111 protein-coding genes and 1 riboswitch (1 of these 112 running past the window's edge) are annotated in these 112,851 nt (G+C 61.8%); of the genes, 54 read left to right on the top strand and 57 right to left on the bottom strand.

Annotated elements, in window-relative coordinates; genetic code table 11:
* From aspA to AMK02_RS29310, 4 genes are all read right to left on the bottom strand, one after another.
* Nucleotides 1–1,189, bottom strand: the 5' portion of a protein-coding gene (aspA, locus tag AMK02_RS29325) for an aspartate ammonia-lyase (RefSeq protein ID WP_064808652.1). It extends 239 nt beyond the left edge of the window; only the first 1,189 of its 1,428 coding nucleotides appear in the window; the start codon lies at nt 1,187–1,189; its stop codon lies beyond the left edge, outside the window.
* Nucleotides 1,190–1,289: 100 nt separating this feature from the next.
* Nucleotides 1,290–2,393, bottom strand: coding sequence for an asparaginase (locus tag AMK02_RS29320; protein WP_064808651.1), 1,104 nt, complete (start codon nt 2,391–2,393; stop codon nt 1,290–1,292).
* Nucleotides 2,394–2,458: 65 nt separating this feature from the next.
* Entirely contained in the window at nt 2,459–3,931 is a 1,473-nt protein-coding gene (locus AMK02_RS29315; protein ID WP_064808649.1) for an amino acid permease, read from the bottom strand.
* Nucleotides 3,932–4,165: 234 nt separating this feature from the next.
* The gene (locus AMK02_RS29310; protein ID WP_123876255.1) at nt 4,166–5,086 is read right to left on the bottom strand and encodes an AraC family transcriptional regulator; all 921 of its coding nucleotides are present in this window, start codon (nt 5,084–5,086) and stop codon (nt 4,166–4,168) included.
* Nucleotides 5,087–5,149: 63 nt separating this feature from the next.
* Between AMK02_RS29310 and AMK02_RS29305 the strand changes: the two genes are divergently transcribed.
* Nucleotides 5,150–5,884: an SDR family oxidoreductase gene (locus tag AMK02_RS29305; RefSeq protein ID WP_064808647.1), complete on the top strand. Its 735-nt coding sequence runs from the start codon at nt 5,150–5,152 to the stop codon at nt 5,882–5,884.
* A gap of 39 nt (nt 5,885–5,923) precedes the next feature.
* On the opposite strand, the gene AMK02_RS29300 is transcribed toward AMK02_RS29305, so the two are convergent.
* The 9 genes from AMK02_RS29300 to AMK02_RS29260 form a co-directional block, all read right to left on the bottom strand.
* The gene (locus AMK02_RS29300) at nt 5,924–6,631 is read right to left on the bottom strand and encodes a FadR/GntR family transcriptional regulator (RefSeq protein ID WP_064808645.1); all 708 of its coding nucleotides are present in this window, start codon (nt 6,629–6,631) and stop codon (nt 5,924–5,926) included.
* 66 nt (nt 6,632–6,697) lie between these two features.
* Entirely contained in the window at nt 6,698–7,399 is a 702-nt protein-coding gene (locus tag AMK02_RS29295) for a FadR/GntR family transcriptional regulator (protein ID WP_064808644.1), read from the bottom strand.
* Nucleotides 7,400–7,495: 96 nt separating this feature from the next.
* Complete coding sequence (locus AMK02_RS29290; protein WP_064808642.1) at nt 7,496–8,317, bottom strand: bifunctional allantoicase/(S)-ureidoglycine aminohydrolase; 822 nt, start codon at nt 8,315–8,317, stop codon at nt 7,496–7,498.
* A gap of 55 nt (nt 8,318–8,372) precedes the next feature.
* Nucleotides 8,373–10,229, bottom strand: a complete 1,857-nt coding sequence (locus AMK02_RS29285) for an ABC transporter ATP-binding protein (protein ID WP_064808640.1) — start codon at nt 10,227–10,229, stop codon at nt 8,373–8,375.
* Nucleotides 10,230–10,263: 34 nt separating this feature from the next.
* Nucleotides 10,264–11,460, bottom strand: a complete 1,197-nt coding sequence (locus tag AMK02_RS29280; protein ID WP_064808638.1) for an aminotransferase class V-fold PLP-dependent enzyme — start codon at nt 11,458–11,460, stop codon at nt 10,264–10,266.
* A gap of 132 nt (nt 11,461–11,592) precedes the next feature.
* Nucleotides 11,593–12,105 (bottom strand): RidA family protein, encoded by a 513-nt coding sequence (locus AMK02_RS29275; protein WP_064808636.1) that lies wholly within the window; start codon nt 12,103–12,105, stop codon nt 11,593–11,595.
* Nucleotides 12,106–12,174: 69 nt separating this feature from the next.
* The gene (locus tag AMK02_RS29270) at nt 12,175–13,044 is read right to left on the bottom strand and encodes an ABC transporter permease (RefSeq protein WP_064808635.1); all 870 of its coding nucleotides are present in this window, start codon (nt 13,042–13,044) and stop codon (nt 12,175–12,177) included.
* Nucleotides 13,044–13,985: an ABC transporter permease gene (locus AMK02_RS29265; RefSeq protein ID WP_064808633.1), complete on the bottom strand. Its 942-nt coding sequence runs from the start codon at nt 13,983–13,985 to the stop codon at nt 13,044–13,046. Before AMK02_RS29265 ends, AMK02_RS29270 begins: the two co-directional genes overlap by 1 nt.
* Before the next feature lie 83 nt (nt 13,986–14,068).
* Nucleotides 14,069–15,595: an ABC transporter substrate-binding protein gene (locus AMK02_RS29260; RefSeq protein WP_064808631.1), complete on the bottom strand. Its 1,527-nt coding sequence runs from the start codon at nt 15,593–15,595 to the stop codon at nt 14,069–14,071.
* A gap of 228 nt (nt 15,596–15,823) precedes the next feature.
* On the opposite strand from AMK02_RS29260, the gene AMK02_RS29255 reads away from it, so the two are divergent.
* The 12 genes from AMK02_RS29255 (at nt 15,824) to AMK02_RS29200 (ending at nt 26,747) form a co-directional block, all read left to right on the top strand.
* Nucleotides 15,824–16,408, top strand: coding sequence for a DUF1349 domain-containing protein (locus AMK02_RS29255; RefSeq protein WP_064808629.1), 585 nt, complete (start codon nt 15,824–15,826; stop codon nt 16,406–16,408).
* Between the two features lie 95 nt (nt 16,409–16,503).
* Nucleotides 16,504–16,600, top strand: a riboswitch (TPP riboswitch).
* 42 nt (nt 16,601–16,642) lie between these two features.
* Complete coding sequence (thiM, locus tag AMK02_RS29250; protein ID WP_004672411.1) at nt 16,643–17,446, top strand: hydroxyethylthiazole kinase; 804 nt, start codon at nt 16,643–16,645, stop codon at nt 17,444–17,446.
* Complete coding sequence (gene thiE / locus AMK02_RS29245; RefSeq protein ID WP_064808627.1) at nt 17,443–18,078, top strand: thiamine phosphate synthase; 636 nt, start codon at nt 17,443–17,445, stop codon at nt 18,076–18,078. The genes thiM and thiE overlap by 4 nt, the downstream gene beginning before the upstream one ends.
* Complete coding sequence (gene thiD / locus AMK02_RS29240) at nt 18,075–18,908, top strand: bifunctional hydroxymethylpyrimidine kinase/phosphomethylpyrimidine kinase (RefSeq protein ID WP_064808625.1); 834 nt, start codon at nt 18,075–18,077, stop codon at nt 18,906–18,908. The genes thiE and thiD overlap by 4 nt, the downstream gene beginning before the upstream one ends.
* A 214-nt stretch (nt 18,909–19,122) precedes the next feature.
* Complete coding sequence (locus AMK02_RS29235) at nt 19,123–19,602, top strand: GNAT family N-acetyltransferase (protein WP_064808623.1); 480 nt, start codon at nt 19,123–19,125, stop codon at nt 19,600–19,602.
* Between the two features lie 24 nt (nt 19,603–19,626).
* Nucleotides 19,627–20,649 (top strand): glycoside hydrolase family 3 N-terminal domain-containing protein, encoded by a 1,023-nt coding sequence (locus tag AMK02_RS29230; RefSeq protein WP_064808621.1) that lies wholly within the window; start codon nt 19,627–19,629, stop codon nt 20,647–20,649.
* A gap of 42 nt (nt 20,650–20,691) precedes the next feature.
* Complete coding sequence (locus AMK02_RS29225; RefSeq protein ID WP_064808620.1) at nt 20,692–22,338, top strand: ABC transporter substrate-binding protein; 1,647 nt, start codon at nt 20,692–20,694, stop codon at nt 22,336–22,338.
* A gap of 108 nt (nt 22,339–22,446) precedes the next feature.
* Entirely contained in the window at nt 22,447–23,424 is a 978-nt protein-coding gene (locus AMK02_RS29220; protein WP_064808618.1) for an ABC transporter permease, read from the top strand.
* A 1-nt stretch (nt 23,425) separates the two neighbouring features.
* Entirely contained in the window at nt 23,426–24,304 is an 879-nt protein-coding gene (locus AMK02_RS29215) for an ABC transporter permease (RefSeq protein ID WP_064808616.1), read from the top strand.
* Nucleotides 24,301–25,104: an ABC transporter ATP-binding protein gene (locus AMK02_RS29210; RefSeq protein ID WP_064808614.1), complete on the top strand. Its 804-nt coding sequence runs from the start codon at nt 24,301–24,303 to the stop codon at nt 25,102–25,104. The genes AMK02_RS29215 and AMK02_RS29210 overlap by 4 nt, the downstream gene beginning before the upstream one ends.
* Nucleotides 25,101–26,000, top strand: coding sequence for an ABC transporter ATP-binding protein (locus AMK02_RS29205; protein ID WP_064808612.1), 900 nt, complete (start codon nt 25,101–25,103; stop codon nt 25,998–26,000). Before AMK02_RS29210 ends, AMK02_RS29205 begins: the two co-directional genes overlap by 4 nt.
* A 69-nt stretch (nt 26,001–26,069) precedes the next feature.
* Nucleotides 26,070–26,747 (top strand): spermidine synthase, encoded by a 678-nt coding sequence (locus tag AMK02_RS29200; protein ID WP_064808610.1) that lies wholly within the window; start codon nt 26,070–26,072, stop codon nt 26,745–26,747.
* 6 nt (nt 26,748–26,753) lie between these two features.
* Here AMK02_RS29200 and AMK02_RS29195 read toward each other — a convergent pair whose 3' ends face one another.
* From AMK02_RS29195 to AMK02_RS29185, 3 genes are all read right to left on the bottom strand, one after another.
* Complete coding sequence (locus AMK02_RS29195; RefSeq protein WP_064808608.1) at nt 26,754–27,548, bottom strand: HpcH/HpaI aldolase family protein; 795 nt, start codon at nt 27,546–27,548, stop codon at nt 26,754–26,756.
* A 62-nt stretch (nt 27,549–27,610) separates the two neighbouring features.
* The gene (locus AMK02_RS29190; protein ID WP_064808606.1) at nt 27,611–27,811 is read right to left on the bottom strand and encodes a hypothetical protein; all 201 of its coding nucleotides are present in this window, start codon (nt 27,809–27,811) and stop codon (nt 27,611–27,613) included.
* A gap of 88 nt (nt 27,812–27,899) precedes the next feature.
* A complete protein-coding gene (locus AMK02_RS29185; RefSeq protein ID WP_064808604.1) occupies nt 27,900–28,808 on the bottom strand; it encodes a choline sulfate utilization transcriptional regulator in 909 nt (302 codons plus the stop codon).
* A gap of 95 nt (nt 28,809–28,903) precedes the next feature.
* Between AMK02_RS29185 and betC the strand changes: the two genes are divergently transcribed.
* On the top strand, nt 28,904–30,418 hold the full coding sequence (betC, locus tag AMK02_RS29180; RefSeq protein ID WP_064808602.1) for a choline-sulfatase: 1,515 nt from the start codon (nt 28,904–28,906) through the stop codon (nt 30,416–30,418).
* 4 nt (nt 30,419–30,422) lie between these two features.
* On the opposite strand, the gene AMK02_RS29175 is transcribed toward betC, so the two are convergent.
* Entirely contained in the window at nt 30,423–31,283 is an 861-nt protein-coding gene (locus tag AMK02_RS29175; protein WP_064808600.1) for a sugar phosphate isomerase/epimerase family protein, read from the bottom strand.
* A 66-nt stretch (nt 31,284–31,349) separates the two neighbouring features.
* Nucleotides 31,350–32,720, bottom strand: a complete 1,371-nt coding sequence (locus AMK02_RS29170; RefSeq protein WP_064808598.1) for an amidase — start codon at nt 32,718–32,720, stop codon at nt 31,350–31,352.
* Between the two features lie 268 nt (nt 32,721–32,988).
* Here AMK02_RS29170 and AMK02_RS29165 point away from each other — a divergent pair, with 268 nt between their 5' ends.
* Both AMK02_RS29165 and AMK02_RS29160 read left to right on the top strand, forming a co-directional pair.
* Nucleotides 32,989–33,264 carry a hypothetical protein gene (locus tag AMK02_RS29165; protein WP_189637051.1) on the top strand — a complete coding sequence of 92 codons (276 nt, stop codon included), beginning with the start codon at nt 32,989–32,991 and terminating at the stop codon, nt 33,262–33,264.
* Nucleotides 33,265–33,378: 114 nt separating this feature from the next.
* A complete protein-coding gene (locus tag AMK02_RS29160; protein ID WP_064808593.1) occupies nt 33,379–33,816 on the top strand; it encodes a DUF1810 domain-containing protein in 438 nt (145 codons plus the stop codon).
* Nucleotides 33,817–33,852: 36 nt separating this feature from the next.
* On the opposite strand, the gene AMK02_RS29155 is transcribed toward AMK02_RS29160, so the two are convergent.
* Nucleotides 33,853–34,359, bottom strand: a complete 507-nt coding sequence (locus AMK02_RS29155; RefSeq protein WP_064808591.1) for a hypothetical protein — start codon at nt 34,357–34,359, stop codon at nt 33,853–33,855.
* Between the two features lie 257 nt (nt 34,360–34,616).
* Here AMK02_RS29155 and AMK02_RS29150 point away from each other — a divergent pair, with 257 nt between their 5' ends.
* Nucleotides 34,617–35,135 (top strand): tetratricopeptide repeat protein, encoded by a 519-nt coding sequence (locus AMK02_RS29150; RefSeq protein ID WP_064808590.1) that lies wholly within the window; start codon nt 34,617–34,619, stop codon nt 35,133–35,135.
* Between the two features lie 116 nt (nt 35,136–35,251).
* Here AMK02_RS29150 and AMK02_RS29145 read toward each other — a convergent pair whose 3' ends face one another.
* The 14 genes from AMK02_RS29145 to AMK02_RS29080 form a co-directional block, all read right to left on the bottom strand.
* The gene (locus tag AMK02_RS29145) at nt 35,252–35,821 is read right to left on the bottom strand and encodes a hypothetical protein (protein WP_064808588.1); all 570 of its coding nucleotides are present in this window, start codon (nt 35,819–35,821) and stop codon (nt 35,252–35,254) included.
* A 67-nt stretch (nt 35,822–35,888) separates the two neighbouring features.
* The gene (locus AMK02_RS29140; RefSeq protein WP_064808586.1) at nt 35,889–37,193 is read right to left on the bottom strand and encodes a hypothetical protein; all 1,305 of its coding nucleotides are present in this window, start codon (nt 37,191–37,193) and stop codon (nt 35,889–35,891) included.
* Nucleotides 37,194–37,208: 15 nt separating this feature from the next.
* The gene (locus tag AMK02_RS29135; RefSeq protein ID WP_064808584.1) at nt 37,209–38,153 is read right to left on the bottom strand and encodes a type II secretion system F family protein; all 945 of its coding nucleotides are present in this window, start codon (nt 38,151–38,153) and stop codon (nt 37,209–37,211) included.
* Between the two features lie 7 nt (nt 38,154–38,160).
* Nucleotides 38,161–39,114 carry a type II secretion system F family protein gene (locus tag AMK02_RS29130; RefSeq protein ID WP_064808582.1) on the bottom strand — a complete coding sequence of 318 codons (954 nt, stop codon included), beginning with the start codon at nt 39,112–39,114 and terminating at the stop codon, nt 38,161–38,163.
* Nucleotides 39,111–40,559: a CpaF family protein gene (locus tag AMK02_RS29125; RefSeq protein WP_064808580.1), complete on the bottom strand. Its 1,449-nt coding sequence runs from the start codon at nt 40,557–40,559 to the stop codon at nt 39,111–39,113. The genes AMK02_RS29130 and AMK02_RS29125 overlap by 4 nt, the downstream gene beginning before the upstream one ends.
* Nucleotides 40,560–40,574: 15 nt before the next feature.
* Nucleotides 40,575–41,147 (bottom strand): L,D-transpeptidase, encoded by a 573-nt coding sequence (locus AMK02_RS29120; protein WP_064808578.1) that lies wholly within the window; start codon nt 41,145–41,147, stop codon nt 40,575–40,577.
* Nucleotides 41,144–42,286, bottom strand: a complete 1,143-nt coding sequence (locus AMK02_RS29115) for a response regulator/pilus assembly protein (protein ID WP_064808576.1) — start codon at nt 42,284–42,286, stop codon at nt 41,144–41,146. The genes AMK02_RS29120 and AMK02_RS29115 overlap by 4 nt, the downstream gene beginning before the upstream one ends.
* Nucleotides 42,287–42,314: 28 nt before the next feature.
* Nucleotides 42,315–42,938, bottom strand: a complete 624-nt coding sequence (locus AMK02_RS29110) for a TadE/TadG family type IV pilus assembly protein (protein ID WP_064808575.1) — start codon at nt 42,936–42,938, stop codon at nt 42,315–42,317.
* On the bottom strand, nt 42,932–43,411 hold the full coding sequence (locus AMK02_RS29105) for a TadE/TadG family type IV pilus assembly protein (RefSeq protein WP_064808573.1): 480 nt from the start codon (nt 43,409–43,411) through the stop codon (nt 42,932–42,934). Before AMK02_RS29105 ends, AMK02_RS29110 begins: the two co-directional genes overlap by 7 nt.
* Complete coding sequence (locus tag AMK02_RS29100; protein ID WP_064808571.1) at nt 43,408–45,012, bottom strand: TadE/TadG family type IV pilus assembly protein; 1,605 nt, start codon at nt 45,010–45,012, stop codon at nt 43,408–43,410. The genes AMK02_RS29105 and AMK02_RS29100 overlap by 4 nt, the downstream gene beginning before the upstream one ends.
* A 91-nt stretch (nt 45,013–45,103) precedes the next feature.
* Complete coding sequence (locus tag AMK02_RS32440) at nt 45,104–45,409, bottom strand: hypothetical protein (RefSeq protein WP_064808569.1); 306 nt, start codon at nt 45,407–45,409, stop codon at nt 45,104–45,106.
* On the bottom strand, nt 45,393–46,883 hold the full coding sequence (locus AMK02_RS29090; RefSeq protein ID WP_064808567.1) for a type II and III secretion system protein family protein: 1,491 nt from the start codon (nt 46,881–46,883) through the stop codon (nt 45,393–45,395). The genes AMK02_RS32440 and AMK02_RS29090 overlap by 17 nt, the downstream gene beginning before the upstream one ends.
* A 55-nt stretch (nt 46,884–46,938) precedes the next feature.
* Nucleotides 46,939–47,853 (bottom strand): Flp pilus assembly protein CpaB, encoded by a 915-nt coding sequence (gene cpaB / locus AMK02_RS29085; RefSeq protein WP_064808564.1) that lies wholly within the window; start codon nt 47,851–47,853, stop codon nt 46,939–46,941.
* Between the two features lie 99 nt (nt 47,854–47,952).
* Complete coding sequence (locus tag AMK02_RS29080) at nt 47,953–48,147, bottom strand: Flp family type IVb pilin (RefSeq protein ID WP_064808562.1); 195 nt, start codon at nt 48,145–48,147, stop codon at nt 47,953–47,955.
* Nucleotides 48,148–48,408: 261 nt separating this feature from the next.
* Here AMK02_RS29080 and AMK02_RS29075 point away from each other — a divergent pair, with 261 nt between their 5' ends.
* Complete coding sequence (locus AMK02_RS29075) at nt 48,409–48,939, top strand: A24 family peptidase (protein ID WP_064808560.1); 531 nt, start codon at nt 48,409–48,411, stop codon at nt 48,937–48,939.
* A gap of 36 nt (nt 48,940–48,975) precedes the next feature.
* Here the strand turns inward: AMK02_RS29075 and AMK02_RS29070 are convergent, their stop codons facing one another.
* Together AMK02_RS29070 and AMK02_RS29065 are read right to left on the bottom strand one after the other, a co-directional pair.
* Nucleotides 48,976–49,176 (bottom strand): hypothetical protein, encoded by a 201-nt coding sequence (locus tag AMK02_RS29070; protein ID WP_064808559.1) that lies wholly within the window; start codon nt 49,174–49,176, stop codon nt 48,976–48,978.
* Between the two features lie 63 nt (nt 49,177–49,239).
* Nucleotides 49,240–49,863, bottom strand: coding sequence for a TetR/AcrR family transcriptional regulator (locus tag AMK02_RS29065; RefSeq protein WP_064808557.1), 624 nt, complete (start codon nt 49,861–49,863; stop codon nt 49,240–49,242).
* Between the two features lie 125 nt (nt 49,864–49,988).
* On the opposite strand from AMK02_RS29065, the gene AMK02_RS29060 reads away from it, so the two are divergent.
* A complete protein-coding gene (locus AMK02_RS29060) occupies nt 49,989–50,204 on the top strand; it encodes a hypothetical protein (RefSeq protein WP_009994565.1) in 216 nt (71 codons plus the stop codon).
* A gap of 53 nt (nt 50,205–50,257) precedes the next feature.
* Here AMK02_RS29060 and AMK02_RS29055 read toward each other — a convergent pair whose 3' ends face one another.
* Entirely contained in the window at nt 50,258–50,785 is a 528-nt protein-coding gene (locus tag AMK02_RS29055; RefSeq protein ID WP_064808556.1) for a winged helix DNA-binding protein, read from the bottom strand.
* Between the two features lie 85 nt (nt 50,786–50,870).
* Between AMK02_RS29055 and AMK02_RS29050 the strand changes: the two genes are divergently transcribed.
* On the top strand, nt 50,871–54,479 hold the full coding sequence (locus tag AMK02_RS29050; protein ID WP_064808554.1) for a hydantoinase B/oxoprolinase family protein: 3,609 nt from the start codon (nt 50,871–50,873) through the stop codon (nt 54,477–54,479).
* A gap of 96 nt (nt 54,480–54,575) precedes the next feature.
* On the opposite strand, the gene AMK02_RS29045 is transcribed toward AMK02_RS29050, so the two are convergent.
* Nucleotides 54,576–55,433 carry an SDR family oxidoreductase gene (locus AMK02_RS29045; RefSeq protein ID WP_064808855.1) on the bottom strand — a complete coding sequence of 286 codons (858 nt, stop codon included), beginning with the start codon at nt 55,431–55,433 and terminating at the stop codon, nt 54,576–54,578.
* A gap of 114 nt (nt 55,434–55,547) precedes the next feature.
* On the opposite strand from AMK02_RS29045, the gene AMK02_RS29040 reads away from it, so the two are divergent.
* The 5 genes from AMK02_RS29040 to AMK02_RS29020 all read left to right on the top strand — a co-directional run bounded on the left by AMK02_RS29040 (nt 55,548) and on the right by AMK02_RS29020 (nt 57,996).
* Nucleotides 55,548–55,796 carry a type II toxin-antitoxin system Phd/YefM family antitoxin gene (locus tag AMK02_RS29040; RefSeq protein ID WP_064808552.1) on the top strand — a complete coding sequence of 83 codons (249 nt, stop codon included), beginning with the start codon at nt 55,548–55,550 and terminating at the stop codon, nt 55,794–55,796.
* The gene (locus AMK02_RS29035) at nt 55,796–56,218 is read left to right on the top strand and encodes a type II toxin-antitoxin system VapC family toxin (protein ID WP_064808532.1); all 423 of its coding nucleotides are present in this window, start codon (nt 55,796–55,798) and stop codon (nt 56,216–56,218) included. The genes AMK02_RS29040 and AMK02_RS29035 overlap by 1 nt, the downstream gene beginning before the upstream one ends.
* 153 nt (nt 56,219–56,371) lie before the next feature.
* Entirely contained in the window at nt 56,372–57,211 is an 840-nt protein-coding gene (locus tag AMK02_RS29030) for an IclR family transcriptional regulator (RefSeq protein ID WP_064808530.1), read from the top strand.
* Between the two features lie 87 nt (nt 57,212–57,298).
* Nucleotides 57,299–57,553 (top strand): FitA-like ribbon-helix-helix domain-containing protein, encoded by a 255-nt coding sequence (locus tag AMK02_RS29025; protein WP_064808528.1) that lies wholly within the window; start codon nt 57,299–57,301, stop codon nt 57,551–57,553.
* On the top strand, nt 57,550–57,996 hold the full coding sequence (locus AMK02_RS29020; protein ID WP_064808526.1) for a type II toxin-antitoxin system VapC family toxin: 447 nt from the start codon (nt 57,550–57,552) through the stop codon (nt 57,994–57,996). Before AMK02_RS29025 ends, AMK02_RS29020 begins: the two co-directional genes overlap by 4 nt.
* Nucleotides 57,997–58,018: 22 nt before the next feature.
* Here AMK02_RS29020 and AMK02_RS29015 read toward each other — a convergent pair whose 3' ends face one another.
* Both AMK02_RS29015 and AMK02_RS29010 read right to left on the bottom strand, forming a co-directional pair.
* Nucleotides 58,019–59,227, bottom strand: coding sequence for an amidohydrolase/deacetylase family metallohydrolase (locus AMK02_RS29015; protein WP_064808853.1), 1,209 nt, complete (start codon nt 59,225–59,227; stop codon nt 58,019–58,021).
* Nucleotides 59,228–59,397: 170 nt separating this feature from the next.
* Nucleotides 59,398–60,267, bottom strand: a complete 870-nt coding sequence (locus AMK02_RS29010; protein WP_064808518.1) for a sigma-70 family RNA polymerase sigma factor — start codon at nt 60,265–60,267, stop codon at nt 59,398–59,400.
* A 108-nt stretch (nt 60,268–60,375) separates the two neighbouring features.
* Between AMK02_RS29010 and AMK02_RS29005 the strand changes: the two genes are divergently transcribed.
* Complete coding sequence (locus AMK02_RS29005) at nt 60,376–60,834, top strand: carboxymuconolactone decarboxylase family protein (protein WP_064808516.1); 459 nt, start codon at nt 60,376–60,378, stop codon at nt 60,832–60,834.
* Nucleotides 60,835–60,901: 67 nt separating this feature from the next.
* Here the strand turns inward: AMK02_RS29005 and rhaI are convergent, their stop codons facing one another.
* Complete coding sequence (gene rhaI / locus AMK02_RS29000; RefSeq protein ID WP_064808514.1) at nt 60,902–62,194, bottom strand: L-rhamnose catabolism isomerase; 1,293 nt, start codon at nt 62,192–62,194, stop codon at nt 60,902–60,904.
* Between the two features lie 171 nt (nt 62,195–62,365).
* Nucleotides 62,366–64,462, bottom strand: coding sequence for a bifunctional rhamnulose-1-phosphate aldolase/short-chain dehydrogenase (locus AMK02_RS28995; protein ID WP_064808512.1), 2,097 nt, complete (start codon nt 64,460–64,462; stop codon nt 62,366–62,368).
* Nucleotides 64,463–64,660: 198 nt separating this feature from the next.
* Here AMK02_RS28995 and AMK02_RS28990 point away from each other — a divergent pair, with 198 nt between their 5' ends.
* The 9 genes from AMK02_RS28990 to AMK02_RS28950 all read left to right on the top strand — a co-directional run bounded on the left by AMK02_RS28990 (nt 64,661) and on the right by AMK02_RS28950 (nt 73,592).
* Nucleotides 64,661–65,473: a DeoR/GlpR family DNA-binding transcription regulator gene (locus AMK02_RS28990; protein ID WP_064808510.1), complete on the top strand. Its 813-nt coding sequence runs from the start codon at nt 64,661–64,663 to the stop codon at nt 65,471–65,473.
* Between the two features lie 47 nt (nt 65,474–65,520).
* Nucleotides 65,521–66,516 carry a rhamnose ABC transporter substrate-binding protein gene (gene rhaS, locus AMK02_RS28985; protein ID WP_064808509.1) on the top strand — a complete coding sequence of 332 codons (996 nt, stop codon included), beginning with the start codon at nt 65,521–65,523 and terminating at the stop codon, nt 66,514–66,516.
* A 72-nt stretch (nt 66,517–66,588) separates the two neighbouring features.
* The gene (locus AMK02_RS28980; RefSeq protein WP_064808506.1) at nt 66,589–68,124 is read left to right on the top strand and encodes a sugar ABC transporter ATP-binding protein; all 1,536 of its coding nucleotides are present in this window, start codon (nt 66,589–66,591) and stop codon (nt 68,122–68,124) included.
* A 9-nt stretch (nt 68,125–68,133) separates the two neighbouring features.
* Nucleotides 68,134–69,135 (top strand): ABC transporter permease, encoded by a 1,002-nt coding sequence (locus AMK02_RS28975; RefSeq protein WP_064808504.1) that lies wholly within the window; start codon nt 68,134–68,136, stop codon nt 69,133–69,135.
* Nucleotides 69,132–70,139 carry an ABC transporter permease gene (locus AMK02_RS28970; protein WP_064808502.1) on the top strand — a complete coding sequence of 336 codons (1,008 nt, stop codon included), beginning with the start codon at nt 69,132–69,134 and terminating at the stop codon, nt 70,137–70,139. The genes AMK02_RS28975 and AMK02_RS28970 overlap by 4 nt, the downstream gene beginning before the upstream one ends.
* On the top strand, nt 70,136–70,456 hold the full coding sequence (rhaM, locus tag AMK02_RS28965; protein ID WP_064808500.1) for an L-rhamnose mutarotase: 321 nt from the start codon (nt 70,136–70,138) through the stop codon (nt 70,454–70,456). The genes AMK02_RS28970 and rhaM overlap by 4 nt, the downstream gene beginning before the upstream one ends.
* Nucleotides 70,453–71,832 (top strand): FGGY-family carbohydrate kinase, encoded by a 1,380-nt coding sequence (locus AMK02_RS28960; protein WP_064808498.1) that lies wholly within the window; start codon nt 70,453–70,455, stop codon nt 71,830–71,832. The genes rhaM and AMK02_RS28960 overlap by 4 nt, the downstream gene beginning before the upstream one ends.
* Before the next feature lie 86 nt (nt 71,833–71,918).
* On the top strand, nt 71,919–72,677 hold the full coding sequence (locus AMK02_RS28955) for a fumarylacetoacetate hydrolase family protein (RefSeq protein ID WP_064808496.1): 759 nt from the start codon (nt 71,919–71,921) through the stop codon (nt 72,675–72,677).
* A gap of 135 nt (nt 72,678–72,812) precedes the next feature.
* Nucleotides 72,813–73,592 carry an ABC transporter ATP-binding protein gene (locus AMK02_RS28950; RefSeq protein ID WP_064808494.1) on the top strand — a complete coding sequence of 260 codons (780 nt, stop codon included), beginning with the start codon at nt 72,813–72,815 and terminating at the stop codon, nt 73,590–73,592.
* Nucleotides 73,593–73,598: 6 nt separating this feature from the next.
* Here AMK02_RS28950 and mmsB read toward each other — a convergent pair whose 3' ends face one another.
* The 8 genes from mmsB to AMK02_RS28910 all read right to left on the bottom strand — a co-directional run bounded on the left by mmsB (nt 73,599) and on the right by AMK02_RS28910 (nt 81,314).
* Nucleotides 73,599–74,480, bottom strand: coding sequence for a 3-hydroxyisobutyrate dehydrogenase (gene mmsB, locus AMK02_RS28945; protein WP_064808492.1), 882 nt, complete (start codon nt 74,478–74,480; stop codon nt 73,599–73,601).
* Nucleotides 74,481–74,489: 9 nt separating this feature from the next.
* The gene (locus tag AMK02_RS28940) at nt 74,490–76,085 is read right to left on the bottom strand and encodes a GMC family oxidoreductase (RefSeq protein ID WP_064808490.1); all 1,596 of its coding nucleotides are present in this window, start codon (nt 76,083–76,085) and stop codon (nt 74,490–74,492) included.
* 77 nt (nt 76,086–76,162) lie between these two features.
* A complete protein-coding gene (locus tag AMK02_RS28935; RefSeq protein WP_064808488.1) occupies nt 76,163–77,152 on the bottom strand; it encodes a branched-chain amino acid ABC transporter permease in 990 nt (329 codons plus the stop codon).
* 1 nt (nt 77,153) lies between these two features.
* The gene (locus AMK02_RS28930) at nt 77,154–78,041 is read right to left on the bottom strand and encodes a branched-chain amino acid ABC transporter permease (RefSeq protein WP_064808485.1); all 888 of its coding nucleotides are present in this window, start codon (nt 78,039–78,041) and stop codon (nt 77,154–77,156) included.
* A 4-nt stretch (nt 78,042–78,045) separates the two neighbouring features.
* Nucleotides 78,046–78,747 (bottom strand): ABC transporter ATP-binding protein, encoded by a 702-nt coding sequence (locus tag AMK02_RS28925; protein WP_064808483.1) that lies wholly within the window; start codon nt 78,745–78,747, stop codon nt 78,046–78,048.
* Nucleotides 78,747–79,529: an ABC transporter ATP-binding protein gene (locus tag AMK02_RS28920; protein WP_064808481.1), complete on the bottom strand. Its 783-nt coding sequence runs from the start codon at nt 79,527–79,529 to the stop codon at nt 78,747–78,749. Before AMK02_RS28920 ends, AMK02_RS28925 begins: the two co-directional genes overlap by 1 nt.
* A 5-nt stretch (nt 79,530–79,534) precedes the next feature.
* Nucleotides 79,535–80,740 carry an ABC transporter substrate-binding protein gene (locus tag AMK02_RS28915; RefSeq protein WP_064808479.1) on the bottom strand — a complete coding sequence of 402 codons (1,206 nt, stop codon included), beginning with the start codon at nt 80,738–80,740 and terminating at the stop codon, nt 79,535–79,537.
* Between the two features lie 334 nt (nt 80,741–81,074).
* Nucleotides 81,075–81,314 (bottom strand): hypothetical protein, encoded by a 240-nt coding sequence (locus AMK02_RS28910; RefSeq protein ID WP_064808478.1) that lies wholly within the window; start codon nt 81,312–81,314, stop codon nt 81,075–81,077.
* A 230-nt stretch (nt 81,315–81,544) separates the two neighbouring features.
* Between AMK02_RS28910 and AMK02_RS28905 the strand changes: the two genes are divergently transcribed.
* Nucleotides 81,545–82,498, top strand: a complete 954-nt coding sequence (locus AMK02_RS28905) for a LysR family transcriptional regulator (RefSeq protein WP_064808851.1) — start codon at nt 81,545–81,547, stop codon at nt 82,496–82,498.
* Here AMK02_RS28905 and AMK02_RS28900 read toward each other — a convergent pair whose 3' ends face one another.
* The gene (locus AMK02_RS28900; RefSeq protein ID WP_064808476.1) at nt 82,499–82,837 is read right to left on the bottom strand and encodes a cupin domain-containing protein; all 339 of its coding nucleotides are present in this window, start codon (nt 82,835–82,837) and stop codon (nt 82,499–82,501) included. It abuts the gene before it with no gap.
* A 168-nt stretch (nt 82,838–83,005) separates the two neighbouring features.
* Between AMK02_RS28900 and AMK02_RS28895 the strand changes: the two genes are divergently transcribed.
* From AMK02_RS28895 to AMK02_RS28880, 4 genes are all read left to right on the top strand, one after another.
* Nucleotides 83,006–84,193, top strand: coding sequence for an acyl-CoA dehydrogenase (locus AMK02_RS28895; RefSeq protein WP_064808474.1), 1,188 nt, complete (start codon nt 83,006–83,008; stop codon nt 84,191–84,193).
* A 98-nt stretch (nt 84,194–84,291) separates the two neighbouring features.
* A complete protein-coding gene (locus tag AMK02_RS28890) occupies nt 84,292–84,753 on the top strand; it encodes a DUF4126 family protein (RefSeq protein ID WP_064808472.1) in 462 nt (153 codons plus the stop codon).
* On the top strand, nt 84,750–86,111 hold the full coding sequence (locus AMK02_RS28885) for an FAD-containing oxidoreductase (protein WP_064808471.1): 1,362 nt from the start codon (nt 84,750–84,752) through the stop codon (nt 86,109–86,111). The genes AMK02_RS28890 and AMK02_RS28885 overlap by 4 nt, the downstream gene beginning before the upstream one ends.
* A 35-nt stretch (nt 86,112–86,146) precedes the next feature.
* Nucleotides 86,147–86,713, top strand: coding sequence for a DedA family protein (locus AMK02_RS28880; protein ID WP_064808469.1), 567 nt, complete (start codon nt 86,147–86,149; stop codon nt 86,711–86,713).
* Nucleotides 86,714–86,727: 14 nt separating this feature from the next.
* On the opposite strand, the gene AMK02_RS28875 is transcribed toward AMK02_RS28880, so the two are convergent.
* A complete protein-coding gene (locus tag AMK02_RS28875) occupies nt 86,728–87,771 on the bottom strand; it encodes an NAD(P)-dependent alcohol dehydrogenase (protein WP_064808468.1) in 1,044 nt (347 codons plus the stop codon).
* A gap of 495 nt (nt 87,772–88,266) precedes the next feature.
* Between AMK02_RS28875 and AMK02_RS28870 the strand changes: the two genes are divergently transcribed.
* The 8 genes from AMK02_RS28870 to AMK02_RS28835 all read left to right on the top strand — a co-directional run bounded on the left by AMK02_RS28870 (nt 88,267) and on the right by AMK02_RS28835 (nt 97,923).
* Nucleotides 88,267–88,629, top strand: a complete 363-nt coding sequence (locus AMK02_RS28870; protein WP_064808466.1) for a copper resistance CopC family protein — start codon at nt 88,267–88,269, stop codon at nt 88,627–88,629.
* A gap of 326 nt (nt 88,630–88,955) precedes the next feature.
* Nucleotides 88,956–89,045, top strand: a complete 90-nt coding sequence (locus AMK02_RS28865) for a K(+)-transporting ATPase subunit F (RefSeq protein ID WP_003547774.1) — start codon at nt 88,956–88,958, stop codon at nt 89,043–89,045.
* 69 nt (nt 89,046–89,114) lie between these two features.
* Nucleotides 89,115–90,818: a potassium-transporting ATPase subunit KdpA gene (gene kdpA / locus AMK02_RS28860; RefSeq protein WP_064808464.1), complete on the top strand. Its 1,704-nt coding sequence runs from the start codon at nt 89,115–89,117 to the stop codon at nt 90,816–90,818.
* Nucleotides 90,819–90,881: 63 nt separating this feature from the next.
* Nucleotides 90,882–92,942, top strand: coding sequence for a potassium-transporting ATPase subunit KdpB (kdpB, locus tag AMK02_RS28855; protein ID WP_064808462.1), 2,061 nt, complete (start codon nt 90,882–90,884; stop codon nt 92,940–92,942).
* 14 nt (nt 92,943–92,956) lie between these two features.
* The gene (gene kdpC, locus AMK02_RS28850; RefSeq protein WP_064808460.1) at nt 92,957–93,526 is read left to right on the top strand and encodes a potassium-transporting ATPase subunit KdpC; all 570 of its coding nucleotides are present in this window, start codon (nt 92,957–92,959) and stop codon (nt 93,524–93,526) included.
* A 502-nt stretch (nt 93,527–94,028) separates the two neighbouring features.
* The gene (locus AMK02_RS28845) at nt 94,029–96,737 is read left to right on the top strand and encodes a sensor histidine kinase (protein ID WP_064808458.1); all 2,709 of its coding nucleotides are present in this window, start codon (nt 94,029–94,031) and stop codon (nt 96,735–96,737) included.
* Nucleotides 96,734–97,426: a response regulator transcription factor gene (locus AMK02_RS28840; protein WP_064808457.1), complete on the top strand. Its 693-nt coding sequence runs from the start codon at nt 96,734–96,736 to the stop codon at nt 97,424–97,426. Before AMK02_RS28845 ends, AMK02_RS28840 begins: the two co-directional genes overlap by 4 nt.
* A gap of 41 nt (nt 97,427–97,467) precedes the next feature.
* The gene (locus tag AMK02_RS28835; RefSeq protein ID WP_064808455.1) at nt 97,468–97,923 is read left to right on the top strand and encodes a PTS sugar transporter subunit IIA; all 456 of its coding nucleotides are present in this window, start codon (nt 97,468–97,470) and stop codon (nt 97,921–97,923) included.
* Nucleotides 97,924–97,968: 45 nt separating this feature from the next.
* On the opposite strand, the gene AMK02_RS28830 is transcribed toward AMK02_RS28835, so the two are convergent.
* Entirely contained in the window at nt 97,969–98,985 is a 1,017-nt protein-coding gene (locus AMK02_RS28830; protein WP_064808453.1) for a porin, read from the bottom strand.
* A 360-nt stretch (nt 98,986–99,345) separates the two neighbouring features.
* Here AMK02_RS28830 and AMK02_RS28820 point away from each other — a divergent pair, with 360 nt between their 5' ends.
* The 5 genes from AMK02_RS28820 (at nt 99,346) to AMK02_RS28800 (ending at nt 104,214) form a co-directional block, all read left to right on the top strand.
* A complete protein-coding gene (locus tag AMK02_RS28820; RefSeq protein ID WP_064808449.1) occupies nt 99,346–100,371 on the top strand; it encodes a sulfate ABC transporter substrate-binding protein in 1,026 nt (341 codons plus the stop codon).
* 8 nt (nt 100,372–100,379) lie between these two features.
* Nucleotides 100,380–101,237 carry a sulfate ABC transporter permease subunit CysT gene (gene cysT / locus AMK02_RS28815; protein ID WP_064808447.1) on the top strand — a complete coding sequence of 286 codons (858 nt, stop codon included), beginning with the start codon at nt 100,380–100,382 and terminating at the stop codon, nt 101,235–101,237.
* Entirely contained in the window at nt 101,227–102,099 is an 873-nt protein-coding gene (gene cysW / locus AMK02_RS28810) for a sulfate ABC transporter permease subunit CysW (RefSeq protein WP_064808445.1), read from the top strand. Before cysT ends, cysW begins: the two co-directional genes overlap by 11 nt.
* Nucleotides 102,100–102,109: 10 nt before the next feature.
* Nucleotides 102,110–103,150, top strand: coding sequence for a sulfate/molybdate ABC transporter ATP-binding protein (locus AMK02_RS28805; protein WP_064808443.1), 1,041 nt, complete (start codon nt 102,110–102,112; stop codon nt 103,148–103,150).
* Nucleotides 103,151–103,395: 245 nt separating this feature from the next.
* Nucleotides 103,396–104,214: a cell wall hydrolase gene (locus AMK02_RS28800; RefSeq protein ID WP_064808441.1), complete on the top strand. Its 819-nt coding sequence runs from the start codon at nt 103,396–103,398 to the stop codon at nt 104,212–104,214.
* A 31-nt stretch (nt 104,215–104,245) separates the two neighbouring features.
* Here AMK02_RS28800 and pepT read toward each other — a convergent pair whose 3' ends face one another.
* Together pepT and AMK02_RS28790 are read right to left on the bottom strand one after the other, a co-directional pair.
* A complete protein-coding gene (pepT, locus tag AMK02_RS28795) occupies nt 104,246–105,478 on the bottom strand; it encodes a peptidase T (RefSeq protein ID WP_064808440.1) in 1,233 nt (410 codons plus the stop codon).
* 306 nt (nt 105,479–105,784) lie between these two features.
* Nucleotides 105,785–107,116, bottom strand: coding sequence for an epoxide hydrolase family protein (locus AMK02_RS28790; RefSeq protein WP_064808438.1), 1,332 nt, complete (start codon nt 107,114–107,116; stop codon nt 105,785–105,787).
* Between the two features lie 227 nt (nt 107,117–107,343).
* On the opposite strand from AMK02_RS28790, the gene ligD (AMK02_RS28785) reads away from it, so the two are divergent.
* Entirely contained in the window at nt 107,344–109,992 is a 2,649-nt protein-coding gene (ligD, locus tag AMK02_RS28785; RefSeq protein ID WP_064808437.1) for a DNA ligase D, read from the top strand.
* A gap of 35 nt (nt 109,993–110,027) precedes the next feature.
* Here the strand turns inward: ligD (AMK02_RS28785) and ligD (AMK02_RS28780) are convergent, their stop codons facing one another.
* Genes ligD (AMK02_RS28780) through ku (AMK02_RS28770) form a run of 3 tightly spaced genes read right to left on the bottom strand, consistent with a single transcriptional unit; the run spans nt 110,028 to nt 112,826 of the window.
* A complete protein-coding gene (ligD, locus tag AMK02_RS28780) occupies nt 110,028–111,092 on the bottom strand; it encodes a non-homologous end-joining DNA ligase (RefSeq protein ID WP_064808435.1) in 1,065 nt (354 codons plus the stop codon).
* Between the two features lie 3 nt (nt 111,093–111,095).
* Entirely contained in the window at nt 111,096–111,914 is an 819-nt protein-coding gene (gene ku / locus AMK02_RS28775; RefSeq protein ID WP_064808434.1) for a non-homologous end joining protein Ku, read from the bottom strand.
* A 12-nt stretch (nt 111,915–111,926) separates the two neighbouring features.
* On the bottom strand, nt 111,927–112,826 hold the full coding sequence (gene ku, locus AMK02_RS28770; protein WP_064808432.1) for a non-homologous end joining protein Ku: 900 nt from the start codon (nt 112,824–112,826) through the stop codon (nt 111,927–111,929).
* Nucleotides 112,827–112,851: the final 25 nt, after the last annotated feature.

The raw sequence follows: 112,851 nt of genomic DNA, 5'->3' as shown, positions 1-112,851 counted from the left end.
TGCCCTGGATACAATTGGCTTCGAGCGTCAGGCATGCATTGGTGAGGTGGCTGAGGCTGCGGTAGAGACTGTAGAAAATCACGGGCTCGAAAGCATTCAACTGAAGCTGGCCGGCCTCGGCGGCCATGGTGATCGTCACGTCGTTGCCGATCACCTCGAAAGCGACCTGATTGACGACTTCGGGGATGACCGGGTTGACCTTGCCCGGCATGATCGAGGAACCGGCCTGCCGCGCCGGCAGGTTGATCTCGTTCAGTCCGGCGCGCGGCCCCGAAGACAAAAGCCGCAGGTCGTTGCAGGTTTTGGACAGCTTGACCGCTACACGCTTGAGCACGCCCGAAAGCTGCACGAAGGATCCGCAATCCTGCGTCGCCTCCACCAGATCGGGCGACGTCACCAGATCGACGCCGACGATCTCAGACAGGCGCTCGCGCACCAGTGCGGCATAGTGGGGATGGGCGGTGATGCCGGTGCCGATAGCCGTGGCGCCGAGGTTGATCTCACGGATCAGCGAGACGGCTTCGGAGAGTCGCGCCTCGTCTTCCGCAAGCATCAGCGCATAGGTTCCGAATTCCTGCCCGAGCGTCATCGGCACGGCGTCCTGCAATTGGGTGCGGCCCATCTTGAGGACGTCGGCAAACTCGATCGCCTTGGCCTCGAACGCCCGGCGCAGGACGGCCATGGCGTCGACCAGTCGGTGAACGCCGATCCAGGCGGCAAGCTTCAGCGCCGTCGGATAGACGTCATTGGTGGACTGCGAGAGATTGACGTGCTCGTTCGGATGCAGGTGCCGGTAATCGCCCCGGTTATATCCCATGATTTCGAGCGCCCGGTTCGCAATCACCTCATTGGCGTTCATGTTGGTCGAGGTGCCGGCGCCGCCCTGGATCAGATCGACGACGAAGTGGTCGTGCAGCGCACCGTCGCGGATCTCGACACAGGCCGCGATGATGGCGTCGGCGCGTGTGCGATCGAGAAGGCCGAGGCTTGCATTGGCCTGAGCCGCCGCCTGCTTGATCGCAGCGAGCGACGCGATCAGGTCCGCCGATTCACGCAGGGTCTGACCGGTGATGGGAAAATTTTCGACCGCGCGCAGCGTATGCACGCCGTAATAGGCCGAGGCCGGCACGTCGCGGTCGCCGATCAGGTCATGCTCGACGCGGATTTTCGCAATATCGGAGATAGTCATTGCTGAACTTTCGAGAGACGGCGCTGCGGGCCTGAACTGCGGCGGCAGGCCGTAGAGATCATGGGTTAAGACGCGGCGGAAATTGCCGCATCCGAATGTGTCATCGGGTCAAAGCCGCAGGACTGGAATTCTCTCCGTCCGGCTTCGATCCGCGCAGCTTGAACGGAAAGGATACGCCGCCCGTCGTGACACCCATCGTGTTCACGCGCCTGGGATAATGAAACTCCGCAAGCGGATTGCGGCGTTCCGGCGAAGCGATGCCAAGCTGCTCGAGGATTTCCGTCACGACGGCGTAGAGGATTTCGATGTTGCCATCCTCGATCTTGACCGAGATGCCGAGCGCTCCATCCGCCCCCAATCGCCTGGTATCATCCGAGGCGCGCACACCGATTGCGTAGCTGGCGTCGGCGCCGAGCTTGCCGATCATCGCGCCGTCGAATACGCGCATCAAAACCGTGCAGTAACGCCCCTCGCCCGCGACCAGTTCAGGATGGCGCGCCATCGCTTGGAAAATGCGAGCCAACGCTGCGTCTCGCGTCGACAAATCCTCGCGCCCCTCGCCTCCGTCGGCTGCCGAAGCAAGCTTGGCGTAGAGGCGCGCCAGGCGATCCAACGGAAAAGCGGGCGTCGGCAGATTGCATCCGTCGATCCCCCATTCGACGTCCTGCGGGTCCAGATCGCAGATCTCTGCGACCGTCCGCTTCACGACCAGCTGCATTGGATGACCCGGCAGGTGATAGTCGTCGGCGCCCGCTCCGATGGCCCGGGCACCGGCAATCATTCCGACGTGTTTTCCCGAACAGTTGCTGCAGACCGCCGTCGGCGTATAGTCCTGCTTGATCCAGGTGCGATTCACGCTTTCCGACAAGGACGGATGGCCGCCGCAACGAAGGTCGGCCTCCTCGGCCTGGATCTTCGACAGCATGGTCCGCGTCCGCGCGATATGGCGCTCTTCGCTGCTGTGGGAAGCGCACATCAGCGCGAGATCCGCATCATCGAAGCCGTAGCGCTCGAACCCATTCGTCTCGAGGATGGCAAGCGCCTGAGCCGGCTTCGCGGCAGACCGGGCAAGCGTCAGGCGCGTCGGGTTTCCCAGCGCGTAAAGCAGCCTGCCCCTTCCATCGACGACCGCCGCATGGACGAGGTGACGGTTCTCGACGATGCCGCCACGATCGGTGACGACGAAATCCTCATTCGGGATCATTTCTCTCTCCATTGATGCGGTGCCCCGGCGCCTTCGGCGCGCCGGGGTAAGCCCTGCTGCGTCGGTCAGGCCAGATCGAGACCGCCGCGGTCGTCGCCCTGTTCGGCCGCGATCATGTGGATGCGCTCCCGCATCAGAAGCCAGCCGACCACCAGCGCCGGAATGATCAGCAGCAGAGAAGCGACCGTATAGGTGCCGACAGGATAATCGAGGGCCATCAGGATCACGACGACCGCCAGGAAGCCCAGCGTCAGCACGCCGGTGTAAGGCGCGCCGAACATCCGGAATTCAGGCCGCGCCAGCTTGCCCTGACGTGACAGGTGCCACAGCTTGAGCTGGCAGAGGACAATGACGCCCCATGCAGCGATGATGCCGAGCGCGGCGACATTCAAGCCGATCTCGAAAGCTTCTGCCGGAACGACGGCGTTCAGCACGACGCCGAAAGCTGTCACGACAGCCGTCACCGCAATGCCGCCATAGGGCACGCCAGAGCTGTTCATCTTCGCCAGCGCGGCCGGCGCCGATCCCGAAATCGCCATGGAATGCAGGATGCGGCCGGTCGAATAGAGACCCGCATTGAGCGACGACAGCACCGCGGTCAGCACGACGAGGTTCATGACGACGTCGGCGCCCTGGACTCCGATCTTGCCGAAGAAGGTAACGAAGGGGCTCTCACCGCCCTTATAGGCGGTATAGGGCAGCAGCAGCGACAGCAGCAGAACGGAGCCGACATAGAAGACCACCAGGCGCAGCACGACCGTCCGGATCGCGCGGGGCATGACCTTGCGCGCATTTTCGGTTTCGCCTGCGGCGGTGCCGATCAGTTCGATCGAGGCATAGGCGAAAACCACGCCTTGTATCACCACCAGCGCCGGCAGGATCCCGCTCGGAAACATGCCGCCGAAGTCGGTGATCGTATTCAGCCCCGGAACGTGGCCGTCGATCGGCGTGCCGGAGACGACGAAGTAAACTCCGACGATCAGAAAGACGACGAGAGCGAGGACCTTGACGAGGCTGAACCAGAATTCCAGCTCGCCGAAGACCTTCACCGACAGAAGGTTCATGGCGAGAACGAGAACCAGCGCCGTCAGCGCAAATACCCACTGATCGATCATGGCGATCCATGGGACATAGGCCTTGAAGAAATTCATATAGAGAGCCACCGCGGTGACATCGGCGACCGCCGTCATCGCCCAGGTCAGCCAGTACAGCCAGCCGACGGCAAAGGCGAGCTTTTCGCCGTAAAATTCACGGGCATAGGAGACGAACGAGCCCGAAGTCGGGCGATGCACGATCAGTTCGCCGAGAGCTCTCAGAACGAGGAAGGCGAAAAAGCCGCACAAAGCATAGACGAGCACGAGCGCCGGACCGGCCGCGGCAAGCCGACCGCCCGCGCCCAGAAACAGACCCGTTCCGATGGCTCCGCCGATGGCGATCATTTGGATCTGCCGCGGCTTCAGCGCCTTTTTGTAACCGAGTTCCTCCTCGGCGAAGACCTGGCCGTCGGCCTCGGTTCTGGTGGATTCCATGACTGTCATTTCTCCTCCCTATCCTGGGTTTGGCAACCTCCCGGCCACCCCTCCGCGCAGTCGCGTCAAAGATGTCAATCTGCTATGCGGTCTGACAGGTTTGGATTAAATGAAGAGACGCCGGTCGGTCAAGGGCTTTCGTTCGATGTTGTGCATATAGGGACGCCGGTTGATCCAAAGGCAGCTGGGAGATGCCGGGGTTGATCCGGTACCCCGATCTCGCGGTATGAAAGAACCCGTTGGTCAGCGACCTTGTGACCGGGGAGTGTGACCAAAGGTCCGTTTGAAGGCGTGTCCGAAAGCGCTCTGAGAGAGATACCCGACTTCACTTGCAATGCGTGCGATGTCAGCCTCGGGCTCGCTCAGCCATTGCCTCGCCAAAAGCATTCTCCAATAGGTGAGATACTCTAGCGGCGGTCTGCCCACGCGGCGCGCGAAACGGGCCGAGAACGCCGATCGAGACATGCCAACCCTCGCCGCCAAGGTTGCGACAGTCCACGGGCGCTTTGTTTCACCGTGGATGACACGCAACGCTTCTCCAATCTGACGATCCGCCAGCGCACCGATCCAGCCAACGCAGGCGTCGCCCTGCTCGGCGACATAGGCACGGATTGCCTCGACGAACAGAACCTCCGCCAGCCTTGTCGTGACCAGTGAACCGCCGATGCGGTTCCGTCCGACCTCGCCATCGAGAAGCTCCAATGTCCGGGAAACTGCCGTCGCCGCGCCAGACGCGCCTCCGATAAGCAAGAAACGCGGAAGCGCGTCGAGAACAAAGTTGGCCTCGGCACTTGCGAACGTGATGCTACCGCCCATCAGAACCGTCTCATCACCGCCAAGACGGACGACGTCACGGCCGGATTCCGAGTACAAGGCTGCGCCGTCGATCGGCGTCAACTCCGGGTCGCTCGCCACGACATGGGCTGCGCTGCCGATCAGGAACACGTCGCCTTCGGTCAAATGCTGCGGAGGGTGGTCAGGCAAGAGAATCCAACATTTCCCCCGCAGGACGGCCACGAGCTTCAATCTTTCCTTCTCCGGGAAAGACAGGCTCCAGTCGCCGCTGGCTTCCAGACGGGTTCTTCCCCCGCTGCGTGCACCGAGAGCGGTGAGCACATCAGAAAGCGGATCTGAGCGATTCATGGACGATCGCGACATACTCATGGCCTATCGAGCATAGATCATCCAAGCCAGATTGACTACATCCAATTCAAAAGGAGACCAGCCATGACTATCGAAAACAAAGTTGTCGTCATAACCGGCGCGGGCAGCGGAATGGGATGCGCCACCGCCCTCCACTTGGCCGAACGGGGCGCTCGTGTCGTGTTGGGTGGACGAAGGGAAGATCGGATCGCGTCGGTGGCCGCGGATATCAAGGCCATTGGCGGCGATAGCGCATATCGCAGCACGGATGTCACCAAGCGAGAGGACCTCACCGCGCTCGTTGACCTGGCTTGCAGTGAATTCGGCCGGCTCGACGTCATCGTGAACAACGCCGGCATTGGCCCGTTATCGCGTTTCGATGCCCTGCAGGTAAATGAATGGGAAGAGACGATCGATATCAACGTGAAGGGGGTCCTTTATGGGATCGCCGCGGCGCTGCCGGTGTTCGGCAAGCAGCAGAGCGGCCATGTCATCACTGTCGTTTCGACCGCAGGGCTCCGGGTCCTGCCCAAGATGGGCGTCTATGCTGCCAGCAAGAATGCGGTACGCACGATCATGGAAGCGTTACGACAGGAGTCTGGACCAAATATCCGGGTGACGGAGATCTCACCGGGTGCGATCCAGACGGAATTCCTGAAAACGGTGGGGGACGAGGCCGAACAGGCGCGCCTTAGAGCATGGTCGGACAGAATTGCAATTCCTGCCGATTCCATTGCGCGCGCAATCGCCTTCGCCATCGACCAGCCTGATGACGTCGAAATCGGAAGCATCGTGGTTCGGCCAACCGCTCAGGACTAACAGTTGGGATTCAAGCCGTGATCTCTCGACAGACAGGATCTAGCGCGGTTCGCTGCCGATGAGACGGCTGACGGCCGTCTCCACCTTTTTAAGGTGGATTTCCATCGCGGCCCGGGCGTCGACCTCCGAGCCTGCGCGGATGGCTTCGACGATTGCGCGATGCTCATCGTTCGACTCCTGACGCCGCGGCCCGAGGACCGTCAGCAGCCCGGATTGCTGCGCCATGGCCTCGCGAACCTCGTCGACGATATCGCGGAAGACGGCGTTCTTCGACGCCGCCGCGATCAGCCCATGAAACTCCGAATCCAGCCGCACCCAGGCCTCGGTATTTTCTTCCTGCTCCATCTGGTCGCAAAGTCCGAGCAACCGGGATAGTTCGTCACCGCTTCGACGCATCGCCGCCCAGCCGGCGGCCGATACTTCGACGTAAGGCCGCGCCTCCATCAGATCACGCGCCGAATAATCGCCGTAACTAATATTTCCGTCGCCGGCAGCCGCGAGCACATATGTGCCGCTGCCCGTTCGTGTCTCCGTCAGCCCTAAAATCTGCAGCGAGCGCAGCGCTTCTCGGACAATCGGGCGGCTGACGCCGTATTTTGCCGCCAGCTTTGATTCTGACGGCAGCTTCGAACCGGCTGCAAAACGGCCGGAAAGGATGAGGCTGCGCAATTCCTCGAACACAAGTTCCGAGGCGCTTTTGCGACTGAGGGTCGCGGGATCGGACAGCCAGTTTTCTAGATCGTTCATCGCGTGTATTCGATCGGTCGCGCGCGATATCCTGGCGCAAATTTGAAATCATGCCTTCTCGGCCGCTCATCTGTCATCGGCAATCCCGATGATGGAGCGCTTGACCTCCAGCAGGTGCTCCGCCATGGCTGCGCGCGCATGCTGCTCGCTGCCCGCGGCAACCGCCTCCAGGATTCGGCGATGCTCCGCGTTGGACGCTTTGCGCCGGCCGCGAACATGCTCGACCAGTTCGGATTGCGTCGAGAGCGCGCCGCGAACATCAGCGACGACTTTCCGGAAGATCGCATTGCCTGAAGCCTCCGCGATTTCTCCATGAAAGACTGCATCCATCCGCACCCATTTCTGGACATCTTCCTCCTCGTCCATCCGGTCGCACAAGGATGTCAGCCGGGTCAGCTGCTCGTCCGAGCGCCGCAATGCCGCCCAACCGGCAGCCGGAATTTCGATGCAAGGGCGCGCTTCCATCAGATCGCGGGCGGAATAGGCGCCGCCGCCGAGTTGTCGTGCGGGGCTTTCCGAAACGACGAAGGTGCCGCGGCCGGTCCTGGTCTGCGTGAACCCCAGCGTCTGCAGCGAACGCAACGCTTCACGCACGATCGCCCGGCTGATGCCGTAACGTTCGGCGAGCTGCACCTCCGAGGGCAGACGGATCCCGAGCGCCAGTTTCCGATCGACGATGGCCGTGCGGATATCTTCGAAGACCGCTTCGGCAGCGTTTCTTCGGCCTATCTCTTTCTTCTCCGAGAGCCATGAATCCATATCCCGCATCGAAGGACGATGCGGGCAATCCCGAGAGCTGTCAAGCAACCGAACAGGCTGATCGGGAGCGGGCCGCCCGCGTGCGGCACGCGTCGCGGAAAGCGACTACCAGAGCTTCATATGGCGGTTGACGTCCTTGTAGAGCAGGTAGCGGAACCGGCCGGGACCGCCGGCGTAGCAGGCCTGCGGGCAGAAGGCGCGCAGCCACATGAAGTCGCCGGCCTCGACCTCGACCCAATCCTGGTTCAGGCGATAGACCGCCTTGCCCTCCAGCACATAGAGACCATGCTCCATGACATGGGTTTCCATGAAGGGGATCACCGCACCCGGCTCCAGCGTCACGATATTGACGTGCATGTCATAGCGCACATCGGCCGGGTCAATGAAGCGTGTCGTGCCCCAGCGCCCGTCGGTGTCGGGCATGGCGCGGATCGGATGGTCGTCCTCATGCGTGACAATCGCCGGCGGCGGCTCCAGTCCCTCGACTTCCTGAAACGCCTTTCGGACCCAGTGGAAGATGGCAGGAGCCGAACCATCGTTTCTGAGGCGCCAGGCCGAACCCGCCGGAATGTAAACAAAGGAGCCGGCGCGCAGCGCATGACTGACGCCTTCGAGCTCGACCGTCATGCCGCCTTCAACGACAAACAGCACCGCTTCGGCCCGCTTGTCGGGTTCCGGCCGATCGCTTCCGCCGCCCGGCTGAACTTCCATGACATATTGCGAGAAGGTCTCGGAGAAGCCCGAAAGCGGCCGGGAGAGAACCCATGCCCGCGTTCCCGTCCAATGCGGAAGGAGGCTCGTGACAATATCGCTCATGACACCGCGGGGGATGACCGCGTAAGCCGTGGTGAAAACGGCCCGGCCCGAAAGCAGCTGACTCTGCGGCGGCAGACCGCCGAGCGTGGAAAAATACTCTGTCTTGTTCATCGGTGCGGCTTTCCAAGCATTTGTCTCTGCATCTGCTTTATGCGCCGCTGATCCGTTAGGCAACTCCCAGCCCGGAGGAGCGATCGGCCATAACCAGATGGCCCGGCCCGACCTCGCGATAGGAGGCTTTCGGAGGGGCATAGTCGATCGGGCGCATCGGGCTCTTGATCTCGTCGTTCGCCACCATGCGCTTTTCGTGGCGGCGGTCGGGATCGGGCACCGGCACGGCGGCGATGAGTTTCTTCGTATAAGGGTGCTGCGGATTTTCGAAGATGGCGGCGCGCGGGCCGATCTCGACGATCTCGCCGAGATACATCACCGCCACGCGGTGGCTGACACGCTCGACCACCGCCATGTCATGGGAGATGAACAGGAAGGCGAGGTTGAGGCTCTGCTGCAGGTCGAGCATCAGGTTGATGACCTGCGCCTTGATCGAGACGTCGAGCGCCGAAACGCTTTCGTCGGCAACGATGACCTTCGGTTGCAGGGCGAGCGCCCGGGCGATGCAGATGCGCTGGCGCTGGCCGCCGGAAAATTCATGCGGGTAACGCGAAGCCATGTCGGGGGAGAGGCCGACCTTGACAAGCAAGTCCGCCACGACATCCCTCGCCTGTTTCGCATTGCCCATACGGTGCTCGAGATAGGGCTCGGCGATCGCAGCGCCAATCGTCATGCGCGGATTGAGGCTTGCGAAGGGATCCTGGAAGATCATCTGCACGGATTTGCGCATCTCGCGCAGATCCTTCCTGTCGAGGCCGAGCACCTCCCTGCGCTCGACGAGAACGGAGCCGGCCTGCGGCTCGATGAGACGCATGATGGCGCGCCCGGTCGTCGACTTGCCGCAGCCGGATTCACCGACGAGCGACAGGGTTTCTCCGGCATGCAGATCGAAGGAGACGTTTTCGACAGCATGCACGCGGCTGGTCAGCCGGCCGAACAGGCCGGAATGAATGTCGAATCGCTTGGTGAGGTTCCTCACCTGCAAGACCGGCGTTGCGGCGACGGTATCGGCAGCCTCGGCCGGTATGTTCGATTCGCCCGTCGCGGTATTGACCACCGGAAAACGCAGCGGCCGCCGCCGGCCCTGCATCGAGCCGAGTACCGGCACGGCCGAGAGCAGCGCCCTGGTATATGGATGTTTGCCGCGATGGAAGATATCGGCGGTGGGCCCGCTCTCGACCTGTTCGCCGCGATACATCACCACCGTCCTGTCTGCGATCTCGGCGACGACGCCCATGTCATGGGTGATGAAGAGCACCGAGGTCCCCTCCTCTTCCTGCAGCATCTTGATGAGATCGAGGATCTGGCCCTGGATCGTCACGTCGAGCGCCGTTGTCGGCTCGTCGGCGATCAGCAGTTTCGGCCGGCTGGCGAGCGCCATGGCGATCATCACGCGCTGGCGCATACCGCCGGAAAAACGATGCGGATATTCGTCGAAGCGCGAGGCGGCCGAGGCGATGCGGACCTTCTCCAGGAGCCTGATCGTTTCGGCCCTGGCGTCGGCCCGGCTGATATCGGAATGGCAGAGCAGCGCTTCGGAGATCTGATCACCGATGGTGAAGAGCGGATTGAGCGAGGTCATCGGCTCCTGGAAGATCATCGCCACCTCGTTGCCGCGCACCTGCCGCATGGCATGCTCCGGCAGGGCGAGCAGATCGCGGCCGCCGAGCATGACGCGGCCCTCGATGCGGCTCGTCTCCGCCTGCAACAGCCGCATGATCGACAGCGACGTCACGCTCTTGCCGGAGCCGGATTCGCCGACGATCGCCACGGTCTCACCGGGCGCGACGGTGAAGGAGACATCGCGCACGACCGGTTTCCAGGCGCCGTCGACCAGGAAGGACGTGGTCAGCCGGTCGACGGAAAGAACAGGGTTCAATGTCTCGATCGGCTGGGCTTGGGCGTTGGCCATGTCGGCTCCTCTTGCGGCGAATGAGAACGGCGGATCAATCCGGCCAGCGCAGCAATCCGTCGAAGCGGTGCCTGCTGCGGTTTTCGATCGGGGTTGCAATGATCTCGTTGGAGGCACGCGCCTTGTCGAACTCCTCAGCAAGACGGTTTGCGACGATCACCTCCTGGCCCGGATGCAGGTTGCACGGGTCGAGATAGAAATAGCGGTGCTCCACTTCGTGGTCGCGCACGATGATCGGCGGATTGCCTCTTGCCAGCGCATCGGCCAGATCCCAGGCGGTGATGTGGGCCTCCTCCGCATCGACGATCAGGCGCAGCCGGTCGAGAGGATTGTTGGTCGGGTCGGGCTCGATCAGCGCAGTGACGCCGGGACGGCCGTCGAGGGTGTTCTTCCAGAGATTGAGATAGCCGGTCTCGCGTTCGCGGATGCCGGCATGGTCGCGGCTTTCCCAGGCTTCCAGCGCCGCCATGACCCCGAAGATACTCTCCTTGCCGACCTTCATGCCGCGGCCGATGCCCATATTCTGCAGGAAGGCATGACGCACCAGCTCCTTGCTGCCGGCAACGATGCCCGAGGTCGGGCCGCCGAGAAATTTGTGGCCGGAGTAAAGCGCGATATCGGCCCCCTGCTCCAGGAAAATCCTGAGGTCGTATTCCGAGGCCGCGTCGACGATGACGGGCACGCCCCTGGCATGGGCGATCTCGACGAATTCCTTGAGGTTCAGCAGACCGTAATCGACGACATGATGGGAAACGACATAGACGGCAGCCGCGGTCTTGTCGGTGATGGCGTTTTCCATATGGAAGCGATGAGTCGAAGTCGCCTGTCCCACAAGCACGACCTTGCCGCCGGCAAGTCTGATCGCCTGGTCGACGGGCGCACCGTAGCTCACGACATGGCCCATCTGCACCAGCACTTCGTTCTTCTCGGACACGGCATCCGGCAGTTTCTCGATCGCAAGCAGGTTATCGCCGGTGATTGCTCCGGCGACGGCGAGCGAAATGCCGGCCGAGCAGGAGGCGGTGACGAAGCCCGCCTCGCCACCGGTCAGCCGGGCGATGACGCTGCTCGCCTTGCGCTGCAGGTCGTTGATCTCAACGAAGTGCGGCAGGATCGATGCCATCGCCTCGATCGCCTCCGGCACGACGATAGATGCGCCGAGGCTGGTCATCGTGCCGGAGACATTGATGACGGGGCGAAGGCCGAGCGAAGGTCTGATATCATCGGGCATGAAGATCTCCGGAAGTCTGGGGCGAAAGGCAGAACATGGCGCGGTCGTCCGGCAGTGTCGAGCAGCCGGAGCAAAAGCCTGGGTTAAAATAGAAAGAGCTCATCCGAAGACCACTCCAAACATGAAAGCGCGTCAGCCATGCAAGGCGACGATGGCCTCGATCTCGACGGTGATGTTGCCGGGCAGCGAGCCGAAGCCGACGGCCGAGCGGGCATGTTCGCCGGCCGCGCCGAAGACCGCGATCAACAGATCCGAGCAGCCGTTGATGACGCTCGGATGATCTTCGAACTCAGGCACGGCATTGACCATGCCGAGCAGCTTGACCACCCGCTTGACGCGGGAGAGATCGCCGAGCGCCTCCTGCATGACGGCAAGCAGGTTGATGCCCGTCAGCCGCGCATGCCGGTAGGCCTCCTCGACACCGACGCCGCCGCCGACTTTGCCCGCATGCAGGAAGCCGTCGGCCTCGCGCGGCCCCTGGCCGGAGAGGTAGAGCATATTGCCCTCCACCACATGCGTCACGAAATTGGCGATCGGCGGCGGCGGCGGCGGCAGCTTGATGCCGAGGGCAGCTAACCGTTGGTAAGGCGAGTTCTCGACCTTGCCGGCGGCTTTGGGAAATTGATTCACGCAAACTCCTGTCATGCGAATTTCTGATTGGCGAATTTTGGACTGGCGAATTTCGATTTGGATTGGCCGATTTAGGTCGGCGGATTAAAGGTCCTTGCGAAGTCTTGGATCGAGCATGTCCCTCAGGCCATCGCCGACCATCTGCAGCGACAGCACCGAGAGGATGATGGCGACACCGGGAAACAGCGTCATCCAGTCGGCCTGGCCGATATATTGCCGGCCGGCGGCGATCATCGTGCCCCAGGTCGGGATTTCCGGGCTGACGCCGAGGCCGAGGAAGGAGAGGCCGGCTTCAGCCAGCATGGCGCTGGCGAAGAGGAAGGTGGCCTGCACCAGGATCGGCGACAGCAGGTTGCGCAGCACATGCCGCGTCATGATGTGGAACGTCGAAATGCCGAGCGCCTTCGCCGCCTCGACATAGGGCAGTTCGCGAATGACAAGGGTCGAGGCGCGGACGATGCGGGCAAGGCGCGGGGAATAGACGATCGACAGCGCGATGATGACCGTCGTCAATGATGGGCCGAGGGCAGCGACGAGGGCGATCGCCAGCAGAATATCCGGGAAAGCCATCATCGCATCGATCAGCCGGGCGATCGGCGTATCGAGCTTCTGGAAAAAGCCGGCAAGCAGGCCGAGCGTCACGCCGATCACCGCCGACAGGCTGACGACCGCCGCACCAACGAGCAGCGACAGGCGGCCGGCAAAGATCGTGCGCGAGAAGACGTCGCGGCCAAACTCGTCGGTGCCGAAGAAGAAGGTGCCGCCCGGCGGCTTCAACCGGTTGACGATCGAAAGCTTGGAGGGCGAATAGGGCGCGACGACAGGCGCAAAGACCGCCAGCAGCACGAAGATCGCCAGGATCAGCAGGCCGAAGGCTACCGTCTTGCGCTTCAGCAGGCGGCGGACGAATTTGCTGCCTTCGCTCTCGGCGGGCTTGATTGCGATATCGGCCATCAGTAGCGCACCCTCGGATCGACCAGCAGATAGAGCATGTCGATCGCAAAATTGATCAGCACGTAGAGGGCGGCGATGACGAGCAGCGCCCCCTGGATGACGGGATAGTCGCGGCGCAGCACCGCCGAGACGACAAGATTGCCGACGCCCGGCAGGCCGAAAACAGTCTCGGTGACGACGGCGCCCGATATCAGCACCGCTGCTGTCAGGCCGAGCACCGTCAGGATCGGAATCAGCGCATTCTTCAGCGCGTGCTTGAGGATCACCTTGCGCTCGACCAGCCCCTTGGCGCGGGCCGTGCGGATATAATCGTCGCCGAGCACATCGAGCATCGAGGCGCGGGTGAAGCGCAGGATCAACGCCGAGGAGACGATGCCGAGCGCGAAGGCCGGCAGCGTCAGATGATACATGCGGTCGGCGAAGGTCGAGCCCGGCCCGGCATAGCCCGAGACCGGGAAGAGATTGAGCCTGACGGCGAAGAACTGCATCAGGATGAGGCCGAGCCAGAAGCTCGGAATGCTGGCGGCGAACATGGCGAGCGTCGTTGCCGCCTGGTCGACGAAGGAGCCGCGCCGATAGGCGGCGTAGATGCCGATCGGCAGCGCGATGACGCTGGCGATGGCAAGCGAAAACAGCGTCAGGAAGAAGGTCGGCTCGGCGCGGTCGATGAGCGCTGACGTCACAGGCATGTTGAGGAAGATCGACTGGCCGAGATCGCCCCGCAGCAGCTGGCCGATATAATACACATATTGCAGGCCGAGCGATTGATCGAGCCCGAGCCTGCTTCTCAGATCAGCGATATCCTGCGGCGTCGCATCCGGCCCGAGCATGACGGCGGCCGGATCTCCCGGCGTCACGCGCACGATGACGAAGACGATCGTGACGACGAGGAACATCACGACGACCATGCCGAACAGACGCTGGAGGATGTAGCGGATCATGAATGCTGGCCTTCAAGCCTTTGCGGATACGGCAGAAAGGAAGACCGGCGCCGGCCGCAAAGGGCCGGCGCCGGTGGTGATGGTTACTTCTTGATCGAGGCATTCCAGAAATACGGCCACGGAGCCGGATCGACGCCCTCGAGCTTGACCGATTTCGCCGAGACGGCGTTGAAATCGCCGATCTTCATCAAGGGCGCATCGGCATAGACGGCCTTCTGGACATCGGCCCAGAGTGCCACACGCTTCTTCGGATCGACTTCGGAGGTGAAGGCATCGACGGCGGCCTTGCGGGCCGGCGTATCCCACCAGCCGGGCGAGCTGGTCGAGAGCGAGCCGATCAGCGCCGGCTCCGGCAGGAAGGGGCTGTGGGTGATGTAGATATCCCAGAGTTTCGGATCGGTGCGGCGCTGCGTCAGCGTCGCCCAGTCCACCACCTGCATATCGACGGTGAAGCCGGCAAGCTTCAGATATTCGGCGGCGACCTGCGCCATCTTGTAATGGAACTCGTATTGGCGGCTGGTCAGGATGCGGATCGGCTCGCCATTGTAACCCGCTTTCTTGGCGGCAGCCGCCGCCCCTTCCGGATCGGCGACATTATAGGCGCCCTCGACGCCGGCATCCGTCGACCAGGCAAAGCTCTTGGGGTAGATGGCGCCGTCGAGTGCATAAAAATCCTTGCTGCCGAAAGCGGCGGCCAGCATGTCTTCCATGCTGAGCGCCTGGCGGATCGCCTTGCGAACCTCGACATTCCCGGCGACACCTTCCTTCGTGTTGAAGACGAAAACAGGATAGCCGAAGGGCTTCAGCATGACCGGCTGCGAGGCCGTCGAGCCCTTCAGCTTGTCGTAGGATTCGACCGGGATCGAATCGACATAATCATACTGGCCGGAGATAGCGGCCTCGACGCGGGTGTTCGGATCCGGCACCGGCACGAAGCGGATTTCGTCGAGATATTGATGGCGGGCGCCGCCATAACCATTGCTGTCGCCTTCGCGCGACTTGTATCCGTCGAAGCGAACGAGCTGGATATATTGATCGGCCTTGCGCTCCTTCAGCATATAGGGGCCGGTGCCGATGAACTCCTTCATCGGTTCGTCCTGCTTTTCCGACGGGATGATGATCGCCGCCGAATTGTTGAAGGCGAGCAGCGAGGTCAGCGGCGCATAGGGCTGCTTCAGCGTGATGGTCACGGTTGACGGATCGGCAGCAATGATCTTGTCGATGAAGCCCGCCACCTGCTTGCCGCGCGAGGCGATCTTCATCCAGCGGCCAAGCGAGGCGACGACATCATCCGAGGTCATGTCGCTATTGTCGTGGAACTTGATGCCGGTCCGAAGCTTGATCGTATAGGTTTTGCCGTCGGCGCTAATCTCGGGCAGGCTTTCGGCCAGAAGCGGCGTGACATTCCAGCTCTTGTCGAACGTGTAGAGCGTTTCGAAAATGTGCTGGGTGACGATGCCGACGAGATCGGCCGTCGACGACATCGGATCGAGCGTCGGCGGCTCGCCGATCGTCGCGACATTGATGACGCCGCCCTTTTCCTGGGCAAACAGGGTCGAAGGCAGAGCGACGAGCGCGGTGCCGAGCAGGAATGCGACAAGCGTTTTCATATGAGGGCTCCCGTTAAGTTCCACAATTATGTAATTCATCTTTTTGTAACAGAATAAGAGATGAAGTAATCGTGTCAAGCGGAAGCCCACGGATTATGTCGTGAGACGAGGGTCGCGACGGCCAACACCGCCGAACCGCGGGTGCGGCTGGCCGCCTTCGCGAAGCTCGCGCATTATGGGGGCGCTAAGAATCGGCAGCGCCCGCGGCTTCAATAAAGCGAGGATGGAATGGACATCGATTTCAACAACGGAAAATGGCTGAACGAACCGGAAAGCTGGCACGCCGACGCAACCGGCCTGACGCTGACGACAGGCGACAAGACCGATTTCTGGCGGGAGACCTATTACGGCTTCACCCGCGACAGCGGCCACTTCCTCGCCTTCCCCACCGCCGAGAGCTTCACCGCCCAGATCCGCATCCAGGGCGAGTTCCGCACCCTCTACGACCAGGCCGGCCTGATGGTGCGCCTCGACGAAAACCGCTGGGTCAAGACAGGCGTCGAATTCACCGACGGCGAAGCCTTCCTCAGCACCGTCGTCACCGACGGAAAGTCCGACTGGTCGGTGTCGCAGCCGTTCAGGCAACTCGAGGACTTCCACATCCGCGTCACCGTCGCAGGCGGCGCCCTTCGTATCCAGGCCTCCCGCGACGGCAACCGCTGGCCACTGCTACGGCTAGCGCCCTTCCCGGTTGCCGACCGATACGAGGTCGGCCCGACCGCCTGTACACCGGAGAGGAGTGGATTGACGGTGCGGTTTTCGGAGTTTTCGATCGGGCCGGCGATTACGACGGATCTGCATGATTTGAGTTGAGGAGCGCTGTGATGCGTTCAACCAGTTTTGTCGGAGGGAACGCGGAATGTCATTTTCGGGATGACAGCCGCGTCCTTCTCTGCGAAAAAGAGCGTGATGAGAGACAGGGGCGTTCGTCGATAGACGGGCTGAGAAGAACCCTTCGAACCTGAACCGGATAATGCCGGCGGAGGGAGTCGCTCGGGGCATCGCCGAAGACGCCGCCCCGTGCCTGCCCCGCCTGAAAGGGGCGCTATGCAGAGCAAGACCACCTCGGGAGCCATGCTGGAGGCGATGCGCGAAAAGCCGCCGCTCGTCCACTGCATCACCAATTATGTCGCCATGAACATCGCGGCCAATGTCCTGCTGGCATCCGGCGCTTCGCCGGCCATGGTGCATGCGGCTGAGGAAGCTGGCGAATTCGCCGGCATCGCGAGCGCGCTGACCGTCAATATCGGCACGCTTTCGACGCAATGGCTCGACGGCATGCGGGCGGCGGCGAAGGCGGCTGCCTCATCAGGCAAACCCTGGGTGCTCGATCCGGTGGCGCATTATGCGACGGCCTTTCGCCGCCAAGCGGTTGCCGACCTGCTGGCGCTCAAGCCCACGATCATCCGCGGCAATGCCTCCGAGATCATCGCGCTTGCCGGCGGGGAGAGCCGCGGTCAGGGGGTCGACAGCCGCGATCCGGTCGAGCAGGCGGAGGATTCGGCCCGTCGGCTCGCGGAGCGGCAGCAGGCAATCGTCGCCGTGACCGGCGCCGTCGATTTCGTGACCGACGGTAACAGGGCGGTGCGCATCAAGGGCGGATCGGTGCTGATGCCGCAGGTCACCGCACTCGGCTGCTCGCTCACCTGCCTTGTCGGCGCCTTTGCCGCCACCGCGCCCGAGGATCTGTTCGGCGCGACCGTCGCAGCGCTCGCGACCTTTGCCGTCGCCGGCGAGGATGCCGCGCTCGGGGCGGCCGGCCCCGGCTCGTTCGCCTGGCGCTTCCTCGATGCGCTGGCCGCGCTCGACGGCGAAGCGCTGGATGCGAGAGCCAGGGTATCGATCGCATGAAGCGTTTCGACCTTTCGCTCTACCTCGTCCTCGATCCGGATCTCTGCGTCCGGATCGGCATGGTCGAGACCGCCCGCCTCGCCGTTGCCGGCGGCGCGACGATGGTGCAGCTGCGCGACAAACAGGCGGGGACAGCACGCATGATCGAGACCGGCCGCGCCTTGAAGCAGGCGCTCCGTGGCACCGGCGCCCGCCTCATCGTCAATGATGACGTCGAGGCGGCCATCGCCATCAGCGCCGATGGCTTGCATATCGGCCAGGAGGACATGGATGCGCGCACCGCTCGGGGGATGATCGGCCCCGACATGATCCTCGGCCTCTCGGTCGAGACCGAGGCGCTCGCGGCTGCCGTCGATCGCGATCTCGTCGATTATACCGGCGTCGGCCCGGTGTTTGCGACGCCGACCAAGGCCGACCACAAGCAGCCGATCGGATTTGACGGTCTTGCCAGGCTGGTGCAGCTCTCGCCGGTGCCGTCCGTCGCCATCGGCGGGTTGAAAGCGGAGCATGTGGCCGACGTGTTTGCCGCCGGCGCCAAGGGGCTTGCCGTCGTCTCCGCCGTCTGCGGTACGCCGGATCCGGCGGCGGCCACCCGCCGCATCGCCGCAGAAATTCGAAAGGTCCCGGCATGATCCGCAACGTCCTCTCCATCGCCGGCTCCGATCCGTCCGGCGGCGCCGGCATCCAGGCCGACCTCAAGGCCTTTTCGGCCCGCGGCGTCTATGGCATGGCGGTGCTGACCGCGCTGACGGCGCAGAACACGCAAGGGGTCACCGGCGTGCATCTGGTGCCGCCGCAATTCGTTGCCGACCAGATCGATGCCGTCTTTGCCGATGTGCGCGTCGATGCCGTCAAGATCGGCATGATTGCCAATGCCGGCATCGCCGAAGCCGTCGCCGCCGCCCTTTCCGCAGCTCTGGCCGCAGCAACCGCCAAAGGACGCAGCATTCCCGTCGTCCTCGACCCCGTCATGATCGCCAAAGGCGGTGCCGCCCTGCTCGCGCCCGAAGCGGTCGACGTGCTGACCCTGCGGCTGCTGCCGCTTGCCACGCTTTTGACGCCGAACCTGCCGGAGGCCGCCGCGCTGCTGCACCAGCCGGTCGCGACAAACCGGGCGGAGATGGCGGCGCAGGCCGAACGGCTGCGCGCCCTCGGCCCGGCCGCCGTGCTGGTCAAAGGCGGTCATCTCGACAGCGACGACAGCCCCGACGTGCTCGCCGCCGCCGACGGGCTGCATTGGTTCGAAGCCCAGCGGGTGCCGACGAAGAACACCCACGGCACCGGCTGCACACTCTCCAGCGCGCTGGCGGCCGAGCTTGCCAAGGGCGCTTCGGCGCGGGAGGCAGTCGCCATCGCCAAGGATTATCTTGCCGGCGCGGTCGCGGCGGCCGGACGCCTCACCGTCGGCTCAGGCCATGGCCCGGTGCAGCATTTTCATGTGCTCTGGAAAGACGGCGCATAAGTACTGAAATCGACGAACAGCCTCCATCGAACGGCCCGGTCTCCCCGGGCCGTTTTCGCCTGTGCCGGCCACCCTGCGTTGCGAGCGCAGCCAGCGCGGCTGAATCACTGGCGCTGATTGAAAAACCCTGTTGACAAGCCCGCCGAGATGGCCAAGTCTATGACATAAGAGGGGTATATGTTCCGTAACAACGGAATAATAGGAGGAATGTCGGGTGCCGGACCTGCTTGTGAGCCTTTACTCCGCGCAGCTCGCCGAGCTGAAACAGCGAGCCGATCATGTCGGCGCCTCCATCCGCCCGGCTCTCCCCCCGGAACTGCATCTCGTCGTCACCTGGGTTCGCGAACGGTTCAGCGAGAACTGGGCAAGCGAGGTCTCGGTCGCTTTCTCCCGCCAGCCCGTCGCCTGCCTGATTGCCATCGAAGACCGTGAGCTGCTCGGCTTTGCCTGCTACGACACGACGGCGCGGGGCTTCTTCGGCCCGACCGGCGTTGACCCGCAAGCGCGCGGCAAGGGCGTCGGCCTCGCCCTGTTTTCCGCCTCCCTTCAGGCGATGAAGACGCTCGGCCATGCCTATGCCTTTATCGGCGATGCCGGTCCTGTCGATTTTTACGCCCGGACCGCCGGCGCCGTCATCATCCCCGCCCCCGACAAGGGCATTTACGAAAGCATGCTGAGAAGCATTCCGAAATGACCATCTGATCCCGGAGTTATAGACTTGTCCTCGACCCCGCTCGCCCTTTTTGTCGGCCTTCCCAATCCCGTTCTTTCGGATGATGAATTTGCCCTGTTTCGCGAGACCAATCCGCTCGGCCTCTTCGTCGGCCGGCGCAATCAGCGCGAGCCGGAGCAGACGAAACGGCTGATCGAGCGCTTTCGCGAAGCCGTCGGCCGCGACGACGCCCCCGTCTTCACCGACCAGGAGGGCGGGCGCGTCCAGCACCTCGATGCCGGCCCCTGGCCGCTCTTCCGCAGCTTCGGGCAGTTTGCCGAGCTGGCGCGCCGCGATGTCGAGCTCGGCAAAAAAGCATTGCGCCTTTCCTCCCGGGCCATGGGCGCGATGATGACGGAACTCGGCCTTTCCAGCGGCTGCTCGCCCGTTCTCGACCTCGTCTTCGAGACGACGAGCGCGGTCATCGGCGCGCGTTCCTTCGGCCCCGATCCCGATGTCATCGCCGCCCTCGGCCGCGAGGTGGTCGACGGCCTGCTCGAGACCGGCAACATGCCCGTGATGAAGCATATTCCCGGGCACGGCCGTGCAACGCTCGACTCCCACAAGGAACGTCCCGTCGTCGACGCCAGCCGCGAAACGCTCGCTGCCACCGATTTCAAACCCTTCGTCGCCATGAAGGATACGCCCTGGGCCATGGTCGCCCATGTCGTCTATTCCGCCTACGACAAGGAGTTGCCGGCCTCTGTATCGCCGGTCATGCACGACGTCATCCGCAACGAGCTCGGTTATGACGGCGTGCTGATTTCCGACTGCATCTTCATGGAATCGCTCTCCGGCACCCTGCCGGAACGCGTCAAACAGGTGCTCGACGCCGGCTTCGACATCGCGCTCCATAGCCATGGCGACATCCGGGAAAGCGAAGCAGCCGCCAAGGCGGCGCGCCCGTTGACCGCCGCCGCACTGCAGCGGATCGCCGCCGGCAAGGCCCGGCTCGGCAATCTCAAGATCGACTATCGGGCCGCCCACGCTGAAGTCGAAGACATATTTGCAAGCGCGCTGGTCTCCTGACCGGCGCACCATCTCTCACTTATAAAAGAAGGGGAATAAAACATGAAAAAATATCTTCTTGCCGCCGCCACACTGACACTGCTTTCGGGCTCCGCCATGGCGCAAACGGTCCTGACGGCCAATATCGAACCGGCGACGACCTGGGTGCGCAACTTCAATCCGTTCAATCAGACATCGGCGCGCCAGTCGACGCTCGATTTCATCTATGAGCCGCTTGTTATTTTCAATCGCTTCGACAGCAACAAGCCGGTCTACCGTCTGGCCGAAAGCTTCAAGCTTTCCGACGACCTGAAGAGCATCGATTTCAAGCTGCGCCCCGACCTGAAATGGTCCGACGGCAAACCGCTGACCTCAGCCGACGTCACCTTCACCTATGCCTATCTGAAGAAATTCCCGGCGCTCGACTTCGTCAGCATCTGGAGCTTCGTCATCGATGTCAAAGCCGTCGATGCCCAGACCGTGCGCTTCACGCTCGCCAATCCGAGCTCACTCGCCGCCGAGCAGATCTCGCAGCTGCCGATCGTTCCGGAACATGTCTGGAAGGATGTCGCCGATCCCGTCACCTTCGCCAATGAGAACCCGGTCGGCAGCGGACCGCTGACCGAGGTCCCGCGTTTCACCGGCCAGACCTACGACCAATGCCGCAACCCGAACTATTGGGACAATGCGCATCTGAAGGTCGATTGCATGCGCTTCCCGCAGCTGGCCGACAACAATCAGATGCTGACGGCAACGGCCGACGGCACGCTCGACTGGGGCGTCTCCTTCATTCCCGATATCGACAATGTCTATGTTTCGAAGGACCCGGCGCATTTCCACTACTGGTATTCGCCGAGCAGCATGGTCGCCTTCCTGTTCAACCTGGAAACGTCGAACGAAAACAACAAGAAGGCCTTCAACGACGTAAAATTCCGCCGCGCCGTCTCGATGGCGCTCGACCGCAAGACGATGATCGACGTCGCCGGCTACGGCTATCCGACGCTGAACGAAGATCCCGGCCTGATGGGCGAGCTTTACAAGAGCTGGTCGGATCCGTCGGTCAAAGCCGACTTCGGCAAGTTCGCGACCTATGACGCCGACGCCGCCAAGGCGCTGCTCGACGAGGCCGGCTACAAGGACAAGGACGGCGACGGCTTCCGCGACAATCCCGACGGCAGCAAGATCGCCTTCTCGATCATCGTGCCGAATTCCTGGACGGACTGGATCGACACCGTCAACATCGCGGTCGAAGGCATGCAGGCGGTTGGAATCGACGCCAAGATCGAGACGCCTGAGGAGGCCGTCTGGACCGGCAACCTGATCAACGGCAGCTTCGATGCGGCGATCAACAGCCTGCCGGCATCGGCCTCGCCCTATTATCCCTACAAGCGCGCCTTCAGCGCCTCGGACAAGGGCAAGACCCGTTTCACCGCGCAGCGCTGGTTCAACCCCGATGTCGAGAAACTCGTTACCGAGTTCACCCAGACCGCCGACCTTGCCACGCAGAAAGAGGTGATGAACAAGGCGCAGCGCATCGTCGGCGAAAACATGCCCGTGATTCCGGTGTTCAACAATCCGAACTGGTATCAGTACAACACCAAGCGCTTCACCGGCTGGTCGACCAAGGAAAATCCCTTCGTCAATCCGTCGATCTCGCGCACCAATCCGGCACGCCTCTTGAACCTGCTCGCTCTCGAGCCGGTCAAGTAAGCGTCATTTCCCGGGAGCGGCGTCAGAGCCTGATGCCGAAAAGCGTAAGCGGTTTCGGATGAGATCATCCTCATCCGGAAGCGCCGCTCCCGTCACGACGGAGTTCCCATGGCTTTCCTGCTTCGCCGCCTCGTCTTCTACATGGCAGCCTTCATCGCGGCAGCGACGATCAATTTCTTCCTGCCGCGGCTGATGCCGGGCGATCCCGTGCAGATCATGTTTTCGAGCGCCGGCACCGAATTGCCGCCCGAAAGCCTGCAGGCGCTGAAGCTCACTTTCGGCTTCGTCGACGGCCCGCTCTGGCAGCAATATCTCACCTATCTCGGCAGCATCTTCACCGGCGATCTCGGCCGCTCGATCAAGTATTTCCCGCTGCCGGTCACCTCGGTGCTCGGCCATGCCCTCGTCTGGACGGTCGCGCTGATGGGAACGGCGACGATCGTCAGCTTCGCGCTCGGCACCTTCCTCGGCATCCTCGCTGCCTGGCGCCGCGGCAGCCGGTTCGATGTCATCGTTTCCGTCGGCGCGATCTTCGCGACCTCGGTGCCCGCCGTCGTCACCTCGCTGATCGTGCTCTTCATCTTCGGCTTCACGCTCGGCTGGTTCCCGAACGGCTATGCCGCCGATCCCTCGCTCGATCCGGCCTTCAGCCTGCAATATATCGGCAGCGTCGCCTATCACGGCATCCTGCCGATGGTCACCCTCTGCACCGTGCTAATCGGCGGCTTTACCGTCACCATGCGCAACAACATGATCAACCTGCTCGGCGAGGATTATATTGTCATGGCCCGCGCCAAGGGCCTGTCCGACCGGCATGTGATGCTCTGGTATGCGGCGCGGAACGCCCTGCTGCCCACCGTTTCCAGCCTTGCCATCGCCATCGGCACCATTCTCGGCGGCTCGCTGGTGACGGAGGTCGTCTATAACTATCCCGGCCTCGGCAATATTCTTTACCAGGCGATCCTCGCCCGCGATTATCCCGTCATCCAGGGCCAGTTGCTCATCATGACCGCGACCATGCTGATCGCGAATTTCATCGTCGACGTCAGTTATATCCTGCTCGACCCGCGGCTGAAGGGAGCGTGAGATGAAGAGCCTGCTGCGAAACCGCAAGGCGCTCACCGGCCTCGCCATCATCGCCTTCATCGTCATTGTTGCGGTCGCAGCGCCGCTGCTGACGCAATACGACCCCGCCGCCCGCACCGGGCGGCCGCATCAGCCGCCATCGCTCGACCATATTCTCGGCACCACCCGCATCGGCCAGGACGTCTTCGCCCGGCTCATCTACGGCGCCCGCACCTCGCTTGCTGTCGGCTTCGGCGCCGGCCTGCTGATCACGCTCGCCGGCACCGCGCTAGGCATCATCGCCGGCTATCGCGGCGGCAAGACCGACGAGATCATCAGCTTCTTCACCAACATGGTGCTGGTCGTTCCCAACCTGCCTTTGCTGCTGGTGCTCGCCGCCTTCATCGGCCAGGCAAGCCCGCTCGTCATCGCGCTCATCCTCGGCGCCACCTCCTGGGCCTGGGGCGCCCGTGTCACCCGCGCCGAGACGCTTTCCGTCAAGCACAAGGATTTCGTCAAATCGGCCGAGATGATGGGCGAGCCGCAATGGCGAATCATGACCTTCGAGATCTTCCCTAATGTGATCTCCATCGTCGGCATCAATTTCATCGGCAGCGTCATCTTCGCTATTATCACCGAGGCGACGCTGGAATTTCTCGGCCTCGGGGATCCCCGCGCGATCTCCTGGGGCACGATGCTCTACAACGCGCAGAAGGCCTCTGCCCTCTCGGTCGGCGCCTGGTGGGACATCCTCACCCCCTGCTTCGCGCTCGCCTTCCTCGGCATCGGCATGTCGCTGCTGAATTTCGCCGTCGACGAGATCGCCAATCCGCGGCTGCGCACCGGCAATCATCTGAAGCGCTGGTCGCTGCTCGTTCGTTCCGGGGAGGGCCGCCTGTGACGCAGCCGCTGCTCTCGGTGAGGAATCTCACCATCGACTATATTGGCGAGGAGAAGGATTTCCGCGCCGTCGACGATGTCAGTTTCGATGTCGCGCCCGGCGAGGTCTTCGGCCTTGCCGGCGAATCCGGCTGCGGCAAGAGCACCATCGCCTTCGCCGTCAGCCGCCTGCACAGGCCGCCGGCGCTGATCCGCAAGCAGAGCCGCATCCTGCTCGACGGCCGCGACGTACTCGGTCTCGACCAGCAGGCGCTTGCCGCCTTCCGTTGGCGCCAGGTCGCCATGGTCTTCCAGAGCGCCATGAATTCGCTGAACCCGGTGCTGCGGATCGAGGCGCAATTCTCAGACGTGTTGCGGACCCACAAGAAGATGAACCGCGCCGAAGCTCGCGAGCGCACCGCCGAGATGCTGCAACTCGTCGACATCGCGCCGGATCGCATGCGCGACTATCCGCACCAGTTTTCCGGCGGCATGCGCCAGCGCATCGTCATCGCCATCTGCATGGCGCTCAACCCGAAACTCGTCATCATGGACGAGCCGACGACGGCGCTTGACGTCGTCGTTCAGCGCGAGATCCTGCAGCGCATCAACGAGCTGCGCCGCCGCTTCGGCTTCTCCGTGCTGTTCATCACCCATGATCTCGGCCTGATGGTGCAGTTCTGCGACCGCATCGGCATCATGCTGTCCGGCAGGCTGGTGGAGCAAAATACCGCCGAAGCGATCTACCGGACGCCGCGGCACAATTATACGAAGAAGCTCTGGGCCTCCTTCCCCTCGCTGCATGGAGGCGTGCTGCTGTGACTGATGCCATTCTCGCACTCGACACGGTGACGAAGACCTTCGGTCATGGCGCGTCCGCCGTTCATGCCGCCCGCTCGATCTCCTTTTCGCTGCACGCTGGCCGAGCGCTGGCGCTGGTCGGCGAATCCGGCAGCGGCAAGACCACCTGCGCCCGCATGGCGATGCGCGAATATCTGCCGACATCGGGCCACATTCTCTACAAAGGCCGGCCGGTCGAGACGGCGAATTCGGCCGAGATCGCCCGCTACCGCCGATCGGTGCAGATGATCTTCCAGGATCCCTTCGCCTCGCTGAACCCCGCCCATACCATCGCGCACCATCTCCGCCGGCCACTGAAATTGCATCGCCCTGACATCAAAGGGGCGGAGATCGACGTTACCATCCGCGAATTGCTGCAGCGCGTCCGGCTCGATCCCGATCTCGTCGCGCCGAAATATCCGCATGAACTCTCCGGCGGCCAGCGCCAGCGCGTCAACATCGCCCGCGCCCTTGCCGTAAGGCCGGAGGTGATCGTCGCCGACGAGCCGACCTCGATGCTCGATGTTTCGGTCCGCCTCGGGGTGCTCAACCTGTTGAACGAGATGAAGCAGGAGATGAATCTCGGCCTGCTCTACATCACTCATGATATCGCCACCGCCCGTTATGTCGCCGAGGACATCGCCGTGATGTATGCCGGCCAGATCGTCGAATGGGGCAGCACCGCCCGGGTGATCGACAATCCGCTGCATCCCTATACCAGGCTGCTGCTCTCGGCCGTGCCGGATCCCGACGTCCGTTTCGAGGATCCGAAGGCACGTCTGAGGCCCGATGAGGTCGAGGGTATTCGCCGACGTTCGGCCGCGGCCCAGGACGATGTCGTCGAAGCGGAGCCGGAGCATTTCATGCGGATGGTCTGACGCTGGTTTGCTGGTTTCGCTCGCCTGCCTGTGCTAGGTGACGCTTTCTTCAGATGAGGCGAAACTGTCATGCTGCCCTGGATTCAACTCGATTCCGCGACCATTCCCGGCGAAGGCGGCGAACTCAGGCTGAAGCAGCGCGGCAGCGAGTTCTCGATCATGCTCGGCGCCAACGAGCTGATGAACAGCCGCCTCAGCGGCTCGGAAGAAGCGCTCGCCACGCTTTCCTGGGAGCGGATCAACGCGCATCCAAAGCCGAGAATCCTTATCGGCGGCCTCGGCATGGGCTTTACGCTACGCGCCGCTCTCGCCGTCCTTCCCGAAGATGCCGGCGTCACCGTGGCCGAACTCGTGCCCGCCGTCGTCGCCTGGGCGCGCGGGCCGATGGCCGAGGTCTTCAAGGGCTGTCTCGACGATCCCCGCGTCGGCATCCACCAAGGCGATGTCGGTGAGGCAATCCGTGCCGGCAAGGCTGCCTATGATGCAATCCTGCTCGATGTCGATAACGGCCCGGACGGGCTGACCCGCAAATCCAATGACCGCCTCTACGATTTTAACGGCCTTCGCGCTGCTCGTGACGCGCTTCGTCCCGGCGGTGTGCTCGCCGTCTGGTCGTCCGGCCCCGATTCCGATTTCACGCGGCGGCTCAAGGACAGCGGTTTTTCCGTCGACGTCGTCAATACCCGCGCCAACCGCAAACGCGGCGCCCGCCACGTCATCTGGCTTGCAGTCAGATCGGTTCGCTGAACGAGCTTAGCTTCCCCAGGCGATCCTGCGGGCGGCGTTGATGGCCCGGCGGGCGCCGGCGCGCAGTTGCACGGTCTCCGCACCGGCGATGACCAGATCGAAGCCGAATTTCAGCAGCTCGCCGGCCCGCTCGCCGTCACCGGCATAGGCACAGGCGAACTTTCCGTGGGCGCGGCAGCGTGCGACGGCATGCTGCATGGCGCTGTCGATCTCGGCGGCGTTCGGCGCCACCTGGTCGCCGTTCGACAGCGCAATCGAAAGGTCGGCGGGGCCGACGAAGATGCCGTCGATGCCGGTCACGCCGAGAATGCCGTCGATCGCGTCGAGAGCGGCGCGGGTTTCGACCATGGCGATGGCGAGGGTGAGTTCGTTGGCGTTCTTGAGATAGACGTCAGCCGACAGACCGGTATGGTTCAGCGCCAATGACGGCCCCCAGCTGCGCTCGCCGAGGGGCGGATATTTTGTGGTCCTGACCAGAGCGCGCGCGTCCTCGGCCGAATTGATCATCGGTGCGATGATCCCCGAGGCGCCGGCATCGAGCAGCCGCGAAGCGGAGGCGAAATCGCCGACGGGAATGCGCGCGATGGCCGGCTTGCCGGCAAGACGCGTCTGAGCGACGGCGTTTGCCGCCGACTGCATGTCCCACATGCCGTGCTGCATATCCAGCACGACGGCATCGAAAGCTTCCTGCGCCAGATGGTTGACGAGCATGGCGTCGGGGATGCCGACCCAGGCGGAGATCATGCCGCCCTTGTGCTTCCTGATCCGGTCCGCAAAGCTATCGATTTCAGCTGCGCTCATGCCATTCTCCTCATTTCGACAGGCCGTCAACGGCCGGATTGCCGCCAAGCGGCGGCAGCAGTTTATCCTCTGCGACGCCGCCGCGAGATGATGACGATCACGACGATGCCCGCCGCCGCCAATATGGCGCCCCAGAGCATCCAGATTTTTTGGGCGATCATGAAACTGGACGCCGGATAGGGAAAATAGCCGCTTCCCTGTCCGATCCAGATCAGCCCGAACAGAACCATAAGCAGTCCGATGACGTATCCGATCGGTCGCATGTTTCAGTCACCTTCTTCTTGGATTCGACCCCACAATGTCGATCGCCATCGCCGATGACAAGGCTTCTCCCGAGGAGAAATGCAACCGCTACTCACCATTTCTCGTCACCTCATCCGACAGCCAGGCGCTGAGCCTCTCGCTGTGGACGTTCGGGGAGCGCGGTGGCACCAGCCAGTAACCGCGGTCGGGCGCCTCCAGCGGCGGGCCGGCTTGCAGCAGCATGTGCGCGGAAAGAAGCGTATCGACGAGCCCCATCCAGCCGATCGCCACACCCTGCTCACTGAGAGCGGCCTGGACGACCAGGGAGTATGTATTGAAACTGATATCGCCGCGACCGGCATTGATGTCGCGCGGGACGGAGAATTCGGCAAAATATGTGCGCCAGTCGAACCAGGGCGATGGCAGCGCCGCGTCGAGATGAATGAGCCGCACCTTGGCAAGCTGTCTCGGATCGGCGAAGGGGCCGTTGCGATCGAGGAAACCGCGCGTGCAGACGGGCACGACCCTCTCCGGCAACAGAAGTGTACCGACGGCGCCGAATTCCTCGCGCGTACCGAAAACCACCGCGACATCGGCTTCATCGCGAAATCCGGCTGCAAGCCGCTGCGTCGCGACGATCTGCATATCCGTCTCCGGGTGCAGAAGACGAAAGCCATCCATGCGCGGGATCAGCCAAAGTGCCGAGAAAGCGTAATCGGTCCTGAGCCGGACGACAGGCCTTTGTGTTTCGGCGCGGAAACTGCGGGCGAGCGCGTCGATGTCGCCGACCGCTTTTGCGGTCACCTCAAGAAGCCGCTCCCCCTCCGCAGTCAATTCGACGCCCCGATGTTGGCGACGCAGCAGGCCGACACCGAACTGCTCTTCCAGCCGACGGATCTGGTAGCTGACGGCAGGCTGGCTCAACCCGAGAAGCGCTGCCGCCGCGGAAAAGCTCCCGAGCCGCGCTACCTCGACGAAGAGGCGCATCCATCCGAGCTCAGGCGTGCGTTCTGACATAAAAATCCTTTTTGGCAGACATCGAAAAAAGCTGCCTTTACAGGTGCGATATTAGGCGCTTCAATAAAATCTTCAAATAGCAAAAGGCAATTCACATGGCGCGCCCGAATATCCTCATCCTGATGGTGGATCAGCTGAACGGGACCTTCTTTCCCGATGGCCCTGCCGACTTTCTTCATGCGCCGAATCTAAAATCGCTGGCCAAGCGCTCGGTGCGTTTCGCCAATACCTATACGGCGAGCCCGCTCTGTGCGCCGGCGCGGGCCTCCTTCATGTCCGGGCAATTGCCGAGCCGGACGCGCGTCTATGACAACGCAGCCGAATTTGCCTCCGATATCCCGACCTATGCCCACCATCTGCGCGCGGCCGGATACCAGACGGCACTATCAGGCAAGATGCATTTCGTCGGCCCCGACCAGCTGCACGGCTTCGAGGAACGCCTGACGACGGATATCTATCCGGCCGATTTCGGCTGGACACCCGACTACACCAAGCCCGGCGAGCGCATCGACTGGTGGTATCACAATCTCGGCTCGGTCACCGGCGCCGGCGTGGCCGAAATCACCAACCAGATGGAATATGATGACGAGGTCGCCTATCACGCCACGCGGAAACTCTACGACCTCTCGCGTGGCCATGACGAGCGCCCCTGGTGCCTGACCGTCAGCTTCACCCATCCGCACGACCCCTATGTCGCGCGCCGCAAATTCTGGGATCTCTATGAGGACTGCCCTGCCCTCGACCCGGCGGTTGCGCCGATCGCCTATGAACAGCAGGATCCGCATTCGCAGCGTCTGATGAAAGCCTGCGACCAAGATGCTTTCGACATCAGCCGCGAAGAGGTCAGGCGGGCAAGACGCGGCTATTTCGCCAATATCTCCTATGTCGACGAGAAGATCGGCGAGATTCTCGATGTGCTGGAACGCAGCCGTATGGCCGATAACACGATCATCCTTTTCGTCTCCGACCATGGCGACATGCTCGGCGATCGCGGCCTCTGGTTCAAGATGAACTTCTTCGAAGGTTCGGCCCGCGTTCCGCTGATGATTGCGGCGCCGGGCTGGAAGCCGAAGCGCATCGACCAGCCCGTCTCCACTCTCGACGTGACACCGACGCTCGCCGGCCTCATCGGGATCGATATCGCCTCGTTGAGGCCATGGACCGAAGGCTGGGATCTCGCAGCGCTTGCCGAGGGCAGCGGCAGCCGTGGTCCCGTGCCGATGGAATATGCCGCGGAAGGGTCCGAGGCGCCGCTCGTCTGCCTCAGGGACGGGCGCTACAAGCTCTCGCTCTGCGAGAAGGACCCGCCGATGCTGTTCGATCTCGAGGCCGATCCGCAAGAACTCGAGAATTTGGCGGTCGACCCGGCGCATGCCGACACTTTGGCGCGGCTGGTCGAACAGGCCAGCCGGCGCTGGAATCTTGGCGATTTCGAAGCGGCCGTGCGTGAAAGCCAGGCGCGCCGCTGGGTGGTCTACGCCGCGCTGCGCAACGGCGCCTATTATCCCTGGGATTATCAACCGCTGCAGAAAGCCTCTGAGCGCTACATGCGCAACCACATGGATCTGAACGTGCTGGAGGAGAGCCAGAGGTTCCCGCGCCAGGAATAGGCTTTTAAGCCGACCTGCGCGCCGGCGCCTCACGCAGGAAATCCTCGATGAACGCCTTTTGCAGCAGAATGCCATCCCATTCGTCGGAGAAGAACGGCGAGTCGTAAATCAGCGTGAAAGGTCCGGCGTAACCGGCCGCCTCGCACATCTCCAGGCATTTGCGGTAATCCTCGGCATCGAGACCCACAGCGTTATAGTCCGCCTTGGCGTGGCAGATTTCCGCCCGGCGCATGATATCGGCAAGGCCCGGATATTTTTCCGGCGCCGACCAGTTGCCAAGATCGCCGTTGAGCCCGACCTTGCCGTCCAGCCGGTCCAGCAGCCAGTTCATCTCGACCGGTGACGGCAGCAGGTCGAACCAGTTCTCGACGACGACACGCACGCCGCTGCCTTCCGCCTTTTCGGCCAGCCAGCCAAGTTGGCGGGCGGCACGGGCAAGGTTTTCCTTCGTCGGCTTCTGCTTGCCGGCGATGACGCGCATTCTTTGCGCCCCGAGCGCCGCCGCGATATCGATCCACTCTGCCATCCATCTGACATCTCGTTCGGCCGTTTCGGGATGGCTTGGATCGCCGTCCTCGACGAGCAGCGTCTGGAACAGTACGTTCGCGGCCGCCATGGCGCCGCTGAGTTCAGTTAGATAAGCGGCATCAAGGCTCGGCAGATGGAAGGAACAGACCTCCAGCCGGTGGATGCCACGCACGGCGAGCGCCGCCGGCATGTCGATCAGCGCCGCACCGCCGGCCCCGTAGGGCTCTTTCGGCGCCGCACTCTTGGCGGGGTCGGGGCTATAGCCATGAACGGCGCCGAGCAGCCGATGCAGCGACCAGGTCGAAACCGCGAAGCGTCCGTTCTGCAAAACTTGCACGTGCTTTCCTCCAGGATCTCCCCGTCCATCAATGGCAATAAACACCGGGCGGTTCAATTGCGAATTTCAGACGAAATCGCCGCGGACCGCCGCCTCGGCGGCAAGTGCCGCCCCCAGCAGCGCCCCGTCGCGACTTGCGGTCGCCGAAAGCAGCAGACCGACCGGCATGCCTGCTGCGCCCGTGCCGCAGGGGATGGAAACGCCGCACCAGTCGAGGAAATTGCCGAGCGCGGTGTTGCGCAGCGTCTTGTTATTCGCAGCGAAGAAGAGTTCGTCATCCTCTTCCAGCGGCGCGATCGGCGGAGCGACGTGGGCGACGGTGGGAAAGGCCAGCAGACGATTGCCGATGAGACGGTCGGTATCGGCAATCAGGCGGCTGCGCGCCTGCAGCATCGCGATGTAATCGGGCGCCGTCGTCCTGCTTCCCAAGCGGGTGCGCATGACGACGCGATGGTCCATACGGTCTGCGTCCGGTCCCGCCAATCGCTCCTGGTGAAGGGCGAAAGCCTCCGCCGTCACCAGTGGACCATACCTCGTCATCAGATCGAAGATTTCGCTGAAGGCTGGAATGACGGTGCGGGTAACAGAGGCGCCGGCGCTTTGAAGGCGTTCCAAAGCTGCCTCGAACGCGGCAGTCACGCCCGGTTCCACGGCATCGAAAACGACATTTTCGGGCACGAGCAATTCCAGCCCCCGCAGCGGACGCTCGACGACATCGGGCGCGGTCAGGCCGCGCATCGCCGCATCGATCCACACTGCATCCCTGACGCTGCGGCAGAGCGGCCCCAGCGAATCCAGGCTCTTTGCCAGCGGATAGACGCCGTCCATCGCATAACGGCCTGATGTCGCCTTGTAGCCGACGATCCCGTTGAAGGCGGCGGGAATGCGCACCGACCCGCCGGTATCGGTGCCCATCGCGACCGGCACCAGCCCGGCTGCGACGGCAACACCGGCGCCGGAGGAGGAGCCGCCGGGGATGCGCGGGAGATCGGTACCGCGCGGATTGACCGGCGTGCCGTAATGCGGATTGATGCCAAGGCCGGAAAAGGCAAATTCGCTCATATTGGTGCGGCCTATGGCGACCATGCCCGCCTGCCTGAGGAGACCGACAACCGCCGCATCGCGAGTGGCGGGCGGATCGGCGGCCAGGACAACGGACCCTGCCGTCGTTGGCAGACCCTCAATGTCGAAAAGATCCTTCCAGGCGATCGGAATGCCATCCAGCAGACCGAGCGAGCGCCCTTCCCGCAAACGTTTGGAGGAGGCGTGCGCCTCCTCCATCGCCCGACCTTCGAGCAGTGTGGTGAAGACCGCCTTGTCGGCATAATTTGCGATGGATTCGAATACCGTCTCGGCCACATCGACCGGATCGGCAGTGCCGCCTTGGATGAGGACGGAAAGTTGGGCGACAGACATCGCACCGAAGGATTTGCTCATGGGACGGTCCTGATGAGAGATGCCGCCAAGGACTAACCCGGATCATTCGAGCGGGCCAGAGCCTCACGATCTTTTGCATTTATTGGTACGAATTTTTGAACACTGAGTTTGGATATTGCCCCTTCAATTGCCACGATTGAAGACACACATGCATGCACGCATGGCGAGCCGGTTCGACGCGAGGGTGAGTGTTACTCTTCGACCGGTCGCATGTGTTGCAGGAGTAATTAAAATGACAGATTGTGAAACTTTAAGCCGTCGCCGGGATATGGTGACCATCCACGTAAAAGAGGACGAAACTGCCGGTCCAGGCGAGCGCGACTATGTGGAACATGTCAGCGCCCAGAAACTTTCCGGTTTCGAGCGCATCGTCGTGGTCGCAGCGTTGGTTGCCTTGAGCTTTGTCGGTTTTGCCGCATATTCGTCCAGCAAGACGGATCCGGTGACGACATCGGCCATTGCGGCCACCCCTGGCGATACGCCGCATCATCAGCCTTACGGCCATTGCCGTGACAGCAGCCCCTATGCTGAACGGGTCTGCTGACAGCAACCCGACGACCCCGGGCGACATTGTTGTTCGCCCAGGGGAGAAGTTTCGTCGCCAGGCATGGGAGCCCTCTGGCTTAAGGCTGCGTTGACAGCAAAAGGGGAAAGAACCATGGCCGGCAAGATCGATTACAATCTCGAACGTTTCGTCAATGCCCAAAACGGCGTCTACGAGCAGGCGCTTTCCGAGCTGAAGGCCGGACGGAAAACCTCTCATTGGATGTGGTTCATCTTCCCACAGATCGCTGGTCTCGGCACCTCTGCAATGGCGGAAAAATATGCCATACGCTCGGCCGGGGAAGCCGCCGCCTACCTCGCTGATCCCACTCTCTCAAGCCGGCTGCTGCGATGCGTCGAGGCGATTTTATCGATCAACGGCCGATCGGCCCATGACATCCTCGGCTCGCCTGATGATCTCAAGCTGCGCTCATCGATGACCTTGTTTGCGGCGATCAGCGATCACGGCTCGCCCTTTCACCGGGCGATCGAACGTTTTTATCAGGGAAAGTTCGACGAGCGGACGATCGAGATCCTCAGCGCCAAGGACTAAGCGGAGTTGATGAAGGACATGCGCCGCTAGGTTTTTCTACCGGAACGACATTGTACGCTTTATGATTGTTACATGGCAGCAAACGCAAGCCAAAAACACGGATATAAAAAGGACAGTCCCTAGCGGCGAGTAGGATAGCGGCAGGAACGACCAGTCGCCTCGCTGAAGCTGTGGCATCGCAAAGGCGGATAGGTCGGCTTGCGCGACTGCTGCCCGTCCCATGGTCAGACCGGTCGCGATCAGCGCGATATGGGCATGGATGAACCCCGACCGGTAGTGTCTTTGCGGCTGCAGGGCCACTCGAATCCCAAAAATTGAGGCAAGCATCAACAGGACCGTAGCGCTCCAAATTCCGATGCCGGGTACCGCCAAAAGCAGATAAATCGGCTCGCGCATGACAGGAAGAATTGTCATATGCAGCCACCAGACGGAGGCGCTCGAGGGGTAGCTTTCCAAGAGCAGCATGCTGAGGATGAACATCGATGCTATCGCGTAAGCCAGTGATGGCCCAAGTCGCATCAGTGTGTAAATAGCGATCCGCATAGGGCGTCCCATCCTTTGACCTGAGAGCAGGGTAGGCGACGTTGATTAATTTTCTACTCTGAGAATCACCGAACGCATGATACCAACTTTGAATGGTTGGCATTTATCATGCTGACGCGTTCGGGCGTAGACCGCCTCTGTCGCTTTTTTGTGACTAATTGCTCAAATTCTTGAGTTGTTAGCTTTTTTTTACGATGATTTCCGGTGAGCGCATCCGGATCTTTGGTAAGAACGTCTGATGGGGGATCAAATTGCCAATGTTGCAGATCAGAGCTGGAACCAAATGCATCGCGTTTTTAATAGCGGCTGGAGCGATTTTAGCTGGTTGCCAGTCATCCGGCGATGGCCTCGCTGCTTATGGCGATAGTGCAAAGACCCTCGAGGATGACTCGGCCGTCGCCTTCTATAAGAACGACGAGTTGATAACCAACGGGAAATTGCAGTTCCAGGAAAAGAACTACGGAAAATCCTACGCCATCTACAAGCGAGCGGTTGATGTGTTTCCGCAAGATCCGGCCGCCTGGCTCGGCCTCGCGGCCTCGGCCGACATGGTTGCCCGCTTCGACACGTCGGACCGCGCCTACCAGCAGCTCTCCCGAATGATCGGCAACACCCCGGTCTATTACAACAATATCGGATATTCTCACCTGTTACGCGGTGACTTGCGTACTGCCAGGCGGTACTTCCTAAAAGCCTATGAGCTCGATCCCGGGAACGAAGTCACTGCCCGTAATCTCGAATTGATGAAGAACAGCGTGAAGTATGCTCAGCGCTGATAGGCCCCTCAGCGCTCGGCAATCTGTGTCGAGATGAGAGCCCCCTAGAATGAGCGCGGGACGTCGTCCCTGGCCGCGTCCACCGATTGCCTTGGAGATTTCGGCGAAGTCGGTGTTTACCGGGCCTTTCGAAGGATGAGCTGACCTTGCGGTGAGAGCGTTCGTTCGTAACGCGGCAGGTTATTGACTGGAATGCCGCCGGCTTCGATAGACGCAAGAGTGCTATCCAGCATTTGAGTTTCCGCTGGCATGGTGCGAGGCGCGAAAAACTGCGCCGGCTCCTTGCCGGGCGCGCTCAGGACCAAAGCTGAACCCATGCGTGCACCGCTTATGTCGTTGCGCGTCCCCTCGTTCATCGACAAAATGGACTTTTGCAGGCTATCCATCTCTTGACGGATAAGTGCGAGTTCGTCGGCCTTGGCGTTGCTCGCGATCTTGTCCGACTGCTTTTCCATTTGTCCTCTCAAGCCCTCAATGGACCTTTTAAGCGCTGCGATGCTCTCGCGGCTCTCGCGAACATCCGCTGAGTTTTTGGCAGTATAGATGAGAACGCCAGCATTCACGGGCAAGAGTATAAGGAGCAGACCGACGATGAGTGGGTTTCTTGAGGCTCTCGGCTCAATCACTCGCATGTTGCTTGGTCTCGCGCCGCCTGCTTCGCCGTCGATGCTCGGGATGCTGGTCATTCGTTTACTCCCCGTAAGTCGTTAACTGGATTGAATCAGGACGCCGCGCTCGGCGCAAGGTCCGCGATCATTCCGACGTGAATACACCTTCCCAGGCGCGGTCCAGCATATCGAGCGACGCGATTCTCTCTATGCCATTGAACTCGCAGTAAGAACCGATAAAATCCAAAAGATATTTCGGATGATAGCAAGACGCTAGCACATCGTCGTTGTACTTGCGATCGTAGAACAGGTGCAGGTCTGGATCACGGACGGCCAATCCGGCACCGCTGGCATAGGACTTGAAAATTCTGATGTATTCGTCACGCGAAGGCGTGTTCACATAGATCTTGTATTTGAGGCGCCGCAAGCCCGCCTCGTCGGAGAGGTCCTTCGGTGCGATATTCGTCGAAAAGACGACCAACTCGTCAAAGGGAACCTTGAACTTCTTGCCGGTGTGCAGCGTCAGGAAGTCGTATCCGCGCTCGAGCGGCACAATCCAGCGATTGATGAGCGCCTGCGGCGCCACTTGCTGACGCCCGAAGTCGTCGATGATGAAAACGCCGCCGGACGCCTTCAAGTGTATGGGCGCTTCATAGACATTTGGCCCGGCATTGAAGGTGAGATCGAGTTGATCGAGGGTCAATTCCCCGCCCGTCTTGATCACCGGACGGCGGCATTCGATCCATCGTTGATCTGCTTTCGGAGGGGATTCCGCGTCAGCCTCCGATACTGGGTGATGCACTGCTTCATCATAGAAACTGATGACATGGCCGCCGACCTCGATGGCATAGGGCACCCAGATGGTTTGGCGAAACAGTTGCGACGTCCGCTCGGCGATGCTCGTCTTTCCGTTGCCGGGCGGTCCGTAAAGCAGGATGGAGCGACCGGAGTTCAGGGCCGGACCGAGCTTTTCGACCAGGGTGTGCGAGAGCACCAGCCCCTCAAGGCTGTCGGTTAGCCGCTCGGGGGTCACCCGCTCGTGATGGATGGACTGCAAAGAGATTTGCCGGCAGAACGCATCCAGCGACACCGGCGCCGGCCCGACATATTGGCTTTGACGCGACGCCGCGTGGGCATATTCGAACCCCTTCGTTGACAGCGCATAGCGAATATCAGATCGCACATCCTCACCAGCCAGGCCGCGAGCCTCGAGATAGGCGAGTTTCACGAGTTCCTTGATCAGGATATTGACGATCACTTTCGGCAATTTCATTCGATCGGCCAGATGAGATGCCGTGATTGTATCCTGCTCGGCCGCACATTTTGACGCCAGCCGAAGCAGGAACGACGAATCCAGTCCCGCTTGTTCTATGCTCGCGGGTGCCATCGGCATACGCGGATCGAGGGAAACGATGACCTCGTTACGATTCTGTTCGAGCGAATACTGCATACGACCTCGCTTAGCTCAACCGCCGGGTTTGATGCCGATGAGAAGAGTGATGACACGGATAACAATGGGAACGAGAACGATGATGAGGCTTACCGGAAAAAGGAACGCCCCGAGCGGCAGCAGCATCTTGACCGGCAGGGCGTTTGCCTTCTCCTCTGCGCGAACAATGCGCAGATCGCGCATTTCCTTGCTGTAGACCCGCAGCGTCTGCGTGACGCTGGTCCCGAGCTCCTCCGATTGGCGGAACAGAACGGAAAGGGCCCGGGCCTCGTCGATTCTCAGGCGCGTGGCAAGGTTAGCGAGCGCCTCGCGCAATCGCCGGCCGCCCCGCACTTCCAGCATCATGATCGACAGATGCAGCCCGAAGTCCTGCTGCTTGTCGACGAATTCCCGGGCAACACGGTTCGCCGCTGCCTCGATGCTCATCCCCGCATCGAGGCAGACGATCAGCATATCCATGAAATCGGGAAAGAGGCGGCGGTATTCCCGCTCTTTGGCGGCGCCACGCCGGTCGATATAGATATTGACCAGAATGAAGGTTACGCCCGCAGCAAACATGGCAACGATCAGGGTCGCCATCTGCGACATGTTCGGCGCGAGGCGGTTTAAGGCCCAAACCGCCGCGACGAGCACGCTGATACAGACCACCGCGCGAACCACTTGGAAGGTGGTCACGGCGCCGGCCGCGAAATACCCCGCCCGAATCAGCCGGTTCTGGGTGGAGTTCAAATTCGTGTCACGTCGCGTAATCTCGAAATAACGACGAATCAGGCGGTTTTCCGCCTCGCCGAGATCGGCAATCGTCGTGTCGCCAAGGTGGAACTCTTCGCCGGCCCCTGCCGAGCTCTTCGACACCCGAACCGAGACTTCGCGCTGTCGAAAAAACAGTTCCGAGGCTGCCGCAGTAAAGATCAGCACTGCAAAGAAGACGATGAGGTAGATTCCATACTCACTCGACATGACCGCCTCAGTACTCGAAGTTCACCATCTTGTAGAGAATGACATTCCCGATCGCCATGACGGTGAGCAGCACGCTCACCACGGCGGTTCCGTGGCCACTGTCCCAGACGGGATCGAAGTAGGTCGGCGACAACGCCTTGATCATCGCGTAGAGCAAAAAGGGATAGACCGACATGAAGATCGCGGTGATGCGTCCTTCCGAGGAAATTGCCCTGACCTTTGCCCTGAGCATCGACCGGTCTCGCAACGTCTTCGAAAGGTTCTGCAAGATCTCCACCAGATTTCCTCCGGTTCCTGCCTGCACGCTCAGCGATATCGCAAGCAGGTTCAGATCCTCGACGCCGACCCGGTCGGCCAAATTGACAAGGGCGTCGTCCAGCGTCACACCGTAGGTGAGTTCATCCGAGAGAAGGCCGAACTCGGTGCCGATCGGATCAGGCATCTCGCGTGCCACCAAAGCAATCGCCGCCGGCAGCGGGTGACCGGCGGCCAAGCTGCGATTGGCGACATCGAGCGCTTCAGGAAGCTTCAGTTCGAATGTCTTCATGCGGCGCGCGCGGGCGCGCCAGACGACGAGTGCGGGGATGAGGAGGCAGATCACGAGAAAGATCGGCACCCTAAACAAAGTGCTCGGTACGAGGAACTGAACGACCAGCCACGTCAAGAGTGCGCCCGCGATTGCGAAGAGCGCAAATCGCATGGCAGCGAACTTGATTCCCGACTGGGCGTAGAACTGCATCAGCCGCTGCATCACAGGGGTTTGCTGCCAACTGCCGGCAACGCCGCGCTCCTTGAGCATGTCGCCATAGGTCTTGCGATGATCATCGCTGACCTCGAGCAATCTCAGCCGATGGTTCACGGCGCGGTGGCGTTCGGATGTCTTGAAGTAGCCGCGCATGATCGCTTCGACGGCAACAAGAGCCGCGGTGAAAACGGCCGCGTAAAGAAGAATCAGGTTCATTGAACTGGTCCCGTTTGCAGCGGTTTACCCGGATCAAAGATCGCCACCGGGATCTCGATCCCGAGTTCGGCAAACTCCTCGACGAACCGCGGCCGAATACCGGTGGCGCGGAATTCGCCATGGATCCGCCCACCTTCATCGGTACCGAGCTTCTTGAATTTCATGATCTCCTGCATCTGAACGACTTCGCCCTCCATGCCGGTGATCTCGGAAATCGAGACGACCTTGCGGCTGCCGTCGCTCAGGCGCTGGACCTGCACGATGATGGTGATGGCGGACGAGATCTGCGAGCGAATGCTCAACTGCGACATTGGCATCCCGGCCATGCCGACCATCTGCTCAAGCCGACCGACGGCGTCGCGGGGCGTGTTGGCGTGAATCGTCGTCATCGATCCCTCGTGACCGGTATTCATCGCCTGCAGCATGTCGAACGCCTCGTCGCCGCGGACTTCGCCGACGATGATGCGGTCGGGTCGCATGCGCAGGGCATTTTTCAAAAGCTCGCGTTGCCGGATCTCGTTGCGTCCGTCGAGCGTCGGCGGTCGGGTTTCCAAACGCCCGACATGTGGCTGCTGCAGCTGAAGCTCGGCCGCATCCTCGATGGTGATCAGGCGTTCCTTTGGAGAAATCTGCGACGAGAGAGCATTGAGCAAGGTGGTCTTGCCAGAACCGGTGCCACCTGAAATCACCATGGACACCTTACCCTTGACGGCGGCGCTGAGAAGGATGCGCATCGCATCGGCCATGGCGCCATACTGCACGAGGCGCTCCAATGTCAGCGGTTTGCGGGTGAATTTGCGAATGGATACGAGCGGTCCATCGACCGAGATCGGCCTGATGGCGACGTTGACACGTGAGCCATCCTTGAGGCGGGCGTCAACCATCGGCGTCGATTCGTCGACGCGGCGGCCGACTGCCGAGACGATCTTGTTGATCACCCGAAGGAGATGGTCCTCGTCTTTGAACCGCACGGCAGTGCTCTCGAGCTTGCCGCTCCGCTCGACATAGACGCTGTTATAGCCGTTGATGAGAATATCCGCGATGGTATCGTCGGCCAGCAGCGGCTCGACCGGTCCCAAGCCGAGCATCTCGTCGGTGATATCGCGGATCAGATCATTGATTTCCTTGGCGTTCAGCGGAAAGTTGTTACTGCGGATATAGTCCTTGACCAACGGCCGGATTTCGGTGGCGATCTCCTCGTTGTCGAGTGTGTCGAGGATTCCGAGGTTAATGCGATCGAGCAGGTAGCGGTGCAGATTGACTCGCTCGGAAACCATGTCCGCCCCGACCGAAGCCTCGTCGCCACTCGCCGTGGCGCTGTCAGGGACCGGCTGGGCAGGTATGTTCTGAACAGTGCCGACGAGGGACACCTCGGCCGCCTCCGGATGTTCCCGGCTTTCAGGCTCCTGCCGCTTATAGAAACGCCCCATGATGCCGTTCGCCATGCTTCCACCCCTGAACTATTTTACAATGACCGTGGAACCGACTTTCACTCGCTCATAGAGATCGATGACGTCGGCATTGCTCATGCGAAAACAGCCCGATGACGCGAAACCGCCGACCGTAGACTGCTCGTTCGTTCCATGAATGCGGTACAGCGTGTCGGTTCTGTCCTTGTAGAGATAGATCCCGCGAGCGCCCAATGGATTGAGCGGCCCGGCGGGCACCAGGTCCGGAAGTCCGGCCGCGCGCGCCTTCATCTCGGCAGGCGGGCGCCAGTCAGGCCACTCAGCCTTGCGTCCAACCTTGACGGTGCCGCTCCAGCGGAAGCCGTCTCGTCCGACGCCGATCTTGTAGCGGATCGCGCGTCCTTGGGAGATGACGAGATCCAGCGTGCGGTTCGCGGTGACGATGACGATTGTTCCGGGCGCGTAGTTCTTTTCGATCGCCACCATGGCGCTTGTCGTCGGCCCGAGGCTTCGCGGCACAAGCCCGGCTGCTGTGGCATCCCCGGCGGCGGCCAGAATTGCCAAAACCACAAGGCTGATCTGGGCGGCGCGGGACCTTATTCGCCCGCTGTCGATCGCCTTCATCGCACCAGTGCTCCGAGTTTGCCGACCGCTGCACAGAAGCGCGCCCGGGAATTCACTTGAAATGGCAGCACGCCGCGGTTGGCCGCCTCGCTCAAGGTGTCCCAGTCATCCCCGATGACATGCGTCGGGATGTCCTTGAATATCTTCTCCGTTTGTTGCCGGCGCACGCCGAGGCCGAAAAGCTTGGCACGGTATTTGTTGATGACGATGAATATCTGATCCGAACTGCCTCGCAGCCGTACGAGGTTGGCGAACAAATCCTTGGCTTGAGAGAGCGCGGGAACCGTCATTTCAGTGACGATGCAGATGCTGTTGACCGAAGTGAGCACATCGTATTTCCACGGCGTGTCATAATAGGGAATGTCGATGATCGTGTGATCGCTCTCGAAGGCGGCCACGTCGAGCATACGCAGAACGAGTTCACCACCCTTCGGCGCCAGAAGGACGGATGGCTGCTTGAAGGACAGCAGTGAAAAGCCCCCCGAATGACGCTTTTTCACCAGATCGATGAATTCCAGGTCGACCCGGGAAGGATTGGCGATGACTGGTTTCAAGTCATAGTCGTTGACGAGATTGAGATAATAGCCAAGCGTCCCGGCGCAGAAATCCGTGTCGAACAGGTCAACCCGCGGCTTGGAATTCTTGGTCGGTTGGGCCAGCACATGCGCCAGCGATGAGGCGATCATGCTGGCGCCGGCGCCACCGACGGCCGAGACCACGGCATGCACGCGGCTGTCGCTGGCCCCAGTGCCTGGCGCATGGGTCGAAATCATGTCTATCAGGGCGCGGCGCTCGAGCGGCTTCTTCAGCCAGTCATTGCCGTTCAGGCGGAAGAGCAGCCTCAGCATGTCGTCCGGGAGATCTTCGGAAACGACGATGAGGGGGATATCCCGGTAGCTGGTGCGAAACGCGAAGAGCTCCGGACGCTGCAGCAATTCGCCCCTGTCGACGTCGAGAACGATCAGGTCGAACTGCGTCGGATCGAACTTGCCCTTTTCCCCGAGCGCTTTCAGTGCCAGATGGCGCACATCGTAACGCGAAAGCGACCCGAACGTATCGAGCATGAAGCTCGCTGCCGCCGCGTCGTCGGAGAGAACCAGGATCTTGGTGGATGCGGCAATGTTCATGTGCGCTGTCATTTCGCTTTCCTACGCGTGATAAAAGGAATCAGCAGGTTGAGCAGGTCTTTAGATCTTCTGTCGTGATCGTCACTGGATGGGCCGGGATGGTGATGTCGTTCAGTCCCAACAGTCCGCCGAGGATCGGCAGATCCAAGGGGATGTCGCGCACCTCCAGCCGCATTGTCAGCACGGGCCCGTCCGGCCGGCCCCAATAGCCGAGCCCTGATCGCTGGTAGGTGACCATCAGCTTATCCGGCGTGATGCGCCCGTCGAGGTCGCAAATGCCGGGGTGAGGATCGGTTCCTGCTTGGCAAACGCCGTCGCTTCCCCGGACAATCCGGTTCAATGCCGCCGTACAGTTCGCCAGATACGGTCCACAGGTCGAGGATATCGTCGCATCGTTCGGCGTCGCTTTGCCGTTATTGAGTGGGTCGGCAGCTTCGATCGGGAAAACGGCATTGAAATTCGTCGTCAACGGATCGGATACTGCTGCCAAACGGGCACCATATTGCAGTGCCTTGACGGTCTGATTCCACTGCGACATGGCATAGCCGAACTCGATGAAGGTTGCGAATACCAGCATGACGATCGGAAAGGTCAGCAAGGCTTCGACAAGGCTGACACCACTGCTATCCTGCCAGAATGTCTTGATTGCCCTAGAGGTCACCATCCGATGTATCTCTCTTCATGTGAGGAACTGATCGTGATGGCATCGATTCCGAGAAAGCCGAACACCGGCGAGCTCTTGTAGAGATGAGCAGTCGAAAGGGTGATGTTGCCGTCCGCATCGGGCGCCGTGATGGTGATGTCGGCAGGGTCCTTCCAGTCGGGGACGCGGGGTTCGGCGTCTGCCGCAGGTGTTTGCGTTCCGTAAAAGGCGATCGTCTTCGCAGTCGCCTGATCACATGTCGGCACATAGGTTCCCGACAGTGGTCGGCATCGCGAGAGGTAACGCCCGGCATCGCGCAAGCCTGCGTCGATCTGCATGCGCTGCCAGAAGATGCTGCCGAACTCCAGTATCCCCGCCGCAAAGAGCGTGACAAAGGGGATCGCGAGCAGCGCTTCTGCAAGCACTGCGCCTTCCTCCCGCCGCCAGAAGCCGAGGCAAAGCCGATGCCGGATGAAATTGCGGAGTGCCATCATCTGACCAGTTCCGCTTCTTCCCGCAGGAATTCGTCCAGCGTACCGCGACCACCCTTGCCTGATATGTCGATCATCTCCAGGGACAGGTATCGTTCGCCGGAGTCCTTTATCGCTGGCTTGGTCAGGAACATGCGGGCGAAGGCCACGGCGCGCGTCGCCTTATGACCGTTCAGATGGCCGACCGAGGCTTCATAGCCGCAATTGACAATGGCTGAGAAGATCTCGCGGCGATCACCATATTCGGCCGCCGTATAGTTCGAAAGGTCCGGGCCGGTATAACACTGGCCACCCGTTGCCGGTGTTCCGGTCTCACCATTCGCCGAGGCATGGCTGATGAGAGATGGGTTAGCGAGCTCGTAACGATAAACATCGTAAGCGGAGGGCTGGGTCGGTGTTCCCGTCGCCTGCGGGGGATAGCTGGAGTAGTTGCTGAGGACCGTGCTCACCGAGGGCACAGCCGTTCCCTGCGCGACGTTCCAATAGGTCGAGTAATTCCAATTGTTGCCGCTGCTGATCTTCCCGCCGGCAAGCGAAGTCATACCCGCTCCGTAGCCGAGCGGCAAAGCCTTGGTCGCATCGCCGACAACATCTCCGACCATGACTGGATTATAGGCATCGCAGCCCTTCTTTCCCGTGCCGCTGGTTGACTGAGCGGAGCGCACATTTTGGGCAGGTCGGTAACGATAATCTCCGTTCGCCTTGTTGAACGATGAGGAGTAAAAACCGAAGCGCGTATTCACGCCGTCCTCGACAGGCCCCGCCTTCGCGCCGGTCTCGGTATCGAGGCTGTCCTGTGTATAGCAGGTACCGGGATTGCCGGTGGCAAGAGCCTCCGCCAGCACGGACGCACCATTGCCCAAGGGCGTTCGGAGAAACCCGAAATTGCCGGGACCGGGATTGGACGCCGCGGTGCTGTGAAGTTCGATCTGTCGCCCGTAGAGATTGCCGGCCGCAAAATTGGTGTGCAATGCCGTCGCCGCATCTTCGCTGGCGCTTTCGCTCGTGTTCCCCACCGGCTCGAACGGGTTGCAGATAAAGATCGGCGTCACGTCGCAGGCACTGGCGTGGTAGACTGCGACGGCGTCGGCAGCGATGTTGATGGTATCGCGGGTGAAGCCAACCGGGATCGGAAAGATCGTCTGCATCGCCTGCGGCTTAGCGATGACCCAGGCATAGGAGGCTTCGCTGGCCACTGTCGTCTCCATTGACGACGGGATGGCCGTATCGTCACTGGCCGGGATGCTCTTCAGAAAAAGCACTGTGACCGTGCTCCCGGCATCGTTTCCAGCGTCATAGGTCACTGATAAATGCGAGCCGAGCGACATGCCGGTCCCGCCCCCTGAGAAAGCCGCGCTGTTGGCGAGTTTTTCGATCGCCGTCTGCGCCCGGGTAATGGCATCGTCACGGCCATCGAGTTCACGGGCCCCGGCCAGCGCCATCGCATCGACCGCGTTCTGGAGATCCGTATGCAGGTTGCTGCTGCGGCCGACATCGATGACCAACAGCGAAAAGCCGAGAAGCATTGGCATGGCGATGAGCGTCAAGGCGATGACATAGCCGCGATGATCGTTCCAGAAGCGTCTGACAACCCTGCTGAGCATTGGCGTCCCCCCATCACGGCGTTATCGCCGTGATGACCCCTTTTCGTGCATTTTCCCCTCCGGCGCTGCCGCCGTTCATGCCTTTCGCCAGCTACTGGCTGGCGGTCGCCCCGTTGGAGGCCCCATTCGCCCCCATGGCCGGCGACGGCTGAACAACGCCCAGCCCGCCGTTCTGATATTGAGTGACCACCCTCCGGATCACCTTCCCGTCGCTTGCGATTTGAGTTCGCTGGGCTTCCGGCGGGAACGGGTCTTGGATATGGATGGCCTTGTTTGCTTCTACGGCGTTCCCGACCCCGAAGGTGATCGTGTCGCGATGGTTCAAGTAGTCGGCGCAGCCGGTAGCGAGGCCGGCGGCTGCAAGGACGAGAAGGACGCGCTTAGCGTTTTGTAGCAACGGCTTGGACTCCCTGGTTCAGGTCGAGACGATGACCGTAAGGCCCGGTCACGCCTACGCCATTGCGAAAGCGTCGGAGCATGTCCTTGTCGACTTCCAGGACACCGAGCGCGAAAAGCTCAACGTCGTTGGACGAACGCGTCTGGTCAAGCGGACTATAGAGGTCCTCACCCGGGCGGGCTGGGCGCACAATGTGTGGCGTCACAACGATGACGAGGTCGGATTCCTTCTTCTGGAAACTCGTCGAACGGAACAGTGCGCCGAGGACCGGTATCTGCCCGAGTCCCGGCAATTGCTGGATGTCTTTGGCATTGATCGACTGCAGCAGGCCGGCCAGCGCAAAGCTCTGGCCGTCGCGGAGCGCGACCGTGGTGCTGGCAGCCCGCGAGATGAACCCCGGATTGCCGTTGACGTTGATCGACGGATCAATCTCGGAAACCTCAGGCTCGATCTCCAGGTTGATGAGGCCATCATCAAGAACCACCGGCTTGAAGGTCAGCCGCACACCGAAGGGGCGATAGTCCGTCTCGGTGGCGACAGTCGTGCCGTTGTTCGTCGTCTTCAGGATCGGCACTTCACCGCCGGCATGGAAGCTGGCGGTCGAGCCGCTCATGGCGATGAGGTTCGGCTGAGCAAGGCGACGCACCAATCCCTTCTGCTCGAGGGCGTTGATGACCACATCGATGTGGCCGCCCGAGATTTCCAGCACCTTGGCGATCAACTGGCCGAAGGGCAGCGCACCCGTTGCCGCACCCTTGGGGTCAAGGAGGGTACGGGCCAGGTTGCCGCTGTCGTCCACGGTGATCCCCTGGCTGGCCGTGGCCTTGCCGATGCGGTTATTGTTGCCGTATCCGGACCAACCGATCCCGAGGTCACGACCCGTCTGGCGCGAGGCTTCGATGACACGGACCTCCAGCATTACCTGCTGGCTGTCACTGACGCGCAACTGGTTCAGCACCGGCTGGTCGGAATAGGATTGGGCGATTTCCATCACCCGCTGCAGTTCGATGCCGTCACGGACGTAGCCTGTCAGGCGAATGCGATCGTTGGAGTTGATTACCCTGACCCGAGCCGAGGGCGCGGCAGAGCGAATGGCGGAGGCGACTTCGCTGAAATCGCTGGCGACGCGGATGTCAATGACGCCGAGAAGCGACTTGTCTTCGCCATAGACTGAAATATTGGTGGCGCCGGTCTTCTTGCCGCGGATGAACAGCGACTTGTCGGAAAGCGGCACCACGTCGATCATATCGGCACTGCCGATGACGAGATCCCCGAAGGGTTGGCCGGTATTGAGCGTCAGCGTCTCGTTCGGAGGCAAGGTCACATGCTGAACCGATTCGCCGAGCGTGACGGACTTTTCCTGTGCGCTGGCTGAGCCGACAAATCCGGGCCCTAAACACACACAGGCCGAAAACACTGCCGCTAATGCCGCAAGGCTTTTCGTCCTTGCGATTCTTCTCTTGCCGTTCGCCATGCCTGCTTTAGCCCTCTCCTTCGGCCGGCCGCACCTGCGGCATGCCGCATAAACATCACTGGACCAGGCCGACTCGGTGCTCCTCGCGCTTCGTCGTGTTCCAGACACCCACTGTCACCCACTTCGGCTCAACCGGCAACACCGGTTCAACCTTTTGCTCCACAATCTGCACTTGTTTGTCGGGTTCTGGCAACTTCTTTTCCAAATCCTTGCCCAGTTCTGTCGCCATCGCGCCGCCACCGAGGTCGGCGACGGTGATCGGCCGCGTCTGTTCGACAGAGGAAGAAGCAACATTGCGAAGCGCCAGCGAGAGCGTGCCGATACTGGAGCCGAGGGTAAGGCGCTGCGCCTCATCGGTCGTGACCTCAAAGGTCACGGTTTTCACGACGGATGGCTCGTCCTTGCGCTCGTCTGCCGTCTGGTCCACAGCCAGCACCTTCACGCCTTGAAGCAGCACGTCGACGAAGGTCTGGTCATTGCCTGCTGGCCCACGCACGACCCGCGTCAACAGCACGTCGACGCGATCGGAAGGCCTTACGAAGCCGGCAACACCGAGCACGTCGTTGACGCGGATTGAAACCGCCTTCATGCCCTGGTCGAGCGCCGCCGACAGTGTCGCGCGTTCGCCGGTACCGGTGATTTTCGAAGAGAGCACCGGCTCGCCAGGGTCAATTGCCGCCATGGCATAACGCGGCTGGGCATCGTTGCCGACGACCGTCTCGATGCTGACGAAGGAGCCTGCGGGTGTTTCATTGGAGGGCCACGGAATGGCCCTAAGATTTTCGGATCGAATCCGGTCGCCGAAGCGCATTGGCTTGGCGGCGACGACAAGTGTCCGTTCCTCGGTCTTGATGCCGTTCATCGCCAGCAGCCGGGCCTTCTGATCGGACAGATACTCCCGCATCCCGAAAACTGCTGCTGCGGCGAGCACAAATGCAATAACAAGGCTTAAAATTGTTGAAGAACGCATCGCGGTTACTCGCTACACTGGACGGAGCGCATCCATTCATTGATGCTAATTTAGAAGAGAGGGGTTAACAAAAACCCCTCGCTTCTTCGCACGCCGATATCAGGCTGGGACGGCCAGCTCGGTCTTGAACCACCCTGCCCATGCGTTCCAAACCTCAGCCAGATTGTCGCCGGCCAATGTCACCGCCGTGATCACACCGCCAACCAGCAAGGCAAGCAGAATGAGGTATTCCGTGAGTGCGACGCCATCTTCTTCCCGCGCGAAAGCGCGTACGCTATTTACAAATGCTTTCATCGAGAATTACCTCCCAGGTAAGTTGTGCGCCGTAATTCCCCCGGCACGCTTTGTCGTTGAGACCGCCCCTTCGACTGGAAATATTAATAGTCTGTTAATTCTAATTTAGTCAATTGTTTTATACCCGCTCGAATTGAGAACTATACTTATGGTTAAGACCAAAACCCGAGGACTTGTCAAAAAAACCCGGGAAAATATGCCGATGCTGAGTAAAAAACGGACCTACGTGGTAGATTGTCATAGCCCAAAAGGTTGAGCCCTATGCTTGCAACGATAGTTGTTGTTAATTCGCTTTCGGTATTACTTTTTCTCTATGCCGCCTGGACCGATTTCCGCACATGGAAGATCCCCAACACGGTCGTGCTTGCGCTCGTGACACTTTATGGATTGCGCGCGGTGGCCGTGATGCTTGGCTCCGAGGATCTCGGCGCTGCGCTGTTTGCTTCAAGCGGAATTGGCGGCGACCTCGGAGCTGGCCTGCTGATGTTCATGCTTGGGGTGGCGCTCTGGGCGTTCCGTCTGTTTGGCGCAGGAGACGCCAAGCTTTTCCTGCCGATCGGCCTTTTTGTCGGATGGCACGGAATGCTGCCGTTTGCGGTGTTGCTGCTTGTCCTCGGCATTGTGACGCTGCTGGTCCTGCGGCTGCCGGTGCCGCTGCCCGTCGCGCATCTCGCCTTTTTCATGCGCATCGAGGAAATTCGGGCGAGCCGGAAGATACCTTATGGCGTCATCATGGTTTTCGCGACGCTCCTCACCCTGGCTTTGCCCATGATCCGACAGCAACTGCAGTGAGCTGAATCGTGCAGACGCACTGACAGAAGCTGCAACCTAAGCCGAAAAGGCTCTGGCCGACCTGTTCTCGAGCGCGGCGATCTCCTCGGAGACCTCGCTCAATTGCTGACGCAGGTCGCTGTCGGTGCCGTCATCGACCTCCTCCTCGCCAAAACAATAGCGTGCCTCGTGGAGCTCGAGCTTGGCTTCGAGCTCGGTGCGTCTGGCATAGAGCCGCTTGAGATAGACGTGGTTCATCTCCCAGTCTCCACATCGTCCGGTCATGGAAAAACGGTGTGGAGACGGTAAGGTTCCAGTCTATCAGGTGAAAGAAGCGATCGCTGCTCTGCAGGCCTTGGCGAAATGGCCGCAACAGCCGGCGGCGCCCATCGCCTGGCGACTGACGCGCGCGCCTTCGAGCAGCAGCGTCAGCGTGTCGGCAAGAAGCTGAGGTTCGCGCGCACCGGCTGCCGAACAGAGCGCGGCCAGGCGATCGCGTTGCTCGGCCTTGTGCCGTTCGATCATTTCATGGGCGGGATGGCCCTCCCCCTTGAGCTCGATGGCGGCGTTGGCGAGATCGCAGCCAGCCGGCTCGCCGTTCAGACACTGCGCCCGCATCTCCACCCAGGCGTCGAGCTGGGCGCGGGAATCGCCGGGATGAGCGGCCTCCAGATCGCGCCAGATGGCATCGGCCTTTTCCGAGGCGCGCCGCAGCGTCTCGCAGACGAGTTCGTCCTTCGAGCCGAAATGGCGGTAGAGCGTCATCTTGTTGGTCAGGGCAGCATCGGCGATGGCATCGACGCCGATGCCGCGGATGCCGCGCTCACGGAAAAGCTCCACGGCCGTCGAGACGATGCGCTCCCGCGGCGGGATGCGATCTTCTGAAACGGTTGTGGAGATTTCATTCGAAGTTTCTGATTTTTTTGCGGACGAAGTCCTTGACATCAATGTGACCGATCGGTAACAACAGCACTGTTACTTACCGGTAACACCACAGGCCGCGAAAGTCAACGCAGAGGGTTGGCGGCGGATGTGGAACACGGGCGACCGCCCACGAAAGGAGGACAGCCATGAGAAAGACCAGAGACGACCTGACGATATCCGAAGCGCTTCGCGACCCCCTGATCGCCATGGTATTGCGCGCCGACGGCGTGAAGCTTGAGGACTTCAAGCAACTCCTGGAGACGGCCGCCGGCAAACGCGAGCCGCGCCCGACGCCGGTGGGCAAGATGATCGGAGCGCTTGCGAGCCGCGCCAATCTGCCGGCCATGCCCTGCTTCGGCTGAAAAAGCCGCCTGAACACCGGGGGATCTCTCCCTGCCCCCGACAAGGGCTGTCGTCACAAAGAGGCGGCGGCCCTTGCTGCTTGATCGTAATGGCCGGAAAGCGCCCTGAGTGTCGCCGCCACCGCCGATGTCGCCGCGGCATCAAGCCCGAGTCCCTTCATCGATTCCACCAGCAGCGCCTCCCGCACCGTCCGGTATTTCAAGCAGATTTCAAAACCCTTGTTGGTGGCAGCGATCAGTTTCTCCTTGCCGGCCCGCGTGCTTTTCACGAGACCGCGCTTTTCCAGCTTCTTGATCGCATAAATCACCAGATGCGTGTCCTCGACGCCGAGCACGCTGCAGAGGTCGCCGAGCCGCTTCGGCCGCTGCCGGTGCGCCACCGAATGCAGCACCAGCACGTCGATCGCCGCGCAGCCGGGCTCGCCCGCCGCCGTCATGCAGCGCACCATCCAGCGGTCGAAGGCATTGCCGGCGAGGATGAGACCGAATTCCAGTTCCGAAAGAACGGGAAGCGCGCCATCGGCGAGATGCGAGGAGGAGACAATCGGCCCGATTTCCGGTTGCCCGCGCTCACCTACCATTCCATCCCTCCATGATCAACAGCTCAACGTTGACATTTTATCGATAAATCGTCAATAAATTTTCAGTTCAACAGGAGGTCGGACGATGAGCGGGCAGTGGGATTTCTGGATCGATCGCGGCGGCACTTTCACCGATATCGTCGCCCGCCGTCCCGACGGTTCGCTCGTCGCCCACAAGCTGCTTTCGGAAAATCCGGAAGCCTATCGTGACCCGGCGGTGCATGGCATCCGCGAATTGCTCGGCCTCAAGCCCGGCCAGCCCATCCCTTCCGAGCTCATCGGCGCCGTAAAGATGGGAACGACGGTCGCCACCAACGCGCTTCTGGAACGCAAAGGCGACCCGACCCTGCTGGTGACGACAAAAGGCTTCTGCGATGCACTGGAGATCGGCTACCAGGCGCGCGCCGATATCTTCGCCAAGAAAATTATCAAACCGGAACTGCTTTACGCCGATGTGATCGAAGCCGACGAGCGCGTACTGGCGGACGGCACGGTGGAACGCCCCCTCGGCGAAAATGATCTGCGGCATGCGCTGCAAGCCGCCTATGCGCAGGGACTGCGCGCCGTCGCCATCGTTTTCATGCATGCCTACCGCTATCCCCAGCACGAACAGCAGGCCGCCGCCATCGCGCGCGCCATCGGCTTCACGCAGATCTCGCCCTCGCACGTCGTCTCACCGCTGATCAAGCTCGTCGGCCGCGGCGACACCGCTGTCGTCGACGCCTATCTGTCTCCGGTTCTCCGGCGCTATGTCGATCAGGTCGCCGTCGAGCTCGGCGCCGTCGAAGGAAAGGGCCCGAAGCTGATGTTCATGCAGTCCTCGGGCGGACTGACCGACGCGCATCTCTTCCAGGGAAAGGATGCGATCCTCTCCGGCCCCGCGGGCGGGGTGGTCGGCGCGGTCGAGGTCTCGCGCATCGCCGGTTTCGACATGATGATCGGCTTCGACATGGGCGGCACCTCGACGGACGTTTCGCATTATGACGGAGAACTGGAACGCGCTTTCGAGACCGAGGTCGCCGGTGTGCGCATGCGCGCGCCGATGATGAAGATCCACACCGTCGCAGCCGGCGGCGGCTCGATCCTGAGCTATGACGGTTCACGCTTCCGCGTCGGCCCGGAATCGGCAGGTGCCACGCCCGGCCCGAAATCCTATCGCCGCGGCGGGCCGTTGGCGGTCACCGACGCCAACGTCATGACCGGCAAACTGCTGCCGGAATTCTTCCCCACAATCTTCGGGCCGGAGCAGGACCAGCCGCTCGATGCCGAGGCGGTACGCGCCGCCTTTGCCGAAATGGCGCAGGATATCGGCGGCGGCCGGACGGCGGAAGAGGTCGCCGACGGCTTCCTCGCCATCGCTGTCGAGAATATGGCCAATGCCATCAAGAAGATCTCTGTCCAGCGCGGTTATGACGTTTCGAATTACGCGCTAACCTGCTTCGGCGGCGCCGGCGGCCAGCATGCCTGCCTGGTCGCCGACAGCCTCGGCATGAAGACGGTGCTGATCCATCCCTTCTCCGGCATTCTTTCGGCCTATGGCATGGGGCTCGCCGATATCCGCGCCACACGCCAGCGCGCGGTGCTGACCGAACTCGGAGCCGCCCTGCCGACGATCGGCGGTCTCCGGGGCGAACTGGAGAAAGAGGTGCGCAGAGAACTGATGCTGCAGGGCGTCGAAGCCGGCGACATGGACGTCATCACCCGGCTGCACCTGCAATATAAGGGCACCGATACCGCCCTGCCGGTCGCCTTCGGGCCGCAGGAGGAGATGACGCAAGCCTTTGCCGCCGCCCACAAGAAGCAGTTCGGTTTCATCTTCGAAGACCGGCCTGTCGTCGTCGACTCCATCGAAGTCGAAGGCATCGGCGGCGGCGCCGATGTCGAGGAGATCGACGTGCAGGCGGGGAGCTTCGCACCGCAAGCGCTGCGCACGACCCGCTTCTATTCCGGCGGAACCTGGCACGAGGCCGGTATTTTCAGGCGTGATGTGCTGAAGCCAGGCGCGGCCGTCAAGGGACCGGCCCTCATCATCGAAGCGCATCAGACGATCGTCGTCGAGGCCGGCTGGCAGGCGCGCCTGACCGGCCACGACCATATCGTTCTCACCCGCGAGATCGCACTTTCCCGCAATGCCGCGATCGGCACCAGCGCCGATCCCGTCATGCTCGAAGTCTTCAACAATCTGTTCATGGCGATCGCCGAGCAGATGGGCGTGACGCTGCAGAACACTGCTCACTCGGTCAATATCAAGGAGCGGCTCGATTTCTCCTGCGCCGTCTTCGACCGCACCGGCGCACTCGTCGCCAATGCGCCGCACATGCCGGTGCATCTGGGATCGATGGACCGCTCCGTCGAAACGATCATCCGCCTCAACGAAGGCTGCATTCGCCCGGGCGATGTCTTCGCGCTCAATGCGCCCTACAACGGCGGCACGCATCTGCCCGACATCACCGTCGTCACGCCGGTGTTCGACGACGCCGGCGAGACCATCCTGTTTTACGTCGCCTCACGCGGCCATCATGCCGATATCGGTGGCAAGGCCCCGGGTTCGATGACGCCGCGGGCGACCAAGGTCGATGAAGAAGGCGTGCTGATCGACAATTTCCTGCTGGTCGACAAAGGCCGTTTCCGGGAAGCCGAATTTGCCGCAATGCTGCGGGACCATCCCTATCCCGCCCGCAACCCGGCGCAGAATCTCGCCGACGTGAAGGCGCAGATCGCCGCCAACGAAAAGGGCGTGCAGGAGTTGCGCAAGATGGTCGCTCATTTCGGGCTCGACGTCGTCGAAGCCTATATGGGCCACGTCCAGGACAATGCTGAGGAGAGCGTTCGCCGCGTGATCGCCCGCCTCAGCGACAGCGAATTCACCTACCCCACCGATCAAGGCGCCGTTATCAAGGTGAAGATCACCGTCGACAGGAAGGCGCGCGAGGCGACGGTCGATTTCACCGGCACGAGTGCGCAGCAACCGACCAATTTCAATGCGCCGGAACCGGTGACGCGCGCCGCCGTGCTCTATGTCTTCCGCGTCATGGTCGAGCAGCCGATTCCGATGAATGCCGGCTGTCTGCGGCCGATCCGGATCATCGTGCCGGACGGTTCGATGCTGCGCCCGGCCTATCCGGCCGCCGTCGTCGCCGGCAATGTCGAGACCAGCCAGCATGTGACGAATGCGCTGTTCGGGGCGCTCGGGACGCTCGCGGCCGCCCAGGGCTCGATGAACAACCTGACCTTCGGCAACGCCACCTACCAATATTACGAGACGATCTGCTCCGGCGGCCCCGCCGGCCTGCTCAACGACGGCACCGGCTTCAGCGGCGCCGACGGCGTGCACACCCATATGACCAATTCACGGCTGACCGATCCCGAGGTGCTGGAATTCCGCTTTCCCGTCGTGCTGGAGGATTTCCACATCCGCCGCGGTACCGGCGGCAAGGGACAATACAGTTCCGGCGGCGGCACCGAGCGCACCATCCGCTTTCTCGAAACGATGGATTGCAGCATTCTCTCCTCGCACCGAACGATCCGGCCTTTCGGCCTGTTCGGCGGGGAGGACGGGCAATTGGGTAAAACCGAGATCCGTCGCTCAAACGGCAGGGTCGAAAGGCTGGAAGGCTGCGACCAGGCAATGCTCACCGCCGGCGACGCCGTGATCGTCACGACGCCGACCGGCGGCGGCTACGGCAAGCCGTGACTGAAGCGCGCATCCAACCAGATCGTGATTAGGCGCTTCAGCTCCTTGTTTTCATGCATGCCTTGATCCGGAACCGCCAATTCCGGGCAACATGCATCAAAGGATCGGTTTGCCGCCTGTAACCGCGATTGTCGTGCCGGAGACATAGCTCGACAAGGGATCGGCCAGCATGACATAGGCGGTGGCCAGTTCGGCGGGCTGGCCTGGCCGTTTCATCGGCACCTGCTTGCCGAAATTGCTGACGCTGTCTTCCGGAAGCGTCGATGGAATGAGCGGCGTCCAGATCGGCCCCGGGGCCACGGCATTGGCGCGAATGCCCTTCTCGGCCAGAAGCTGGGCCAAGCCGGCGGTAAAATTCTGGATTGCGCCCTTGGTCGTGGCATAGGCCAGCAGCGTCGGGTTCGGATTGTCCGAATTGATCGAAGCCGTATTGATGATGGCGCTGCCGGGCTTCATATGGGCGACTGCCGCCTTGGTCAGGTAGAACATCGCGTGGATGTTGACCTTGAAGGTCAGCTCCCACTCCTCGTCGCTGATCTCGTCAATGCTCTTGAAGCTTGCCTGGTGCGCGGCATTGTTGACGAGAATGTCGATACCGCCAAGCTCCTTAACCGCCGTCTCGACGATCTGCCGGCAATGGGCCGGGTCCTGAATATCGCCGCTGACGAGCACGGCCTTGCGCCCGGCCTGTTCGACGAGCCGCTTCGTCTCGTCGGCATCCTCGTCCTCGTCGAGGTAGGAGATCAACAGATCGGCGCCTTCCCGGGCATAAGCGATGGCCACCGCCCGGCCGATGCCGCTATCGCCGCCGGTTATGATTGCCCGCTTGCCCTTGAGCCGTTCGGATCCGCGGTAGGTTTTTTCCCCATGATCGGGAACCGGATCCATCTGGGCCGTGAAACCCGGCATCGGCTGTTTCTGGGATGGGAAAGGGGGTGTTGGATAATGCGTCATCATAGCCTCCTGAGTTGAGGGAAAACTCAGGCTGCGGCCGGTTGTTCCAACGGCGTTGCGGCCAGATCGCTTTCCGAATAAAATGACTAGAAAATTGGTCACGAGGACAATGCGATGGCACGTGTCAACCTGGCGGAAGCGAAAGCCCACCTGAGCGAGTTGCTCAATAGGGTGGAGGCCGGCGAAACCGTCGAGATATTGCGGCACGGCAAGCCGGTGGCGCGGCTCGTGCCGGTGAAGATGCCGAAACAACCGATCGATGTCGAACGGCTGAAAGCACTGACGGCCTCGATGAAGCCCCCGGCCGAGCCGGTCGATTCCGCGACCTTCATTCGCGATCTGCGCGATACCGATCGTTATTGATGCTTTATATCGACACATCAGCCCTCGTCGCCGCCTGGACGGTCGAAACCCGCACGGACGACGTGCAGCAATGGCTGGCGGAGCGTCGATCCGAGGAGATCGCCGTCAGCAGCTGGACGATAACCGAATTTTCAAGCGCCATCGCGCTCAAGGCGCGAAACGGACAGATCGATCCGGCCGATCGCAGCAAAGCTTTGGCCCTGTTCAAGGAACTATGTTCGACAACCTTCGAGTGCCTGCCGATATCACGGACGCACTTCATCGAAGCGGCGCGAATGATCGAACAGTTCAATATCGGTCTTCGTGCCGGTGATGCACTGCATCTCGCCATCGCAATCGATAGCGACGCCACGCTCGTCACGCTGGACAAAGGGCTGGCAAAAGCCTGCAGCCTCATCGGAGCGCGTCACCGCTTGTTATGAGGTCGGCGGTATCGGCGGATGCGGAAATCACGCAGTCTCCTGGTTCCACCGCCGCCACATTCGCACCGACGATCAACCTACAAAATGTTGCGATTTGCCACAGCGACCGCTGTGCCATAGTAATGTAATATGGTTGCAGTGTTCATGAGGTGCATGGAATTGGACGGAAAGACATCGCCCGCAGTTTACTCCGAAGATGAGAGCCTTGCCGGCGAAGCCGGCGGCAAGGGCGCGCGTCGTGCCCGCGTCAGTGGCATCGACCGCGCTCTTCAGGTGATTGATCATCTCTATGAGACAGGATCGCCGGCCGGCGTCTATGCCATCGCCAAGGCGGTGAAGGCGCCGCTATCGACCGTCTACGTCATCGTCGACGACCTCGTCGAGAAGAACATGCTGACGCGCCAGGCGGACGGCTCGATCTGGCTCGGTGCGCGGCTTTATCATTATGGTCTCGCCTACGCGCGATCACTGGATTTCATGAGCATCGCCACCCACGAAATGCACGATCTCTGTCGCCAGGCCGGCGAAACCGTGCAGGTCTGCGGCCGTGACGGCGATTACATGCTGGTGCTTGCCATGGCCGACGGCCCGAGCCACTTCCAGGTGGCGTCTCGCGTCGGCACCCGGGTGCCTCTCAACTGGACGGCATCGGGCCGCCTGCTCGTCGGCCATCTGCCCGAAGAGGAACGCATCGAGCTTTTCAAGCGTTGCGCCCGCTCGTCACCGACCGGCCGCGCCGAGATCGATCCGCGCACGCTATCGGAAGCGGCCGGCAAAGCCTTCGAGTCGCGCCTGTCGATCCAGGCCGGTGAATCCGATTATGCGGTCGCCTGCATCGCCTCGCCGATCTGCGATCGCGATGGCCAGTGCGTCGCCACCATTTCGATCGTGCTGCCGGAGCAGAAGGCCTTTTCCGATGAGAACCATTATACGGCGCATGTGCGCAATTCGGCGGAGCGGATCGAAAAACTGATGGGTTGGCGCAACCGCTGAAGCGCTTCTCAACCATCCGAGCAGCTTGCGGCATGACTGCATGATGGCTATATTGCTGTCATTGACAGCAACTGCGAGGGTTTGAATATGGCCGTTCTGACAGTTCGAAATGTGCCCGATGAAGTGCATCGGGCATTGCGCGTGCGGGCGGCCATGCACGGCCGCAGCACCGAGGCGGAAGTTCGTGAAATCCTGGAAAGTGCGGTGAAGCCGGAGCAACGCATTCGTATGGGGGATGCCTTGGCGGCGCTCAGTCGGCAGCAGGGGCTGACCGATGATGATTTCGCAGTGTTCGATCAGGTACGCGACAGCGCGCCGGCGGAGCCGTTGAAGTTTGAATGATCGTCCTGGATACGAACGTCCTTTGCGAGGCGATGAAACCGGCTCCTAATCCGGCAGTGCGTTCGTGGCTGAACGAGCAGGTCGCTGAAACCTTGTATCTATCGAGTGTGACCTTGGCCGAACTGCTGTTTGGCATCGGTACGTTGCCGGACGGTCGGCGCAAAGCGGCTCTGAGCGAAACGCTCGGCGGCGTGCTCGACCTGTTTGGCGATCGGATATTGCCGTTCGACGTCGGAGCGGCCCGGCATTATGCCGACCTTGCCGTCAGAGCGCGAGCGGACGGCAAAGGCTTCCCAACGCCCAATGGATATATCGCCGCCATTGCCGCTTCGAAGGGCTTTATGATCGCAACGCGCGACGTGAGCCCGTTTGAGGCGGCAGGACTGATTGTCATAAATCCCTGGAACCATCGATCATCTGAGGCCTCTCAGGAGGATTCATGATCGAATCCCGCCTCGCAGCGATCTACCTGTAGGAATAACCGTGGCTGTGACGCACGAGCCTGCGCGCCCGCGGCACGTACCGGCTGGCGGTGACGGCCTCGGCGCCCATCACCGCGTAGCGCGGCTCGAACAGTCTGTTCAGGACCGAGACATCGCCATTGGAATCCGTCGTTTCGAGCTCGGAGTCGACGAGGTCGAAAATGGTGAATTCGGCTGGCGCGCCAACGGAAAGCCGGTCTTCCATCGGCAGTTTGATGACCGAGGCCGGCGCATGGGTGACGGCTTCCACGACTTTGTCGAGGGGCATGCCGACGCTCAGCAGTTTCGACATCGTCGTCGCCAGGTCCCAGACCGGAAAGTTCATCGAATGGCCGTGCAGGTCGGTCGAGATCGAGAACGGCAGAAGCCCGCGCGCGATCGCCGCTTCGGCAACCTTGAAGGAGAAGGAGGCGCCGCCATGGCCGATGTCGAGGCGGATGCCTTCGGAGGCGCAGCGCTGGGCGAGATTGAAGAGATCCTCGTCCTCCATGATGCTCGAACCGGCCTTGCCGTTGAAGCAATGGGTGACGACGTCGCCGGGGCCGAGGATTTCGAGCACTTCGTCGTAAAGCGCCGGCGGTTCGCCGACATGGACCATCATCGGCACTTTCAGGATCTTGGCGATCTTCTTGCCGAGCTTGACGGGAGTGACGCCCCAGGAGCCGGTGATGACATGGCTCGCGCGCACCTTGATGCCGACGATGTGCTCGCTGTTTGCGGCGTAGACTTCGAGAATGCGGTCGAGATCGATATCCCTGATATCCCTGAGTTCGGCGACACGGTTGCAGGCGACGAGGCCGATCGAGCCGAGGTTCAGGAAGGCCTTGATGCGCTCACGTGAGGGCTCGATGATATACTCGCGGAAGCCATGGAAATTCGCCTCGCCGGCCGAACCGGCGTCGACCAGGGTGGTGACGCCGCGCTCGAGACCGCATTCGGAGGGGCGGATGGAGATATCGGTGCCGCCATGCCAGATGTGCACGTGCAGATCGATCCAGCCCGGCGAAATGAAGGCACCCTTGGCGTCGATGTGTCTCACATCTTCAGAGGCCGGAAGCGACGGACCGATCCCGGCGATACGGCCCTCGGCATTGACGAGAATATCGATCACCCCCTCGGATGCGCCCGCACCGAAGGCCATCGGCCTGACATTGGTGAGGAGAAGCGGCTTCTTCGCCTGGTCGCCCGACATGATCATATTTCAAATTCCATAGTTATGTTATGTAAATCCTTATAATAGAATAAAGCTGAAGAGACTGCTGTCAAGGGAAATGAAGCGCAGCCGGCCGCACGACAACGGCGGCCGCGCGCTGGCTGTAAACCGCGCTCGCCGTCAAGAAGCGGCAAATTTTCTCAGCGATTTCAATCCCGCAGGATTGAGTAGTCAAGCCGTTCGAGGTGGTCTGGATCGGCGATGGCGTCGATTGCCGCAATCCTGTCGCCGGCGATAGTAAACGCCACCACGACGCGGATCCGATCCGCGATACGCACGACGAAGCCAAGCTCGCCGTCGACGATGGCGATTTCTGCCGCCTGCGCCCGGCCCTTGAACAATTCTGCCACTTCCGATGCGCCGCGCCTTTCGCCGAAGGCGCCGAAACGCGCCGCCGTCGCATCCAGCCGAAACACGACATCGGGGGCGAGCACGGCAATCAGCGCCTGCAGATCGCCGTTGCGCGACGCCGTCAGAAAGGCTTCCGCAATCGTTCGCTTGCGGTTGAGATCGACATCCGGCGTCTCGTCCACGCCCTGCACCCGGCGGCGGGCACGGCTCGCGAGCTGACGGGCGGCGGCGGATGACCGGCCGATAATCGGCGCAATTTCATCGAACGGAAGATCGAACATGTCGTGCAGTACGAAGGCAACCCGTTCGGCAGGCGCCAGCGTCTGCAACACGACGAGCAGCGCCACGCCCACCGAATCGGCGAAGGCGGCGTCGCGTTCCGGATCCTTGGCCGGATCGGCGATCGCTGCATGGACCGATGTCTCCAGCGGCTCCTCGCGCCGGGTCTTGCGGGCACGCAGCATATCGAGGCAGATGCGCGCCACCACCGTCGTCAGCCAGCCGCCGAGATTGCCGACGTCAGTCCTATCCGCGCGGGTGAGCCGCAGCCAGGCCTCTTGAACGGCGTCTTCGGCCTCGCTGCGCGAGCCGAGCATGCGATAGGCCGCGGCCTTCAGATGCGCCCGGTTCGCCTCGAATTGATCGGCCAGCCAATTATTCTCGTTCATCCGTCACATTCCTTCGCTGCGTTCCGTCACATCGATGACGAATGAAACCGGGCCGGTGTGACAGCGCCGGCGGATCGTCGCACCCTAAACGCATCAAGGAGACATATCATGCAGGAGAGAATGGGAAATCCCGCCCTCGTGCTTCCAGAAGCCATGCAGGCGCTCAATGCACTCAGCAAGGTGCCGACCGAAACAGGCCTTTCGCCGAAGCTACTTGAACTCGTCAATCTGCGCGCCAGCCAGATCAACGGCTGCAGCGTCTGCATCGATGGTCATTGGCGCATTGCCCGCAAGCACGGCGAAACGGACGAGCGGCTCTTTGCCGTCGCCGGCTGGCGCGACGCCCCGTATTACAGCGAGGCTGAACGCGCCGCCCTCGCCTTGACCGAGGCCGTGACCCGCACCAGCGACCGCGCCGACCCAGTGCCCGACGATATCTGGGACGAGGCAACCCGGCATTATGACGGCCGGAGCCTTGCCGCGCTTGTCATCGCCATCGCCAATATCAATGTCTGGAACCGGCTGAACATCGCCACCCGTCAGATCGCCGGCGCCTGGAAACCCTGAGCGTCGATTGCCGGCAGCGTTTCACCCCGCGCTGCCGGCGATCCACACTTCTATTCAGCCCGGCAGCTCAGATGATGCCGCCGCCGCCGGCAACGGAAGCCGGACGCTCGGCCGCCACCTTTTTGCGGTAGCCGCTGGCGCGGTAGGCGGCAATCGGGTCGATCGCGCCGCCGGCCCGGCGGCGAGCCTCGGCAAGGATCGGCTCGACATCGGCGCGATAGGCGCGCTTCAGCGTTTCCGACGCCATCAGCGCATCATTATCCTGCTGATAGCCGTCGAGCGCCTTGCGGTCGACGATGAGCGCCTGCGCATAGGCGCGGCGGATTTCGTTGGCGCTGTTGATCAGGCTTTCGATCGGATCGGTGACATTGTGCGACTGGTCGATCATATGGGCCGGATTGAAGTCGTTGACGCCGCGCTGCTCGGCATCGACCAGCTCGTTGAAAACCAGGAACAGCCGGTAGGGATCGATGACGCCGGCATCGAGATCGTCGTCACCATATTTCGAATCGTTGAAGTGGAATCCGCCGAGCTTGCCGAACTGGATCAGGCGGGCGACGATCATCTCGATATTGGTGTTCGGCGCATGGTGACCGAGATCGACGAGGCAATGGGCCTTGGGCCCGAGCGTCTGGGCGATCAGATAATTGGTGCCCCAATCCTGCACGATCGTCGAATAGAAGGCCGGCTCGTACATCTTGTGCTCGGAGAACAGCTTCCAGTCGTCGGGCAACGCTTTGTAAATGTCAGCCATCGAGGCGAGGTAACGCTCGAAGGCCTTGGTGAAATTGCTCTGGCCGGGGAAGTTCGAACCGTCGCCGATCCAAACTGTCAGCGCCTTGGAGCCGATCGCCTTGCCGATCTCGATACATTCGAGATTGTGCTCGACCGCCTGGGCGCGTGTTGCCGCGTCGGTGTGGCTGAGCGAGCCGTATTTGTAGGAATGAGCCTGGCCGGGCGCATCGGAAAAGGTGTTCGAATTCATCGCGTCGAAACCGAGGCCGAGCGCATCGCCCTTGGCCTTCAATTCCTTCGCATCCGCCTTGTCCCAGGGAATATGCAGCGAGACGTTCGGCGTCGCCTGCGTCAGCTGATTGATGACGGCGCAATCGTCGAGCTTGTCGAAGATGCCGCGCGGCTCACCGGCGCCCGGAAAACGGGCAAAGCGCGTGCCGCCGGTGCCGACACCCCAGGAGGGAACGGCGACGAAAAATTCGGAGACCTTACGGGTGATTGCTTCGATATCGACGCCGCGGCGGTCAAGGTGCGCACCCAGCGCCTCGTAATCGGCTTTCAAGGCCGCAGCCCGCTTGTCGTTTTCTGTCGCGATAAGATCCTGCGCGATTCTGAACTCGGCCATTTATTCCTCCCACTGATGCAATTTCTACATTGGGACCGCCGTGGAGCCGCCCCTCATCCGCCTGCCGGCACCTTCTCCGTCCCACTCCAACTTTTCGCTGGGCAAGTCCCCTCTCCCCGTCATGACGGGGAGAGGGTTAGGGTGAGGGGCAGACGCATCCACTCGTCAAAATCACCGCGTAAAGCTCTGCACGTTGCCGGCATCGACGTTGATGATGTTGCCGGTCGATTTTGCCGAAAGGTCAGATGCCAGGAAATAGATCGCCTCGGCGATATCCTCCGGAAACACGTTGAGTTTCAGCATCGAGCGCTTGCGGTAATGTTCCTCGAGATCATCGACCTCGATCTTCGAGGACGCGGCGCGCTGCTCGCGCCATTCGCCGCTCCAGATCTTCGAACCGCGCAGCACCGCATCCGGGTTGACCGTGTTGACGCGGATGCCGGCATCGGCGCCTTCCAGCGCCAGGCAGCGGGCAAGATGAATTTCGGCGGCCTTCGCCGTGCAATAGGCAGACGCGTTCGGCGAAGCGGCAAGACCGTTCTTCGAGGCGACGAAGACGATGTTGCCGCCGAGCGCCTGGCGGCGGAACAGGCGGAAGGCCTCCCGCGAGACGAGGAAATAGCCGGTCGCGAGGATATCGATATTGCGGTTCCAGGTTGAAAGCTCGGTGGCTTCAATCGGCGCGGAGGAGGCAATGCCGGCATTCGAGACGAGGATATCGACGCCGCCGAATTCGACCGAAGCTTCGGCGAAGGAGGCGATCACCGCATCTTCCTTGGTGACGTCGAGCCGAACGCTGCGCACAGCGTCAGCGCCGTATTTCTTGACGAAATCGACCTCTGTGCTTTCGAGTGCTGCCTGATCGATATCGGCAAGCACCACACAGGCGCCCTCGCCGACGAGGCGCGCGGCCGTCGCCCGGCCGATGCCGCCGGCGCCGCCGGTGACGAAGGCGACCTTGCCGGCAAGGCTCTTCGGCTTCGGCATGCGTTGCAGCTTGGCCTCTTCGAGCAGCCAGTATTCGATATCGAAGGCTTCCTGCTCAGGCAGGCCCTGATATTCCGAAACCGTCGAGGCCCCGCGCATGACGTTGATGGCGTTGACGTAGAATTCGCTGGCGATGCGGGCCGTCGCCTTGTCGCGGGCAAAGGACAACATGCCGACGCCGGGAACGAGGAAGATGACAGGATTGGAATCGCGCATGGCGGGCGAATTGTCATGCTTGCAGTCGTTATAATAGCGGGCGTAATCGGCGCGGTAATCTTCCAGCGCCTTGTCGAGACCGGCGACGATCGCATCGACATCGGGCTTGGCGGGGTCGAAATCGACAATCAGCGGCCGGATCTTGGTGCGCAGGAAGTGGTCCGGGCAGCTGGTGCCGAGCGCGCCGAGCGGGCGCAGGTTCTTCGAGTTGACGAATTCCAGAACCGCGTCCTGATCGTCGAAATGGCCGAGCTTGCGCTCCTGCTTGCCGATGCGGCCGCGAATTTCGGGCATCAGGCGGGCGGCGATTGCGCGGCGCTCGGTGACGGGCAGGCTCTGCGTCAGCGCACCGCCGAAAATCGTCTTGCCTTCGGTCTTTTCGGCAAACCAGACGATCGCCTTGTTGATGATGTCGAGCGTCAGTTCATAGCAGGCCTTGGCATCGTTTGCCCAAGTGAAGAGACCATGGCTTTCGAGCACGACGCCCTTGGCGTTCGGGTTCGCCTTGACGAAGGCTTCGAGATCGAGGCCGAGCTGGAAGCCCGGACGGCGCCAGGGCAGCCAGCCGATCTCGTCACCGAAGATCTGCTTGGTCAATTCTCTGGAGTTCTTCGAGGCGGCAATGGCGATGATCGCGTCGGGATGCATGTGGTCGACATGGGTGAACGGCACGAAGCCGTGTAGCGGCGTGTCGATCGAAGCAGCGCGACCGTTCAGGTTGAAGGTGCAGTGCGGCAAGAAACCGACCATGCGGTCTTCGTCCTCGACACCCCTATAGATGCCCTTCAGCGATTCCAGCTTGTCCTGGTAGAGCGTCGCGAAGCCGTCGAGCTTGATGGTGCCGACATCGCCGCCCGAGCCCTTGACCCAGAGCACCTTGACCTTGCCGCCATCAAGCGGATCGGTTTCCATCACCTTCGCCGAGGTGTTGCCGCCGCCGTAATTGGTGATGCGCTTGTCGGCGCCGAGCAGATTGGAGCGATAGAGCAGCTTGCCGGGTTCGTCGAGGCCTGCCGCGTAACCATCATCCCACCGGTTTTCCAGAAGCCGGACGTTCGCCGCCATGTCATCCTCCCATAATAGGCTTGCAAGGCGCCGCAATCCCAGCGCCCTTTCGCTCACGGTATCGCGCATCAAAAGTACGCTTGTCAATCGAAAACGATCAAATTCGATTATTGTGCAGCGCAATATGAAAATTTATGATCGTTTGTGATTGACAGCCTTTAACGGATACGAAATAAATATGACAAGAGGAGGAGCCCAATGCACGAACGCGAACGCCATCGCATCATCTTAAGCGCCGTTCAGGAAAAGTCCGTCGTGACGATCCAGGACATTTCCGAGTTGACGGAAGCTTCTGAAGCGACGATCCGGCGCGATATTGCGGCCCTTCATGTGCAGGGCAAGATCCGCCGTGTCCGCGGCGGCGCCGAAGCAGTGCATCCGCCGCAGCTCGGCAATCTCGCCGGCCGGCCCTTCCGGGTTTCAGAATCAGTCAACATCGATAAAAAGCGCGCAATTGCGCGCGCAGCCGTCGATCTCTGCGAGGCCGGCGACGCCATCATCATCAATGGCGGCACGACGACGTTCCAGATGGTGCATTACATGGCTGGCCACCGCATGCAGGTGATGACCAATTCTTTTGCCATCGCCGAACATCTGGTGAAGCATTCCAAGAACACGGTGACGGTGCCGGGCGGCGCGATCTATCGCGAACAGAGCCTCATCCTGTCGCCTTTCGACAATGATGCGATCCGCAATTTTTATGCGCGGCGCATGTTCATCGGTGCGCAGGGCGTCGGCCCGCTCGGCATCATGGAGGCGGACGCCCTCATCATCCAGAGCGAGCAGAAGCTGATGCACCAGGCCGACGAACTCGTCGTCATGGTCGATTCAAGCAAGTTCAATCGCCGGTCGAGCCTCATTCTTTGCGCGCTCGACCGTGTTTCTGCGATCATCACCGATGACGGGATTTCGGAAGAGGCAGCTCGCATGGTCGAGAATGCCGGCATCCGGCTCGTCGTCGCCAGCCCGGTGGCGCAGCTTACGAAGGAGGATTCCTCGTCGGTCGCGTGAGGCGCCGCCGAGGTGTGGAAGTCTAATCTTAATGGGAGGAAAGTGACATGAAATTCGCAAAGACACTGGCGCTCGGCGCAGCGCTCGCCATCGCCATGATGGCCGGCACTGCCAGCGCCAAGGACATCAAGATCGGCCTCGTGGTGAAGTCGCTCGGCAATGGTTTCTTCGACGCCGCCAACAAGGGCGCCCAGGAAGCCGCCAAGGAACTCGGCGGCGTGGAAGTGATCTACACCGGTCCGACGTCGACGACGGCCGAAGGCCAGATCGAAGTGATCAACTCGCTGATCGCTCAAGGCGTCGATGCCATCGCCGTTTCGGCCAACGATCCCGACGCGCTCGTTCCGGCGCTGAAGAAGGCAACCCAGCGCGGCATCAAGGTGATCTCCTGGGATTCCGGTGTTGCACCCGAAGGCCGCATCCTGCAGCTCAACCCGTCCTCCAACGAACTGATCGGCAAGATGTGCCTGACGCTCGCCAAGGATCATCTGGAAGGCGGCAAGGGTGACTTCGCCATCCTGTCGGCAACAACCACCTCGACCAACCAGAACATCTGGATCGACCAGATGAAGAAGCAGCTCAAGGATTTCCCGGGCCTCAACCTCGTCACCACGGTCTATGGCGACGACCTCTCGGACAAGTCCTATCGTGAAGCCGAAGGCCTCTTGAAGTCGAACCCGAACGTCAAGGTCATCGTCGCTCCGACGACGGTCGGCGTTCTCGCCGCTTCCAAGGTCGTCGAAGACAAGGGCCTCGTCGGCAAGGTCTACGTCACCGGTCTCGGCCTTCCGTCCGAAATGGCCGGCGCGATCAAGTCGGGCGCCACGAAGGAATTCGCCATCTGGAATCCGATCGACCTCGGCTACTCCGCCACCCAGATCGCCTATCGCCTCGTCAAGGGCGAGACCGACGGCAAGCCGGGCAGCGAAATTAACGCCGGCCGCATGGGCAAGATCAAGGTCGGCGACAACGGCGAAGCCGCCATGGCCGATCCCTTCGTCTACAATGCTTCGAACATCGACCAGTTCTCCAAGGTCTTCTGATCCGGAGCGACGTTTAAGAGCCCGGCGGCCGATGGCCGCCGGGATTTCCCATTCGACACTGGTAGAAATCTGATGAACGCCGCCTTTCAACAACCCGTCACGGACAGCAAAACCGGCGATGCGCCCGCCATTCTGGAAATGCGCGGCATCTCCCAGATCTTTCCGGGCGTGAAAGCGCTCGACAATGTCAGCATCGCGCTCCATCCCGGTACGGTCACCGCGTTGATCGGCGAAAACGGCGCCGGCAAGTCGACGCTCGTCAAGATCCTGACCGGCATCTACAGGCCGAACGAAGGCGAGATCCTGGTCGACGGCCGGACAGTGACCTTCGCCAGCGCCCAGGCCGCGATCGATGCCGGCGTCACCGCTATCCACCAGGAAACCGTGCTGTTCGACGAGCTGACGGTTGCCGAAAACATCTTCCTCGGCCATGCGCCGCGCACGCGCTTCCGCACCATCGACTGGCAGGTGATGAACAGCCGCTCGAAGACGCTGCTGACGGCGCTCGAAAGCAATATCGATCCGACGATCCGGCTGAAGGACCTCTCGATTGCGCAGCGCCACTTGGTGGCGATCGCCCGCGCTTTGTCGATCGAAGCCCGCATCGTCATCATGGACGAGCCGACGGCCGCCCTCTCCCGCAAGGAGATCGACGATCTCTTCCGCATCATCAAGGGCCTGAAGGAACAGGGCAAGGCGATCCTGTTCATCAGCCACAAGTTCGACGAGCTTTACGAGATCGCCGACGACTTCGTCGTCTTCCGCGACGGCCGCGCCGTCGGCGGGGGCCGGCTCAAGGAAACGCCGCAGGACGAGATCGTCCGCATGATGGTCGGCCGCGACGTCGAAAACGTCTTTCCGAAGATCGACGTGGCGATCGGCGCTCCGGTGCTCGAGGTGGAAAAATACAGCCACCGCACCGAATTCCGCGATATTTCGCTGACCCTGCGCAAGGGTGAGATTCTCGGCATTTACGGCCTGATCGGCGCCGGGCGGTCGGAACTCGCACAGTCGCTCTTCGGCATCACCCGGCCGCTCTCCGGCCGGCTGACGCTGGAAGGCCGGGAAATTTCGATCAACTCGCCGCATGATGCCATCAAGGCCGGCATCGTCTATGTGCCGGAAGAGCGCGGCCGCCACGGCCTGGCGCTGCCGATGCCGATCTACCAGAACATGACGCTGCCGTCGCTGACGCGGACCTCGCGCAAGGGTTTCCTGCAGGCGGCGGAGGAATTCGCGCTCGCCCGCAAATATGCCGAGCGGCTGGATCTGCGCGCTGCCGCCCTCTCCGTGCCGGTCGGCACCCTGTCGGGCGGCAACCAGCAGAAGGTCGTCATCGGCAAGTGGCTCGCCACCATGCCCAAGGTCATCATCCTCGATGAGCCGACCAAGGGCATTGACATCGGTTCGAAGGCTGCCGTCCACGGCTTCATCAGCGAGCTTGCCGCTGAAGGCCTTTCCATCATCATGATCTCTTCCGAACTGCCCGAGATCATCGGCATGTCGGACCGTGTGCTGGTCATGAAGGAAGGTCTGTCGGCCGGGTTCTTCGAGCGCGATCAGCTTTCGCCGGAAGCGCTGGTGCGCGCGGCAACCGGAAATGCATGAGGTGACGGCATGGCCAAACTGATCAAAAAACGCGAAACCCTGCTCTTTGCCATCATCGTCGTGATGATCGTCGTCTTCTCGACGCGGGCCGCCGATTTCGCCACACCGGATAATCTCGCCGGTATCTTCAATGACACCGCGATCCTCATCATCCTGGCGCTTGCCCAGATGACTGTTATTCTGACGAAATCGATCGATCTTTCGGTTGCCGCCAACCTCGCCTTTACCGGCATGGCGATCGCGATGATGAACGCCGCCTTTCCCGGCCTGCCGTTGATCGTGCTGATCCTTGCCGCGGTGGCGATCGGCGCAGCCCTCGGCACCATCAACGGCTTCCTCGTCTGGCGCCTCGAAATCCCGCCGATCGTCGTCACCCTCGGCACCCTCACCATCTATCGCGGCATGGCCTTCGTGCTCTCGGGCGGCGCCTGGGTAAACGCACACCAGATGACGCCGACCTTCCTCGCCGTTCCCCGCACGCCGATCCTCGGCCTGCCGGTGCTGAGCTGGGTCGCGATCATCATCGTCGCGCTGATGTACATGCTGCTGCGCTATAGCCAGTTTGGCCGCTCGGCCTATGCAACCGGCGGCAATCCGACGGCTGCCGTCTATGCCGGCATCGATACCGGCCGGACGAAATTCCTCGCCTTCGTGCTGTCGGGCGCGCTCGCCGGCCTTTCCAGCTATCTCTGGGTATCGCGTTACGCCGTCGCCTATGTCGATATCGCCAACGGCTTCGAGCTCGACAGCGTTGCGGCCTGCGTCATCGGCGGCATCTCGATTGCCGGTGGCGTCGGCTCGGTCGCCGGCACCGTCCTCGGGGCGCTCTTCCTCGGCGTCATCAAGAACGCCCTGCCGGTCATCGGCATTTCGCCCTTCACGCAGATGGCGATCTCCGGAACCGTCATCATTCTCGCCGTTGCCTTCAACGCCCGGCGTGAGCGCAACCGGGGCCGCATCATCCTGCGCGATCGCGCCGCAGCCGAAATCAGAACGGAGGCCGCAGCATGAGCACCGTATCCATCCACAAAAAGCGCGTCATCCCCGACCGCCTCGGCACGCCCTTCCGCCGCATCGTCGCAAGCTGGGAAGTGCTGCTCTTCGGTGTCGCCGTCCTGATCTTCATCTTCAACTCCCTGGCCTCGCCCTACTTCCTCGATGCCTGGAACCTCTCGGACGCCACCTTCAACTTCACCGAAAAGGCGATGATTGCCTTCGCCATGGCGCTGCTCGTCATCTCGGGCGAGATCGACCTCTCGGTTGCCGCCATCATCGCGCTCGCCTCGACGGCGATGGGGGCGGCGGCCCAGCTTGGCATCGGCACACCGGGCCTGGTTCTGATCGGCCTCGGCACCGGCCTAACCTGCGGCATCTTCAACGGCGTGCTGGTCTCGGTGCTGAAGCTGCCGTCGATCGTCGTCACCATCGGCACGATGAGCCTGTTCCGCGGCATTTCCTATATCGTGCTCGGCGACCAGGCTTACGGCAAATATCCGGCCGATTTCGCCTATTTTGGTCAGGGTTATGTCGTCTGGGTGTTCTCGTTCGAATTCGTGCTGTTCATCGTGCTGGCGATCCTTTTTGCCATCCTGCTGCATGCGACGAATTTCGGCCGTCAGGTCTATGCGATCGGCAACAATGATTTCGCCGCCCGCTTCTCCGGCATCCCGGTCGAGCGCGTCAAATTCATCCTCTTCCTGCTGACCGGCATCATGAGCGGCATTGCCGCCGTCTGTCTGACCTCGCGCCTCGGCTCGACCCGGCCCTCGATCGCTCAGGGCTGGGAACTCGAAGTCGTCACCATGGTCGTGCTCGGCGGCATCTCGATCCTCGGCGGCTCCGGCACGATCGGCGGCGTCGTCATCGCCGCCTTCGTCATGGGCCTCGTCACCTTCGGCCTCGGTCTCTTGAACGTGCCGGGCATCGTCATGTCGATCTTCATCGGCCTGCTTCTCATCATCACCATCGCGATCCCGATCGTCGCCCGCCGCATCAAGCTCATGAGCTCCCGATGACCTTGGAAAAACACGCTTTCAAGATGCAGCTTAATCCCGGCATGGAAGCCGAATACCGCAAGCGGCATGACGAGATCTGGCCGGAACTGGTCGATCTCCTGCACCAGTCGGGCGCCAGCGACTATTCCATCCATCTGGACCGCGACACCAACACACTGTTCGGCGTGCTGACGCGGCCGAAGGACCATACGATGGCAAGCCTGCCGGAGCATCCCGTCATGAAGAAATGGTGGGCGCATATGGCGGATATCATGGCGACGAACCCGGACAATTCGCCCGTTCAAAGCGACCTCGTCACCCTCTTTCATATGCCATGAACGCTCCTTCCTATCGCCGCATCGCCGTTCTCGACATCGGCAAGACCAATGCCAAGGTGGTGGTGCTCGACGCTGGGACAGGCGCCGAGATCGCCGTCCTGAAACGCCCGAACGTTACGATCAAAACCGGTCCCTACCCGCATTACGACACAGAGGCCCTCTGGTCCTTCGCGCTCGATTCGCTGAAACGCCTTGCGCAGGCGCCTGGTTTCGACGCTATTTCGATCACCACCCACGGGGCCGCAGCCGCACTGCTCGATCGGGACGGTGCGCTCGCGATGCCGGTGATCGACTACGAACACGAATATCCGCAAGAAATTCGCGATGCCTATACGGCCTTGCGCCCCTCCTTCGACGAAACCTTTTCGCCGCGCCTGGCGATGGGCCTCAATGTCGGCGCGCAGCTGCACTATCAGAAGAGCGCCTTTCCCGCGGAATTCGGCAAGGTCGCGACCATTCTCACCTATGCGCAATATTGGACGGCGCGGCTGACGGGTGTCGCCGCCAACGAGCTGACCTCGCTCGGCTGCCATACCGACCTCTGGAACCCGAAGACCGGCAACTATTCCTCGCTGATCGACAGGCTCGGCATTCGCGGCCTGATGGCGCCGGTCCGCTCCGCCTTCGATGCGCTCGGCCCTGTTCTGCCTGAAATCGCCGCAGAGCTCGGCCTTGCCGCGCGCGTGCCGGTCTATTGCGGCATTCACGATTCCAACGCCTCGCTGCTGCCGCATCTCGTCAACCGGACGGCCCCCTTCGCCGTGGTCTCCACCGGCACCTGGGTCATCAATTTCGGTGTCGGCGGCGATCTCGACCATCTCGATGCCAAACGCGATGCGCTCGCCAATGTCGATGCCTACGGCCGGGCCGTCCCCTCCTCGCGTTTCATGGGTGGGCGGGAATTCGAGATCCTGTCGGCCGAAATCGGCCCGGTCGATGAAAAGGCCGCCCAGGCGGCGATCGGCGCCGTCGTCGACAAGGGCATGATGCTGCTGCCCAACATCGCCCCCGGTTCCGGCCCTTTTCCCGGAAAAGCGAGCCGCTGGATCGACGCCGACGAGGCGAGCCGCGAGGAACGTCACGCCGTCGCCTGCCTCTATCTCGCTTTGATGACCGACGCCTGCCTCGGACTGATCGGCGCCAAAGGCCCCATCATCGTCGAAGGGCCCTTTGCGCTCAACGAAACGTATCTGAAGCTGCTTGCCGCCCTTGCCGACCGCGAGGTCGTGGCCCTTCCCGGCTCGACCGGCACCAGCCAGGGGGCCGCCCTTCTCACCGGCATCCGGCCGGCATCGGGCGCCGAAACGCATATTCCACCGGCCGAGATCGCGGGGCTCGCCGCTTATCGCGATCGCTGGTCCGCGACGATGGAATAAGCATTTCCGACTACGGTTGAAGAACGGGCTTGCTCGCCCCTGCCCTGCGGTTAGTGTGCCCTCGAAAACCAAGTCAAGGAGACAGCATGACAGAGGCATTCGATCCACGTGCCCTTGCAACCGGACTGCACCGCCTGCGCCAGGCCGGAAGACAGGAAGAAACCGGGAATTTCACCCTGCCGGCCGATCTGCATCAGGCGATGGAGGCGCAGAATTTCCTCGCTGCCGCGGAGAATATTTCCAGCAACGCCTGGAAGGTGACGGTCTCGCCGGAGGGTCAGGCGGTCACGGGTCCCCTGCATCCCTATGCCGAAGCCGCCTCGGGCGCGAACATTCCCTGGTTTCCTGGCATGAAATTCGAGACCGAGATCGCCGTGCGCCTCGGCAAGGATCTGCCGATCCGCACCGGCGCTCCCTACAGCCGCGCCGAAGTGGTCGAAGCGATCTCCGCCGTCCATCTCGGGGCCGAGCTGCTGGTCAGCGCCGTGAGGGAAAGCGGCAGCATCTCCTTTCTGCTGTTTACCTCAGACCGCCTCGGCAATAGCGGCTATGTGCTCGGCCCGAAGCTCGACAAAAGCGTCGTCGATACCGCCGGCGGCATGCCGCTCAAGGTCACCCATGCCGGCCGCACGATCTATGACGGCCCGGCCCAGCATCCGAAGGGCGACGTTCTCACCTGGCTTGTCGATTACGCCAATGACGGCTTGCGTCCCGAGACATCGCTGAAGGCCGGCGCGCTCATCACCACAGGCACGTTGAGCGGCGCGGTCGTCCTGACCGAACCCGGCGAGACCGACATCCTGTTCGGCGATGCCAGACTGAGCTTCTCGGTGTCAAAGGGTTGATTGAACACCGGCCCTCCGCCGGCCGATTTCAACCGTATGCCGAAGCGTAAGTTGACAACTCCGGTTTAGTTTTGCAGGGAAAGGGAGGGCTCACCCTCCCGAGCCCGTTCGCAGCGCCGAACCTGGAGCAGACACATGTCTTCGCCTTTCCTTGCCCTGTCGGCAATCGAATATGCCCTGGGGCCAAAATCCATCCTGCATGGTATCGACCTGACGCTGGAGCAGGGCCGTATCTATGGATTGGTGGGGCCGAACGGCTCAGGCAAGAGTACGCTTCTGAAGATCATCGCCCGTCAGCTCGCGCCGAAATCCGGCACCATTGCCTTCGACGGCAAACCGGCGGCGGACTGGGGTGCCAGGGAATTTGCCCGGCACATCGCCTATATGCCGCAATTTACGCCAGCGACCGATGGGATGAGCGTGCGCGAACTTGTGGCGCTCGGCCGTTTTCCCTGGCACGGCACGCTCGGCCGCTTCACCGCGACGGATCGCAGGATTGTCGAGGAGGCGATCGTCCGCACCGAGCTCGGGGATTTTGCCGACCGTCCCGTCGCCAACATGTCCGGCGGCGAGCGTCAGCGCGCCTGGATCGCCATGATGCTCGCCCAGAACGCCCGCTGCCTGCTGCTCGACGAACCGACATCAGCACTCGACCTCGCCCATCAGGCAAGTGTCCTCTCGCTGGTCAAGGAGCTCAGCCACGAACGCGGACTGACCGTCGTCATCGTGCTGCACGACATCAACCTCGCCGCGCGTTATTGCGATGCGATCGTCGCGCTCAACCGCGGCCGGATCACCGCCGAAGGCACGCCCGCCGAGATCATGCAGGCCGACAAGCTGCAGTCGATTTTCGGCGTCGGCATGGGCGTCTTTCCCCATCCGGTGCGAAACGAGCCGGTCAGCTATCTCTTATAGTATCGCCTACGCCTTTTCCCGGAACATCTCGATGATGGCGGAAAAATCCCTGCCGCCATTGCCCTGCTTTTCAAAGAGCGCATAAAGCTGCGCAGCCTCCGCCCCCATCGGCGTTGAGGCGCCGCTTGCCAGCGCCGCCTCCTGCGAGAGCCTCAGGTCCTTCAGCATCAGGGCAGCGGCGAAACCGGGTTTGTAGCCGTTATTGGCGGGCGAGGTCGGGACCGGCCCTGGGACCGGGCAATAGGTATTGATCGACCAGCACTGGCCGGACGAGGTCGAGGCGACGTCGAAAAGCGCCTGATGCGAGAGGCCGAGTTTTTCGGCCAGCACGAAGGCCTCGCAGACGCCGACCATCGAGATGCCGAGGATCATGTTGTTGCAGATCTTCGCCGCCTGACCGGCGCCGGCTTCGCCGCAATGGACGATCTTCTTGCCCATCGCCTCCAGGATCGGTTTCGCCCCGGCGAAGGCTTCATCCGAGCCGCCGGCCATGAAGGTCAGCGTTCCCGCCGTCGCGCCGCCCGTGCCGCCGGAGACGGGCGCGTCGAGCGACAGGCAGCCTGCGGCCTTGGCCATCTCATGCGCCTTGCGGCTGCTCTCGACATCGATTGTCGAGCAATCGATGACAAGCGTTCCCTGCGCGGCGGTCTGCAGGATATCGGTCCAGGCCGTCAGCACATGCCGGCCCTGCGGCAGCATCGTGATGACGATCTCGGCGTCCTTCACCGCCTGGCTGGCATGACTGGCTGCCTTGACGCCGCTCGCTTCAGCCGCCTTCAGCACCGAGGCCGCGAGATCGAAGCCAAGGACCTCGTGGCCTGCTTTGACGAGATTGGCCGCCATCGGCCCGCCCATGTTGCCGAGGCCGATGAATGCGATCCTTGCCATGGTCTTCTCCTATCGATTGTCTTCGAGGATCATCGCCGCCGCCTTTTCGGCGATCATGATCGTCGGCGAATTGGTGTTGCCCGAGGTGATTGACGGCATCACCGAGGCATCGGCGATCCTGAGCTTGCCGAGCGCCCGGAGTTTCAGCCGGGGATCGACGACGCTGTCCCTGTCGGCGCCCATGCGGCAGGTGCCGACAGGGTGAAAGATCGTCGTGCCGATATCGCCCGCCGCCCGCTCCAGATCGGCCTCCGTCTGATAGCTCGGCCCCGGCTTGAATTCCTCCGGCCGAAACCTCGCGAACGAAGGCTGCGCGACGATCCTCCGCGTCAACCGTATGGAACGGACAGCTATGTCACGATCGCGTTGCGTCGAGAGGTATTTCGGGCTGATGGTCGGCTGGGCGGCAAAATCCGGGCTCGACAGATGCACCGAACCGCGACTTTCCGGCCTCAGATTGCAGACGCTGGCGGTGATCGCCGGGAAAGGATGAACCGGATCGCCGAACTTCTCCAGCGAGACCGGCTGCACATGATATTGCAGATCAGGCGTTTCCCGGTCAGGCCCTGAGCGGGTGAAGATGCCGAGCTGGCTCGGTGCCATCGCCATCGGCCCGGAACGGCGGACGAGATATTCGAGCCCGATCGCCGCCTTGCCGATCAACTTCGTCGCCTTCTCGTTCAGCGTCGGAACCCCGGTTACCTTGTAAGCCAGACGCAATTGCAGATGGTCCTGCAGGTTCTCGCCGACGCCCTTCGCCTCGCTGACGACATCGATGCCCGCCTGCCGGAGAACCTCGCCCCTGCCGATGCCCGACAATTCGAGGATATGCGGCGAACCGATCGAACCAGCCGAAAGCACCGTTTCTTTAGCCGCATAGGCGCGCTTCACAGCGCCCCGGTGCTGGAATTCGACGCCGACAACTGCTCCCTCCTCCACCAGCAGCCGCCGGACCTGCGCCTTGGTCAGCACCGTCAGGTTGGAGCGCCGCATCGCCGGTCGCAGGAAGGCCTTCGAGGTGTTCCAGCGAATGCCGGAGCGCTGGTTGACGTCGAAATAGCCGGAACCTTCGTTGTTGCCGCGGTTGAAATCCGCCGTCTCCGGAATGCCGGCTTCCCTCGCCGCCTGCTGGAAGGCGTCGAGCACGGCCCAGCGCACCCGCGCCTTCTCGATGCGCCATTCGCCGCCGGCCCCGTGCATGTCGTCGGCGCCGCGATAGAAATCCTCGGACTTGCGGAAGAAGGGCAGAATGTCATCCCAGCCCCAGCCGCTGCAGCCCATCTGCCGCCAGAGGTCGTAGTCTCGCGCCTGGCCGCGCATATAGATCATGCCGTTGATCGATGAGCAGCCGCCGAGCACCTTGCCGCGCGGATAACTCAGCGCCCGGCCGTTCAGCCCCGCTTCCGGCGCCGTGGTGAAGCACCAGTCGGTACGCGGATTGTTGATGCAATAGAGATAACCGACCGGAATATGAATCCAATGGTAATTGTCGCTGCCGCCGGCTTCGAGCAGCAGCACCCGGCTCCTGCCGTCGGCGGATAGACGATTGGCGAGTACGCAGCCGGCGCTGCCTGCCCCGATGATGATGTAGTCGTAACGATCCATGTGCGCCCTGCACGAAAATCCAGATGCTTGGCCACCCGCCTCTTCCCGCGCTGCGGAAAGAGGGAGACGGCCGCCCATTAGCGGCGATAGACGAAGCCCAGCTTCCGCCCGAGCCGCGAAGCGTAGAACTCGCCGATGATGCCGCGGCGGAAGATCAGCACGCAGACCATAAAGACGATGCCGGTGATGATCGTCACCGGAAATTCCGAAGTGGCGAGGTAGTTTTCCAGCGCCACCACCAGCCCCGCGCCGAAGAGCGGACCGATCAGCGTGCCGATGCCGCCGAGCAGCGTCATCAGGATCACCTCGCCCGACATCTGCCAGGCGACGTCGGTGAGCGTCGCGAACTGGAAAACGATCGATTTCACCGCGCCCGCCAGACCGGCCAGCGCCGCCGACATAACGAAGGCACCGAGCTTGTAGCGCGCCACGGAATAGCCGAGCGAGATCGCCCGTTGCTCGTTTTCGCGGATCGATTTCAGGATCATGCCGAAGGGCGAATTGATGAAACGCCAGATGATCAGCACGCCGATCAGGAAGACGGCCAGCACGAAATAATACATGTTGGTCGAGCTGTTCAGATCGATGAAGCCGAAGAGGTGGCCGCGCGGCACCGATTGGATGCCGTCCTCGCCTTCGGTAAACTTCGCCTGCAGGCAGAAGAAGAAGAACATCTGCGACAGCGCCAGCGTGATCATTGCGAAATAGATGCCCTGACGGCGGATCGCGAAGAAACCCATGACCAAGCCGAGAAAGGCCGCACCCGCCACGCCGATCAGGATGCCGAGTTCCGGCGGCAGGCTCCATGCCTTCACCGTATAGGCGGTGAAATAGGCCGCCCCGCCGAAGAAAGTGGCATGGCCGAAGGAAAGCAGGCCGGTATAGCCGAGCAGCAGGTTGAAGGCGCAGGCAAACAGCGCGAAGCAGAGCAGCTTCATCAGGAAGATCGGATAGAAGAAGAACGGCGCCAGCAGCAGAAGCAGCAGTCCCACAAGCAGGAAGCCCGCCTGCACCGAAAGGGCGGTTCGGCTTTTTTCCGTTCGGATGGTTTCGGTGATATCAGCCATGTCAAGCATCCCGGCCGAAGAGGCCCGCGGGCCTGATGAGGAGCACGATCGCCATGATGACGAAGATCACGATGTTGGAAGCCTCGGGATAGAAGACCTTGGTCAGGCCCTCGGCGATGCCGAGCACATAGCCGGTGATGATCGCGCCCATGATCGACCCCATACCGCCGACCACGACCACGGCGAAGACGACGATGATCATGTTCGAGCCCATCAGCGGCGAAACCTGGTAGATCGGCGCCGCCAGCACGCCGGCAAAGGCGGCAAGGCCGGCGCCGAGCGCGTAGGTGAGCGTCAGCAGTACCGGCACGTTGACGCCGAAGACCTGCACCAGCACGGCGTTTTCGGTCGCAGCCCTGAGATAGGCCCCGAGTTTGGTCTTCTCGATCAGTAGCCATGTGCCGAGACAGACGACGAGCGAGACGACAACCACCCAGCCGCGATAGATCGGCAGGAACATGAAACCGAGATTGGCCCCGCCGGCAAGCGCCGCCGGCGTCGCATAGGGCTGGCCGGACGAGCCGTAGAGATAGCGGAAGGTGCCCTCGACGGCGAGCGCCAGCCCGAAGGTGAAGAGCAGGCCATAAAGCGGATCGAGATCGTAGAGCCGGCGCAGGAACAGCCGCTCGATGACGGCGCCGGCAACCCCGACGATAACAGGCGCCAGGATCAGCGACGGCCAGTAGCCGATGCCGGCATAGGTCAACAGCAGATAGGCGACGAAGGCGCCGAGCATATATTGGGCGCCGTGGGCGAAGTTAATCACCCGGAGCAGGCCGAAAATGATGGCGAGGCCGAGGCTCAGCAGCGCATAGAACGAGCCGTTGATCAGGCCGATCAGCAGCTGGCCGAGCAGCGCCTGCAGGGGAATGCCGAAGATCATCGTCATCTGGTCACACTCCCAGAACCTTGTGCAGCGTATCCATGCGCTGCGGCAGTTCGCCGACCGGGAATTCCGACACCATCTGCCCATGATCCATCAGATAGAAGCGATCGGCAATACGGCTGGCGAAGCGGAAATTCTGCTCGACGAGCAGGATCGTCATGCCGCGTTCCTTGAGCTTCTTCAGTACCTCGCCGATGCGCTGGACGATGACGGGAGCAAGCCCCTCCGTCGGTTCGTCGAGAATGAGCAGCCGCACACCGGTGCGGAGAATCCGGGCGATCGCCAGCATCTGCTGCTCGCCGCCTGATAGTTTGGTGCCCGGGCTGCCGCGGCGCTCATAGAGATTGGGAAAGAGTTCGTAGATTTCGTCGAGCGTCATGCCGCCCTTCGCCACGACAGGCGGCAGCAGCAGGTTCTCCGAGACGGTGAGCGTCGAAAAGATCCCGCGCTCCTCCGGCACGAAGCCGATGCCGCGGTGCGCCGTCTTGTGCAGCGGCACCTGCATCATGTCGCTGCCGGCAAAGCTGATCCGGCCCTTGCGGGCCCGCACGATGCCGGTGATGGTGCGCAGCGTCGTCGTCTTGCCGACGCCGTTGCGGCCGAGAATGGTGATCGTCTCGCCTTCGGCCACCTGCATGTCGACGCCGTGCAAGACATGGCTTTCGCCGTACCAGGCGTTCAATCCCTGGATTTCGAGGAGAGCGGCCATCAATGCTCCTCCGTGCCCATATAGGCCACGCGCACGCGCTCGTCCTGGCTGACAGTGGCGTAGTCGCCTTCGGCAAGGATCTCGCCGCGCTGCAAGACGGTGACATGCTGGCAAATATTGGCGACGACGGAGAGATTGTGTTCGACCATCAGCACCGCCCGGTCGCGGGCGACGTCGCGGATGATCGCCGAGACGACGGCGACATCCTCAAGCCCCATGCCGGCCATCGGCTCGTCGAGCAGCAGCACCTTCGGATCCAGCGCCAGCGTCGTGGCGATCTCCAGCACCCGCTTGCGGCCATAGGAAAGATCGGCGGCGATATGATCGCGTTCCTTGGAAAGGCCGACGCTGGCAAGCAGCTGCTCGGCGCGCTCGTTCAGCCGGTCGAGCGCCGAGAGCGGCCGCCAGAATTGGGTGGAAAGATTGTTCGGCCGCTGCAGCGCCACCCTCACATTGTCGAGAACGGAGAGATGCGGGAAGACCGCCGAGATCTGGAAGGAGCGCACCAACCCCATGCGCGCCACCTTGTCCGGCGGCGTGTACGTAATATCGGTACCCATCAGCGTGATGCTGCCCGCCGTCGGCTGCAGGAACTTTGTCAGCAGGTTGAAGACCGTCGTCTTGCCGGCGCCGTTCGGGCCGATCAGCGCATGCACGCTGGCGTCATGGACGTCGAGATCGACGTCCTTGACGGCCGTGAAGCCGCCGAAATCGCGGCGAAGGCCGCGGGCGGACAATACCACCCGCGGCTTTGCCTGCGTTTCAATTGCGGAAACCGCCATCGCGCTTACTTCACCAGCTCGCAGCCGCTCTTGGCGGGATCGATATAGGCGTCCTTGCCGGGAATGGTGGCGAGAACGTTGAAGTAATCCCACGGCTCCTTGCTTTCGGCCGGCTTCTTGACCTGCAGCAGGTACATGTCGTGGATCATGCGGCCGTTGACGCCGACGGTGCCGCCGCGGCCGAAGACGTCGTCGACGGGCATTTCATGCAGCTCTTTGGCCACAGCCGCCGTCTCGTCGGTGCCGGCCTTCTGCACCGCCTTCAGATATTGCGTCACCGCCGAATAGGTGCCGGTGTGGATCATGTTCGGCATCTTACCGGTGCGGGCGAAGAACTTCTTGGCGAAAACGCGGCTTTCGTCGTCGCGGTTCCAATAATAGCCCTCGGTCAGCGTCAGGCCTTGTGCCGCCTCGAGGCCGAGGCCGTGCACTTCGGCGAGCGTGAAGAGCAGCGCCGCCAGATGCTGGCCGCCCTGGGTAATGCCGAATTCGGCCGCCTGCTTGATGGCGTTCGAGGTATCGAGGCCGGCATTGGCAAGGCCGATCACCTTGGCGCCGGACGATTGCGCCTGCAGCAGGAAGGAGGAGAAGTCCTGGGTCGACAGCGGATGGCGGACGGTGCCGACGACTGTCCCGCCGCTCGCCTTGACATATTCACTGGTCTGCTGCTCCAGCGAATAACCGAAGGCATAGTCGGCGGTCAGGAAGAACCAGCTGTCGCCGCCCTGCTTGACGAGCGCGCCGCCAGTGCCGACAGCGAGAGCGTGCGTGTCGTAGGCCCAATGGAAGCCATAAGGCGAGCAGGCCTTGCCGGTGAGATCCGTCGTCGCAGCACCGGTGACGATGTCGATCTTCTTCTTCTCCTTGGCGATCGCCTGCACGGCGAGCGCTACGGAGGAGGTCGTCAATTCCATGATCGCATCCACCTGCTCGGTGTCGTACCATTGCCGGGCGATGTTGGAGGCGATATCGGGCTTGTTCTGGTGGTCGGCATCGACGATCTCGACCGGCACACCCAGCACCTTGCCGCCGAAATCCTCGACCGCCATTTTGGCGGCCTCGACGGAAGACTTGCCGCCGAAGTCGGCATAAACGCCCGACTGGTCGTTCAGGATGCCGATCTTGACCTTGCCGTCGGTCGCGCTCTGCGCGAGCACGGCAGTGCTGCTCGCAAGCAGAAATGCAACTGATGCAATGAGATTCTTACGCATATTCTCTCCTCCCAGAGATGAGCCAGATTGCGGGTCTGTTCAGATTTGGCCGGTCGCACTCCTCAGAACGACCGCCCCTCGTCCTACGATCATGGAAATTCTTGCCTGAAGCAACGGGTGGTTTACAACTAATTCCAAACAGTATCTGTTCATTTTTGCACAGAAAGAGAGCTGCACAATTTCCATCCCAACCTCAGGAAGCGCCAGGAGTCAGCGCTCAGCGCTAGAACTAGGGCAGTTTCTGCGGTTGTGCAGGCATGCGCTGTTAGACGAACGAACAATCCTCCTTTGTCCGTTCGTCTCACAGGCGCATTTCGGCACGTTCAGGCTGCTGTTACTTCCACTGCGTCCCGTTGTCGGCAGCGCAGCCATAGGGAGGCAAGGCGCCGCTAAAGGTTTCCTTCAATTTTGCACAGCCCCAGGCATTGATCGGGCCTGGCATGGCCGTGTTGAGCGTGATGCCGACTTCATCATAGGGACTGTCGGTGTTGGAGATGTAGCGATACCAACGAAAACCGATGACCACGACGAATGCGAGAGCGACCGTCAGCAGCAGGCGAACCAATTTTTTCATCCATAATTACCTCAAAAAGCACAACGCTGCCGTGTAACATTCCTGCATGGAGGCCGAAAGCGCTGTCGCGGGGCATCAACGCATTTATTGCGGACGCCTTCCGGTACTCCCCGGATTCATCAGCCGCAGACCGCCCATCCGTGTGGGAACAAAAGATAAGTAAAAACAAAGAATTGTTTAAATCTCCAATCATGATATTCGTTGCGGGGTTGTTGATGAAGGCAATGGCGATGAGCAATCCACCGCAGTTTACCTGGGACGATCTGCAGTTTTTTCTCGCCGTCGCCCGCACGGGCCAGCTTTCGACGGCGGCCCGCCAGCTGCGCTCCAGCCATGCCACCGTCTCGCGCCGAATCGACCGGCTGGAATTTGCCCTGAAGGTCAAGCTGTTCGAGCGCAATCCGCGCGGCTACGTGCTGACCGCCATGGGCACGCGCTTCGTGGAGACGGCCGAGCGGATGGAGCAGGAGACCGAGCGGCTGCGCGCCGATCTCGCCGACGGTTCGATGGCGCAGCGCGGCCTGGTGCGCCTCAGCGCGCCGGAGGGTTTTGCCAATTTCTTTTTCGCTCCCGTGCTGCCGCGGTTCGCGGCCCGGCATCCGAATCTCTCGCTCGAACTGGTGACGATCCAGCAGATCATGTCGCTGTCGCGCAAGGAGGCCGACATTTCCGTTGTGCTCGACGAGCCGAAGGGAGGACCTTATTTCGCGGAGAAGCTGACCGACTATCATCTGCAGATCTACGGCTCTCGCGACTACCTGTCAAAGGCGCCTGCGATCACCTGCCGCGACGACCTGCTTGAGCATCCCTTCGTCAGCTACATCGAGGAGATGATTTTCGCGCCGGGCCTGGATTATCTCAGCGATGTGCATCCGCGCATCAAGCCGCAGTTCCAGAGCTCCAGCATCTTCGCGCAGCTCACCGCCACCCGAAACGGCCTCGGCCTCTGCATCCTGCCCTATTTCTTCGCCAGCCGTTATCCCGAGCTGGTGCGGGTGCTCCCCGCGGAAATCGACCTCAAGCGCCAGTACTGGATCACCTGTCATCGCGACCTCAAACAGGCGCCGCGCGTGCGCGCCGTCATCGACTTCCTGCGTGAGGCCGTGCGCGGTGAAGATGCGCGCTTCGTGCCGCCCTATATCATCGCCGCCAGTTCCCCGCGCCGGTCGGAAGCCGAAAGCTGATTACTTGAGAAACTCGGCCCGGTGCGGCGTGAAGCTATCGATCAGCCGGCCCTTTTCCAGTGCCTTGACGCCATGGACGAGATTGGGCGGCACGATGAAGCTGCCGCCCTGCCGCAACACTTCGGTGCGGCCATCGATCGTTACCTCGAAGCTACCTTCGGCGACGTAGCTTGCCTGGATGTGCGGATGCGAATGGGCAGCGCCCACGGCGCCGCTTTCAAACGCCACCTCTACCATCATCATCTCGGGCAGATAGGTCATGATGCGCCTGGTGACGCCGGGTTCCGGATTGACCCATTCGGCGCCTTCGGCCGATATGAACAGATCGCTTGACGACATTTCCGCCTCCTCATTCCAGAATCGAACGGGGGCAAAGTGGATCATGGCGTACCGTTTGAAAAGATGGCCGCCCCTGTCTTTTCGATAGGGCCGCCTTGTTGTTGACGCGCTCGGCTGGCGGGTCTATGCGACCTTGAGCGAGGCAAGCCTGAATGAGGAGACGCTGCCATGCAGCATACGCGCGAAGTTTTCGACTGGTCCGATCCATTCCGCCTGGTGGAGCAGCTGACCAACGAGGAGCGCATGGTGCAGGATACCGCCCATGCCTATGCGCAGCAAAAGCTTGCTCCCCGTGTACTCGACGCCTTTCGCAATGAAAAGACCGATCCCGCCATCTTCCGCGAAATGGGCGAACTCGGCCTGCTCGGCCCGACGATTTCGCCCGATTATGGCGGCGCCGGCCTCGGTTATGTCGCCTACGGGCTGATCGCTCGCGAGGTCGAACGGATCGACAGCGGTTACCGCTCGATGATGAGCGTGCAGTCCTCGCTTGTCATGGTGCCGATCGAAACCTTCGGGTCGCAGGCGCAGAAGCTGAAATACCTGCCGAAGCTGGCGACCGGCGAATGGATCGGCTGCTTCGGCCTCACCGAGCCCGATCATGGCTCCGACCCCGGCTCGATGGCGACGCGCGCCAGGAAGGTCGACGGCGGCTACAGCCTCACCGGCTCGAAGACCTGGATCTCGAATGCGCCGATTGCCGATGTCTTCGTCGTCTGGGCAAAGACCGAGGATGGGCTCATCCGCGGCTTCATCCTCGAAAAGGGCTGGAAGGGGCTTTCGGCGCCTGCCATCCACGGCAAAGTGGGCTTACGCGCCTCGATCACGGGCGAAGTGGTGATGGACGCGGTCTTCGTGCCCGAGGAAAACCTGCTGCCCGGCGTCACCGGCCTCAAAGGGCCGTTCACCTGTCTCAACTCGGCCCGCTTCGGCATTGCCTGGGGCGCACTTGGTGCGGCTGAAGATTGTTATGCGAGAGCCCGGCAATATACGCTGGAGCGCAAGCAGTTCGGCCGGCCGCTCGCCGCCAACCAGCTGATTCAAAAGAAGCTCGCCGACATGGCGGCGGAGATCGCGCTCGGCCTTCAGGGCTGCCTGCGGCTCGGCCGCATGAAGGAGGAAGGCCATCCACCGGTGGAGCTGACCTCGATTCTCAAGCGCAACAGCTGCGGCAAGGCGCTTGAAATCGCGCGCGCTTCCCGCGACATGCTCGGCGGCAACGGCATCTCCGACGAATTCGGCATCGCCCGCCATCTCGTCAACCTCGAAGTGGTCAACACCTATGAAGGCACGCACGACATCCACGCACTGATCATCGGCCGGGCAATCACCGGCATCGCCGCCTTTGCAAATTGAGTTGCAGAGCCCGGCCAGACCTGGCGAATTGCCACGCGCTTGACAATGTGCGACCTTCCCTGGCTGCGGCATAAGGCCGGCAATGAGGGGGATCGCGCATGTTTCTGCTTCTTGCATTGCTGATCGGTGTCATCTCGGGCCTCCGCGCCATGACCGCGCCGGCTGCCGTCGCCTGGGGTGCGGCGCTCGGCTGGTTCGACGTGTCGCAGACGCCGCTTGCCTTCATGGGCTACCGATGGACGCCGTGGATCTTCACCCTTCTCGCCGTCGTTGAACTCGTCACCGACCAGCTGCCGTCGACGCCGTCGCGCAAGGTGCCGGTGCAGTTCGCCGCCCGCATCGTCACGGGAGCACTTGCCGGCGCCACGATCGGCGCGGCGAGCAGCCTGCTTTTCGGCGGGCTGATCGCCGGCGTGATCGGCGCCGTCATCGGCACCTATGGCGGCGCCGCGCTGCGCGCCAGGCTTGCCGCCGCCTTCGGCAAGGATCTGCCGGCCGCCCTCGTCGAGGATGCCGTTGCCGTTGTCGGCGCCCTATTGATCGTAGGAGCCGTGTCATGAAGAGCTTCGACGCCATCGTTATCGGCGCCGGCCAGGCCGGCCCGTTCCTCGCCGCCCGCATGGTCGAAAACGGCATGAAGGTGGCGCTCATCGAGCGCAAGTTCCTCGGCGGCACCTGCGTCAATGCCGGCTGCATGCCGACCAAGACTCTCGTCGCCAGCGCCCGCGCCGCCCATGTCGCAAGAAGCGGCGCCGCCTACGGGGTCAATATTCCCGGCGAAATCGCCATCGACATGAAGGTGGTGAGAGCCCGGGCGGAAACGGTGACGATGAACGCCCGCAATGGCCTGATCGGCTGGTTTGACAGCATGGACGGCATGAGCGTGATCTACGGTCATGCCCGTTTCGAGGATGCGAAGGCCGTCCGCGTGAATGGCGAGACGCTGACGGCGCCGCGCATTTTTCTCAATGTCGGGGCGCGGCCCGTCATCCCCGAACTGCCAGGCATCGACGATATCGCTTACCTCACCAGCACCTCCATCATTCATCTCGATACCCTGCCGCGGCACCTGGCGGTGATCGGCGGCAGCTATATCGGATTGGAATTCGCCCAGATGTATCGCCGCTTCGGCGCCGAAGTCAGCGTCATCGAGCACGGCCCGAAGCTCGCTTCACGCGAAGACGAGGATATATCGGACGCGATCGCCGATATACTGCGGGCCGAAGGCATTGCAGTCCACACCGACGCCGGCGAAATCGCCTTTACCCGAAACGGCAGCGAAGTGAGCGTCACTGCCGGCACGGCGAAGATCGAAGCAAGCCATGTGCTGATCGCCACCGGCCGCAAACCGAATACCGACGACCTCGGTCTCGAGGCCGCCGGCGTGGCAACCGACAAGCGCGGCTATATCACCGTCGACGACAAGCTTGCCACCAATGTCGAGGGCATCTTCGCGCTCGGCGACTGCAACGGCCGCGGCGCCTTCACCCATACCTCCTACAATGATTTCGAGATCGCCGCCGCCAACCTGCTCGACGGCGACGACCGCAAGGTCTCGAGCCGCATCCCGGCCTATGCGCTCTACATCGACCCGCCGCTCGGCCGCGTCGGCATGACGGAGAAGCAGGCGCGTGCCTCCGGCCGCAGGATCATGGTCTCGATCCGGCCGATGAGCCGCGTCGGCCGGGCCACTGAACGCGGCGAGACCAAGGGCTTCATGAAGGTGATCGCCGATGCCGAGACCAAGGAGATCCTCGGCGCGGCGATCCTTGGCATCGAAGGCGACGAGGTGATCCATGGCCTGATCGATGCGATGAATGCGGGAACCACCTATTCCGCGCTGAAATGGTCGGTGCCGATCCACCCGACGGTGTCGGAGCTGATTCCGACGCTGCTTGGGGATTTGAAGCCGGTTTAGCCGTGACCTGACCTCGGGAAGAGCTGGAGGCGGGCATGTCTATCGAAGCGCTGATCGAAAACTACGGCCTGCTGGCGATTTTCCTCGGTGCAGCCTTCGAAGGCGAGACGGCCGCCTTCCTCGGCGGCGTGATTGCCCATCGCGAACTGCTCTCCTATTGGTCAGCGTCGCTCGCGGCCATCGCAGGCTCCTTCGCCGGCGATCAGTTCTGGTTCTTCGCCGGCCGCTATGCCGGGCAATGGGCTCCCGTCCGACGGCTGATGGAAAGACCCGCGCTTACCCGCGCGACCCGGCTGCTGGAGAAATATCAAACCGGCTTCATCCTGGCGTTCCGTTTTCTCGTCGGCTTGCGGACGATCAGCCCGATTGTCATCGGCACGACGCGGATAGCGACCGGCAAATTCGTCGTCCTGAATGCGATAGCCGCGCTGGTGTGGGGGCAGCTTTTCACCGCGCTCGGTTATCTGTTCGGCCACGCCATCCAGCAGACGCTGGGCAACCTTCCCCTTCACCGCCATCTGTTGATCGCAGTTGCAGCCGCCGCTGTCGTCGCAGCCGCTGCTCTACTCTTTCGGATGAAACCAAGCGGCAGGCATCAGTAAAAGCGCTGCGGCGCCTATTCCATCACGATCTGCAGCTTCACGTCGCTCGGCCGGGCCTCGACAGCGCGGTCGAACGCCTTGATCGAATCGTCGAATGTGAACGTCTCCGATATCAGCGGCTTCAGGTCGACACGGCCTGATGCCAAGAGGGCAATCGAACGCTCATACTGGTGGGCATAGCGGAACACGGTTTCGATGCGGATTTCCTTGGTGGATGCCGTCGAGACGTCGAAGCCGATCGGGTTCACAGGCAGGCCGACCGCAACGATGACGCCGCCAGGGCGCGGCAGCGCCATGATCGTCTCCCAGGCCTTCGGCGAACCGGAGCATTCGAAGACCACATCCGCACCCCAGCCGTCGGTCAGCCGGCCGACCTCTTCGATCAGGTTCTTCTCGCGGATATTGACCGGGATGACGCCCTGATATTGCGTGGCGATGTCGAGCTTCGGCTGGGCGAGATCGGCGACAATCGCGCGGGCGCAGCCGCCGGCAAGGGCGGCAATCGCCACCATCGTGCCGATCGGCCCGGCGCCGAGCACGATAGCGGTATCGCCGGGCGTGATCTTCGCCTTGGCGGCCGCCTGCATGCCGACCGCGAAGGGCTCGACCATCGCTCCTTCGGCGAAACTGACATTGTCGGGCAGCTTGAACGTATAATTGGCCGGATGCACCACCTCGGGCGTCAGCACGCCATGGATTGGGGGCGTCGCCCAGAAGCTGACGGCAGGATCGATATTGTACATACCGAGCCGGCTCGCCTTGGAGTTCGGATCGGGGATGCCCGGCTCCATGCAGACGCGGTCGCCGACTTTCAGATGTGTGACACCGGCCCCCACCTCGATCACCGTGCCGGCCGCCTCGTGGCCGAGCACCATCGGCGCGTTGACGACGAAGGGGCCGATCTTGCCGTGGGTGTAATAATGAACGTCCGAACCGCAGACGCCGACGGTATGAATCTTGATCTTCACCTGCCCCGGCCCTGTCTCCAGCGGCAGATCGATATCGCGCAACGCAAGCTCATGCTGGCGCTCCAGCACCAGCGCACGGACTTTGGTCATTCTCGGTTTCCTTCCCTATGGCCCGGCGATTCAGAGGGTGCCATTGAGCCGACTATAAGACCGCAAGGCGCTTCAATTCAACCGTCGACGTAAGCTTTTGCTCATCCCGCGACGAAATGCTCATATGCGTAGCCCGAAAGATAACCGCTGATAAACCTCCGTATGATTCCGGAAGAGAGCACCGGAGAGTACAGTCTTCATCATCAGCCACGACACAGTGGGAGGCGGCAAAAGAGATGAAGCATGATAATGACAATATCCGCGGGAACGGGCTTTCCTCGAGGATCTTCCGACGGTTCCGAAAGTTCTGGCGCAGATTGGTGGCCGATTGGAACACCGCCCTTCAGAGGGACAACCCGGGGCAGCCAATGCGCGTCATTCTGCGGACTTGGGATCGAAATCGCCCCCGGCAGCGTTAATAGCTGCAGCCCACATGGCGTGGCGGAAGCGTGATGGCTTCCGGCGCCAGTGGCTCGGCAATACAGGAAGGCCATCATGAAGCCGGTCGTGTCATTCTGCCTGTTCGCATCCCTTCTTTTCGCTGCCAACCAGGCGACTGCTGCCCTGGAACAAGCGTCGCTGCCCCCGCAGCAGCAGGAAGAAGAGCTCGTACCGGCCAATGTCGAGCTTACCTTCAGCGGTCCCGTCGATCTTGCCCGCTCGACCGCCATCTTGCTCGATGCTAAAGGCAGGGCGCTTCCCCTGGGCAAGCCGTTCCTCTCCGGCCCCGAAGGATCCATATTCAAGATCCCGCTCGATCCCGCAATGGCGCCCGGCCTCTACACCCTCGACTGGCACGTCCTCTCGATGGACGGCCGCAGCGCCGAAGGCCGCTACCAGTTCCGGGTCGATCCTTGAATTTCAAGATCGCGCCAGGTCCTCGTTCCGCTGTAGCCGCCTGAAAGCATTTATAAGATTTTTATATTGATGCCGTTTCGGCCGTCTCGAACCTTTATGCGCTCCGGCTCCATATTGGTGCCCGAGAGATCCAAGGATCATCTCCACGCCAGAAAGCATGAAAGGCAGTCGCCAACGGCGGCGGCCCTTTGTCTTGTCTGACTCCAACAAGAACAACAGGAGTCACGATCATGATGGATACCATTCTGCTCGGCACCGCGATCCTATTCTTCGCGCTGTGCTTTGCCTATGTCGGAGCCTGCGACAGGCTCTAAGGAGAAACGACGATGACCCTCGATTATGTCCTGAGCGGCGCCGTAACCGTGTTTCTCACCGTTTACCTCACCTATGCTCTCTTGCGCCCAGAACGCTTCTGAAAAAACCGACGATTCCGAAGCCGCGCCTGCGCGACCGGGAACCAGCCGGGTATTGAAAGTTTTAGCTCCATGACCCTCAACGGATGGCTTCAGATCCTGCTCTATTGCGGGATCGTCCTTTTGCTCGTCAAACCGCTCGGCGGCTACATGACGCGCGTCTATAACGGCGAACGAACATTCCTCTCGCCCGTCCTCGTTCCGATCGAACGCGGACTTTACCGCATGGCCGGCACCGGCGAAGGCGAGGAGCAGCATTGGACCTCCTATGCCTTCGCGATGCTGATGTTCAACCTTCTCGGCGTCCTCCTCCTCTACGCGCTGATGCGCCTGCAGGGCTTTCTGCCCTACAATCCGGCCGGCATGGCTGCCGTCCCGCCGGAGCTTTCCTTCAACACCGCCGTCAGTTTTCCCACAAACACCAACTGGCAGAACTACGGCGGCGAAAGCACCATGTCCTATCTCACGCAGATGGCCGGCCTGACGGTGCAGAATTTCCTTTCCGCCGCAACCGGCATGGCCATCGCAGTCGCCTTCATCCGCGCCTTCGCACGGGCGTCCGGCAAGGCGATCGGCAATTTCTGGGTCGATATGATCCGCGGCACGCTCTACATCCTGCTGCCGATCTGCATCGTGCTGACGCTCGTCTTCGTTTATCTCGGCGTGCCGCAGACGCTCGGCCCCTATGTCGATGCGACGACGCTCGAAGGCGCCAGGCAGACGATTGCGGTCGGCCCGGTCGCCTCGCAGCTCGCGATCAAGATGCTCGGCACCAATGGCGGCGGTTTCTTCAACACCAATTCCGCCCATCCGTTCGAAAATCCCGATGCGATCTCCAATCTCCTCCAGATGGTCTCGATCTTCGCGATCGGTGCGGGTCTCACCAACGTCTTCGGCCGCATGGTCGGCAATCAGCGCCAGGGCTGGGCAATTCTGGCCGCGATGGGCGCGCTGTTCGTCGTCGGCGTCGGCATCACCTATTGGGCGGAAGCGGCCGGCAATCCGCTGATGCATGCCTTCGGCCTCACCGGCGGCAATATGGAGGGGAAAGAAGTCCGCTTCGGCGTCGCCCTGTCCTCGCTCTTCGCCGTCATCACCACCGCCGCTTCCTGCGGCGCGGTCAACGCCATGCATGGTTCGTTCACCGCTCTCGGCGGCCTGATCCCGCTGATCAACATGCAGCTCGGCGAAATCATTGTCGGCGGTGTGGGTGCCGGCTTCTACGGCATCCTGCTGTTCATCATCGTCGCCGTCTTCGTCGCCGGCCTGATGGTCGGCCGGACGCCGGAATATCTCGGCAAGAAGATTGAGGCGAAGGAAATGAAGATGGCCATTCTTGCCATCCTCTGCCTGCCGCTCGCCATGCTGGTTTTCACCGCAATCGCAAGCGTGCTGCCTTCCGCCGTCGCTTCGGTCGGCACCGCCGGTCCGCATGGCTTCTCCGAGATCCTCTATGCCTATACCTCGGCTGCAGCCAATAATGGCTCGGCCTTCGGCGGCCTGACGGGCAATACCCCCTGGTACAATGTGACGCTCGGCATCGGTATGCTCGCCGGCCGGTTCCTGGTCATCATCCCGGCCCTTGCAATCGCCGGCTCGCTGATCGCCAAGAAAACGGTTCCGGCCTCGGCTGGCACCTTCCCGACCGACGGCCCGCTCTTCGTCGGCCTGCTGATCGGCACGATCCTGATCGTCGGCGGCCTGACCTTCTTCCCGGCGCTGGCCCTCGGTCCGATTGTCGAACACCTGGTCACGATCGCCGGCCAGACCTTCTGAGGCAATCCGTAATCCGCATCCCAGGGTTCCTTCGCCGTCCTCGTTTCAAAGCTGGAGTCTCTTATGAGCCAGGCAAAATCCGCGAGCATCATCGATTCTCGCATCCTCGTTCCCGCCGTCGGTGCCGCCTTCCGGAAGCTCGACCCACGCGCCCTTGCCAGAAATCCGGTCATGTTCGTCGTGGCCACGGTTTCGGTGCTGACCACCGTCCTCTTCCTGCGCGACCTCGTGGCGGGCAACGGCAATCTCGGCTTCTCGTTCCAGATCAATCTCTGGCTCTGGTTCACCGTGCTCTTTGCCAATTTCGCCGAGGCCGTCGCCGAAGGCCGCGGCAAGGCGCAGGCGGATTCGCTGCGCAAGGCGCGCACCGAAACCCAGGCCAAGCTGCTGACCGCCAACAATAGCAGCGACTACCGCATGGTGCCCGGCACCAGCCTCAAGGTCGGCGATATCGTGCTGGTCGAAGCCGGCGACATCATCCCCTCGGACGGCGAAGTCATCGAAGGTGTCGCCTCCGTCAACGAAGCGGCGATCACAGGCGAATCCGCTCCTGTCATCCGCGAATCCGGCGGCGACCGCTCGGCGGTGACAGGCGGCACCCAGGTGCTCTCCGACTGGATCCGCGTGCGCATCACCGCGGCGGCCGGCTCCACCTTCCTCGACCGGATGATCTCGCTGGTCGAAGGCGCGCAGCGCCAGAAGACGCCGAACGAGATTGCGCTCAACATCCTGCTCGCCGGCATGACGCTGATCTTCGTGCTCGCCACTGCGACGATCCCGAGCTTTGCCATCTATGCCGGCGGCTCGATCCCGATCATCGTGCTCGTCGCCCTCTTCGTCACCCTGATCCCGACAACGATCGGCGCGCTCTTGTCGGCGATAGGCATTGCCGGCATGGACCGCCTCGTCCGCTTCAACGTGCTTGCCATGTCCGGCCGCGCCGTCGAAGCGGCCGGCGACGTCGACACGCTGCTGCTCGACAAGACAGGCACGATCACGCTCGGCAACCGTCAGGCGACGGCCTTCCGCCCGGTTCGCGGCGTTTCCGAGCAGGAGCTCGCCGATGCCGCCCAGCTCGCCTCGCTTGCCGACGAAACTCCGGAAGGCCGTTCGATCGTCGTGCTCGCCAAGGAGAAATATGCGATCCGCGGCCGCGACATGGCGAGCCTCAAGGCCAGCTTCGTGCCTTTCACCGCGCAGACCCGCATGAGCGGCGTCGATCTCGAAGGTGCCTCGATCCGCAAAGGTGCGGTCGATACCGTGCTCGCCTATGTCAACGGCGACGCCCCCTCGAAGAACGGCAACGAGGTTATGCGCGAGCTGCAGTCGATATCAGATGAGGTCGCCAAATCGGGCGGAACGCCGCTCGCCGTCGCCCGCGACAGCAGGTTGCTCGGCATCGTCCAGCTGAAGGACATCGTCAAGGGCGGCATCCGCGAACGCTTCACGGAACTGCGCCGCATGGGCATCCGCACGGTGATGATCACGGGCGACAACCCGCTGACGGCGGCGGCCATCGCTGCAGAAGCCGGTGTCGACGACTTCCTCGCCCAGGCGACGCCGGAGATGAAGCTGGCGCTGATGCGCGAGGAACAGGCCAAGGGCAAGCTCGTCGCCATGTGCGGCGACGGCACCAATGACGCGCCCGCACTCGCCCAGGCCGATGTCGGCGTCGCCATGAACACCGGCACGGTCGCCGCCCGCGAGGCCGGCAACATGGTCGATCTCGACAGCGATCCAACGAAGCTCATCGAGATCGTCGAGATCGGCAAGCAGCTCCTGATGACACGCGGCGCGCTGACGACCTTCTCGATCGCCAACGACATCGCCAAGTACTTTGCCATCATCCCGGCGATGTTCCTGACCTTCTACCCGCAGCTCGGCATCCTCAACATCATGGCGCTGTCGACGCCGCAGAGTGCCATCCTCTCGGCGATCATCTTCAACGCGCTCATTATCATCGCGCTGATCCCGCTGTCGCTGAAGGGTGTCCGTTACCGGCCGATCGGCGCCGGTGCGCTTCTGTCACGCAACCTGCTGATCTACGGCCTCGGCGGCATCGTCGTTCCCTTCGTCGGCATCAAGGCGATCGACATGGCCGTCGCGGCCCTCGGTCTCGCCTAAAGGAGTTAAGAACGATGTTGAAAGAACTTCGTCCGGCGGTCGTCATGATCGTCGCCACCACTGCGATCACCGGCCTTCTCTACCCGCTCGCCATGACGGGTGCCGCCCAAGCGCTCTTCCCCGCCCAGGCGAATGGCAGCCTCATCGAGAAGAACGGCCAGGTCATCGGCTCGACGCTGATCGGCCAGGCCTTCACCAGCGACAAGTATTTCCATGGCCGTCCGTCGGCCGCCGGCGACGGCTACAATGCCGCCGCCTCCGGCGGCTCGAACCTCGGCCCGACCAGCCAGAAACTGATCGACCGCGTCAAGGGCGACTACGAAAGCGCCAAGGCGGCAAACCCGAACGCCGAGGTGCCGGCCGACCTGGTCACGGCGTCGGGTAGCGGTCTCGATCCCGATATTTCGCCCGAGGCCGCCTACTTCCAGGTGCCGCGCGTCGCCAAGGCGCGAAACCTAGACGAAGCCAAAGTGAAGGCGCTGGTCGACGGCGCCGTTCACCATCGCGAGCTCGGCATTCTCGGCGAGCCCACCGTCAATGTTGTGGCGTTGAACCAGAGCCTTGATGGTTCTATGACTGAGTGAGTTTAGGCGAACGACGAACGGCTGGATAAAGCAGCCGACGCGGTCTGCCGTGTACGCCGCGGAGAGTTTGGCACGAAAGCCAACCCCACTCTCCGCCATCCTCGGGCTTGACCCGAGATGACGGAGAGTGGGGGACGGACCGAGCTATTCGCGGCGTAGAGCCGGCTGGAGAGGAGAGGGGAATGCCGGCCTGAAGAAGCGGCATGTCTTGCAGGCCGGGGCGGGTTTGGCAAGAAGGCCAACCCCATTCTCCGTCATCCTCGGGCTTGACCCGAGGATCCATGCCGCGGCGCCGGTGGGTGCCGCGTGGATGCTCGGCTCAAGGCCGAGCATGACGGAGAGCGGGGGACACGAGGAGCTATTCGCGGCGTAGAGCCGGGTTCCAGAACGCCATCTGCCAGCTGAACCAAACAATGCCGGCGCGTCGGCTGAACTGACTTTACGAGGGATCGAGGCGTAGCGCCCATCCTCAAGCACAGGCATCTGCAGAAAGACCAAACGCATGCCAGACGACAATCGCGACCAGGCCGGCAGGCCCTCGCCCGATGCGCTGCTCGAAAAAGCCCGGGCGGAGATGCGCGGCCGTCTGAAGATCTTTCTGGGCGCCGCCCCAGGTGTCGGCAAGACTTACGAAATGCTGGTCTCCGGCCGCGCCAAGATCGCCGACGGCCTCGACGTCGTCATCGGCGTTGTCGAGACTCACGGCCGCAAGGAGACCGAGGCGCTGCTCGTCGGTTTCGAGATCATTCCTCGCGTCAAGATCGACTATAAGGGCCGTCCGCTCGAGGAAATGGACCTCGACGGCATCCTCGCCCGCAGGCCCGATCTCGTGCTGGTCGATGAACTCGCCCATACCAATGCCGAGGGCAGCCGGCACCCGAAGCGCTACCTCGACGTCAAGGAATTGCTCGATCGCGGCATCGACGTCTATACGACGCTCAACATCCAGCATGTCGAGAGCCTGAACGACGTCGTCTCGCAGATCACCCGCATCCGCGTGCGCGAGACGGTGCCGGACTCGATCATCGACCTTGCCGACGACGTCGAGATCATCGATCTGACGCCGGACGATCTGATCAAGCGCCTGCATGACGGCAAAGTCTATGTGCCCCGCACCGCCGAGCGGGCGCTGACCAACTATTTCACCCCGGGCAACCTGACGGCGCTGAGAGAACTTGCGCTGCGCAAAACCGCGCAGCGCGTCGACGATCAGTTGCTCACCCATATGCAGGCTCACGCGATCTCCGGCCCCTGGGCGGCGGGCGAACGTGTCCTCGTCTCGATCGACCATCATCCGCGCTCCGCCTCGCTGGTGCGATATGCAGCCCGTATGGCCTCGCGCCTGCGCGCGCCCTGGGCCGCCGTCTATGTCGAGACCAACCGTTCGGTCAATCTGACCGAAGCCGAGCGCGATACCGTTGCCGCAACGCTGCGTCTTGCCGAACAGCTCGGCGGCGAGGCGATCACCATACCCGGCCGCGAGGTCGCCGAAGAGCTCGTCCGTCACGCCACCGCCAACAACGTCACCCACATCGTCATCGGCGCCCCCAAGGCGGCGACGTGGCGTGACTGGTGGAGCCGTTCGATCACTGACGAACTGATCCGCAAGACCGGCGAGATCAGCGTCCATGTCATTTCAGGCAACGAGAAGGACGGCACCACCGCGCGCGGCGTCCGGGCGGCGGTCACAGCCCCCCAATTCGATTTCAGAGCCTATCTGCTGGCGACCGTCTATGTCGCCATCGCGCTTGGCGTCAGCATCGTGCTCGATCAGGTGCTCGACGTGCGCAACCTCGCCCTCGTCTTCCTGATGGCGGTGCTGACCTCCGCCGTCCTGCATGGTTTACGGCCGGCGCTCTACAGCTGTATTCTCGGCGCGCTGTCCTTCAACTTCTTCTTCCTGCCGCCGCGCTACACGCTGACGATCAGCGATCCGGAAAGCGTGCTTGCCTTCTTCTTCTTCCTCGGCGTCGCCATCATCGCCAGCAATCTGACCGCCACAGTGCAGCGCCAGGCCGCCGCCGCCCGGCAGCGGGCCCGCACGACGGAAGATCTCTATCTCTTCTCGAAAAAGCTCGCCGGCACCGGCACGCTCGATGACGTGCTCTGGGCGACCGCCTTCCAGCTCGCCTCGATGCTGAAGGTCCGCGTCGTGCTGCTGCTGCCCGAAGAAGGCAGCATCGCCGTCAAGGCCGGTTATCCGCCCGACGATACGCTCGACGATGCCGATATCGCCGCCGCCCGCTGGGCCTGGGAGCACAATCACGCCGCCGGCCGCGGCGCCGATACCCTGCCCGGCGCCAAGCGGCTCTATGTGCCGCTCAGAACCGGGCGCACCGCCGTCGGCGTCATCGGCCTCGACAGCGACCGCCGCGACGGGCCGCTGCTGACGCCGGAGCAGCAGCGGCTGCTCGACGCGCTGGCCGATCAGGCGGCCCTTGCGATCGAACGCGTCCAGCTCGTCGCCGATGTCGACCGGGCAAGGCTCGCGGCCGAAGCCGACCGGTTGCGGTCGGCCCTGCTCACCTCGATTTCGCATGACCTGAAAACACCGCTGGCGGCCATCCTCGGCGCCGCCGGCACGCTGCGCGACTATTTTGCATCGATGCCGGAGGAGGACCGCAGCGACCTGCTCTCGACCGTCGTTGACGAATCCGAGCGCCTCAACCGCTTCATCGCCAACCTGCTCGACATGACCAAGATCGAATCCGGTGCGATGGAGCCGAATTTTGCGTTGCATTATGCCGGCGATATCGTCGGCAGCGCGCTGCGTCGCGCCGCAAAGATCCTAGAGCGCCACAAGACCGAGACGAGCATTCCCGCCGACCTGCCGATGGTGCGCGTCGATCCTGTCCTGTTCGAGCAGGTGATCTTCAACCTGCTCGACAATGCCGCGAAATATGCGCCCGAGGGATCGGTGGTCCATATCGAGGGTTGGGTCGATGCCGATAACGTCGTCCTGCAGGTCTCGGACGAAGGTCCGGGCATTCCACCCGCCGATCTCACCCGCGTCTTCGACACCTTCTATCGTGTCCGCAAGGGCGATCAGGTGCGCGCCGGCACCGGCCTCGGCCTTTCCATCTGCCGCGGTTTCATCGAGGCGATGGGCGGCACGATCACCGCCGCCAACCGAAAGGGCCGCCGGGGCGCCGTCTTCGCCATTCACCTGCCGAAGCCCAACGACATACCGAAACTGGACGAACTCAGATGACCGGTTCAGCCGTCAAGATCCTCGTCGTCGACGACGAGCCCCCGATCCGCAAGCTGCTTCGCGTCGGCCTGACCGCGCAGGGCTACGAGGTGCAGGAGGCGCCGAATGCCGTCAGCGCCCGCCGATTGGTCGCCGACGACAAGCCCGATCTCATCGTGCTCGATCTCGGCCTGCCCGACACGCCGGGCCATGACTTGCTTCAGGAGTGGCGCGACGAAGGCCTGTCCATACCCGTCGTCATCCTCTCCAGCCGCACCGACGAGGCCGGCATCGTCAAGGCGCTGGAAAGCGGCGCCGACGATTACGTCACCAAGCCCTTCGGCATCAACGAACTTGGCGCCCGCATCCGCGTGGCGCTGCGCCATCGCCTGCAGCAGCAGGGCGAAAAGGCGATCTTCCAGACCGGCGGGCTGTCGGTCGATCTCGTCAAGCGCATCGTCAAGGTCGACAGCGAGGAAATAAAATTGTCGCCGAAGGAATATGACATCCTGCGCGTGCTCGCCCAGCATGCCGGCAAGGTGCTGACACATCAGTTCCTTTTGAAGCAGGTATGGGGCCCGGCGGCCGATGTGCAATATCTGCGCGTCTACATCAGGCAGCTCAGACAGAAGATCGAGCAGAGCCCCGACCAGCCGCACTATATCACCACCGAGACCGGAGTCGGCTATCGTCTCAGGGAGCCGGACTGACCTGCTCTCTCACCCGCCGCCTGAACTGTATCGAGAATGACATGTATCTTCCCAACATCATACGGCCGGAACACACCTTCATCGGCGTGTCGGCACCGACAAAATGGCGCGCGCTGCATATCATAGCGGACAAGGCAGCCAAGGCCTTTTCCGTCGACAGCCAGACCATTCTGAAGGCGCTCGAAGCGCGTGAGAAGCTCGGTTCCACCGGGATCGGCAATGGCATTGCCATTCCGCATGCCGCGATCGACGGCATGACCAGTCCGCGCGGCCTTCTCATCCGCTTCGCGCAGCCGCTGGATTTCGAAGCGATCGACGATGTCCCGACCGACATCGCCTTTGTGCTCATCTTCGGGGAGAACAATCGCGGCGAATATCTGAACGTGCTGTCGGCCATCGCCCGGCGGCTGCAATCGGATGGCGTGCTTGCCGCTATGCGCAAGGCAAGGACAGCGGACGAATTCTATTCCGATTTCATCGCTGATTCCCGGGCATAAAGCGCGGCCCGAAGGCCGCGCCCGCTTGTCTGCAATCAGACCAACTTAGAAGTCGCGCTGGAAGCGCAGGAAGCCGAAGACTTCGTCGTCGCCTTCGTCCTCATCGTGGTACTGCACGCTGAGCTTCGTTCTGAGGTCGTCGACGATCCGGTAGTCGATCGTCACACCGGTCGTGTAGGCGCTGCCGCCGGTGAAGCCATTGCCGTCAGCCTCCAGGGCGATGTTTTCGAAGTACTGGAAGCCCGGGGTGACCGTCCACTTGTCGTTGATCTTCAAGGCGTATTCTGCTGCGATCGTCCATTCGGACTCTTCGTAGTAGTAGTTGGCGCCGCTTGCCCAGATGCCGGCGATGCCGAGCGTGCCCGGACCGATGTCGGCATAGACGATGCCGCGGACGGCGACTTCGCTGGTGTCGGTGTCATAACCGGCAAGCAGGTAAGCGCTGATGGCGCCGGCCTTGTAGGAAACCTGGCCTGCGACACCGAAGTTGTTCGGGCCTTCGCCCGGCTTGGTGGCGTAATCTTCTTCCAGCTCATCGACCGAGAGGCCGGCGGCGAAAGCGCCATTCTCGTACTGATAACGGATCGAGTTGTGGGTCGTCTCGTTGCTGGCGAGCGTATCGGTCTCGCCGCTCATGTCGTCGTCCCACCAGCTATAGAGCTTACCGACGCGGAAACCGGCGATGTCGATATAGCCTTCATCCAGCAGCGCTTCCTGATCGGAGGCGTTGTCGGCATTATAACGCAGCGTCATGACGCCGGTCAGCGTGCCGTACTCGGTGTCGTTCTTGGCCTGGAAGGTCACCTGACCGCGAGTCCAGAAGTTTACGTCGGAATCGCCGGCAATGTTGTCACCGAAGCGCACTTCGGTACGGATGTAGCCGCCGATCGAAAGGCATGTTTCCGTTCCCGGAATATAAAAATAGCCGGTACCGTAGGCGTCGCAAACGCGAACATATTCCACGGGCTCGGGTTCCGCCGCCACGATGGCGTCGGCTGCGCGTGCTCCGGATGCCGCGACAAGGGCGGCGACGGAGGCAAAAAGGATAGTTCTGATATTCATTTTGAATGGCCCTAACAGGTTTGGATTGCGAGGCGCATTTCAAGGGATGCCCCCACGTAGCGGCCGGCAAATACGACCGCACCGCCGCCATATAGGAATCCACAAGTGTCATCGCGGCAAAATCCGGGCAAAAATCAGCTTTACCAAGGTCGCTTGCGGAGAAACTGTGGCAGAAAAAACACGGTTCTGGGGCAGGACGGGGGCGAACCCACGATTGGCCGCGGCCAACTTCGGCAGGTCCATTTCAAAATCACCCCTCAAATGGAATGACATTCTAATAGATACGGCGAAACTGAAAGACATTTCGTTTCATTATACGACTGACTTGATAGAGTTAAGACCGTCATCAGGAGGGTCCCAATGCAGACACAAAGGTTCACCCGGCTCCTCGCAGCCGCGGTCATGGCAGGCAGCTTTGCGATCGGAAGCGTCGCTCCTGTTTTCGCGGATCAGGCGCTTCTCAATGTTTCCTATGATCCGACCCGCGAATTGTACAAGGATTTCAATGCCGCCTTTGCCGCCAAGTGGCAGAAGGATACGGGTGAAACCGTCACGATCAAAGCTTCGCACGGCGGCTCCGGCGCCCAGGCGCGCTCGGTCATCGACGGTCTCGACGCCGACGTCGTGACGCTTGCCCTCGAAGGTGATATCGACGCCATTGCCAAGGCGACGGGGAAGATTCCGGCAGATTGGAAGAGCAAGCTCCCGAACAATTCGACCCCCTACACCTCGACGATCGTCTTCCTCGTGCGCAAAGGCAACCCGAAGGGCATCAAGGATTGGGGCGATCTGATCAAGGATGACGTGCAGGTCATCACGCCGAACCCGAAGACCTCGGGCGGCGCCCGCTGGAACTTCCTGGCGGCCTGGGCTTGGGCCAAACAGGCCAATGGCGGCGACGACGCCAAGGCACAGGATTACGTGACGAAACTGCTGCAGCATGTTCCGGTGCTCGATACGGGCGCCCGTGGCGCGACCACGACTTTCGTCCAGCGCGGCCTCGGCGACGTGCTCCTTGCCTGGGAGAACGAAGCCTATCTCTCGCTCGAAGAACTCGGGCCCGACCAGTTCGAGATCGTGACGCCGTCGTTCTCCATCCGCGCCGACCCGCCGGTCGCCGTCGTTGACGGCAATGTCGACAAGAAGGGCACGCGCAAGGTCGCCGAAGCCTATCTCAACTACCTTTATTCGGACGAGGGCCAGAAGATTGCCGCCAAGCACTACTACCGGCCGATCAAGCCCGAAGCCGCCGATCCGGCCGACGTCGCCCGCTTCCCGAAGCTAACCCTTGCCACCATCGAAGACTTCGGCGGCTGGAAGCAAGCGCAGCCGAAATTCTTCGGCGACGGCGGCGTATTTGACCAAATCTACAAGCCGGCCCAATAATAGATTTCATGAGTGCACATAGCCCCACGCGGTGGCGGTTCAGGCGGCCGAGCGTCATTCCGGGTTTCGGAATGGCGCTCGGCCTTACCTTGACCTGGCTCACCCTTCTGATCCTCATTCCGCTCTCCGGCCTTGCCGTCCGGTCGAGCGCGCTCGGCTGGGAGAAATTCTGGTCGATCGCGCTCGATCCGCGTACGCTGAATGCACTGCGCATCAGCTTCGGCACCGCCTTCATCGCCGCGATCGTCAACGCTGTTTTCGGCATCATTCTCGCCTGGGTGCTGGTGCGTTATCGCTTCCCCGGCAAGCGCGTAATCGATGCAATGGTCGATCTGCCTTTCGCGCTGCCGACCGCGGTTGCCGGCATCGCATTGACGACACTTTATGCGCCGAACGGCTGGGTCGGCCAATTCCTGACCCCGCTCGGGATCAAGATCGCCTTCACGCCGGCCGGCATTGTCATAGCGCTGATCTTTGTCGGCCTGCCCTTCGTGGTGCGCACCGTGCAGCCGGTCATGGAGGAAATCGACAAGGAAGTGGAAGAGGCTGCGGCAACGCTCGGCGCCAACCGCTTGCAGACGATTTTCCGCGTGCTGCTGCCGGGGCTGGCGCCTGCCGTTCTCACCGGCTTCGCGCTCGCCTTTGCCCGCGGCGTCGGTGAATATGGTTCGGTCATCTTCATCGCCGGCAACCTGCCGTTCAAATCGGAGATCGCACCGCTGCTGATCGTCATCAAGCTCGAGGAATATAACTACGCTGCGGCGACCGGCATTGCCGCAATCATGCTGATTCTCTCCTTCGGCATGCTGCTCGTCATCAACCTCATCCAGAGCTGGAGCAGGCGGAGGTACGGCTATGGCGCTTGATACGACCACTCAACCCGGCAAATTGCGCTCGGTGACAACAGAACACCGGATCGCCCGCTACAGCCTGATTATCCTTTCGCTCGTCTTCCTGCTGCTGATCTTGCTGCTGCCGCTCGCCGCCGTTTTTGTCGAGGCCTTCCGCAAGGGCGCCAGCCCCTTTCTCGAAGCGCTGCAGGATGTCGAAACCTTCTCGGCGATCCGGCTGACGCTGATCGTCGCCGGCATCAGCGTGCCGCTCAATCTCGCCTTCGGGGTTACCGCTGCCTGGGCGATCGCCAAGTTCGAGTTCAAGGGCAAGGCATTTCTGACGACGCTGATCGACCTGCCCTTTTCCGTTTCGCCGGTCATATCGGGCCTGGTCTTCGTGCTTCTGTTCGGCGCCAATACCTGGCTCGGCCATTGGCTCAGCGCCAATGACATCAAGATCCTGTTCGCCGTTCCGGGGCTTGTCCTGGCGACTATGTTCGTCACCTTTCCCTTCGTCGCCCGCGAACTGATTCCGCTGATGCAGGAACAGGGAACGGCCGACGAAGAGGCGGCCCTGTCGCTCGGCGCTAGCGGCTGGCAAACCTTCTGGTACGTGACGCTGCCGAACATCAAGTGGGGTCTGCTCTACGGCGTGCTGCTCTGCAACGCCCGCGCCATGGGCGAATTCGGGGCCGTGTCGGTCGTCTCCGGCCACATTCGCGGCCAGACGAATACCATGCCGCTGCAGGTGGAAATTCTCTACAACGAATATAATTTCACCGGCGCTTTCGCCGTCGCCACACTTTTGGCGCTGCTCGCGCTCGTGACTCTTGTTTTGAAGACACTGCTGGAAATGCGCTACAGCGCCGAAATATCCGCCAGCCGGCGGCACTGAAGGATTTGAAATGGAAGTACGCGTTCAAAACATTCGCAAGGAATTCGAGCGTTTTCCGGCGCTGCACGACGTCTCGCTCGATATCCGCTCCGGCGAACTGATCGCACTGCTCGGCCCTTCGGGTTCCGGCAAGACGACATTGCTGCGGCTGATCGCCGGATTGGAAAGCCCGACCGAGGGACAGATCTTCTTCGGCGACGAGGATGCCTCGAAGAAATCGGTACAGCAGCGCAATATCGGCTTCGTCTTCCAGCACTACGCGCTCTTCCGCTACATGACGGTGCTCGACAACGTCTCGTTCGGCCTGAGGGTTAGAAAGGGTGCCCGGCGTCCCGCGAAAGCCGACATCCGCAGGCGGGCGCTGGAACTGCTCGACCTCGTGCAGCTTTCCGGTCTCGAAAAACGCTATCCCGCCCAGCTTTCCGGCGGACAGCGCCAGCGTGTGGCACTCGCCCGCGCCATGGCGGTCGAGCCGAACGTGTTGCTGCTCGACGAACCTTTCGGAGCGCTCGATGCCCAGGTGCGCAAGGACCTGCGCAAATGGCTGCGCGAAATCCATGACCGCACCGGCCACACCACCGTCTTCGTCACCCACGACCAGGATGAGGCGCTGGAGCTTGCCGACCGCGTCGTCGTCATGAGCCAGGGTGCGATCGAGCAGGTCGGGACGCCCGACGAAGTCTATGATTATCCGAACTCGCCCTTCGTCTTCGGCTTCATCGGCCAGTCGAATTGCCTGCAGGTCGAAATCGCAGACGGCGACATCCGCTTCGAAGGCCGCTCGCTCGGCCTCAATGCCGAGGGTGAGCCCGACGGACCGGCGCAGCTCTACTTCCGCCCGCATGATGTCAGGCTCTGCGAATCAGCCGAAAACTGCATTGCCGGCCAGCCGGTCTCCAGCCGCCGCGTCGCCGGCACCCGTCATATCGAGCTCGATATCGGCAGTGAGCGCCCGCACGTCGAAATCGAACTGCCGCCGAGCGAGGCCGACAGGCTCGACCGGCACCGGGTGGCATTCAAGCCGACTCGCTGGAAGCTGTTTCGCAGCTGATTCGAATTTCAGCGTCTTTTCCGACGGGCAGCAGGCTCTCTAACAGCTTGAGTTGGTGGATAATTCCTTAATTTTTGGGGATTATGCAGCAGACGGCCGCAGGCTAATCGCCGGAATCGCACCCGGCGAGAGTCTCTAAAGCCTTTTGTGATCTCTGGTTGTTTGTATTTCAGTCATATGACGAGTAAAAGATTTTTCGCGTTAATCATAAAGGGCTGGACTAATCCCATAGGAGGCACCTGGCGTTGAGGGCGGAGATTTCCTTTGGAAAATCCCTGATCGGGATTTTATTCGTAGGACTGGCGGCCGCAGGCTGCACCACAACACCAAAGCCGGCGACGACGCCGGCAAAGACAAAACAGGCTCAAGCGGCGAAAGTCACTTTCAATTATACCGCCAAGGATCGCGACTGCCTGAAGCGCGCGATGTATTTCGAATCGCAGCATTCCGACGAGGATGGTTATCTGGCCGTCGGCACCGTCGTCATGAACAGGCTGACGTCGGGCGCCTATCCACCGTCGATCTGCGGTGTTGTCGCCCAGGAGAAGCAGTTTGCGCCTGGGGTCATGACGCGGGAAGTCAAGCCGCAGGCCGAACCGGAACTCGCCACCGCGGCCGATGCGATCCTCCTGAAGGGTGCGCGCCATCCCCAAGTGAAGGACGCGATGTTCTTCCACACCGACGGTCTGAAATTTCCCTACGACAACATGCATTATGTGACGGTCGCCGGCGGCAATGCCTTCTACGAGAAGCGCGATTCCAACGGCATGCTCGAAACGCCGCCGCCGCTGCCGTCCTATGAGGTGGCGATGAATTATGTGCCCGGCGAAAGCATGCTGCCGCCGCAGTTCGAGGCGCTGATACCCTCCGCCGTTCCCGTTCCTCTGCCGGCCCCCGATCCGATGCCGACGGCGAGCACGGCGCCGATGCAGATAACAGCCCCGGTGACCCAACCGGAAACCGCGCCTGCGCCCGAGCCGGCAATGCGGATCGCGATCCCGACGCCCCGTCCCGCCTATGACAGCGTGATGCTGCGCGGCGAGATCCCGGTAAACGGCGGATAAACCTGTATTTCGTTCAAGTGGGAAGAGCGCCTTAGGCGCGCTCCTCCCAGATCTTCGCAAGCTCCACGATCGTTGCGACGGCTTTTTCCATGTCCTGGCGGCTCACCCATTCGAGCGGCGAATGGAAGGCATGGCCGCCGGCAAAAATGTTTGGGCACGGCAGTCCCATGAAGGAGAGCCGCGAGCCGTCCGTGCCGCCGCGAATGCTGCCGCGCACCGGCGTCATGCCGGCACGATGCACGGCCTCAAGCGCGTTCTCGACAATCTCCGGATGGCGGTCGAGCACCGTCTTCATGTTGCGGTATTGTTCCGTCACCTGGAAATGGTAGGTTGAGCCGGGATAGGCCGACATCACCTGCTTGACGATGGTTTCGAGCATCGCCTCCTTTTGCGCGAGCCCCTCGTCGGTAAAGTCGCGAACGATGAAGCTCAACGACGCCTTTTCCATCGAGCCGGTCACGCCGACCGGATGGATGAAGCCCTGCTTGCCTTCCGTCGTCTCCGGCGCCACGTCCTTCGGCAACCGGTCGATGATGGCGCCGGCGATCTTGATGGCGTTCTCCATGCGGTCCTTGGCGAAACCCGGATGTATCGCCACGCCCGATATGCTGATCTCGACGCCGTCGGCCGAAAAGGTTTCGTCCTCGACGTGGCCCACCGTCTCGCCGTCCATCGTATAGGCGAAGTCCGCTCCGAGTTTATCCAGATCGACCTTGTTGACGCCGCGTCCGACTTCCTCGTCGGGCGTGAACAGGATCTTGATCGTTCCGTGCCGGATATCGGGATTGTCGACGAGAACCCGGGCCGCGGTCATGATTTCTGCCAGTCCCGCCTTGTCATCGGCGCCGAGCAAGGTCGTGCCATCAGTCGTGACGATGTCGTTGCCGATCTGGTTGCTGAGCTCGGGATGCTCGGCGACACGGATCACCCGGCTAGAATCGCCGACAAGCCTGATATCGCCGCCCGCATAATTCCTGACGATCTGCGGCTTGACGTCGGTGCCGCTGAAATCGGGCGCCGTGTCCATATGCGAGCAGAAACAGATGACCGGCACCGGCTTGTCGCTATTTCCAGGAATGGTCCCATAGACATAACCGTGTTCGTCCAGATGCGCGTCCGCAAGGCCGATCTCCAGCAGCTCGTCGACCAGAAGCCGGCCGAGATCCTTCTGCTTTTCGGTGGTCGGCTGCGTCGATGAAGAGGGATCGGATTGGGTGTCGATAACGACATAGCGGAGAAAGCGGTCGAGAACAGTGTCGGTCATGGCAATCCAGTTCAGTGAGATCTCCCGAGGATATAGCCCTCGCGAGCGATCCGGCAAAAGATTTTTCTGCTGGATAAATGGTTCTATCCCGACGGCAGCTTTATCAAGGGAGGATGGGATGGACTGGACCCGCGTGCGTGCGAAGCCGTCATTCACGGCTCCCTGGCGGGTGCAGGCCACCAGCCGTCCGGCGCGACCCAGGCGTGCCGCTGCACCTTACCAAAGGCCGAGCCCCGGAGGTCACGTCGGACTTGGAAATAGCTGTCGCGCGGCACCAGGGAGGAGCCGCGCCAGCTCGAAGCGCAGTCAGCGAACTGATTTGAAGGCAGCCCGCAGTTCTTGCGCAAACAGCTGGGGCTGCTCCCAAGCAGCAAAGTGTCCGCCTCGCTCCACCTGATGGTAGTAAACGAGAGAAGGATAAGCCTGTCGACTCCAGCTCTCCGGCGCCTTATAGATCTCCTTCTGAAAAACCGTGATGCCGACAGGGATCTTGATATCCTTTGTCTTCTGCGCCTCGGAGCTGAAGTTATTGTTGTTGTTTTCCCAGTAGAACCGCGAGGACGACGCGCCGGTATTGGTCAACCAGTAGAGCGTAATATCGTTCAGCATTTCGTCTCTGGTCAGAACGCGTTCGGGAACGCCGTCACTGTCGCTCCATTGGACAAACTTTTCATAAATCCATGACGCCAATCCGGACGGGGAATCTGACAGCGAGTAACCGATTGTCTGGGGCCGCGTTACCATCATGGCGCCATAGGCGGCATTGCGGCCAAAAAAGGCGCTCAGAGAGTCGTAGGCCCCTTTTTCCGCTGGGGACAGTCCGGCAGGGGCCGCGTCGCCATTGTTGATCGCCCGCATGAGATCGCCCGGTACAGTCGCCGGCATGTTCAAATGGATTGCCAGCAAGCCTTTCGGTGCTTGCCGTGCCAAGGCGTCGGATATCACCGAGCCGTGATCGCCACCCTGCGAAACGTAATGCGTGTAACCCAGGCGCTTCACCAGGACGTCCCAGGCGCGGGCAACGCGGTCAGGTCCCCATCCCTGATCTGTCGGTCGGCCGGAAAAGCCGTAGCCGGGAATCGAAGGAATAATCACGTCGAACGCATCTTCCGGCTTGCCACCATAGGCCGTGGGATCGGTGAGAGGTCCGATCGTCTTGATGAACTCGAAGATCGATCCCGGCCAGCCATGAGTCAAGATGACCGGGAGAGCATTCGGATAACGGGAGCGGACGTGAATGAACTGAATGTCGACGCCGTCGATCGTCGTGATGAACTGCGGCAGGGCGTTCAGCTGGTCTTCGGCTTTGCGCCAGTCGTAGTCGGTCCCCCAATAGCGGACAAGGTCCTGAACGCGCGCCAGCTGGATGCCCTGCGAGATATCTCCGACCGTCTCCTTATCCGGCCAACGTGTCTCTGCTATACGTCGTTTGAGATCATCAAGCTGGCTCTGATCGACATGAATGCGGAAAGGGCGGATACTCTCATCCAACGCCGGTCTTGCTTGGACGGTCGTTACGCCGGCTTCTTCTGCGCGTGCGGACTGCAGGTAAGACATCGTTGCCAACGATCCGACGGCGATGGCGATCGCCCGCCCGAGCAGCGGGCTCGACTTGGAAAACTTTGCAATAGTGGTCATGGGATAGCCTCCTTCGCTTGGCGTTCTGCGACTTTCTCGCGATTGGAGTGCTAGACGGTCGATGTATCACTTATGTTTCCGGCTGATGCTTGTTCTGTTGCAGAATGTAGCGTCGCGGTCGTCAGATACGCGATCTAACAAATGGGTGCGGGGACAGTCGAACGCGCCGGCGGCTGGAACAACGATCACCGCTAGTTCGTTTGAGGACCGAATATCCGGAAACAGCCATGGCCAGCGACAAGCTATCAAGCTACCGATCAAAACGCGATTTTCAGAAGACCGCTGAGCCCAGCGGCGAGCGGTCCCTCAAACAGAGCAACCGCCGTCGCTTTGTCATCCAGAAGCACGATGCGACACGGCTGCACTACGACCTGCGGCTCGAGCTCGATGGCGTGTTCAAGAGCTGGGCCGTCACCAAAGGCCCATCGCTCGATCCGCACGACAAGCGGCTGGCGGTCGAGGTCGAGGATCATCCCCTCGATTATGGCGACTTCGAAGGCACTATTCCGAAAGGCCAGTATGGCGGTGGCACGGTCATGCTGTGGGATCGCGGCTATTGGGAGCCGGAGGGCAGGAAGAGCCCGGAGCAGGCGCTTTCCAAGGGTGATTTCAAGTTCACGCTCGAAGGCGAGCGCCTGCACGGGAGCTTCGTGCTGGTGCGCATGCGCAACGATCGCGAGCGCAGCAAGCGTACCAACTGGCTGTTGATCAAGCATCATGACGAGTTCTCCGTGGACGAGAACGGTGCTTCCATCCTCGAAGAAAACGTCACCTCGGTGGCCTCAGGCCGCAGCATGGAAATGATCGCAGCCGGCAAGGGGCGCAAGCCGAAACCCTTCATGGTGGAGGGCGGCAAGGTCCAGGCGGACGCCGTCTGGGACAGCAATCACGGATTGGCCGCCGAGGAGCGGCAGTCGGAGGCGAGTGCGGGAAAGCGCGCCGGTACTGCGACGGCGGTTGATCTTCCGGATTTCATCGCGCCGCAACTCTGCGAGAAGGTCGAGCGACCGCCTGGCGGGGACGGTTGGATCCATGAGATCAAGTTCGATGGATATCGCATTCAGATGCGCGTGCTCGATGGCGAAGTCACCTTGAAGACCAGGAAAGGCCTCGACTGGACGACCAAGTACCCCGAAATCGCCGAGGCGGCGTCTGGGCTTCCGGATTGTATCCTCGATGGCGAGATTTGCGCTCTCGACGAGCAAGGTGCGCCTAACTTCGCGGCACTCCAGGCGGCGCTATCGGAGGGCAAGACCGCCAGCCTCGTCTACTTCGCCTTCGACCTGCTCTATGACGGCGGCGAGGATCTCCGGTCGAAGCCCCTGATCGAGCGAAAGAGGCGATTGCAGGAGCTCCTCACCGAGGCCGGCAACGATCCTCGGATCCGCTACGTCGAACATTTCGAGACCGGCGGTGACGCCGTCCTCAGATCGGCATGCAAGCTCTCGCTGGAAGGCATCATCTCAAAACAGACAGATGCCCCCTATCAATCCGGACGAACGGAAAGCTGGGCAAAGTCAAAATGCCGGGCGGGGCACGAGGTGGTGATCGGCGCCTACGCCAAAACCAACGGCAGGTTTCGTTCCCTTCTCGCCGGTGTTTTTCGCGGCGATCATTTTGTCTATGTCGGCCGTGTCGGAACCGGCTACGGCGCCAAGAAAGTCGAAACGTTGCTTCCGAAATTGAAGGCGCTGGAGACGGCGAGATCGCCCTTCACGGGTATCGGTGCTCCGAAGAAGCAGGCCGAGGTCGTCTGGGTAAAGCCCGAGCTTGTCGCCGAAATCGAATTCGAGGGGTGGACAGCGGACGGTCTCGTCCGCCAAGCAGCCTTCAAAGGATTGCGCGAAGATAAGCCTGCTCGGGAAGTCGAGGCGGAGCCACCGGTAAGACCCTCCAAAGCGGACATCGCGGAGCCGGTTCCGAGAGCCAGGCAAACACCGGCGCGCCGCAAGGGTGCGAAGGCTGATGTCATGGGAGTGCTCATCTCAAACCCGGACAAACCATTGTGGCCGGATGCCAACGGCAGCGAACCGGTCACGAAGGAAGAATTGGCGGGCTATTACGAGGCAGTCGGCGACTGGATGATCCACCACATCAAGGGCAGGCCCTGCTCTATCATCCGCGCCCCGGATGGAGTTGGCGGCGAGCAGTTCTTTCAGCGCCATGCGATGCCGGGACAATCGAACCTGCTCGACCTGGTCAAGGTGTTCGGGGACAAAAAGCCATACCTGCAGATCGATCGCATCGAAGGCCTTGCCGCGGTCGCCCAGATCGCAGCGGTCGAACTCCATCCGTGGAATTGCGAACCCGGTCAACCGGAAGTTCCTGGTCGTCTGGTGTTCGACCTCGATCCCGGGCCTGACGTTCCCTTTGCCACGGTCGTTGCCGCTGCCCGCGAAATGCGCGATCGGCTGGAAAACCTCGGACTGATCAGCTTTTGCAAGACGACGGGCGGCAAGGGCCTGCATGTCGTGACCCCGCTTGCGGTCAATAAGCGCAAGCCGCTGTCATGGCCCGAGGCAAAGGCTTTCGCGCATGACGTCTGCCAGCAGATGGCCCGGAACAACCCCGATCTCTACCTTATCAAGATGACGAAGAGCCTGAGGGGCGGTCGCATTTTCCTCGATTACCTGCGCAATGATCGCATGGCGACGGCCGTAGCGCCGCTTTCTCCTCGAGCCCGCCCCGGTGCGACGGTATCAATGCCTCTGACGTGGACGCAGGTGAAATCAGATCTCGACCCTAAAAGGTTCACGATCCGAACCGTACCTGCCTTGCTATCGAAGTCGTCCGCCTGGAAGGATTATTGTGAGGGGCAGCGTCCCTTGGAGCAGGCGATCAAGAGGCTCGGCCGTGCCGGCAAGCATGCCGCGTGACCAGGAGCGGGCGCAGCTCGCGGCCCTGAATGACTTCATCTGATCGCAGCCGGGCCATCAGCCATATCGAAGACGGCAGCATTATCCTGGATCTCGCGGAGCCCCTTATATGAGGGGTGGCGTAGGCTGCCCTCACGCGTCCAGCCGCGAAACTCGATTTCGGCGATGAGGGTCGGTTGCGAAAAAACAAGCCGCTTCCCTTTCAGCGGCACGACGGGTTTTTTCGTTTGGAGACAGTTCAGCGTCTTGCGCAAATATTCCGCCTCGGTTCGATTGAACCCCGTGCCGACGGACCCGACATAGATCCAGTCGTGACCCTTTCGACCCGCAAGCAACAGACTGCCGAGCCCGCCGCGGGTGCTGGCCGATTCCTCGTAACCCACGATCATGAAGCTGTCGCTGTGAACACATTTGATCTTCTGCCAATCCCCGAGGCGGCCACTCCGGTAAGAACTGTCCCTGCGTTTTGCGATGATGCCTTCCAGGCCCAGACGGCATGCGTGCTCGAGCAGTTCCTCGCCACCCAAATCCAGTTCTTGCGAGAACCGAATGGCGCCACCGTCGGTCTCGGGGATCAGATCTTCCAGTAAATGACGGCGCACCGACAGTTCCGTGCGCGTCAGGTCGTGACCGTCGAGATACAACAGATCGAAGGCGTAGAATATGGATTCGGTCGATATCCGCTTGCCACCCCTGCCGCCGAGCGAGCGCTGCAACGCTCCGAAATCCGAGCGACCCTCTTCATCGAGGACGACGGCTTCTCCGTCGAGAATGCAGCTCGACACACCGAGTTTTCTTGCCCCCGCGGCGATCGTCGGAAATCGATGGGTCCAGTCATGGCCGCCACGAGTGAGAATGCGAATACCCTTTGGCTCGATGTGGAGCGCCAATCGGTAGCCGTCCCACTTCACCTCATAAAGCCAATCCGGCCCTTGCGGCACCGTCTGCTTCAGCAGCGCCAGGCAGGGCTCCACTCTGGACGGCATTGCATCGAACGGCAGGTTTGGCTGGTCCGGATCACGCCGACGGACAGGCCGCGATTGTATCGAAGAACCGGAGTCGCGAAGGAGAGGAGCGGAGAGGCCGCGTGATCTGGTCATCACTCAATGCCTGCCGGATCGGTTCTCGGCATCGACGGATTTGCGCAGCGCCTCCATGATATTGATGACGTTGCTGGGAGCCGGCTCTGCCTTCTCCCTGCCCTTAGATTTCGCTTTAACAGGCTTTTTCATCTGTTTCTTCTTGGCCTCGATGAGGTCGAGCAGCCGATCCTGCACGGGGTCGGAGGCCATCTTCGGGTTCCAATGCTGCGTCTGCTTCTTGATGAGTTGCTGAACCAGCGGCATCATTTGGCTGTCCGCCGGTTGATCGTCGACCCGTTCGAAATAGCTCTCCGCGTCGCGCACTTCATCACCGTATCGCAGGGTCCAAAGGACGATGCCCTTGCCGCGTGGCTCCAGCATGACGGCACGCTCGCGGCGTGCAATCACCAGCCGCGAGATGCCGACCATGTCTTCTGCCGCCATCGCATCGCGGATCACCGAGAACGCCTCCTGGCCGACCGGATCGTCGGGTGAAAGATAGTAGGGCGTGTCGAGCCAGATCCATTCGACGCTGTTGCGGGGCGTAAACACTCCGATATCGATCGTCTTGGTGCTTTCAAGCGCAACGTTCTCCAACTCCTCGTCTTCGAGCAAGACGTATTCGTTCTCACCGCGCTGATAGGCTTTCACCTCATCTTCATCTTTCACGTCCTTGCCGGTGACCGCATCGACATAGTGGCTGATGACGCGGTTTTGAGTCGCGCGATTGAGCGTGTGAAAGCGCACCTTCTCGTTTTCTGAGGTGGCCGGCATCATCTGCACCGGGCAGGTGACGAGCGATAGCTTCAGATAGCCTTTCCAGTATGGCCGGATCGCCATGGCAACCTCCGATCACCCGGTGCGGCGCTGATGAGCGCCGCCGGGGCTGCGGGATTTCGGCGTCGATGCGCGTGCGGCCTTCTGCCTGCTCTTGCCGGCATTGGCATTTGCGGCGGTGCGCTTCGTCTTTGCTGGAGCCGTCATGCCGGCGCTTTCGCGTAGCGCCTGCAACAGGTCGTTCGGTTTCACAGCGGGGGGAGCTTTTTTCTTCGGCAGGGTGCGGCCTTCGATCTTGGCCTTCACCAGTTCGGCGACTGCCGCTTCGTAACGATCGTTGAATTCCTTCGGATCGAACTCGCCCTTCTTGGTGTTGATGATATGCTTGGCAAGCTCCAGCATCTCGCCTTCGATCTTGAGATCCGGCATCTCCTCGAAAGCCTTCTCGGAGGAGCGGACTTCATAGTCGAAGTTCAAAGTGGAGCCCACCAGCCCTTTGCCGAGGGGGCGGATGAGAAGCGTCCGCAGGCGCCGGAACAGCACCGTCCGGGCGATGGCCGCGACCTTGGCCTTCTTCATACCATCCCTCAGCAGCTTGAATGCGTCGCTGCCCATCGTGTCGGGGGCCAGATAATAAGGCTTGTCGAAATAGACGTCGTCGACCTCGTCACAAGGAATAAACGCCTCCACCTTCAGCGTTTTGTCGCTTTCGGGAACGGCGGCGGCGACCTCCTCGGGCTCAAGGACAACATAGCGACCATCTTCGATCTCGAAACCCTTGACCTGGTCCTCGCGTTCGACCGGATCGCCGGTCTCGCCGTCCACGAATTCTCGGCGCACCCGATTGCCGGTCTTCCTGTTCAGCGTGTGAAACGCAATCCGCTCGGATGTGGAGGCGGCGGTGTAGAGCGCCACGGGGAAAGCGACCTCTCCGAACTTGATAAAGCCTTTCCAATTCGCTCTCGGGGCAACCATTTCGTACGCGCTCCTGCCGCAACCA

It is taken from the genome of Rhizobium sp. N731 (genome assembly GCF_001664145.1).
Lineage (GTDB): Bacteria > Pseudomonadota > Alphaproteobacteria > Rhizobiales > Rhizobiaceae > Rhizobium > Rhizobium esperanzae.
This window is presented reverse-complemented; position numbering and strand designations above follow the sequence as displayed.

Coding starts and splice junctions, on each gene's coding strand:
- AMK02_RS28935 (WP_064808488.1), bottom strand. CDS start 77,152: ATGGCTGATATCACCGAAACCATCCGAACGGAAAAAAGCCGAACCGCC.
- AMK02_RS29190 (WP_064808606.1), bottom strand. CDS start 27,811: ATGCGACCGATCGGATACGTCATCGGACTGCTTATGGTTCTGTTCGGG.
- AMK02_RS28790 (WP_064808438.1), bottom strand. CDS start 107,116: ATGACCACTATTGCAAAGTTTTCCAAGTCGAGCCCGCTGCTCGGGCGG.
- AMK02_RS29170 (WP_064808598.1), bottom strand. CDS start 32,720: ATGAGCAAATCCTTCGGTGCGATGTCTGTCGCCCAACTTTCCGTCCTC.
- AMK02_RS29135 (WP_064808584.1), bottom strand. CDS start 38,153: ATGTCGAGTGAGTATGGAATCTACCTCATCGTCTTCTTTGCAGTGCTG.
- AMK02_RS28940 (WP_064808490.1), bottom strand. CDS start 76,085: ATGGATCGTTACGACTACATCATCATCGGGGCAGGCAGCGCCGGCTGC.
- AMK02_RS29280 (WP_064808638.1), bottom strand. CDS start 11,460: ATGCCCGATGATATCAGACCTTCGCTCGGCCTTCGCCCCGTCATCAAT.
- AMK02_RS28925 (WP_064808483.1), bottom strand. CDS start 78,747: ATGGCCGCTCTCCTCGAAATCCAGGGATTGAACGCCTGGTACGGCGAA.
- AMK02_RS28890 (WP_064808472.1), top strand. CDS start 84,292: ATGTTTCTGCTTCTTGCATTGCTGATCGGTGTCATCTCGGGCCTCCGC.
- AMK02_RS29130 (WP_064808582.1), bottom strand. CDS start 39,114: ATGAACCTGATTCTTCTTTACGCGGCCGTTTTCACCGCGGCTCTTGTT.
- rhaS (WP_064808509.1), top strand. CDS start 65,521: ATGAAATTCGCAAAGACACTGGCGCTCGGCGCAGCGCTCGCCATCGCC.
- AMK02_RS29055 (WP_064808556.1), bottom strand. CDS start 50,785: ATGGTAGGTGAGCGCGGGCAACCGGAAATCGGGCCGATTGTCTCCTCC.
- cysT (WP_064808447.1), top strand. CDS start 100,380: ATGAGTGCACATAGCCCCACGCGGTGGCGGTTCAGGCGGCCGAGCGTC.
- AMK02_RS28980 (WP_064808506.1), top strand. CDS start 66,589: ATGAACGCCGCCTTTCAACAACCCGTCACGGACAGCAAAACCGGCGAT.
- ligD (WP_064808437.1), top strand. CDS start 107,344: ATGGCCAGCGACAAGCTATCAAGCTACCGATCAAAACGCGATTTTCAG.
- AMK02_RS28820 (WP_064808449.1), top strand. CDS start 99,346: ATGCAGACACAAAGGTTCACCCGGCTCCTCGCAGCCGCGGTCATGGCA.
- ku (WP_064808432.1), bottom strand. CDS start 112,826: ATGGTTGCCCCGAGAGCGAATTGGAAAGGCTTTATCAAGTTCGGAGAG.
- AMK02_RS29255 (WP_064808629.1), top strand. CDS start 15,824: ATGGACATCGATTTCAACAACGGAAAATGGCTGAACGAACCGGAAAGC.
- AMK02_RS28845 (WP_064808458.1), top strand. CDS start 94,029: ATGCCAGACGACAATCGCGACCAGGCCGGCAGGCCCTCGCCCGATGCG.
- AMK02_RS29290 (WP_064808642.1), bottom strand. CDS start 8,317: ATGAACAAGACAGAGTATTTTTCCACGCTCGGCGGTCTGCCGCCGCAG.
- AMK02_RS29165 (WP_189637051.1), top strand. CDS start 32,989: ATGGTGACCATCCACGTAAAAGAGGACGAAACTGCCGGTCCAGGCGAG.
- AMK02_RS29160 (WP_064808593.1), top strand. CDS start 33,379: ATGGCCGGCAAGATCGATTACAATCTCGAACGTTTCGTCAATGCCCAA.
- AMK02_RS29065 (WP_064808557.1), bottom strand. CDS start 49,863: ATGTCAAGGACTTCGTCCGCAAAAAAATCAGAAACTTCGAATGAAATC.
- AMK02_RS28870 (WP_064808466.1), top strand. CDS start 88,267: ATGAAGCCGGTCGTGTCATTCTGCCTGTTCGCATCCCTTCTTTTCGCT.
- AMK02_RS28915 (WP_064808479.1), bottom strand. CDS start 80,740: ATGCGTAAGAATCTCATTGCATCAGTTGCATTTCTGCTTGCGAGCAGC.
- AMK02_RS29200 (WP_064808610.1), top strand. CDS start 26,070: ATGCTGCCCTGGATTCAACTCGATTCCGCGACCATTCCCGGCGAAGGC.
- ku (WP_064808434.1), bottom strand. CDS start 111,914: ATGGCGATCCGGCCATACTGGAAAGGCTATCTGAAGCTATCGCTCGTC.
- cysW (WP_064808445.1), top strand. CDS start 101,227: ATGGCGCTTGATACGACCACTCAACCCGGCAAATTGCGCTCGGTGACA.
- pepT (WP_064808440.1), bottom strand. CDS start 105,478: ATGACCGACACTGTTCTCGACCGCTTTCTCCGCTATGTCGTTATCGAC.
- AMK02_RS28950 (WP_064808494.1), top strand. CDS start 72,813: ATGTCTTCGCCTTTCCTTGCCCTGTCGGCAATCGAATATGCCCTGGGG.
- AMK02_RS29265 (WP_064808633.1), bottom strand. CDS start 13,985: ATGATCCGCTACATCCTCCAGCGTCTGTTCGGCATGGTCGTCGTGATG.
- AMK02_RS28900 (WP_064808476.1), bottom strand. CDS start 82,837: ATGTCGTCAAGCGATCTGTTCATATCGGCCGAAGGCGCCGAATGGGTC.
- AMK02_RS29035 (WP_064808532.1), top strand. CDS start 55,796: ATGCTTTATATCGACACATCAGCCCTCGTCGCCGCCTGGACGGTCGAA.
- rhaI (WP_064808514.1), bottom strand. CDS start 62,194: ATGGCCGAGTTCAGAATCGCGCAGGATCTTATCGCGACAGAAAACGAC.
- AMK02_RS29275 (WP_064808636.1), bottom strand. CDS start 12,105: ATGACAGGAGTTTGCGTGAATCAATTTCCCAAAGCCGCCGGCAAGGTC.
- AMK02_RS29060 (WP_009994565.1), top strand. CDS start 49,989: ATGAGAAAGACCAGAGACGACCTGACGATATCCGAAGCGCTTCGCGAC.
- AMK02_RS29110 (WP_064808575.1), bottom strand. CDS start 42,938: ATGGTGACCTCTAGGGCAATCAAGACATTCTGGCAGGATAGCAGTGGT.
- kdpA (WP_064808464.1), top strand. CDS start 89,115: ATGACCCTCAACGGATGGCTTCAGATCCTGCTCTATTGCGGGATCGTC.
- AMK02_RS28840 (WP_064808457.1), top strand. CDS start 96,734: ATGACCGGTTCAGCCGTCAAGATCCTCGTCGTCGACGACGAGCCCCCG.
- AMK02_RS28990 (WP_064808510.1), top strand. CDS start 64,661: ATGCACGAACGCGAACGCCATCGCATCATCTTAAGCGCCGTTCAGGAA.
- AMK02_RS28970 (WP_064808502.1), top strand. CDS start 69,132: ATGAGCACCGTATCCATCCACAAAAAGCGCGTCATCCCCGACCGCCTC.
- kdpC (WP_064808460.1), top strand. CDS start 92,957: ATGTTGAAAGAACTTCGTCCGGCGGTCGTCATGATCGTCGCCACCACT.
- mmsB (WP_064808492.1), bottom strand. CDS start 74,480: ATGGCAAGGATCGCATTCATCGGCCTCGGCAACATGGGCGGGCCGATG.
- AMK02_RS29005 (WP_064808516.1), top strand. CDS start 60,376: ATGCAGGAGAGAATGGGAAATCCCGCCCTCGTGCTTCCAGAAGCCATG.
- AMK02_RS29185 (WP_064808604.1), bottom strand. CDS start 28,808: ATGTCAGAACGCACGCCTGAGCTCGGATGGATGCGCCTCTTCGTCGAG.
- AMK02_RS28895 (WP_064808474.1), top strand. CDS start 83,006: ATGCAGCATACGCGCGAAGTTTTCGACTGGTCCGATCCATTCCGCCTG.
- AMK02_RS29070 (WP_064808559.1), bottom strand. CDS start 49,176: ATGAACCACGTCTATCTCAAGCGGCTCTATGCCAGACGCACCGAGCTC.
- AMK02_RS28830 (WP_064808453.1), bottom strand. CDS start 98,985: ATGAATATCAGAACTATCCTTTTTGCCTCCGTCGCCGCCCTTGTCGCG.
- kdpB (WP_064808462.1), top strand. CDS start 90,882: ATGAGCCAGGCAAAATCCGCGAGCATCATCGATTCTCGCATCCTCGTT.
- thiE (WP_064808627.1), top strand. CDS start 17,443: ATGAAGCGTTTCGACCTTTCGCTCTACCTCGTCCTCGATCCGGATCTC.
- AMK02_RS29220 (WP_064808618.1), top strand. CDS start 22,447: ATGGCTTTCCTGCTTCGCCGCCTCGTCTTCTACATGGCAGCCTTCATC.
- AMK02_RS29115 (WP_064808576.1), bottom strand. CDS start 42,286: ATGACAGCGCACATGAACATTGCCGCATCCACCAAGATCCTGGTTCTC.
- thiM (WP_004672411.1), top strand. CDS start 16,643: ATGCAGAGCAAGACCACCTCGGGAGCCATGCTGGAGGCGATGCGCGAA.
- AMK02_RS29090 (WP_064808567.1), bottom strand. CDS start 46,883: ATGGCGAACGGCAAGAGAAGAATCGCAAGGACGAAAAGCCTTGCGGCA.
- AMK02_RS29195 (WP_064808608.1), bottom strand. CDS start 27,548: ATGAGCGCAGCTGAAATCGATAGCTTTGCGGACCGGATCAGGAAGCAC.
- AMK02_RS29310 (WP_123876255.1), bottom strand. CDS start 5,086: ATGAGTATGTCGCGATCGTCCATGAATCGCTCAGATCCGCTTTCTGAT.
- AMK02_RS29020 (WP_064808526.1), top strand. CDS start 57,550: ATGATCGTCCTGGATACGAACGTCCTTTGCGAGGCGATGAAACCGGCT.
- AMK02_RS29050 (WP_064808554.1), top strand. CDS start 50,871: ATGAGCGGGCAGTGGGATTTCTGGATCGATCGCGGCGGCACTTTCACC.
- AMK02_RS29015 (WP_064808853.1), bottom strand. CDS start 59,227: ATGTCGGGCGACCAGGCGAAGAAGCCGCTTCTCCTCACCAATGTCAGG.
- AMK02_RS29105 (WP_064808573.1), bottom strand. CDS start 43,411: ATGATGGCACTCCGCAATTTCATCCGGCATCGGCTTTGCCTCGGCTTC.
- cpaB (WP_064808564.1), bottom strand. CDS start 47,853: ATGCGTTCTTCAACAATTTTAAGCCTTGTTATTGCATTTGTGCTCGCC.
- AMK02_RS29295 (WP_064808644.1), bottom strand. CDS start 7,399: ATGCGGGATATGGATTCATGGCTCTCGGAGAAGAAAGAGATAGGCCGA.
- AMK02_RS29300 (WP_064808645.1), bottom strand. CDS start 6,631: ATGAACGATCTAGAAAACTGGCTGTCCGATCCCGCGACCCTCAGTCGC.
- AMK02_RS28885 (WP_064808471.1), top strand. CDS start 84,750: ATGAAGAGCTTCGACGCCATCGTTATCGGCGCCGGCCAGGCCGGCCCG.
- betC (WP_064808602.1), top strand. CDS start 28,904: ATGGCGCGCCCGAATATCCTCATCCTGATGGTGGATCAGCTGAACGGG.
- ligD (WP_064808435.1), bottom strand. CDS start 111,092: ATGACCAGATCACGCGGCCTCTCCGCTCCTCTCCTTCGCGACTCCGGT.
- AMK02_RS29125 (WP_064808580.1), bottom strand. CDS start 40,559: ATGGCGAACGGCATCATGGGGCGTTTCTATAAGCGGCAGGAGCCTGAA.
- AMK02_RS28995 (WP_064808512.1), bottom strand. CDS start 64,462: ATGGCGGCGAACGTCCGGCTTCTGGAAAACCGGTGGGATGATGGTTAC.
- AMK02_RS28905 (WP_064808851.1), top strand. CDS start 81,545: ATGAGCAATCCACCGCAGTTTACCTGGGACGATCTGCAGTTTTTTCTC.
- AMK02_RS28880 (WP_064808469.1), top strand. CDS start 86,147: ATGTCTATCGAAGCGCTGATCGAAAACTACGGCCTGCTGGCGATTTTC.
- AMK02_RS28930 (WP_064808485.1), bottom strand. CDS start 78,041: ATGACGATGATCTTCGGCATTCCCCTGCAGGCGCTGCTCGGCCAGCTG.
- AMK02_RS29305 (WP_064808647.1), top strand. CDS start 5,150: ATGACTATCGAAAACAAAGTTGTCGTCATAACCGGCGCGGGCAGCGGA.
- AMK02_RS29215 (WP_064808616.1), top strand. CDS start 23,426: ATGAAGAGCCTGCTGCGAAACCGCAAGGCGCTCACCGGCCTCGCCATC.
- AMK02_RS29080 (WP_064808562.1), bottom strand. CDS start 48,147: ATGAAAGCATTTGTAAATAGCGTACGCGCTTTCGCGCGGGAAGAAGAT.
- AMK02_RS28805 (WP_064808443.1), top strand. CDS start 102,110: ATGGAAGTACGCGTTCAAAACATTCGCAAGGAATTCGAGCGTTTTCCG.
- AMK02_RS29155 (WP_064808591.1), bottom strand. CDS start 34,359: ATGCGGATCGCTATTTACACACTGATGCGACTTGGGCCATCACTGGCT.
- AMK02_RS28910 (WP_064808478.1), bottom strand. CDS start 81,314: ATGAAAAAATTGGTTCGCCTGCTGCTGACGGTCGCTCTCGCATTCGTC.
- AMK02_RS28875 (WP_064808468.1), bottom strand. CDS start 87,771: ATGACCAAAGTCCGTGCGCTGGTGCTGGAGCGCCAGCATGAGCTTGCG.
- AMK02_RS29100 (WP_064808571.1), bottom strand. CDS start 45,012: ATGCTCAGCAGGGTTGTCAGACGCTTCTGGAACGATCATCGCGGCTAT.
- thiD (WP_064808625.1), top strand. CDS start 18,075: ATGATCCGCAACGTCCTCTCCATCGCCGGCTCCGATCCGTCCGGCGGC.
- AMK02_RS29285 (WP_064808640.1), bottom strand. CDS start 10,229: ATGGCCAACGCCCAAGCCCAGCCGATCGAGACATTGAACCCTGTTCTT.
- AMK02_RS29140 (WP_064808586.1), bottom strand. CDS start 37,193: ATGCAGTATTCGCTCGAACAGAATCGTAACGAGGTCATCGTTTCCCTC.
- AMK02_RS29075 (WP_064808560.1), top strand. CDS start 48,409: ATGCTTGCAACGATAGTTGTTGTTAATTCGCTTTCGGTATTACTTTTT.
- AMK02_RS28960 (WP_064808498.1), top strand. CDS start 70,453: ATGAACGCTCCTTCCTATCGCCGCATCGCCGTTCTCGACATCGGCAAG.
- AMK02_RS29120 (WP_064808578.1), bottom strand. CDS start 41,147: ATGAAGGCGATCGACAGCGGGCGAATAAGGTCCCGCGCCGCCCAGATC.
- AMK02_RS29045 (WP_064808855.1), bottom strand. CDS start 55,433: ATGACGCATTATCCAACACCCCCTTTCCCATCCCAGAAACAGCCGATG.
- AMK02_RS28865 (WP_003547774.1), top strand. CDS start 88,956: ATGACCCTCGATTATGTCCTGAGCGGCGCCGTAACCGTGTTTCTCACC.
- AMK02_RS29225 (WP_064808620.1), top strand. CDS start 20,692: ATGAAAAAATATCTTCTTGCCGCCGCCACACTGACACTGCTTTCGGGC.
- AMK02_RS29320 (WP_064808651.1), bottom strand. CDS start 2,393: ATGATCCCGAATGAGGATTTCGTCGTCACCGATCGTGGCGGCATCGTC.
- rhaM (WP_064808500.1), top strand. CDS start 70,136: ATGACCTTGGAAAAACACGCTTTCAAGATGCAGCTTAATCCCGGCATG.
- AMK02_RS29025 (WP_064808528.1), top strand. CDS start 57,299: ATGGCCGTTCTGACAGTTCGAAATGTGCCCGATGAAGTGCATCGGGCA.
- AMK02_RS29040 (WP_064808552.1), top strand. CDS start 55,548: ATGGCACGTGTCAACCTGGCGGAAGCGAAAGCCCACCTGAGCGAGTTG.
- AMK02_RS29315 (WP_064808649.1), bottom strand. CDS start 3,931: ATGACAGTCATGGAATCCACCAGAACCGAGGCCGACGGCCAGGTCTTC.
- AMK02_RS29030 (WP_064808530.1), top strand. CDS start 56,372: ATGGAATTGGACGGAAAGACATCGCCCGCAGTTTACTCCGAAGATGAG.
- AMK02_RS29150 (WP_064808590.1), top strand. CDS start 34,617: ATGTTGCAGATCAGAGCTGGAACCAAATGCATCGCGTTTTTAATAGCG.
- AMK02_RS28835 (WP_064808455.1), top strand. CDS start 97,468: ATGTATCTTCCCAACATCATACGGCCGGAACACACCTTCATCGGCGTG.
- AMK02_RS29260 (WP_064808631.1), bottom strand. CDS start 15,595: ATGAAAACGCTTGTCGCATTCCTGCTCGGCACCGCGCTCGTCGCTCTG.
- AMK02_RS28975 (WP_064808504.1), top strand. CDS start 68,134: ATGGCCAAACTGATCAAAAAACGCGAAACCCTGCTCTTTGCCATCATC.
- AMK02_RS29270 (WP_064808635.1), bottom strand. CDS start 13,044: ATGGCCGATATCGCAATCAAGCCCGCCGAGAGCGAAGGCAGCAAATTC.
- AMK02_RS28955 (WP_064808496.1), top strand. CDS start 71,919: ATGACAGAGGCATTCGATCCACGTGCCCTTGCAACCGGACTGCACCGC.
- AMK02_RS28920 (WP_064808481.1), bottom strand. CDS start 79,529: ATGGCGGTTTCCGCAATTGAAACGCAGGCAAAGCCGCGGGTGGTATTG.
- AMK02_RS29145 (WP_064808588.1), bottom strand. CDS start 35,821: ATGACCAGCATCCCGAGCATCGACGGCGAAGCAGGCGGCGCGAGACCA.
- AMK02_RS29010 (WP_064808518.1), bottom strand. CDS start 60,267: ATGAACGAGAATAATTGGCTGGCCGATCAATTCGAGGCGAACCGGGCG.